The 114,069-nt window shown below is 71.5% G+C and carries 99 protein-coding genes, 4 tRNA genes, 2 pseudogenes and 1 riboswitch (2 of these 106 running past the window's edge); of the genes and pseudogenes, 74 read left to right on the top strand and 31 right to left on the bottom strand.

What is annotated here, in order from left to right:
• The 8 genes in view from ACZ6EG_RS15195 to nuoN are tightly spaced (at most 14 nt apart) and all read left to right on the top strand, a layout consistent with a single transcriptional unit that may run on beyond the window.
• Positions 1-2,477: the 3' portion of an NADH-quinone oxidoreductase subunit G gene (locus ACZ6EG_RS15195; protein WP_391970034.1), read on the top strand. It extends 28 nt beyond the left edge of the window; the window shows 2,477 of its 2,505 coding nt (coding positions 29-2,505); its start codon lies beyond the left edge, outside the window; it ends in the stop codon at positions 2,475-2,477.
• Positions 2,474-3,862, top strand: coding sequence for an NADH-quinone oxidoreductase subunit NuoH (gene nuoH, locus ACZ6EG_RS15190; protein ID WP_391970033.1), 1,389 nt, complete (start codon positions 2,474-2,476; stop codon positions 3,860-3,862). Before ACZ6EG_RS15195 ends, nuoH begins: the two co-directional genes overlap by 4 nt.
• Positions 3,855-4,496, top strand: coding sequence for an NADH-quinone oxidoreductase subunit NuoI (gene nuoI, locus ACZ6EG_RS15185; protein WP_391970032.1), 642 nt, complete (start codon positions 3,855-3,857; stop codon positions 4,494-4,496). The genes nuoH and nuoI overlap by 8 nt, the downstream gene beginning before the upstream one ends.
• A complete protein-coding gene (locus tag ACZ6EG_RS15180) occupies positions 4,493-5,350 on the top strand; it encodes an NADH-quinone oxidoreductase subunit J (RefSeq protein ID WP_391970031.1) in 858 nt (285 codons plus the stop codon). Before nuoI ends, ACZ6EG_RS15180 begins: the two co-directional genes overlap by 4 nt.
• Positions 5,347-5,646, top strand: a complete 300-nt coding sequence (nuoK, locus tag ACZ6EG_RS15175; RefSeq protein WP_003974374.1) for an NADH-quinone oxidoreductase subunit NuoK — start codon at positions 5,347-5,349, stop codon at positions 5,644-5,646. The genes ACZ6EG_RS15180 and nuoK (ACZ6EG_RS15175) overlap by 4 nt, the downstream gene beginning before the upstream one ends.
• A 14-nt stretch (positions 5,647-5,660) precedes the next feature.
• Complete coding sequence (gene nuoL / locus ACZ6EG_RS15170; RefSeq protein ID WP_391970030.1) at positions 5,661-7,625, top strand: NADH-quinone oxidoreductase subunit L; 1,965 nt, start codon at positions 5,661-5,663, stop codon at positions 7,623-7,625.
• 5 nt (positions 7,626-7,630) lie between these two features.
• Positions 7,631-9,202: an NADH-quinone oxidoreductase subunit M gene (locus tag ACZ6EG_RS15165; RefSeq protein ID WP_384696098.1), complete on the top strand. Its 1,572-nt coding sequence runs from the start codon at positions 7,631-7,633 to the stop codon at positions 9,200-9,202.
• On the top strand, positions 9,199-10,857 hold the full coding sequence (gene nuoN / locus ACZ6EG_RS15160; protein ID WP_391970029.1) for an NADH-quinone oxidoreductase subunit NuoN: 1,659 nt from the start codon (positions 9,199-9,201) through the stop codon (positions 10,855-10,857). The genes ACZ6EG_RS15165 and nuoN overlap by 4 nt, the downstream gene beginning before the upstream one ends.
• 81 nt (positions 10,858-10,938) lie before the next feature.
• Here the strand turns inward: nuoN and ACZ6EG_RS15155 are convergent.
• Positions 10,939-11,204, bottom strand: a pseudogene (locus ACZ6EG_RS15155) (Uma2 family endonuclease); the annotation flags it as partial.
• A gap of 216 nt (positions 11,205-11,420) precedes the next feature.
• On the opposite strand from ACZ6EG_RS15155, the gene recQ reads away from it, so the two are divergent.
• Complete coding sequence (gene recQ / locus ACZ6EG_RS15150) at positions 11,421-13,430, top strand: DNA helicase RecQ (RefSeq protein WP_391970028.1); 2,010 nt, start codon at positions 11,421-11,423, stop codon at positions 13,428-13,430.
• Positions 13,431-13,520: 90 nt separating this feature from the next.
• Here the strand turns inward: recQ and ACZ6EG_RS15145 are convergent, their stop codons facing one another.
• Both ACZ6EG_RS15145 and fahA read right to left on the bottom strand, forming a co-directional pair.
• Positions 13,521-14,459, bottom strand: a complete 939-nt coding sequence (locus tag ACZ6EG_RS15145) for a M56 family metallopeptidase (protein WP_469604747.1) — start codon at positions 14,457-14,459, stop codon at positions 13,521-13,523.
• Between the two features lie 341 nt (positions 14,460-14,800).
• The gene (gene fahA, locus ACZ6EG_RS15140) at positions 14,801-16,033 is read right to left on the bottom strand and encodes a fumarylacetoacetase (protein WP_391970026.1); all 1,233 of its coding nucleotides are present in this window, start codon (positions 16,031-16,033) and stop codon (positions 14,801-14,803) included.
• 477 nt (positions 16,034-16,510) lie between these two features.
• Here fahA and ACZ6EG_RS15135 point away from each other — a divergent pair, with 477 nt between their 5' ends.
• From ACZ6EG_RS15135 to ACZ6EG_RS15115, 5 genes are all read left to right on the top strand, one after another.
• On the top strand, positions 16,511-17,707 hold the full coding sequence (locus ACZ6EG_RS15135) for a DegT/DnrJ/EryC1/StrS family aminotransferase (RefSeq protein ID WP_391970025.1): 1,197 nt from the start codon (positions 16,511-16,513) through the stop codon (positions 17,705-17,707).
• A complete protein-coding gene (locus ACZ6EG_RS15130; RefSeq protein WP_391970024.1) occupies positions 17,700-20,255 on the top strand; it encodes a lipopolysaccharide biosynthesis protein in 2,556 nt (851 codons plus the stop codon). Before ACZ6EG_RS15135 ends, ACZ6EG_RS15130 begins: the two co-directional genes overlap by 8 nt.
• Positions 20,256-20,753: 498 nt before the next feature.
• Complete coding sequence (locus tag ACZ6EG_RS15125) at positions 20,754-22,577, top strand: glycosyltransferase (RefSeq protein ID WP_469604996.1); 1,824 nt, start codon at positions 20,754-20,756, stop codon at positions 22,575-22,577.
• 36 nt (positions 22,578-22,613) lie between these two features.
• A complete protein-coding gene (locus ACZ6EG_RS15120) occupies positions 22,614-23,066 on the top strand; it encodes a hypothetical protein (protein WP_469604742.1) in 453 nt (150 codons plus the stop codon).
• Positions 23,063-24,196 (top strand): glycosyl hydrolase, encoded by a 1,134-nt coding sequence (locus tag ACZ6EG_RS15115; protein ID WP_469604739.1) that lies wholly within the window; start codon positions 23,063-23,065, stop codon positions 24,194-24,196. The genes ACZ6EG_RS15120 and ACZ6EG_RS15115 overlap by 4 nt, the downstream gene beginning before the upstream one ends.
• 18 nt (positions 24,197-24,214) lie before the next feature.
• Here ACZ6EG_RS15115 and ACZ6EG_RS15110 read toward each other — a convergent pair whose 3' ends face one another.
• From ACZ6EG_RS15110 to ACZ6EG_RS15100, 3 genes are read right to left on the bottom strand one after another with little or no spacing between them, the layout of a single operon-like run.
• Positions 24,215-25,057 (bottom strand): polysaccharide deacetylase family protein, encoded by an 843-nt coding sequence (locus ACZ6EG_RS15110; protein ID WP_469604737.1) that lies wholly within the window; start codon positions 25,055-25,057, stop codon positions 24,215-24,217.
• Positions 25,054-26,400: a glycosyltransferase family 2 protein gene (locus tag ACZ6EG_RS15105; RefSeq protein WP_469604734.1), complete on the bottom strand. Its 1,347-nt coding sequence runs from the start codon at positions 26,398-26,400 to the stop codon at positions 25,054-25,056. Before ACZ6EG_RS15105 ends, ACZ6EG_RS15110 begins: the two co-directional genes overlap by 4 nt.
• 28 nt (positions 26,401-26,428) lie before the next feature.
• Entirely contained in the window at positions 26,429-27,493 is a 1,065-nt protein-coding gene (locus ACZ6EG_RS15100; RefSeq protein WP_391970018.1) for a GNAT family N-acetyltransferase, read from the bottom strand.
• Positions 27,494-27,777: 284 nt separating this feature from the next.
• Here ACZ6EG_RS15100 and ACZ6EG_RS15095 point away from each other — a divergent pair, with 284 nt between their 5' ends.
• A complete protein-coding gene (locus ACZ6EG_RS15095; protein ID WP_391970017.1) occupies positions 27,778-28,587 on the top strand; it encodes an HAD family hydrolase in 810 nt (269 codons plus the stop codon).
• 77 nt (positions 28,588-28,664) lie between these two features.
• Here ACZ6EG_RS15095 and ACZ6EG_RS15090 read toward each other — a convergent pair whose 3' ends face one another.
• Entirely contained in the window at positions 28,665-29,156 is a 492-nt protein-coding gene (locus ACZ6EG_RS15090; RefSeq protein WP_391970016.1) for a transglycosylase SLT domain-containing protein, read from the bottom strand.
• Between the two features lie 5 nt (positions 29,157-29,161).
• Positions 29,162-29,329: riboswitch (cyclic di-AMP (ydaO/yuaA leader) on the bottom strand.
• 739 nt (positions 29,330-30,068) lie between these two features.
• Between ACZ6EG_RS15090 and ACZ6EG_RS15085 the strand changes: the two genes are divergently transcribed.
• The 4 genes from ACZ6EG_RS15085 (at position 30,069) to ACZ6EG_RS15070 (ending at position 34,562) form a co-directional block, all read left to right on the top strand.
• A complete protein-coding gene (locus ACZ6EG_RS15085; RefSeq protein ID WP_356609173.1) occupies positions 30,069-31,079 on the top strand; it encodes a polyprenyl synthetase family protein in 1,011 nt (336 codons plus the stop codon).
• 361 nt (positions 31,080-31,440) lie between these two features.
• Positions 31,441-32,661 carry a LolA family protein gene (locus tag ACZ6EG_RS15080; protein WP_469604728.1) on the top strand — a complete coding sequence of 407 codons (1,221 nt, stop codon included), beginning with the start codon at positions 31,441-31,443 and terminating at the stop codon, positions 32,659-32,661.
• 37 nt (positions 32,662-32,698) lie between these two features.
• A complete protein-coding gene (locus ACZ6EG_RS15075) occupies positions 32,699-33,685 on the top strand; it encodes an ABC transporter ATP-binding protein (RefSeq protein WP_391970014.1) in 987 nt (328 codons plus the stop codon).
• Positions 33,672-34,562, top strand: a complete 891-nt coding sequence (locus tag ACZ6EG_RS15070; protein WP_391970013.1) for an ABC transporter permease — start codon at positions 33,672-33,674, stop codon at positions 34,560-34,562. The genes ACZ6EG_RS15075 and ACZ6EG_RS15070 overlap by 14 nt, the downstream gene beginning before the upstream one ends.
• Here the strand turns inward: ACZ6EG_RS15070 and ACZ6EG_RS15065 are convergent.
• On the bottom strand, positions 34,552-35,145 hold the full coding sequence (locus ACZ6EG_RS15065; protein ID WP_391970012.1) for a flavodoxin family protein: 594 nt from the start codon (positions 35,143-35,145) through the stop codon (positions 34,552-34,554). The two genes, ACZ6EG_RS15070 and ACZ6EG_RS15065, sit on opposite strands and share 11 nt — an antisense overlap.
• Before the next feature lie 238 nt (positions 35,146-35,383).
• Here ACZ6EG_RS15065 and ACZ6EG_RS15060 point away from each other — a divergent pair, with 238 nt between their 5' ends.
• Positions 35,384-36,832: a tetratricopeptide repeat protein gene (locus ACZ6EG_RS15060; protein ID WP_391970011.1), complete on the top strand. Its 1,449-nt coding sequence runs from the start codon at positions 35,384-35,386 to the stop codon at positions 36,830-36,832.
• 30 nt (positions 36,833-36,862) lie between these two features.
• Here the strand turns inward: ACZ6EG_RS15060 and ACZ6EG_RS15055 are convergent, their stop codons facing one another.
• Both ACZ6EG_RS15055 and ACZ6EG_RS15050 read right to left on the bottom strand, forming a co-directional pair.
• Positions 36,863-37,819, bottom strand: a complete 957-nt coding sequence (locus tag ACZ6EG_RS15055; RefSeq protein WP_391970010.1) for a M28 family metallopeptidase — start codon at positions 37,817-37,819, stop codon at positions 36,863-36,865.
• 149 nt (positions 37,820-37,968) lie between these two features.
• Positions 37,969-38,439 carry a VOC family protein gene (locus tag ACZ6EG_RS15050; protein ID WP_469604721.1) on the bottom strand — a complete coding sequence of 157 codons (471 nt, stop codon included), beginning with the start codon at positions 38,437-38,439 and terminating at the stop codon, positions 37,969-37,971.
• A 21-nt stretch (positions 38,440-38,460) separates the two neighbouring features.
• Between ACZ6EG_RS15050 and ACZ6EG_RS15045 the strand changes: the two genes are divergently transcribed.
• Positions 38,461-39,084: a CGNR zinc finger domain-containing protein gene (locus ACZ6EG_RS15045; RefSeq protein ID WP_391970008.1), complete on the top strand. Its 624-nt coding sequence runs from the start codon at positions 38,461-38,463 to the stop codon at positions 39,082-39,084.
• Positions 39,085-39,105: 21 nt separating this feature from the next.
• Here ACZ6EG_RS15045 and rarD read toward each other — a convergent pair whose 3' ends face one another.
• The 7 genes from rarD to ACZ6EG_RS15010 form a co-directional block, all read right to left on the bottom strand.
• Complete coding sequence (gene rarD, locus ACZ6EG_RS15040) at positions 39,106-40,152, bottom strand: EamA family transporter RarD (RefSeq protein WP_469604717.1); 1,047 nt, start codon at positions 40,150-40,152, stop codon at positions 39,106-39,108.
• 139 nt (positions 40,153-40,291) lie between these two features.
• Positions 40,292-41,146, bottom strand: coding sequence for an SDR family oxidoreductase (locus ACZ6EG_RS15035; protein ID WP_469604714.1), 855 nt, complete (start codon positions 41,144-41,146; stop codon positions 40,292-40,294).
• A 194-nt stretch (positions 41,147-41,340) separates the two neighbouring features.
• Complete coding sequence (locus tag ACZ6EG_RS15030) at positions 41,341-42,432, bottom strand: 2-oxoacid:ferredoxin oxidoreductase subunit beta (RefSeq protein ID WP_391970005.1); 1,092 nt, start codon at positions 42,430-42,432, stop codon at positions 41,341-41,343.
• The gene (locus ACZ6EG_RS15025) at positions 42,425-44,362 is read right to left on the bottom strand and encodes a 2-oxoacid:acceptor oxidoreductase subunit alpha (protein ID WP_469604710.1); all 1,938 of its coding nucleotides are present in this window, start codon (positions 44,360-44,362) and stop codon (positions 42,425-42,427) included. The genes ACZ6EG_RS15030 and ACZ6EG_RS15025 overlap by 8 nt, the downstream gene beginning before the upstream one ends.
• Positions 44,363-44,621: 259 nt before the next feature.
• Positions 44,622-45,293 (bottom strand): response regulator transcription factor, encoded by a 672-nt coding sequence (locus ACZ6EG_RS15020; RefSeq protein WP_356609148.1) that lies wholly within the window; start codon positions 45,291-45,293, stop codon positions 44,622-44,624.
• A 301-nt stretch (positions 45,294-45,594) separates the two neighbouring features.
• Positions 45,595-46,971, bottom strand: a complete 1,377-nt coding sequence (locus ACZ6EG_RS15015) for a sensor histidine kinase (RefSeq protein ID WP_469604706.1) — start codon at positions 46,969-46,971, stop codon at positions 45,595-45,597.
• Between the two features lie 128 nt (positions 46,972-47,099).
• Positions 47,100-48,326: a sensor histidine kinase gene (locus ACZ6EG_RS15010; protein ID WP_469604703.1), complete on the bottom strand. Its 1,227-nt coding sequence runs from the start codon at positions 48,324-48,326 to the stop codon at positions 47,100-47,102.
• A 185-nt stretch (positions 48,327-48,511) separates the two neighbouring features.
• On the opposite strand from ACZ6EG_RS15010, the gene ACZ6EG_RS15005 reads away from it, so the two are divergent.
• The 12 genes and pseudogenes from ACZ6EG_RS15005 (at position 48,512) to ACZ6EG_RS14950 (ending at position 60,573) form a co-directional block, all read left to right on the top strand.
• Positions 48,512-48,952: an NADH-quinone oxidoreductase subunit A gene (locus ACZ6EG_RS15005; protein ID WP_383641702.1), complete on the top strand. Its 441-nt coding sequence runs from the start codon at positions 48,512-48,514 to the stop codon at positions 48,950-48,952.
• Positions 48,943-49,545: an NADH-quinone oxidoreductase subunit B gene (locus tag ACZ6EG_RS15000; protein WP_469604699.1), complete on the top strand. Its 603-nt coding sequence runs from the start codon at positions 48,943-48,945 to the stop codon at positions 49,543-49,545. The genes ACZ6EG_RS15005 and ACZ6EG_RS15000 overlap by 10 nt, the downstream gene beginning before the upstream one ends.
• Positions 49,542-50,744 carry an NADH-quinone oxidoreductase subunit C gene (locus ACZ6EG_RS14995; RefSeq protein ID WP_391970000.1) on the top strand — a complete coding sequence of 401 codons (1,203 nt, stop codon included), beginning with the start codon at positions 49,542-49,544 and terminating at the stop codon, positions 50,742-50,744. The genes ACZ6EG_RS15000 and ACZ6EG_RS14995 overlap by 4 nt, the downstream gene beginning before the upstream one ends.
• Positions 50,741-51,709: a complex I subunit 1/NuoH family protein gene (locus tag ACZ6EG_RS14990; protein ID WP_356609138.1), complete on the top strand. Its 969-nt coding sequence runs from the start codon at positions 50,741-50,743 to the stop codon at positions 51,707-51,709. Before ACZ6EG_RS14995 ends, ACZ6EG_RS14990 begins: the two co-directional genes overlap by 4 nt.
• 2 nt (positions 51,710-51,711) lie before the next feature.
• Positions 51,712-52,458: pseudogene (locus ACZ6EG_RS14985) on the top strand (NuoI/complex I 23 kDa subunit family protein); the annotation flags it as partial.
• A gap of 239 nt (positions 52,459-52,697) precedes the next feature.
• Entirely contained in the window at positions 52,698-53,507 is an 810-nt protein-coding gene (locus tag ACZ6EG_RS14980) for an NADH-quinone oxidoreductase subunit J family protein (RefSeq protein WP_469604695.1), read from the top strand.
• Positions 53,507-53,899 (top strand): NADH-quinone oxidoreductase subunit NuoK, encoded by a 393-nt coding sequence (nuoK, locus tag ACZ6EG_RS14975; RefSeq protein WP_391969998.1) that lies wholly within the window; start codon positions 53,507-53,509, stop codon positions 53,897-53,899. Before ACZ6EG_RS14980 ends, nuoK (ACZ6EG_RS14975) begins: the two co-directional genes overlap by 1 nt.
• Positions 53,896-55,890, top strand: coding sequence for an NADH-quinone oxidoreductase subunit 5 family protein (locus tag ACZ6EG_RS14970; RefSeq protein ID WP_469604692.1), 1,995 nt, complete (start codon positions 53,896-53,898; stop codon positions 55,888-55,890). Before nuoK (ACZ6EG_RS14975) ends, ACZ6EG_RS14970 begins: the two co-directional genes overlap by 4 nt.
• Positions 55,891-55,896: 6 nt before the next feature.
• A complete protein-coding gene (locus ACZ6EG_RS14965; protein WP_391969996.1) occupies positions 55,897-57,495 on the top strand; it encodes a complex I subunit 4 family protein in 1,599 nt (532 codons plus the stop codon).
• On the top strand, positions 57,492-59,039 hold the full coding sequence (locus ACZ6EG_RS14960) for an NADH-quinone oxidoreductase subunit N (protein WP_469604689.1): 1,548 nt from the start codon (positions 57,492-57,494) through the stop codon (positions 59,037-59,039). The genes ACZ6EG_RS14965 and ACZ6EG_RS14960 overlap by 4 nt, the downstream gene beginning before the upstream one ends.
• A gap of 257 nt (positions 59,040-59,296) precedes the next feature.
• Entirely contained in the window at positions 59,297-60,160 is an 864-nt protein-coding gene (htpX, locus tag ACZ6EG_RS14955; RefSeq protein WP_391969994.1) for a zinc metalloprotease HtpX, read from the top strand.
• Positions 60,157-60,573, top strand: a complete 417-nt coding sequence (locus ACZ6EG_RS14950; protein ID WP_356609124.1) for a YccF domain-containing protein — start codon at positions 60,157-60,159, stop codon at positions 60,571-60,573. The genes htpX and ACZ6EG_RS14950 overlap by 4 nt, the downstream gene beginning before the upstream one ends.
• Positions 60,574-60,949: 376 nt before the next feature.
• On the opposite strand, the gene ACZ6EG_RS14945 is transcribed toward ACZ6EG_RS14950, so the two are convergent.
• Positions 60,950-62,194: an APC family permease gene (locus ACZ6EG_RS14945; RefSeq protein WP_469604684.1), complete on the bottom strand. Its 1,245-nt coding sequence runs from the start codon at positions 62,192-62,194 to the stop codon at positions 60,950-60,952.
• Positions 62,195-62,331: 137 nt separating this feature from the next.
• On the opposite strand from ACZ6EG_RS14945, the gene ACZ6EG_RS14940 reads away from it, so the two are divergent.
• A complete protein-coding gene (locus ACZ6EG_RS14940; RefSeq protein ID WP_391969992.1) occupies positions 62,332-62,598 on the top strand; it encodes a GlsB/YeaQ/YmgE family stress response membrane protein in 267 nt (88 codons plus the stop codon).
• Between the two features lie 105 nt (positions 62,599-62,703).
• On the opposite strand, the gene ACZ6EG_RS14935 is transcribed toward ACZ6EG_RS14940, so the two are convergent.
• Positions 62,704-63,192: a YajQ family cyclic di-GMP-binding protein gene (locus ACZ6EG_RS14935; RefSeq protein ID WP_356609118.1), complete on the bottom strand. Its 489-nt coding sequence runs from the start codon at positions 63,190-63,192 to the stop codon at positions 62,704-62,706.
• 234 nt (positions 63,193-63,426) lie between these two features.
• Between ACZ6EG_RS14935 and ACZ6EG_RS14930 the strand changes: the two genes are divergently transcribed.
• Positions 63,427-63,508 (top strand) — tRNA-Tyr (locus ACZ6EG_RS14930).
• A 122-nt stretch (positions 63,509-63,630) separates the two neighbouring features.
• Positions 63,631-63,849, top strand: a complete 219-nt coding sequence (locus ACZ6EG_RS14925; protein ID WP_391969980.1) for a hypothetical protein — start codon at positions 63,631-63,633, stop codon at positions 63,847-63,849.
• Positions 63,850-63,885: 36 nt separating this feature from the next.
• On the opposite strand, the gene ACZ6EG_RS14920 is transcribed toward ACZ6EG_RS14925, so the two are convergent.
• Both ACZ6EG_RS14920 and ACZ6EG_RS14915 read right to left on the bottom strand, forming a co-directional pair.
• Entirely contained in the window at positions 63,886-64,542 is a 657-nt protein-coding gene (locus tag ACZ6EG_RS14920; protein WP_391969979.1) for an SDR family oxidoreductase, read from the bottom strand.
• Between the two features lie 293 nt (positions 64,543-64,835).
• Positions 64,836-66,101: an amidohydrolase family protein gene (locus ACZ6EG_RS14915; protein WP_391969978.1), complete on the bottom strand. Its 1,266-nt coding sequence runs from the start codon at positions 66,099-66,101 to the stop codon at positions 64,836-64,838.
• A gap of 327 nt (positions 66,102-66,428) precedes the next feature.
• Between ACZ6EG_RS14915 and ACZ6EG_RS14910 the strand changes: the two genes are divergently transcribed.
• The 9 genes from ACZ6EG_RS14910 (at position 66,429) to ACZ6EG_RS14870 (ending at position 71,793) form a co-directional block, all read left to right on the top strand.
• A tRNA-Thr gene (locus ACZ6EG_RS14910) sits at positions 66,429-66,501 on the top strand.
• 46 nt (positions 66,502-66,547) lie between these two features.
• Positions 66,548-66,620: transfer RNA gene (locus tag ACZ6EG_RS14905), tRNA-Met, on the top strand.
• 91 nt (positions 66,621-66,711) lie between these two features.
• Positions 66,712-66,876 carry a 50S ribosomal protein L33 gene (gene rpmG, locus ACZ6EG_RS14900; RefSeq protein ID WP_003948671.1) on the top strand — a complete coding sequence of 55 codons (165 nt, stop codon included), beginning with the start codon at positions 66,712-66,714 and terminating at the stop codon, positions 66,874-66,876.
• Between the two features lie 105 nt (positions 66,877-66,981).
• On the top strand, positions 66,982-67,434 hold the full coding sequence (locus ACZ6EG_RS14895) for an FAS1-like dehydratase domain-containing protein (RefSeq protein WP_469604678.1): 453 nt from the start codon (positions 66,982-66,984) through the stop codon (positions 67,432-67,434).
• Between the two features lie 7 nt (positions 67,435-67,441).
• A complete protein-coding gene (locus tag ACZ6EG_RS14890; protein WP_469604675.1) occupies positions 67,442-67,870 on the top strand; it encodes a MaoC family dehydratase in 429 nt (142 codons plus the stop codon).
• Positions 67,871-68,070: 200 nt separating this feature from the next.
• Entirely contained in the window at positions 68,071-68,643 is a 573-nt protein-coding gene (locus ACZ6EG_RS14885; protein ID WP_391969976.1) for a TetR/AcrR family transcriptional regulator, read from the top strand.
• 105 nt (positions 68,644-68,748) lie between these two features.
• Positions 68,749-70,230 carry an MFS transporter gene (locus ACZ6EG_RS14880; RefSeq protein WP_469604671.1) on the top strand — a complete coding sequence of 494 codons (1,482 nt, stop codon included), beginning with the start codon at positions 68,749-68,751 and terminating at the stop codon, positions 70,228-70,230.
• A gap of 33 nt (positions 70,231-70,263) precedes the next feature.
• Complete coding sequence (locus ACZ6EG_RS14875) at positions 70,264-70,644, top strand: DUF3291 domain-containing protein (RefSeq protein WP_391969974.1); 381 nt, start codon at positions 70,264-70,266, stop codon at positions 70,642-70,644.
• Positions 70,645-70,737: 93 nt separating this feature from the next.
• The gene (locus ACZ6EG_RS14870; RefSeq protein ID WP_469604668.1) at positions 70,738-71,793 is read left to right on the top strand and encodes a UDP-N-acetylmuramate dehydrogenase; all 1,056 of its coding nucleotides are present in this window, start codon (positions 70,738-70,740) and stop codon (positions 71,791-71,793) included.
• 37 nt (positions 71,794-71,830) lie between these two features.
• Here ACZ6EG_RS14870 and ACZ6EG_RS14865 read toward each other — a convergent pair whose 3' ends face one another.
• The 3 genes from ACZ6EG_RS14865 to ACZ6EG_RS14855 all read right to left on the bottom strand — a co-directional run bounded on the left by ACZ6EG_RS14865 (position 71,831) and on the right by ACZ6EG_RS14855 (position 75,049).
• Positions 71,831-72,463, bottom strand: a complete 633-nt coding sequence (locus tag ACZ6EG_RS14865) for an NAD(P)-dependent oxidoreductase (protein WP_469604665.1) — start codon at positions 72,461-72,463, stop codon at positions 71,831-71,833.
• Between the two features lie 172 nt (positions 72,464-72,635).
• Positions 72,636-73,700 carry an adenosine deaminase gene (locus tag ACZ6EG_RS14860; RefSeq protein WP_469604662.1) on the bottom strand — a complete coding sequence of 355 codons (1,065 nt, stop codon included), beginning with the start codon at positions 73,698-73,700 and terminating at the stop codon, positions 72,636-72,638.
• Positions 73,701-73,822: 122 nt separating this feature from the next.
• Positions 73,823-75,049 carry a pyridoxal phosphate-dependent aminotransferase gene (locus tag ACZ6EG_RS14855; protein WP_391969970.1) on the bottom strand — a complete coding sequence of 409 codons (1,227 nt, stop codon included), beginning with the start codon at positions 75,047-75,049 and terminating at the stop codon, positions 73,823-73,825.
• Between the two features lie 215 nt (positions 75,050-75,264).
• Between ACZ6EG_RS14855 and ACZ6EG_RS14850 the strand changes: the two genes are divergently transcribed.
• The 11 genes from ACZ6EG_RS14850 to ACZ6EG_RS14800 all read left to right on the top strand — a co-directional run bounded on the left by ACZ6EG_RS14850 (position 75,265) and on the right by ACZ6EG_RS14800 (position 89,440).
• Positions 75,265-75,337 (top strand) — tRNA-Trp (locus ACZ6EG_RS14850).
• A gap of 108 nt (positions 75,338-75,445) precedes the next feature.
• Positions 75,446-75,727 carry a preprotein translocase subunit SecE gene (secE, locus tag ACZ6EG_RS14845; RefSeq protein ID WP_356601704.1) on the top strand — a complete coding sequence of 94 codons (282 nt, stop codon included), beginning with the start codon at positions 75,446-75,448 and terminating at the stop codon, positions 75,725-75,727.
• Between the two features lie 80 nt (positions 75,728-75,807).
• Positions 75,808-76,665, top strand: a complete 858-nt coding sequence (gene nusG, locus ACZ6EG_RS14840) for a transcription termination/antitermination protein NusG (protein WP_391969969.1) — start codon at positions 75,808-75,810, stop codon at positions 76,663-76,665.
• Between the two features lie 183 nt (positions 76,666-76,848).
• A complete protein-coding gene (rplK, locus tag ACZ6EG_RS14835; protein WP_073725164.1) occupies positions 76,849-77,283 on the top strand; it encodes a 50S ribosomal protein L11 in 435 nt (144 codons plus the stop codon).
• 84 nt (positions 77,284-77,367) lie between these two features.
• Positions 77,368-78,093: a 50S ribosomal protein L1 gene (rplA, locus tag ACZ6EG_RS14830; protein WP_383641619.1), complete on the top strand. Its 726-nt coding sequence runs from the start codon at positions 77,368-77,370 to the stop codon at positions 78,091-78,093.
• A 142-nt stretch (positions 78,094-78,235) separates the two neighbouring features.
• Complete coding sequence (locus ACZ6EG_RS14825; protein WP_391969968.1) at positions 78,236-79,042, top strand: SCO4651 family lipoprotein; 807 nt, start codon at positions 78,236-78,238, stop codon at positions 79,040-79,042.
• Between the two features lie 149 nt (positions 79,043-79,191).
• Entirely contained in the window at positions 79,192-80,034 is an 843-nt protein-coding gene (locus ACZ6EG_RS14820) for an SCO4651 family lipoprotein (protein WP_469604654.1), read from the top strand.
• A gap of 301 nt (positions 80,035-80,335) precedes the next feature.
• Positions 80,336-80,866, top strand: a complete 531-nt coding sequence (rplJ, locus tag ACZ6EG_RS14815) for a 50S ribosomal protein L10 (protein ID WP_356601713.1) — start codon at positions 80,336-80,338, stop codon at positions 80,864-80,866.
• Positions 80,867-80,984: 118 nt separating this feature from the next.
• Positions 80,985-81,371, top strand: coding sequence for a 50S ribosomal protein L7/L12 (rplL, locus tag ACZ6EG_RS14810; RefSeq protein WP_356601715.1), 387 nt, complete (start codon positions 80,985-80,987; stop codon positions 81,369-81,371).
• 586 nt (positions 81,372-81,957) lie between these two features.
• On the top strand, positions 81,958-85,443 hold the full coding sequence (gene rpoB, locus ACZ6EG_RS14805; protein WP_053135571.1) for a DNA-directed RNA polymerase subunit beta: 3,486 nt from the start codon (positions 81,958-81,960) through the stop codon (positions 85,441-85,443).
• 97 nt (positions 85,444-85,540) lie between these two features.
• Positions 85,541-89,440: a DNA-directed RNA polymerase subunit beta' gene (locus ACZ6EG_RS14800; RefSeq protein WP_053135573.1), complete on the top strand. Its 3,900-nt coding sequence runs from the start codon at positions 85,541-85,543 to the stop codon at positions 89,438-89,440.
• Positions 89,441-89,516: 76 nt separating this feature from the next.
• Here the strand turns inward: ACZ6EG_RS14800 and ACZ6EG_RS14795 are convergent, their stop codons facing one another.
• A complete protein-coding gene (locus ACZ6EG_RS14795) occupies positions 89,517-90,809 on the bottom strand; it encodes a hypothetical protein (protein WP_469604648.1) in 1,293 nt (430 codons plus the stop codon).
• A 101-nt stretch (positions 90,810-90,910) separates the two neighbouring features.
• Between ACZ6EG_RS14795 and ACZ6EG_RS14790 the strand changes: the two genes are divergently transcribed.
• The 6 genes from ACZ6EG_RS14790 (at position 90,911) to ACZ6EG_RS14765 (ending at position 97,582) form a co-directional block, all read left to right on the top strand.
• A complete protein-coding gene (locus tag ACZ6EG_RS14790) occupies positions 90,911-91,960 on the top strand; it encodes a glycosyltransferase family 2 protein (RefSeq protein WP_469604645.1) in 1,050 nt (349 codons plus the stop codon).
• A gap of 290 nt (positions 91,961-92,250) precedes the next feature.
• The gene (gene rpsL / locus ACZ6EG_RS14785) at positions 92,251-92,622 is read left to right on the top strand and encodes a 30S ribosomal protein S12 (protein WP_003948652.1); all 372 of its coding nucleotides are present in this window, start codon (positions 92,251-92,253) and stop codon (positions 92,620-92,622) included.
• A 2-nt stretch (positions 92,623-92,624) separates the two neighbouring features.
• Entirely contained in the window at positions 92,625-93,095 is a 471-nt protein-coding gene (rpsG, locus tag ACZ6EG_RS14780) for a 30S ribosomal protein S7 (protein WP_003974303.1), read from the top strand.
• Positions 93,096-93,134: 39 nt separating this feature from the next.
• The gene (gene fusA / locus ACZ6EG_RS14775) at positions 93,135-95,261 is read left to right on the top strand and encodes an elongation factor G (protein WP_356601724.1); all 2,127 of its coding nucleotides are present in this window, start codon (positions 93,135-93,137) and stop codon (positions 95,259-95,261) included.
• 171 nt (positions 95,262-95,432) lie between these two features.
• Positions 95,433-96,626, top strand: coding sequence for an elongation factor Tu (gene tuf / locus ACZ6EG_RS14770; RefSeq protein ID WP_053135585.1), 1,194 nt, complete (start codon positions 95,433-95,435; stop codon positions 96,624-96,626).
• A gap of 485 nt (positions 96,627-97,111) precedes the next feature.
• Entirely contained in the window at positions 97,112-97,582 is a 471-nt protein-coding gene (locus ACZ6EG_RS14765; protein WP_469604641.1) for a hypothetical protein, read from the top strand.
• Between the two features lie 18 nt (positions 97,583-97,600).
• On the opposite strand, the gene ACZ6EG_RS14760 is transcribed toward ACZ6EG_RS14765, so the two are convergent.
• The gene (locus tag ACZ6EG_RS14760) at positions 97,601-100,060 is read right to left on the bottom strand and encodes an FtsX-like permease family protein (protein ID WP_469604638.1); all 2,460 of its coding nucleotides are present in this window, start codon (positions 100,058-100,060) and stop codon (positions 97,601-97,603) included.
• The gene (locus ACZ6EG_RS14755; RefSeq protein WP_469604635.1) at positions 100,054-100,884 is read right to left on the bottom strand and encodes an ABC transporter ATP-binding protein; all 831 of its coding nucleotides are present in this window, start codon (positions 100,882-100,884) and stop codon (positions 100,054-100,056) included. The genes ACZ6EG_RS14760 and ACZ6EG_RS14755 overlap by 7 nt, the downstream gene beginning before the upstream one ends.
• A 163-nt stretch (positions 100,885-101,047) precedes the next feature.
• On the opposite strand from ACZ6EG_RS14755, the gene ACZ6EG_RS14750 reads away from it, so the two are divergent.
• Together ACZ6EG_RS14750 and ACZ6EG_RS14745 are read left to right on the top strand one after the other, a co-directional pair.
• On the top strand, positions 101,048-102,346 hold the full coding sequence (locus ACZ6EG_RS14750) for a sensor histidine kinase (protein WP_469604632.1): 1,299 nt from the start codon (positions 101,048-101,050) through the stop codon (positions 102,344-102,346).
• Positions 102,346-102,978, top strand: a complete 633-nt coding sequence (locus tag ACZ6EG_RS14745; RefSeq protein WP_391970128.1) for a response regulator — start codon at positions 102,346-102,348, stop codon at positions 102,976-102,978. The genes ACZ6EG_RS14750 and ACZ6EG_RS14745 overlap by 1 nt, the downstream gene beginning before the upstream one ends.
• A 161-nt stretch (positions 102,979-103,139) precedes the next feature.
• Here ACZ6EG_RS14745 and ACZ6EG_RS14740 read toward each other — a convergent pair whose 3' ends face one another.
• The 3 genes from ACZ6EG_RS14740 to ACZ6EG_RS14730 all read right to left on the bottom strand — a co-directional run bounded on the left by ACZ6EG_RS14740 (position 103,140) and on the right by ACZ6EG_RS14730 (position 106,166).
• Positions 103,140-104,507, bottom strand: a complete 1,368-nt coding sequence (locus ACZ6EG_RS14740) for a carbohydrate-binding protein (protein ID WP_391969960.1) — start codon at positions 104,505-104,507, stop codon at positions 103,140-103,142.
• 131 nt (positions 104,508-104,638) lie between these two features.
• On the bottom strand, positions 104,639-105,586 hold the full coding sequence (locus tag ACZ6EG_RS14735) for a LysR family transcriptional regulator (protein ID WP_391969959.1): 948 nt from the start codon (positions 105,584-105,586) through the stop codon (positions 104,639-104,641).
• Between the two features lie 148 nt (positions 105,587-105,734).
• A complete protein-coding gene (locus ACZ6EG_RS14730) occupies positions 105,735-106,166 on the bottom strand; it encodes an ATP-binding protein (RefSeq protein WP_469604628.1) in 432 nt (143 codons plus the stop codon).
• Positions 106,167-106,322: 156 nt separating this feature from the next.
• Between ACZ6EG_RS14730 and ACZ6EG_RS14725 the strand changes: the two genes are divergently transcribed.
• Positions 106,323-107,171, top strand: coding sequence for a helix-turn-helix domain-containing protein (locus ACZ6EG_RS14725; protein ID WP_469604625.1), 849 nt, complete (start codon positions 106,323-106,325; stop codon positions 107,169-107,171).
• Positions 107,168-107,380, top strand: a complete 213-nt coding sequence (locus ACZ6EG_RS14720) for a DUF397 domain-containing protein (RefSeq protein WP_469604622.1) — start codon at positions 107,168-107,170, stop codon at positions 107,378-107,380. The genes ACZ6EG_RS14725 and ACZ6EG_RS14720 overlap by 4 nt, the downstream gene beginning before the upstream one ends.
• Here ACZ6EG_RS14720 and ACZ6EG_RS14715 read toward each other — a convergent pair.
• Positions 107,331-108,233, bottom strand: coding sequence for a helix-turn-helix transcriptional regulator (locus tag ACZ6EG_RS14715; RefSeq protein WP_469604619.1), 903 nt, complete (start codon positions 108,231-108,233; stop codon positions 107,331-107,333). The genes ACZ6EG_RS14720 and ACZ6EG_RS14715 overlap by 50 nt on opposite strands.
• Before the next feature lie 77 nt (positions 108,234-108,310).
• Between ACZ6EG_RS14715 and ACZ6EG_RS14710 the strand changes: the two genes are divergently transcribed.
• The 8 genes from ACZ6EG_RS14710 to rplB all read left to right on the top strand — a co-directional run.
• Positions 108,311-109,096: an SDR family oxidoreductase gene (locus ACZ6EG_RS14710; protein ID WP_469604617.1), complete on the top strand. Its 786-nt coding sequence runs from the start codon at positions 108,311-108,313 to the stop codon at positions 109,094-109,096.
• On the top strand, positions 109,096-109,332 hold the full coding sequence (locus ACZ6EG_RS14705) for a 4-oxalocrotonate tautomerase family protein (protein WP_469604614.1): 237 nt from the start codon (positions 109,096-109,098) through the stop codon (positions 109,330-109,332). The genes ACZ6EG_RS14710 and ACZ6EG_RS14705 overlap by 1 nt, the downstream gene beginning before the upstream one ends.
• Positions 109,333-109,593: 261 nt before the next feature.
• The gene (gene gdhA, locus ACZ6EG_RS14700; protein ID WP_469604611.1) at positions 109,594-110,952 is read left to right on the top strand and encodes an NADP-specific glutamate dehydrogenase; all 1,359 of its coding nucleotides are present in this window, start codon (positions 109,594-109,596) and stop codon (positions 110,950-110,952) included.
• 516 nt (positions 110,953-111,468) lie between these two features.
• Positions 111,469-111,777 (top strand): 30S ribosomal protein S10, encoded by a 309-nt coding sequence (gene rpsJ / locus ACZ6EG_RS14695; RefSeq protein ID WP_003948644.1) that lies wholly within the window; start codon positions 111,469-111,471, stop codon positions 111,775-111,777.
• 16 nt (positions 111,778-111,793) lie between these two features.
• A complete protein-coding gene (rplC, locus tag ACZ6EG_RS14690; protein WP_053135618.1) occupies positions 111,794-112,438 on the top strand; it encodes a 50S ribosomal protein L3 in 645 nt (214 codons plus the stop codon).
• An 8-nt stretch (positions 112,439-112,446) separates the two neighbouring features.
• A complete protein-coding gene (rplD, locus tag ACZ6EG_RS14685) occupies positions 112,447-113,103 on the top strand; it encodes a 50S ribosomal protein L4 (protein WP_356601748.1) in 657 nt (218 codons plus the stop codon).
• Positions 113,103-113,522 carry a 50S ribosomal protein L23 gene (gene rplW / locus ACZ6EG_RS14680; protein ID WP_007443985.1) on the top strand — a complete coding sequence of 140 codons (420 nt, stop codon included), beginning with the start codon at positions 113,103-113,105 and terminating at the stop codon, positions 113,520-113,522. The genes rplD and rplW overlap by 1 nt, the downstream gene beginning before the upstream one ends.
• 40 nt (positions 113,523-113,562) lie before the next feature.
• Positions 113,563-114,069 carry the 5' portion of a 50S ribosomal protein L2 gene (gene rplB / locus ACZ6EG_RS14675; protein ID WP_053135624.1) on the top strand. The gene runs 330 nt beyond the window's last position, so only the first 507 of its 837 coding nucleotides appear in the window; the start codon lies at positions 113,563-113,565; its stop codon lies beyond the right edge, outside the window.

Below are 114,069 nucleotides of genomic sequence, written 5' to 3'. Positions count from 1 at the left end.
GCGGGGGAGAGGCGGCGGTCCCGCCGGAGGACCTCGTGTCGCTGACGATCGACGGCGTCGAGATCAGCGTGCCCAAGGGCACCCTGGTCATCCGGGCCGCCGAGCAGCTCGGCATCGAGATCCCCCGCTTCTGCGACCACCCCCTCCTCGACCCGGCCGGCGCCTGCCGCCAGTGCATCGTCGAGGTCGAGGGCCAGCGCAAGCCCATGGCGTCCTGCACCATCACCTGCACGGACGGGATGGTGGTGAAGACCCACCTCACCTCGCCCGTCGCGGAGAAGGCGCAGCACGGGGTGATGGAGCTGCTCCTCATCAACCATCCGCTGGACTGCCCGGTCTGCGACAAGGGCGGCGAGTGCCCGTTGCAGAACCAGGCCATGTCCCACGGCCAGGCCGACTCCCGCTTCGAGGGGAAGAAGCGGACCTACGAGAAGCCCGTGCCGATCTCCACGCAGGTGCTCCTCGACCGCGAGCGGTGCGTGCTGTGCGCCCGCTGCACCCGGTTCTCCAACCAGGTCGCGGGCGACCCGATGATCGAGCTGATCGAGCGCGGCGCGCTCCAGCAGGTCGGCACCGGCGAGGGCGACCCCTTCGAGTCGTACTTCTCCGGCAACACCATCCAGATCTGCCCGGTCGGCGCGCTCACCTCGGCGGCCTACCGGTTCCGCTCCCGGCCCTTCGACCTGATCTCCTCGCCGTCGGTGTGCGAGCACTGCTCCGGCGGCTGCGCGACCCGCACCGACCACCGGCGCGGCAAGGTCATGCGGCGCCTCGCGGCCGACGATCCCGAGGTCAACGAGGAGTGGATCTGCGACAAGGGCAGGTTCGCCTTCCGGTACGCGCAGCAGCGGGACCGGCTGACGACGCCCCTGGTGCGCAACGCCGAGGGCGACCTGGAACCGGCCTCCTGGCCGGAGGCGCTGCAGATCGCCGCGCAGGGACTGCTCGCCTCGCGCGGCCGGACCGGTGTGCTGACCGGCGGCCGGCTCACCGTCGAGGACGCCTACGCGTACAGCAAGTTCGCGCGCGTGGCGCTCGACACCAACGACATCGACTTCCGCGCGCGCGTGCACAGCACCGAGGAGGCGGACTTCCTGGCCTCCCGGATCGCCGGCCGCGGCCGGGACCTCGACGGTACGGGCGTCACCTACACCGCGCTGGAGAAGGCCCCCGGCGTCCTGCTGGTCGGCTTCGAGTCCGAGGAGGAGGCGCCCGGCGTCTTCCTGCGGCTGCGCAAGGCCTGGCGGGGACACGGGCAGAAGGTGTTCTCCCTGGCCACCCACGCCACGCGGGGTCTGGAGAAGGCTGGCGGCACGCTGCTGCCCGCCGCTCCCGGCACCGAGACCGAGTGGCTGGACGCGCTCGCGAGCGGGGCCGGTCTCGCGGACGACGGAGCACGGGCCGCCGAGGCGCTGCGCGCCCAGGGGGCCGTGATCGTGGTCGGTGAGCGGCTGGCGTCCGTGGCCGGCGGTCTGACCGCCGCCGTACGGGCCGCCGCCGCGACCGGCGCCCGGCTGGTGTGGATCCCGCGGCGGGCCGGTGAGCGCGGTGCCGTCGAGGCGGGCGCGCTGCCGTCGCTGCTGCCGGGCGGGCGCCCGGCGACCGACCCCCGCGCGCGTGAGGAGGTCGCCGCCGTCTGGGGCCTGGCCGACCTTCCGCACCGCTACGGGCGCGACACCGGCGAGATCGTCGAGGCCGCCGCCCGGGGCGAGTTGCAGGCGCTCCTGGTGGCGGGCGTGGAGGTCACCGACCTGCCCGACCCGGCACGCGCGCGTGCGGCCCTGGCCGAGGCCGGGTTCGTGGTGTCGCTGGAGCTGCGGCCCAGCGAGGTCACCGCACTCGCCGACGTCGTCCTGCCCGTCGCGGCGGTCGCCGAGAAGGCCGGGACCTTCCTCAACTGGGAGGGCCGGGTGCGTTTCTTCGAGGCCGCGCTCAAGCCCGACCAGATGACCCACCGTCTCGCGCCCACCGACGCCCGCGTCCTCCAGATGCTGGCCGACGCCATGGACGTGCACCTGGGCCTGCCGGACCTGCGCACCACGCGCGCGGAGATCGACCGGCTCGGTCCCTGGGGCGGGCCGCGGGCCACCGATCCGCTGCACACCGCGGGCGCGCTGCCCCGGCCGGCCGCCGGAGAGGCCGTCCTGGCCGGGCACCGGCTGCTGCTCGACCAGGGCGTCCTCCAGCAGGGCGACGAGGCGCTCGCCGGCACCCGGCACGCCGCACGCGCGCGCCTGTCGGCCGCCACGGCCGCCGAGGCGGGCGTCAAGGACGGCGACCTCCTGGCGGTGACCGGCCCGGCCGGGTCCGTCGAACTCCCGCTGCAGGTCACCGAGATGCCCGACCGCGTGGTCTGGCTCCCGCTGAACTCGGCCGGCGACGGCGTCGCCTCGGACGCCGGGGTGCTGCCCGGCTCCCTCGTCCGTATCGGCCCGGCGACGCTCGCGGGCACGGCCCCCAAGGAGGTGGAGGCATGAGCCCGTACCTCGCCGCGGAAGACCTCTCGATGTTCGGCACCGACCCCTGGTGGCTGGTCGTCGTCAAGGCGGTGTTCTGCTTCGCCTTCCTGATGATCACCGTGCTGTTCTCCATCGTGTGGGAGCGCAAGGTCGTCGCCTGGATGCAGCTGCGCATCGGCCCGAACCGGCACGGACCCTGGGGCATGCTCCAGTCGCTCGCCGACGGCATCAAGCTGATGCTCAAGGAAGACCTCGTCGTCAAGCGCGCGGACAAGGCCGTGTACGTCCTCGCGCCGATCGTCGCGGCCATCCCGGCCTTCATGGCGATCGCCGTGATCCCCTTCGGCCCGGCCGGCAACGAGGTCTCGATCTTCGGTCACCGCACCGCCATGCAGCTCACCGACCTGCCGATCGCGATGCTCTTCATCCTGGCCGTCGCCTCGGTCGGCATCTACGGCATCGTGCTCGCGGGCTGGAGCTCCGGCTCGACGTACCCGCTCCTCGGCGGCCTGCGGTCCTGTGCGCAGATGATCTCCTACGAGATCGCGATGGGCGCCGCGTTCGCCTCGGTGTTCCTCTACTCGGGGTCGATGTCGACCTCGGAGATCGTCTCCCAGCAGACCGACCGCTGGTACATCCTGCTGCTGCCGGTCTCCTTCATCCTCTACATCGTCACGATGATCGGCGAGACCAACCGCGCCCCCTTCGACATGCCGGAGTCCGAGGGCGACCTGGTGGGCGGCTTCAACACCGAGTACTCGTCGATCAAGTTCGCGATGTTCATGCTCGCCGAGTACGTGAACATGGTGACGGTCTCGGCGGTCGCCACCACCCTCTTCCTCGGTGGCTGGCGGGCCCCCTGGCCGGTCAGCACCTTCTGGGAGGGCGCCAACCACGGCTGGTGGCCGCTGCTGTGGTTCGTGGTCAAGGTCCAACTGCTGCTGTTCTTCTTCATCTGGCTGCGCGGCACGCTCCCCCGGGTCCGCTACGACCAGCTGATGAAGCTCGGCTGGAAGGTCCTCATCCCGGTCTCCCTGGTCTGGCTGATGCTGGTCGCGACGGTGCGGGCCCTCAGGAACGAGAACTACGACTTCGCCGAGATCGCCCTCTACATCGGCGGCGGAGTCCTGGTCCTGCTGCTGCTCTCCTTCGTCGTGGACATGTACCGCGACAAGGGCAGGAAGGGCGAGGGCCCCGACGGGGGCGAGGCCGGGGAGCCGGCCGCCTTCGACCCGATGGCCGGCGGGTTCCCCGTACCGCCGATGCCGGGACAGGAGTTGCCGCCGGTGCCCAGGCGCCGTCCGCGCCGGGAGCGGGAGCTGATTGTCAGTGGCGGGCCCGATACTCAGAGTGACGGATCTCTGGGCGGATCTACGGATGGAAAGGAGGCGTCCGATGGCTGAGGAACCGAAGGAGACCACCCCCGGTTTCCAGAACCCCGTGGCCGGCTTCGGCGTGACCTTCAAGGCCATGTTCAAGAAGCGGCTGACCGAGCAGTACCCGGAGCAGCAGAAGACCACCGCTCCGCGATTCCACGGACGGCACCAGCTCAACCGCCATCCGGACGGCCTGGAGAAGTGCGTCGGCTGCGAGCTGTGCGCCTGGGCGTGTCCCGCCGACGCCATCTACGTGGAGGGCGCGGACAACACCGACGAGGAGCGCTACTCGCCGGGTGAGCGGTACGGCCGCGTCTACCAGATCAACTACGCCCGCTGCATCCTGTGCGGCCTGTGCATCGAGGCGTGCCCCACGCGCGCGCTGACGATGACCAACGAGTTCGAGCTGGCCGACTCCAGCCGCGCCAACCTCATCTTCACCAAGGACCAGCTGCTCGCCGGTCTGGAGGAGGGCATGGTCGACTCGCCCCACGCCATCTACCCGGGCACGGACGAGCAGGACTACTACCGCGGTCTGGTCACCGAGGCGGCCCCCGGCACCGAGCAGCAGGTCGCGCACTCCAAGGGCGAGGTCGTCCAGGAGGGCGACTCGACCTTCGGCGGGACCGAACCGGCGTCGGAGGGGGTGGTCCGCCGATGACCGGGCAGTTCGCCGCCGCGGCGACCCTCTCCGCCGGCACCTCCACCGGAGAGGCCGTCCAGTTCTGGATCCTCGGCACCGTCGCGGTGATCGGCGCCCTGTGCACCGTCTTCATGAGGAGGGCCGTGCACAGCGCGCTCTGCCTCGCCGGGACCATGATCGTCCTGGCGGTGTTCTACCTCGCCAACGGCGCCTACTTCCTCGGCATCGTGCAGATCGTCGTCTACACCGGCGCGATCATGATGCTGTTCCTCTTCGTGGTGATGCTCGTCGGCGTCACCGCGGCGGACTCCCTGAAGGAGACCATCAAGGGGCAGCGCTGGCTGGCCCTGCTGTCCGGGCTCGGCTTCGGCATCCTGCTGATCGGCGGCATCGGCAACGCGTCCGTCTCGGAGTTCACCGGCCTCGCCCAGGCGAACGCGAACGGCAACGTGGAGGGCATCGCCTCCCTCATCTTCACCAAGTACGTGTTCGCCTTCGAGATCACCGGCGCCCTGCTCATCACGGCCGCCGTCGGAGCCATGGTGCTCACCCACCGGGAGCGCACCGAGCGGGCCGCCACCCAGCGCGAACTGTCCGAGCGGCGCGTCCGCGAGGGCACGCACCTGCCGCCGCTCCCCGCCCCCGGCGTCTACGCCCGGCACAACGCGGTCGACATCGCGGGCCTGCTGCCCGACGGCACCCCGTCCGAGCTGACCGTCAGCAAGACGCTGCGCGAGCGGGGCCAGATCCGCGACGTGTCGAGGGAGGCGCTCAACGATCTGAAGGCGCTGGAGCAGCGGGCCGAGGAGCGCCTGGGGCGCAAGGCGGTCGAGCCGGCCGACTTCAAGCGGTCCGAGGAGGCGTCGAAGTGAACCCCGTCAACTACCTGTACCTCGCGGCCCTGTTGTTCACCATCGGCGCCACCGGCGTGCTGATCCGGCGCAACGCGATCGTGGTCTTCATGTGCATCGAGTTGATGCTCAACGCCTGCAACCTCGCGTTCGTCGCCTTCTCCCGCATGCACGGCAACCTCGACGGCCAGATCATCGCCTTCTTCACGATGGTCGTCGCCGCCGCGGAGGTCGTCGTCGGGCTCGCGATCATCGTGTCGCTGTTCCGTTCCCGCCACTCGGCCTCGGTCGACGACGCCAGCCTGATGAAGCTGTGAGGGGTCGCTGAATCGTGGAAAATCTGATTGCGCTGCTGGTGGCGGCGCCCTTGCTCGGAGCGGCGGTGCTGCTGTGCGGCGGACGCCGGCTGGACGCCGTCGGCCACTGGATCGGCACCCTGCTGGCCGCCGCGTCCTTCGTGATCGGCGTCGTCCTCTTCGCCGACATGCTCGGCAGCGGCGCCGAGGACCGCACCCTGACGCAGCACCTGTTCAGCTGGATCCCGGTGGAGGGCTTCCAGGCCGACGTCGCCTTCCGGCTCGACCAGCTGTCGATGACGTTCGTCCTGCTGATCACCGGCGTCGGCTCGCTGATCCACCTGTACTCGGTCTCGTACATGGAGCACGACGAGCGGCGGCGCCGCTTCTTCGGCTACCTGAACCTGTTCCTCGCGGCGATGCTGCTGCTCGTCCTCGCCGACAACTACCTGCTGCTGTACGTCGGCTGGGAGGGCGTCGGCCTCGCCTCCTACCTGCTGATCGGCTTCTGGCAGCACAAGCCGAGTGCCGCCACCGCGGCGAAGAAGGCCTTCCTGGTCAACCGCGTCGGCGACATGGGTCTGTCCATCGCGATCATGCTGATGTTCCTGTGGTTCGGCACCTTCGCCTTCGGGCCGGTGCTCGGCGGCCACGGGGAGGCGGGGCTCGCGGGCTCGGCCGACGAGGGCAAGCTCACCGCGATCGCCCTGATGCTGCTGCTCGCCGCCTGCGGCAAGTCCGCGCAGGTCCCGCTCCAGTCCTGGCTCGGGGACGCGATGGAGGGCCCGACCCCGGTCTCCGCCCTCATCCACGCCGCGACCATGGTGACGGCAGGCGTGTACCTGATCGTCCGCTCCGGCGCGATCTTCAACGGCGCGCCCGACGCCCAACTGGTCGTCGTCATCGTCGGCGCGGTCACGCTGCTGTTCGGTGCGATCGTCGGTTGCGCCAAGGACGACATCAAGAAGGCGCTGGCCGGGTCGACCATGTCGCAGATCGGCTACATGGTGCTGGCGGCCGGACTCGGCCCGATCGGCTATGTCTTCGCGATCATGCACCTGGTGACGCACGGCTTCTTCAAGGCCGGGCTCTTCCTCGGCGCCGGCTCCGTCATGCACGGCATGAACGACGAGGTCGACATGCGCCGCTACGGCGGCCTGCGCAAGTACATGCCGGTCACCTTCATCACCTTCGGCCTCGGCTACCTCGCCATCATCGGCTTCCCGGGCCTGTCCGGCTTCTTCTCCAAGGACATGATCATCGAGTCGGCGTTCGCCAAGGGCGGCACCGAGGGCTGGATCCTCGGCGGCGTGGCCCTGCTGGGCGCGGCCATCACCGCGTACTACATGACGCGCGTGATGCTGATGACGTTCTTCGGCGAGGAGCGCTGGCGCAAGGCTCCGACGCCGTCGCCCGCGGCCCCCGACGTGGAGCCCGCGGCGGAGACCCGCGGCGAGTACACACCGCCGCATCCGCACGAGTCGCCGAAGCTCATGACGATCCCGATGATCGTGCTGGCCGTCGGCTCGGTGTTCGGCGGCGCGTTCTTCAGCATCGGCGACCGGTTCGTGCACTGGCTGGAGCCCATCACCGGGCACGACCACGGGCACGCGCCGATCAGCGCCCTCACGGTCACCATCTCCACGGTCGCCGTGATGGTCATCGGCGTGGCGGCCGCCTGGGCACAGTACGGCCGCCGCCCGGTCCCGGCCGTCGCCCCGCGCGGATCGCTGCTCACCCGGGCCGCCCGGCGCGACCTGCTCCAGGACGACTTCAACCACGTCGTCCTGGTCCGCGGCGGCGAGCACCTCACGCGCTCGCTGGTCTACGTCGACCACACCCTGGTCGACGGGGTCGTCAACGGCACGGCGGCCTCGGTCGGCGGCCTGTCCGGGCGGATGCGCAAGCTGCAGAACGGGTTCGCGCGCAGTTACGCGGTCTCGATGTTCGGCGGTGCGGCGGTCCTCGTCGCCGCGACCCTGCTGATGAGGGCGGTCTGATACCGATGTCCTTTCCCCTGCTGACGCTCACGGCGGCGCTCCCGGCCGTCGGGGCCATCGCCACGGCCGCCGTGCCGGCCGCGAAACGCACGGTGGCCAAGTGGCTGGCGCTGCTCGTCTCGCTGGGCACGCTGGCGCTGGCGATCGCGGTGCTGGTCCGCTTCGACCCCGGTGGCGACCGGTACCAGCTCACCGAGTCCCACTCCTGGATCGCCGACTTCGGCGTCCGGTACGAACTGGGCGTGGACGGCATCGCGGTGGCGCTGATCGCCCTGACCGCCCTGCTGATCCCGTTCATCATCCTCGCGGGCTGGCACGACGCCGACCCGCTGGAGACCGGCAGCAGCCGGTGGCGGCCGACGCAGGGCTTCTTCGCCCTGATCCTGGCCGTCGAGGCGATGGTGATCATCTCCTTCGAGGCCACCGACGTCTTCCTCTTCTACATCTTCTTCGAAGCCATGCTGATCCCGATGTACTTCCTCATCGGCGGCTTCGGGGACCGGGCCCACGAGCACGGCGAGAAGACGGCGGCGACGCAGCGGTCGTACGCGGCCGTGAAGTTCCTCCTCTACAACCTGGCCGGCGGACTGATCATGCTGGCCGCGGTGATCGGGCTGTACGTGGTCGCCGGGAACTTCTCCCTCACCGAGATCGCCGCGGCCCGGGCCAGCGGTGAGCTGGACATGGCGACCAGCACCGAGCGGTGGCTGTTCCTCGGCTTCTTCCTCGCCTTCGCGGTGAAGGCGCCGCTGTGGCCGCTGCACACCTGGCTGCCCAATGCCATGCAGGAGTCGACCGCGCCGGTCGCCGTGCTCATCACGGCGGTCGTCGACAAGGTCGGTACCTTCGCGATGCTCCGCTTCTGCCTCCAGCTCTTCCCCGAGGCGAGCAAGTGGGCGACGCCGGTGATCCTCGTCCTGGCGGTCATCAGCATCATCTACGGTGCGCTGCTCGCGGTCGGCCAGCGCGACATCAAGCGGCTGATCGCCTACGCGTCGATCTCGCACTTCGGCTTCATCATCATGGGCATCTTCGCGATGACCAGCCAGGGCCAGTCCGGCGCGACGCTCTACATGGTCAACCACGGGATCTCCACCGCCGTGCTGATGCTGATCGCCGGCTTCCTGATCTCCCGGCGCGGCTCGCGGCTCATCGCCGACTACGGCGGAGTGCAGAAGGTCGCCCCGGTGCTCGCGGGCACCTTCCTGATCGGCGGTCTCGCGACGCTCTCCCTGCCGGGCCTCGCGCCCTTCGTCAGTGAGTTCCTGGTCCTGGTCGGCACCTTCACGCGCTATCCGGTGATCGGCATCATCGCCACCTTCGGCATCGTGCTCGCCGCGCTCTACACCCTCGTCCTCTACCAACGGACGATGACGGGTCCGGTGAAGCCCGAGGTCAGCGCGATGCCCGACCTGCGGGTGCGGGAGCTGGTGGTCGTGGCGCCGCTGGTGGCGCTGTTGATCTTCCTGGGCGTCTTCCCGAAGCCCGTCACGGACATCGTCAACCCCGCGGTGGAGCAGACCATGTCCGACGTACACAAGAAGGACCCCCAGCCTGAGGTGGAGGCGGCCAAGTGAGCGCAACAGCCGTCCACAGCCTGTGGACAACGGCGGCGACGGCGGCCGATCCGATCTCGAAGATCGACGCGCCGAAGATCGAGTACGGGCAGCTGTCGCCCACCCTGATCATCATCGGCGCGGCGATCGTCGGCATCCTGATCGAGGCCTTCGTACCGCGCAGAAGCCGCTACTACGTGCAGACGTTCGTGGCCGCCGTGGCGCTCGTCGCCGCGTTCGCCGCGGTCGTCGCGCTCGCGGCGGGCGGATACGGCACGACCAAGGCCGGCATCGCGGCGATGGGCGCCATCGCCGTCGACGGACCGGCCCTGTTCCTGCAGGGCACCATCCTGCTGGCGAGCCTGGTGGGCCTGTTCACCTTCGCCGAGCGGCGGCTCGACCCGGAGGCACACGGCAACCGCGTCGACTCCTTCGCCGCGCAGGCCGCGGCCGTGCCGGGCAGCGAGAGCGAGCAGAAGGCGGTGAAGGCCGGGTTCACCACCACCGAGGTCTTCCCGCTGCTGATGTTCGCCGTCGCCGGCATGCTGGTCTTCCCGGCGGCCAACGACCTCCTGACCCTCTTCGTGGCCCTGGAGGTCTTCTCCCTCCCGCTGTACCTGCTGTGCGCGCTGGCCCGCCGCAAGCGGCTGATGTCGCAGGAGGCCGCGGTCAAGTACTTCCTGCTCGGCGCCTTCGCCTCCGCGTTCACCCTGTTCGGCATCGCCCTGCTCTACGGCTACGCGGGCTCCATGTCGTACGGCACGATCGCGCAGGTCGTCGACGGCACTGTCCAGAACGTCACACCGGCGCTCGCGGACACCATGGGCAACGACGCGCTGCTGCTCGTCGGCGCCGCGCTGATCGTCATGGGCCTGCTGTTCAAGGTGGGCGCGGTGCCGTTCCACATGTGGACCCCGGACGTGTACCAGGGCGCGCCGACACCGGTGACCGGCTTCATGGCGGCGGCCACCAAGGTCGCGGCCTTCGGCGCCCTGCTCCGCATCCTGTACGTCGTCCTGCCCGGCCTGCGCTGGGACTGGCGGCCGGTGATGTGGGCGGTGGCGATCGTCACCATGCTGGCCGGCGCGATCGTCGCGATCACGCAGACGGACATCAAGCGGCTGCTGGCGTACTCGTCGATCGCGCACGCGGGCTTCATCCTCGCCGGCGTCATCGCGACCACGCCGGACGGCATCTCGTCCGTTCTCTTCTACCTGGCCGCGTACTCCTTCGTGACGATCGGCGCCTTCGCGGTGGTCACGCTGGTGCGCGACGCGGGCGGCGAGGCGACGCACCTGTCGAAGTGGGCCGGGCTCGGCCGCAGGTCGCCCCTGGTGGCGGCCGTGTTCGCGGTGTTCCTGCTGGCCTTCGCGGGCATCCCGCTCACGTCCGGCTTCTCCGGGAAGTTCGCGGTGTTCAAGGCGGCGGCGGAGGGCGGCGCGGCCCCGCTGGTCGTGATCGGTGTGATCTCGTCGGCGATCGCGGCCTTCTTCTACATCCGCGTGATCGTGCTGATGTTCTTCAGCGAGCCCCGGCCCGGCGGCCCGACCGTCGCGGTGCCGTCGCCGCTGACGATGACGGCGATCGGCGTGGGCGTGGCGGTCACGGTGGTGCTCGGGGTGGCGCCGCAGTACTTCCTGGACCTGGCGGGACAGGCGGGGGTGTTCGTGCGCTGACACGGCTCTCGCCGGTACGGCGAACCGCGGCGGCCCGGCACCCTCGGGGGGTGCCGGGCCGCCGCGTGCGTGTGAGGGCTCCTCCCCGCTCCGACGGGCCTTGATGGCGGTCAGGTCCAGGTTCATCGGGAAGGGGGCGCCCACCTTCATGCGCTCACGGAAGATGCCGACACCGACGTAGGCGCCGGTGGCGGCTCCAGCTCGAAGGCGTGGACGACGGCGAGGCCCTTCTCGTTCTCCACGCCCCAGTGGTGGGTGATGCCGGCGCGGGCGTACTTCAGGGGCTTGGTCTCGCGGTCGCGGGAGAGAGAGTCCGGCGAGACGACCTCAACGGCCAGTACGACAGCCGGGCGCAGTACTCATGGGTTCCCGGCCGTGGAAGCGGATTTCGCACCAGGTTGTCGGCCGAGCACGAGCAGCGAGGGGTGAAGCCTGTGGACAACTCCGGGGCTGTCGGCGCGGACCCCTATCGTTGAGGCAGTGGTCGGGACAGGGCGGACCAGAAGGACCGGACGGGACGGATGCCTCGGACGGGCGAGGCAAGGCGTACGGGGGACCAGGCGATGGGCGGGACGGGCGTGATCGGCGAGATGGCAGAGACGGCACAGGCGACGGGCGTGGGCGGCGAGGCGCTGGCCACCCTGCACCGGGTCTTCGGGTACGAGGCCTTCCGCGGCGAGCAGGAGGCGATCGTCGAGCACGTGGTGGCGGGCGGTGACGCCGTCGTGCTCATGCCGACCGGCGGCGGCAAGTCGCTCTGCTACCAGATTCCGTCCCTGGTCAGGCCCGGCACGGGCATCGTGGTCTCGCCGCTCATCGCGCTCATGCAGGACCAGGTGGACGCCCTGCGCGCACTCGGTGTGCGTGCCGGGTTCATGAACTCGACGCAGGACTTCGACGAGCGACGCGTGGTGGAGGCCGAGTTCCTCGCCGGCGAGCTGGACCTGCTGTACCTGGCCCCCGAGCGGCTGCGGCTGCAGGGCACCCTCGACCTGCTCTCCCGGGGCAAGATCTCCCTCTTCGCGATCGACGAGGCGCACTGCGTGTCGCAGTGGGGCCATGACTTCCGGCCCGACTACCTCGCCCTGTCCCTGCTCGGCGAGCGCTGGCCCGACGTGCCCCGGCTGGCGCTGACGGCGACGGCCACGCACGCGACGCACCGCGAGATCACCGAGCGGCTGAACATGCCGACGGCGCGGCACTTCGTGGCCAGCTTCGACCGGCCCAACATCCAGTACCGCATCGTGCCCAAGAGCGACCCCAGGAAGCAGCTGCTGAGCTTCCTGCGCGAGGAGCACGCGGGCGAGGCGGGCATCGTCTACTGCCTCTCGCGAAACTCCGTCGACAAAACCGCCGAGTTCCTCTGCCGCAACGGCATCGAGGCCGTGCCGTACCACGCGGGACTCGACGCGGGCACCCGCGCGGCGCACCAGTCGAGGTTCCTGCGCGAGGAGGGCCTGGTGGTCGTGGCGACCATCGCCTTCGGCATGGGCATCGACAAGCCGGACGTGCGCTTCGTCGCCCACCTCGACCTGCCCAAGTCGGTCGAGGGCTACTACCAGGAGACGGGCCGCGCCGGCCGGGACGGGCTGCCGTCGACGGCCTGGATGGCCTACGGCCTCAACGACGTCATCCAGCAGCGCAAGATGATCCAGTCCGGAGAGGGCGACGAGGCGTTCCGCCGCCGCGCGCAGTCCCACCTGGACGCGATGCTCGCCCTGTGCGAGACCGCCCGGTGCCGCCGAGGCCAGCTCCTCGCCTACTTCGGCCAGGAACCGGACCCGGCCGGCTGCGGCAACTGCGACACCTGCCTCACCCCGCCGCAGACCTGGGACGGCACGGTGGCGGCACAGAAGGTGCTGTCGACGGTGGTGCGGCTGAAGCGGGAGCGCGGGCAGAAGTTCGGCGCGGGCCAGATCATCGACATCCTGCTGGGCAAGCGCACCGCCAAGGTGATCCAGTTCGACCACGACCAGCTCTCCGTGTTCGGCATCGGCGAGGAGCTGACCGAGGGCGAGTGGCGGGGCGTCGCCCGGCAGTTGCTGGCCCAGGGACTGCTCGCCGTCGAGGGCGAGTACGGCACGCTGGTGCTGACCGAGGACAGCGGGTCGGTGCTGAGACGCGAGCGGGACGTGCCGCTGCGCAAGGAGCCCGCGAAGCCGGCCGCGGCCCGGGCGGCGGGTGGCGGACGCGGCGACCGCAAGTCCAAGGCCGCCGCCGTCGAACTGCCCCAGGAACTGGTCCCCGCCTTCGAGGCCCTGCGCGCCTGGCGCGCGGAGCAGGCACGGGAGCAGGGCGTCCCGGCGTACGTCATCTTCCACGACGCCACCCTCCGGGAGATCGCCACCGCCTGGCCCACCTCGGTCGAGCAGCTCGGGGGCGTCAGCGGGGTCGGCGAGAAGAAGCTGCTGACGTACGGGGAGGGAGTGCTCGCCGTACTGGCCGGGCTCCAGGGACCGGACGCCGCCGCGGCGTCCGCGGCCCCCGAGGCCGACCGGTCGGCGGACTCCCGACCTGCCGCGGACGACTGGCCCGAGACCGAGCCCGAGCCGGAGCCGGACGACTGGATATAGACGACCGGACACCGGTGCCGTGCGGTGGCGGCCAACCCGCCGGAGCCGGTGCCCGAGCAGCGGCGCAGCCGGGCCGCGCCGGAGCCGGGGCTAGGCCAGCGCCGTCAGTCCCGGGGCGAAGGTGATCAGCAGGGGGAGCAGGGGGACGAGGGCGGCCGTGGCCGTGGTCAGGGCCCGGTGCCCGGGGGTCAGGCGGGGCGGCGGTTCGAGGAGGCGGTCGACCCGCTCACCGAGGAGGCGGTGGCTGGAGGCGCAGGACAGGACGCCCCGGTGCTGGTTCAGTTCGATCAGTGCCAGTGCCGTGGTCAGGTGGCCGCAGCGACGGGAGGCGGTGTCGTCGGCGGACAGCTCGACCAGGCGGTGGGTCTGGTCGCAGAAGTGGGCGAAGAGCGGGACGCGCGGGAAGCCGGTGGCCAGGGCGGTGGACAGGTGCAGCAGCCAGTCGTGGTGGGCGCGGGCGTGGCCGCGCTCGTGGGTGAGGACGGCGTCGAGCTGGTGGTCGGTGAGGCGCTGCAGGGCGCCGGTGGTGACGATCAGCTGGGGCGGGTGGCCGGGCATCCACCAGGCGTCCGGGTACTCGTCCTCCAGGACCAGCAGGGGGCCGCGGGCGGCGGGGAGGCCGGCGGGCAGGTCGGGGGCGCGTTCCCGCAGCTGGGCGCGGGACCGGGCGCGGCCGCGGCGGGCTTCGACCAGCTCTCGGGCGAGCATGGCGGTGGTCCAGGCGGCCCCGCCGGCCAGCAGCAGGGTGAGGGCGGCGGCCCAGGGCGGGCCGGCGGAGAGGTTGTAGGCCTCGGTCACCGCGGGCGGCGCCGGCGCGAAGAGCTGGGCGCGGACGGTGCCGAAGACGGCGGCGGCCCCGAGGACGAGGGCCGTCAGGCAGCACAGCAGGACGGTGGCGACCAGGCACTGCCACGCCCACAGCGCGACCACGGGGTCCCGCTCGGGCCACGCGGACCGGGTCAGCGCGCGCGGCACCGGTACCGCGGCGGTCACGGCGACGACGAACAGCAGGAGCAGGCAGACGGTCATGCCACGGGCTCCGGATCCTGGTGTCGGAAGGGCGGCTCTGGCTGTACGGGCTGAGCTGGCTGGTGCGAGGCGGTGCTGATCCAATGCGGGGCTGTGCTGGTCCGGTGCTGGGCTGGGCTGTGCGGCACTGCGGTCGGTGCGCGGGGCGTTGTGGCTGCGGCCGGTCGCCGGGGTCCCGCGGACCCCGCGGGCCCCGGAGCGAGGTGCGGCTCCGGGCGGGGCACTGCTCCTGCTCGGCCGGAGGCGGGCGGACGTGCCGCGCGCACACCGCCCGACGCCAGTATGACGGTGCCGGGCGGTGCGAGTCAGCTGCCGAGGGCGTCGGATCCGGACAGCGGGAGTTATCGGTCGGCCGCCTGCCCGACCACCCGGCCGGTCACCTCGCCGAGGCCGACCCGGACCCCGCCCGGCCCCGGCGCCCAGGCCGAGAGGGTCACCACGTCCCCGTCCTCGAGGAACGTGCGCTTTCCGTCGGGCAGGTCCAGCGGGTCGCGTCCGTTCCAGGTCAGTTCGAGCAGCGACCCGCGTTCGCGCTCGGTCGGTCCGCTCACCGTGCCCGAACCGTAGAGGTCGCCGGTGCGCAGCGAGGCGCCGCCCACGGTCATGTGGGCCAGTTGCTGGGCGGCCGTCCAGTACATGGTGGAGAAGGGCGGCTCGGAGACCACGTGGCCGTTGACGGCGACGGAGATCCGCAGGTCGTAGCCGCCCGGCTCGTCGGCTTCCCCGCTCGTGTCGTCGAGGTAGGGCAGCAGATCGTGCGTGCGCTCCGGAGGCGTCACCCGCGCGTCCTCCAGGGCGTCCAGCGGCGTGATCCAGGCCGACACCGACGTGGCGAAGGACTTGCCGAGGAACGGGCCGAGGGGGACGTACTCCCAGGCCTGGACGTCCCGCGCGGACCAGTCGTTGAGCAGGCACAGCCCGAAGACGTGCTCGCGGAAGTCGCCGAGCGCCACCGGGCTGCCCAGCTCGGACGGCACGCCCACCACGAAGCCGACCTCTGCCTCGATGTCGAGGCGGACGGAGGGCCCGAAGACGGGCGCGGGGTCGGTGGGGGCCTTGCGCTGCCCGGACGGCCGTACGACGTCCGTGCCGGACACGACCACCGTGCCGGAACGGCCGTGGTAACCGATGGGGAGGTGCTTCCAGTTCGGGGTGAGGGAGTCGGCGGCGTCGGGGCGGAACATCTGGCCGACGTTCCGGGCGTGGTTCTCGGAGGCGTAGAAGTCGACGTAGTCCGCGACCTCGAAGGGCAGGTGCAGGGTCACCGACGACAGCGGGTGGAACAGGGGCGCCAGGGTCTCGCGGTGGGAGGGGACCGTCACCCATGCCGTCAGCGCGCGCCGCACGTCGGACCAGGCGGTACGGCCGGCCGCCAGCAGCGGGTTGAGGGTGGGCCGCGCGAGCAGGGAGGCGTACGGCGACCCGAGCGCGTGGGCCGCCGCGCCGGCGTCGAGGACGTGGTCGCCGAGCCGGACGCCCACCGTCCGCTCCTGCGTGCCGGGGATCGAGAACACGCCGTACGGAAGGTTGTGCGGGCCGAAGGGGTCGCCCTCGGGGACGTCGAAGGGGGGCATCGGGTGGTGCCTCGCTTTCGTGCTCGCCATGTGCGCCGTGCGCGCCGGGTGCGCCACGCGGTTCGTGGCCCGGCCACACGTTACGGGTGACATACCGGTCTTGGGCAGTGTGTCGTGAGGGGGCGGTGTGGTGTGGGGGAGGGCGCGCACAGGCGGGCTGACGTGCGGGGAGTGGCCCGTCGGCCGGTACGCCGGGGGTGCGGTGGGGCCGGTGGGGCGGCGCCCTCGCCGCGGGCGCACGCCCGCGTGAACGACGAAAGATGTGGCGCTCCGCTTCCGTTCGGACACGGCAAGTCGTCCACAGGCCGGTACGCAATCTTGACGGAGCGGTGCGAACGGGGCGACTCTGGGCGGGTGCCGGAGGGCCTCGGGGAGGGGGCTCTCAAGGGCACACCAGGGGGGCGGATGGCCATTGGGGAGGCTGGTCCGGGTTCGGTGCGGGATGGTTCGCGGCCGAGGAAGCGGCTCGAGGAGACCATGCGCGGCCGGCTCGGCCGGGAATGCGTGTACGTACCGTCATGCCGTTTCGGGCTGTACGCGGCACTGCGGCACTGGTGCCCGCCGGGCGGCCGCGTGCTGATGTCGCCGGTCAACGACGACGTCGTCTTCTTCGTCGTGCTGGCGGCCGGACTGCGGCCGGTCCAGGCCCCGCTGAACCCCTCGGACGCCTCCATCGACATCGATGCCGTGCCGGGGGAGACGTGGGGCTCGCTGTCCGCCGTCCTGACGACGAACCTGTACGGGAACCCGGACCCGGCGCCCGGACTGCGGGCCCGCTGCGACGCGTTGGGCATCCCGTTGTTCGAGGACGCGGCGCACGCCATCGGCAGTGCGGTGGGCGGGCGCCCGGTCGGAGCCTGGGGCGACGCCTCCGTCCTCAGCCTGTCCAAGCACGTCGGCGCCAAGGCCGGAGGAATCCTCGCGCTCGCCGATCCGGGGCTGCGGGAAGCACTGGGGAAGACCTGCGAGGACCTCCTGCTGCCCCGTCGCACCTCGGCCGAAGTGGCCTACGCCGTGCGGCCGTACGCGGAGGCCGCGGTACGCGGACTGCGGCTGCGGAGGGCCGCCTGGGCCACGATGCGCCTGCTGGGGCGGATGGAGCGTGAGGGGATCCGGATGCCCTTGCGTCAGCGGGAGCTGGCCCGCGCGCTCGCCTCCGCGCCGGACCTGACCGCGCACGACCCGTGGGTGCGGGTCGACATGCACGACTACCGCCTGCGGGCGGGCCGGTTCCGGCTCGGGCGGATCGCGCGGCGGCTCGACGGGCTGGACGACGTACTCGCGCGGTGCCGCTCGGGGACCGAGCTGCTGCTCTCGACGCGCTGGGCGAGGCCGGCCGGGTGGGACGCGCCGAGCGGCGGGGCGCCCGGTGGGGCACCCGGCGGGGCGCAGCCGTTGTTCCGGGTGCCGCTCCTGGTGGCGGACCGGGACGCCGCGGTTCGCGCGCTGGCACGGCGCGGCATCGTCGTCGGGTACCTCTACGACCCGCCGCTCGACGACTACGCGGGCGCGGACTTCACGGACCCCTCCCCGTCCCCCGAGGGGGCGCGCTGGTTCGCGCGGCACGCGCTCCCCGTGGATCCGCTGCGCGCCCGTGCGGCCGTGGCGGTGCTGGAGGAGTCGGGAGCACGACCGGCCGAGCTGCCGGAGGGGCTGGTTCCGTCCGGTGGCTGAGACGCGGGTGCACGAGACCGCCGCGGCATCCGCCGACGGCGGCTCGACGCTGCCCGGAAGCGGGCACGGTGGCGACTCGCTCTTCAAGAACGCCTACTTCCTGATGCTCAGCACCGGCGTCTCCGCCGTGCTCGGCCTCGGCTTCTGGCTCGTGGCCGCCCGCTACTACTCGGAGGAGGCCGTCGGACAGGGCTCCGCCGCGATCGCCGCCATGCGGCTGCTGGCCAGCATCACGGCGACGACGATGATCGGCGCCGTGGTCCGCTTCGTGCCCCGGGCGGGCCGTGCGACCGGGCCGCTGGTGTGGCGCGCCTACGCGGCCAGTTCGGTGGTCGTGGCCGTGGCCGCGTTCGTCTTCCTGCTCACCCTGGACCTGTGGGGCGCGTCCTACGCGCCGCTGGGCACCGCGGCGGCGGGCACGCTGTTCGTCGCGGCGTGCGTGGCCTGGGCGCTGCTCACACTCCAGGACGGTGTCCTGACCGGGCTGCGGAAGGCGGAGTGGGTGCCCGCCGGGAACGCCGTGTTCTCGCTCGGGAAGCTGATCCTGCTCGCCGTCTTCGCGACCACGCTCCCGGTGCTCGGCATCTTCGTGTCCTGGGCCGTGGCCATCGCCTTCTCCACTCTGCCGCTCGGCTGGCTGATCTTCCGCAGACTCATCCCGCGCCAGGCCGCCGCCGACCACGACGTGGAACCGCCCGGACCTCGTGAGATGGGACGGTTCCTGGCCGGGGACTCACTGGGCGCACTGTTCAGCCTGGCGATGATCAACCTGTTGCCGGTGATGGTCGCGGTCAACTTCAGCGCCGCGCAGAACGGCTACTTCTACGTGGCGTACACCGTGGGCGGCACGATGGAGTTCATGGCCATCAACATGGCCTCCTCCCTCACCGCCCACGCCTCGCACGACCCGCGCCGCCTCGCCGACGGCGTCCGCGGAGCGCTGCGCCGGATGACGCTGCTGCTGGTGCCGGTGGTGCTCTTCCTGGTCGTCTTCGCCCCGCAGATCCTCGCGCCCTTCGACGCGGACTACGCCGAGCACGGTTCGACGGTGCTGCGTCTGCTGGCCCTCGGGGCGCTGCCGCGCATCGTGGTCGAGCTGTACATCGGGGTGCTGCGCGTCCAGGGGCGTACCGGCATGCTCGCCGCCGTGCAGGGCGCCATGTGCGTCCTCGTCCTGGGCAGCGCCGCGCTGCTGTTCACGTCGGCGGGGATCGCGGGCGCCGGCTGGGCGGTGCTGGGGGGCATGACCGTGGTCGCCGTGGGCTGTGCGCCCGGCCTGCGCGCCACCCTGCGGGGCGCCGACGGGGCCGGCCGTCCGGGGCCGGGTGGTCCCGGGGGCCCGGACGTCTCCGGCGGCCCCGGACCGGGACGCGAGCGCGAGGCCGCTCCCGGCAGTGCGTACGGCACGCGCTGGGCGCGGCTGAACGCCACCGCGGGGTACGGGACCAGCTGGGCGCGGCGGGCGGCCTACGAGGACGGGAAGTCCGTCGGGGCGGCGCGGGAGGACACGGTCGCGCTGTTCATAGGGCGCCCGGGTTACGAACGAGAGGCGCTGGAGGCGGACACCCTCGCGGTGATCGTCCGGCGCCCCCGGGACCCCGGGGCCGAGGCCGAGGCCGAGGCCGGGCACGGGCGAGCGCGACCGGCGTCCCCGGGGGCCCGCGTCGAGCAGGCCCCGGGTCCCGCACTGGCGGCCGAGGAGCCCGGCCCCGGCGCGGGCTCCCGCACCGCCGTCGGCTCCGGGCCCGGCCCGGACGTCCGGCACGACGAGGCCGGCCCGGGCAGTGGCGGCCCTGACGACGACCCCGTGACCGGCCCTGACGACAGCCCCGTAGGCGACGACAGCGCCGTGGCGGAGCGGCGGCTCCGGCCGGTGCTGTGGCTGCTGGTCGGCGTCGCCGCGATGGTCCTTCTGGTGGCGTCGCGCGGGCTGCCCTGGCTGAGCGACGCGTCCGGGGCCGGAGCCGAGCTGACCGGGCGGGCGCTGCTGCGGGGCCTGCCCCTGTCGGCGCTGGTCGCGGGGACCCTGCTGCTCGTGGTGTTCGTGGCGTCCGTGACCCTGTGCGCCTCGCCGGACCCCTGGCTGCCCGGCACCGCGTTGGGGGCCGCCGTCCTCGCCCTCCACGCGGCCCCCGTCGCCCTCGGCCACGAACCGGAGCCGGTGCGCGGGACGTTCTATGCGGAGGCGGCCCGGTTCCTCGCGGACGCGACGGGTCTCGACGGACCCGGCACGCTGTTGCGCTGGGTTCCGCTCGTCCTGCAACTGCTGTGTCTCGTACCGCTGTGGTCGCTGCTCGCCCAGGCGGGCGGTCGGCTGCCGTGGCAGGCACGCTGGGGGGTTCTGTATCTCGCCGCGGTGGGGAGCTGGGTCTGGCGTCAGGAGCTCGCGCCGGTCGCGCCGCCCCTCCTCCTGCTGCTCGTTCTCGTCGTCCTGCTCCTGTCGCTGCGCCGTCCGGCCTCCCCGGCGGGCCCCGCGGACCTGACGGGCCCGGCGGGCCCGGCGGAGTCCCCGCACCGCACCAGACCGAACGGCATGACCAGGCACTGATCAAGCACGGAGCCGAATCGCCAGGGGGGAACCGTCGTGCGTCCGCCAACCACTCCGCGGGAGAGATCCGCACCAGAGCCCGCGTCCGGGCCGGAATCCCCGGACGCGCCGGACCGGGACGCACCGACGCCCTCGGACGCGCCGAACCGGACCGTACCGACGCCCCAGGAAGCAGCCACGCCCTCGGACGCCCCGGAAGCCCGGGAAGCCCGGGAAGCCCGGGAAAAGCGCACCTCGCGCGAGCCGGTCGCCCCGCCCCCGCGCGAGCCCGCCGACGCCACCCAGCCCGAGCCCGCCGACGCCACCCCGCGCGGCCCCGCCGACGCCACCCCGTCCGACCCGGCCACCACACCCTCGCAGGAGTCACCCCCCGCGCCCTCCCAGGAAGCGTCCGCGCGCCCGGCCCGGAGCACCCCCGCGCGCCCGGCCCGGAACACCCCCGTACGCGCCCACCGCCCCCCTGCCCAGGAGCCCACCGGTTCCGCCGCCGCGCCGCCCGTGACGGATCTGGCCGACCTCGCCCCCGCCGCCTGGCCGGCCCGCGCGGCGGCCGCCTGGCCGGCCGTGCCCCTGATCACCGCGCTCGCCCTGTGGACCTACGCGATCCGGCACACCGACGTCTCCGCCCTGGACGACTTCGGTCTGCTCAGCGCCCTGCACCCCACCTTATGGGCCGGCCTCGGGGTGCTCACCGCCGGGTTCTGGTCCACGGTGCGCGATCCGCGCCGCCGCGACGGCTGGTCGCTCGCGTACGTACTCGGCCTGCTGGTGATGGAGCGGGCCACCCAGGCCGTCCTCTACCCGGCCCCCCTGTACGCGTGGGCGTGGAAGCACGACGCGGTCATCGACCACCTGCTCACCTCCGGCGGCCTCCAGACGGCCGACCAACTCGGGGACATGGCCGTCTACGACCAGTGGCCCGGCTTCTTCGCCGCCCAGGCCGCGCTGGTGCGGCTGCTGGGCGTGGACAACGCCGCGATGTACATGGCCTGGTGGCCGCTGGTCTCCAGCGTCATGCTGCTGCTTCCACTGCTGCTGATCTACCGCACCTTCACCGCCGACCGGCGGCTGATCTGGACCGCCGTGTGGCTGTTCTGCGTCGGCAACTGGGTGGGGCAGGACTACTTCTCACCGCAGTCCGTCGCCTTCGCCCTGCACCTCGGCGTCATCGCGGTCGTCCTGCGCCGCTTCGGCGGCCGGCGCGGACGGTCGGGGCAGGCGGTGTGGACCGTACTGCTCAGCGTGCTGGTCACCGCCGTGGTCGTCTCGCACCAGCTCACCCCCGGCATGCTCGTCGTCACGCTCGCCGCGCTGGCGTTCACCCGCCGCCACCGGCACTGGGTCCCGGTGATCACGACGGTGGTGCTCTTCCTGGCCTGGTGCCTGACGGCCGCGCTGCCCTTCCTGTCCGCCGCCATGCCGGACATGATCCGCTCCATCGGTGACGTCGGCGCCAACGTCGAGACCGGCTACGGGGCCACGCCCACCGGTACCGGCGCGGTGGCGACCTCCTGGGCGGCCCGGCTGCTGTCGGGTTCCGTGCTGCTGCTCGCGCTGGCCGGCGTACTGCGCCAGCGGGTACTGCGGCGCCGGGCGCTGCCGCTGCTGCTCGTCGCGGCGGCACCGCTGCCGATGTTCGTGGCGAGCAGCTACGGCAGCGAGATGATCTTCCGCGTCCTGCTGTTCATGCTGCCGGGTGCCGCGTTCTTCGCCGCCGCCGCGCTGCTGCCGAAGGTCCGCACGCTGGCCGGCGACGCCGCCGCGCGGGAGGCGGGGGGACACGCGCGGGTCGCCCCCGCCCGGCGCCGCCGCCTCCCCCTGCCCTCGTTGCCCCCGTTGCGGTACGCCGCGTGGGCGCCGTTGCTCGCGCTGCTCGCCGGGACCTTCGCCTTCGTGCCGAGCTACTCCGGCAAGGACCGCATCAACTACTTCCCGCCCGCCGAGGTCGCCCTCGTCCGGCAGCTCTTCGACCGGGCACCCGACGACTCCCTGGTCGTCGCCGCCAACCGGAACTACCCGCTCGCCTACGAGCAGTACTGGAGGGTCGACCACTACTGGTTCCTCGACGACGACCGGCGTCATGTCGACGAGATCGTGCGCGACCCGGCCACCGTCCTCGCCCGCGACATGGCGGCCGTGGAGGCGCCGGCCCGCGCCTACTTCCTGCTCACCCAGGGCCAGGTGGCCAACTCCGAGATGAACGGACAGCTGGACGAGACCCAGTTGAGACGCGTCCGGGAGTCCGTGGCGACGTCGTCGCGGTTCGAGCTCCTGGCGGAGAACGGCGCCGGCGTGCTCTACGCCCTGAGGCCGGCGAGTTGAGCCGCCGGACCGAGGAGACCGAGAGAGGAGCGAGTGATGACACCCCAGGACCTCGTGATCCGGATGCTGCCGCCGTTCGGCGGCTGGTTGGCGCTCGCCGCGCTCGCCCTGCCCGGCGGCTCGCCCCTGCGCGGCGCCGCGGTGGCGGCCTTCCTGGCCGTCGGCCCGGGCGCCGCCCTGGTCGGCGTCTGCGGCCCCGCACTGCGGGCCCGCCGTGCCGAGGGCCCGGTGGAACGCCGGGACACGGACTTCGAACGCCACTCCGAGCTGCTGGAAGGGCTGATGCTGGCCGTCCTGCTCAGCGTGGCCGCGGCGATGCTGGTCGCCACGGTGCTCATCGCCGCGCGGGCCTTCAGCGGGGACCGTGTGCTGCTGACGCTGACCCTGCTGACCACGCTCGCCGCGTTCTGCCCCCGCCTGCGCCCCTCCCCGACGCCCAGGACGGCGCCGGGGGCGGCGCCGAGGACACGGAAAGGTTCCACTCTGTGAGGTTCGCCCGTCCCGCCCGCCGCACGTCCGCGGACCCGACGACGACCGGACAGCACCGCCGCCTTGGAGCCCCCGGGGCCCACGGCAGCCGGCGCCGGCTGCTGATCCTGTCCGTCACGGCCACCTGCGCGGTCCTGATCGCGGTGCTCGCCCTGCGCGACGCCTCCGGCCCGGCCGGCCCGGCCGGTGACGAGGAGTGCCGGCCGACCGCGCTCCTCGAACCCCCCTGCGGCGCCTGGTTCGGCGCCTTCGTGCCGCACGACAAGTCCGACCTGGCCGAGAAGGTGCACGCCTACGAGCAGCAGGTCGGCCGCGGGCTCGACATCGTCTACACGTACCACGACATGTCCGCGGTCACGGAGACCCGGCTGGAAGGACAGCTCCTGACCGAGCAGGAACAGCGCGTCGGCGCGGACCGCATGCTGCTGCTCTCCTGGGAGAGCAAGTGGTGGGGCGGTACGAGGGAGCAGCAGCCCACCTGGAAGCAGATCGCCGCCGGCGAGCTGGACGACACCGTGATCGACGTCCAGGCCCGGCGCATCGCGGAGTACGGGCAGCGCACGGGGAAGAAGGTGTTCCTCTCCTTCGACCTGGAGATGGACACCCGCACCCCGGACAACGGCACCCCGGCCGACTACGTGCGGGCCCACCGGCACATCCACGACCGGTTCCGCGAGCTGGGCGTCGACAACGTCGTGTGGACCTGGATCATCACCGGCTACCTGGACCACGCCGACCTGTTCGAGCGGATGTACCCCGGGGACGAGTACGTCGACTGGATCGGCTACAACCAGTACAACTACTACCTCTGCCACCGGGCGGACTGGCTGAGCTTCGCGCAGACCCAGCACGCCACCCACGACTGGATCCGCGCCCACCTCACCGACGACAAGCCCCTGATGCTCTCGGAGTTCGGCAGCGCGTCCGACCCGAAGCGCCCGGACCGGCAGGCGGACTGGTACGCGCAGGTGCCCCGGGTGCTCAAGGACCTGGAGGGCGTGAAGGCCGCCCTCCAGTGGAACTACCGCGACCCGGGACCCCACTGCGACCTCGCCGTGGCGGGCGACCGGTCGTGGGCGGCCCTGCGCGAGGCGGCCGCCGACCCGCACCTCAACCAGCCGCGGGGCTGACGGCGGCGCGGGTCGCGGTCACCCCGCGAACTCCGGCCCCCGCACCACGGCACGCCCCCGCCGGTACCAGCGCCAGGCGACGGTCCTGGGCCCGTCCCGGTAGGGGGCGATGCGGGCGCCCCCTCCCGCCAGCCACGCCTGGACGTCGGCGACCGTGTGGCTCCGCCGCACGATGAGCCGGGCGATGCGGTACCGCTCGTCCCGGTCCGAGCTGAGGGCGTGCCGCACGGCGGTCGCCGTCTCGTACCCGGCACGGGCCGACGAGGCCCGCACCCGCGCGCTGTTGTAGCCGTGCGGGTAGGCGAGATGGCGGACCGGGTGTCCGAGCGCGTCCTCCAACACCGCCTTGGAGTCGCGCAGTTCACGGGCGAGCCCCTTGGCCGACAGGGTGTCGAGCTGGGCGTGGGTGACGGTGTGGCTGCCGATCTCCATGCCGGAACGTTCCAGCTCCGTCACCGTGTCCAGGGCCATCATCGGAGCGGGCGGCAGCAGACTGCGACCACCCGGTGCGATGGCCCCGGTGGTGAGGTACGCGGTGGCCGGCAGCCCGCGCCCGGCCAGCGCCTCGGCCGTGGGACCGGGCAGGTCGGCGAAGCCGTCGTCGAAGGTGAGCAGGACGGGCCGGGCCGGCAGCACCGCCCTCCCGGCCAGATGGTCCGCGAGCACACTGATGGTGACGGGTGTCCGGCCGCTGTCGACGATCGCGTCCAGGTGCGCCGCGAACTCCCTGGGAGGAACGGTGAACTCGGCGATCCAGGATGGCGGGTCGTCCATCACCGCGTGGTAGAGGAAGACGGGTATGTGCCCGGCCGCCGCCCGTACGCCCCCGCGCGCCCCGCCCATTCCCGCACCCTCGTTCATCCCGCCTCCCGTCCGACCGTGCGCAGGGCGCGACGGGCACGCAGGTAGCCGACGGGCCCGTACAGCATGCCCCGCAGCTGCAACCGTGCCAGGCGCCGCGGCCAGGGGTGTGTACGGGAGTCGTGCCCACCCGGCGCCCCCGCCGCGGGACCCGCGCCACCGGCGGCGGGACCACCGGCCGCGGTCGCGTCGGCGGCGCGCGCCCCGGCCGCACGGACGGCGGTCAGCGCCCGCGCGTGCGCGAGCCCGCCGGGCACCCGGGCGAGGAAGGCGGGCAGCAGCGCGGGCCGGTTCACCAGGATCGCCGTGAGGTAGGCGGTGAGGCCCGCGCCGTAGCCGTACGCCTGGGTCTCCAGGTCCCGCCAGGTCTCCCGGTGGTGGTGCCAGACCAGGGCCGAGGGGGTGTAGCGCAGCCCGTGCCCCTGGGCGAGGACGCGGACGAAGCCGTAGAGGTCGTCACCGCCCCGGGCCCGGGTGCCCGCGCCGGTCGCCGGGTCGAAACCGCCGACCGTGCGCAGCACCTCCGTACGGAAGGCCATGTTGGCGCCGGAGCCGAAGCGTCCCGCGGTGAACGGGAACAGCGGCTCGTCGGCGGGTGGGTGCCGGGGGTCGTAGGTCCGGGGGGCGAAGCCCTTGGCGAAGCCGCCGTGGCTCTCCAGCAGCACCTGGGCGGGGGTGCCCAGCCGCGCGGGCAGGATCAGCCCCGTGGCGCAGCCCAGGCGCGGGTCGGTGGTGAAGGGCGCGGTCAGCTCGCTGAGCCAGCGCGGGTCCGCGACCACGTCGTCGTCGGTGAAGGCGACCACCTCGGCGCGTACGGCAGCGAGCCCCCGGTTGTGCGCGCTCGCCAGCCCGGGGACCGGTTCGCGGACGTACCGCACCCGTTCCCCGTACTTGCGCTCGACCAGGTCCCGGGTCTCCTCGGTCGCGGGGGCGTTGTCGACGACGACGATCTCGAAGTCCGGGTGGTCCTGCGCGAGCAGGGAGTCCAGCGCGCGGGCGAGCTGGTCCGCGCGTTCCCGGGTGGCGACCACGACACCGGCGGACGGCGGCGCGGACGGCGGCGCGGGCGTCGTCCCGCCGAGCACCTCCCGGGCGAGCGCCGCCAGCACCTCCGTGGGATCGGCGCCCTCGGGCACCTCCCCGAGCAGTGTCCCCACCGGCCGCCCCGCCCGCCTGACCAGGAGGAACACCGCCCCGGACGCCACCGGCGCGCTGCCCGGCCCCGGTCTCAGCACGGGGCCCTCGTCACCGAGGTCCAGTTCGGCGACCTGCACCGGCCCGATGCTCAGGAACTCCGCGATCTCCCGCCGGGTCTCCTGCCGCGCACGCCGTGCACCGGCCATGCGCCCACCCCCTCGTGGTTGCCCTTGGTCATGACCGGCGCAGCCGGGCCGCGCCCCTGAGCGTCCGTACCGCCAGCGAGGCCAGCCGGGGACGGTCGCGCACGAAGCCGTGCGCGCGGCGGGCCGGTTCGCGGCCGAGCCGGTGCAGCGCGGCGCCCGCCCCCGGGCGCGTGGCGGCGCCCTCGTACACGGGCATTCCACCGGTCCTGAGCGCGTCCTTGTACTCCGCCGCACCCCGGCCCAGGTCCAGCAGGCCGATCCCCCCGGCGGCGGCCGCCTCGGCCATGCGCAGATGCAGGACCAGCCCCGGCGAGTACTTGGCGAAGGACGGGTCGTAGGCCGGGAACCAGCACGCCAGGACCGTCGCCGAACGCAGCCCGAAGTGGGCGGCGACCGGCCGGCCGCCGGCGTAGAGCACGGACAGCGTGCCCGTGCACTCCGGTGCCCGGGTCTCGGCCAGCCGGGCCACGAGCCGGGTGATCCACTCCCGCGCGAACCGGTCCCGGCGCCCCGTCCTGCGGTACTGCGCCGACTTCCACGCCACCAGCGTGCGCAGGGCGGCCGGCTCGCGCTCGTCGAACACGAAGCGCACCTCCCCGGCCTGGCGGCCGAGCCTGCGCTCCTTGGCGAGCGTGGTCTTCAGGAACTTCGGCGACCGGACGCGCAGCGCGCTCTCGTACGCCTCGTACCCCTGCGCCACGTCGACGACGTACGTGGTGTGTTCCTCCGCCGCGAACGGGACGAACAACGCCTGGTCCGCCTCCAGGTTGTCGAAGGCCAGGCTCGACAGGGAACAGGCCCTGAGCAGCCGGCGGGTGTCCGGGACGAGTCCCTCGCGCAGCACCGCGCCCTGGCAGTCCGAGACCCCGAGCCCGATCGCCCGGCCCTGACCCAGCGCGCCGCGCTCGTGCGGCAGGAAACCGGCCGCCTCGCCGCCCTCGTACACCACGGCCACCCGCGCCCGCGGCCGTACCCGGCCCACGACGTCGGTGAACTCCGGCTCCATGAAGGGACTGCGGGGCGCCGCCGACTTGGCGCGCAGCTCGCGCCAGTGCTCCCGTTCCCCCTCGCCCAGCTCCTCCGGCCTGAGCACGCGCACACGTCCGCCGTTCAACCCGACCCCCCGATCAAGTCCCCCTGGACAACAGGAAGGTACCCCCCGGGGGGCCCGGCCGGTAGGCGGCGGGCCATCTTGTTGCCAATCGGTGCACAGGCCTTGAACCGGCCTTAGGGGAGATGTGCCAGGTTCCGGACACGAACGTGCGTCCTCGCGCGTACTTGCGCCCTACTCGTGCGCACTCGTGCCGTACTCGCGCGTCCTCGTTCGGATGCGATCGCGGGTGAGTCGGACAGGTCCGGTGTCCGTATTCTCTGATCATGGACCGCACCGCGTATTCACTCGTCGCCACCGACCTCGACGGCACGCTGCTCCGCGGCGACGACACCGTCTCCGACCGGTCGCTGGCCGCGCTGGCACGGGTGGCCGAGGCGGGTGCGCGACACCTGGTGGTGACCGGCCGGCCGGCCCCCCGGGTCCGGTCCCTGCTCGACCGTCTCGGCTGCACGGGGCTCGCGGTGTGCGGACAGGGCGCGCAGGTGTACGACGCCGGCGCGCACCGGATGCTGTGGTCGGTCACCCTGGACCGGGAGCTGGCCGAGACCGCGCTCGGCAAGATCGAGGCCGAGGTCGGCCAGGTGCACGCCGCCGTCGACCAGGACGGCGTGGACGGCCTCACGCTCATCGAGCCGGGGTACCTCATGCCCCATCCGACGCTGCCCGCGGTACGGGTCGAGCGGCGCGACGAACTGTGGGAGGCGCCGATCAGCAAGGTGCTGCTGCGCCATCCCGACCTCGGCGACGACGAGTTGGCGGCGACGGCGCGCGCGGTGGTCGGCTCCCTCGCCACGGTCACGATGTCCGGGCCCGGGACGGTGGAGCTCCAGCCGTGCGGCATCACCAAGGCGACCGGCCTGGCGCTGGCCGCCGAGCACCTCGGGCAGAGCCGGCGGCGGACGATCGCCTTCGGCGACATGCCCAACGACATCCCGATGTTCCACTGGGCCGCCCGCGGTGTCGCCATGGCCGACGCCCATCCCGAACTCAGGGCGGTGGCGGACGAGGTCACCCTCACGAACGAGGACGACGGCGTGGCCGTCGTCCTCGAGCGGATCTTCGGTACCTCCTAGCGCGGCCGCCGCCGCGGGGGGCACCCCCATGTGCGAGTCAGTACGACTCAGTACGACTCGGTACGACGCAGTACGGCTCAGTACGCGCCGAAGACGTTGTCCATCGAGCCGTACCGGTCGGCCGCGTAGTTGCAGGCCGCGGTGATGTTGGCGACCGGGTCGTACGGGTCCCAGGAGGTGCCGGGCACGTGGTACGCCTGGAAGGTCGGGTCGATCACCTGGAGCAGGCCCTTGGACGGAGTGCCGTTGATGGCGTTGATGTCCCAGTTGTTGATCGCGAGCGGGTTGCCGGAGGACTCCCGCATGATGTTGCGGTGGATGCCCTCGTAGGAGCCGGGAATGCCGTGCTGCGCCATGACGTCGAGCGACTCGCGGATCCAGCCGTCGAGCGTGTTCGGGTACGTGGTCGCGGCGGTGGCGGCGGCCGGGGCGGCGGCCGGGGTGGCGGCGGACGCGCCGGTGGCGCCGATGAGCGGCAGGGCGAGCACGGCGGCGCCGGTGCCGGCGACGGCGAGCTTGCGGGCGATGCGGGCGGTCCGGGCGTGACGGTTCTGACCGTTGGCAGACATGCTTGAGTCCCTCTCCTTACGCCTGCGAGGTGAGCTGTCGGGTTCGGGCGGGGAGGTGCCCGGCCGCGCCCTGACGGGTACGGCTTCACCCCGAGCCGCTCCGGTGGTGACCGGTGCGGCGACTTACCTGGGTCCCCCGCTCCTGCCTGCGAGTTTGTTGGTGGATGACTGTGCGTTCGGGCGGTGGCAGGATTCGGCGTCCGCCCGACAGGCCGGGAACGTATGCGAGAGCACATGTCCGGAACAAGTGCAGGAATCACCCAACACTCCTGTTGACCTTGATCTGGGGTGTTTGGGGTGCTTGATCCTTTGCGTCTGCCAAGCCTCAACTGGCTTGCGGGGCAAAGGGAGGACACAGTCGGCGACGCGGTTGCTCACAGGGGGGACGGAGTGAGCCAACTCACGGGGCTCAACAAGAGCGGCAAATCGGGCATTAATCCCAACTGTGCGCCAACCGGCCGCGGGTGGGGAGTGCGGTGCGGAACGGCTCGCCGGTTCTGCCACCCCTCGGACGGCGCCGGCCGTCGCGCGCTCCCCTGTGGGGGCCGCCCTCAGGGCCCCGTCCCGTCCGGTGTTCCCGTGCACTGTGCGGGCATCCGTTCGGCACGGGAGGGGGTGTGCCGAGTGGGTGACGTTCTCGGAGTGCGGGCCGTTGGGAGGGGTGATGGGATCTTCCGTGGCGGCTCCCGGTCCGCTCGTGCTCCGGGCCGCGTCCCTCCAGCGATGTCGATCAATATCTGCTCATATCGCCTGATCAAAAACTTGCCGCGCATGATCCGATACCGACCGGCCTGTAACGGTGGGCGCTAGCGGTGATCGAAACGTGACCGGATACGCTGACTTGAGTGGTGGCAGCGACCTATCGACAAACCAGGTAATCGCCAGTAGACACCAGCAGACAGGAGACCCCTCGTGACCGTCGTCGGGCCGTTCGGGCTGAGCGTGCGGGACCAGGCTCTGGAAGCCGATGTCCAGGCCGGATTGGTTGCTGTCGAGGAAGGGTTGCTCGAGGCAACCAAGAGCGAGGTGCCCTTCATCACGGAGGCCGCCCAGCACCTGGTGCGGGCGGGAGGCAAACGGTTCCGCCCGTTGCTGGTGATGCTCGCGTCCCAGTTCGGCGACCCCTACGCCCCCGGCATCGTGCCCTCGGCGGTCGTCGTGGAGCTGACCCACCTCGCCACGCTGTACCACGACGACGTGATGGACGAGGCCGCCGTACGGCGCGGTGTGCCCAGCGCGAACACCCGCTGGGACAACTCGGTCGCGGTCCTCACCGGCGACTTCCTGTTCGCCCGCGCCTCCCAGATCCTCGCCGACCTCGGCCCCGAGGCGGTCCGCGTGCAGGCCCTGGCCTTCGAGCGGCTGGTGACCGGCCAGATCCTGGAGACGGCGGGCCCGCAGGACGGCCGGGACCCGGTCGACCACTACCTGGACGTGCTGGGCGGCAAGACGGGATCGCTGGTGGCCGTCTCCTGCCGGTTCGGCGCGATGATGTCCGGCGCCGACGAGACGGTCGTGGACGTCCTGACCCAGTACGGCGAGCGGCTCGGGGTCGCCTTCCAGCTCGCGGACGACGTCCTGGACATCGCCTCCGACTCCCACGAGTCGGGCAAGACGCCCGGCACCGACCTGCGGGAGGGCATTCCGACCCTCCCGGTGCTGCGGCTGCGCGAGCGGGCGGCCCGGCTGGGGCTGGCCGAGGACGTCGCCCTGTGCGAGCTGCTGGACTCCGACCTGAGCGACGACGCCCGGCACGCGGAGGCACTGCGCCTGCTGCGCGCCCACCCCGCGCTGGAGCAGGCGCGCCGGGACACCGTCCGGTACGCCGAGGAGGCCCGGGCGGCGCTGGCCCCGCTCAAGGAGTGCGACGCGAAGACCGCGCTGGTGGAGCTGTGCGAGGCCGTGGTGCACCGGGCCGGCTGAGCCTCGCCGGCCGGGTCGGCGCCGTCACGCGTGCCGGTGCCGGTATCGCTGCCCGGTAGGGGCCGCCCGTGAGGGCCGGTCGGCAGCGGGATGGCGGCGCACCCGCTTCCGCGGGGGCGCGTGCACCGGACGGTGCACCCCACCCCTACGGGCCGGGGGAGTCGCCGCCCCTGCGTCTCATCCCGCAGGAGTACGCGGAGTTGAGCCCGCGGTCTGACGCTTCCGCCCGGCGTATTTGGTCAGATGGTCACTACGGAAAACACCAATCCTCACCGATTCGGGTGAGAATGGCGGCTCACGGGTGAGAGAACGAGTGCGAGGTCGCGAGACAGCCGCCGCCGACGACGGAGGTAGGGCACACATGGCACCGATCGATTCCGACGACAACACGACCGCCGCCGGGGAGGGCGAGGAGACGCGCGCCGGACGGCGAAAGGCCGCGCGGTACGTCGTCCCGGTCGCGGTGATGGGAGTGGCGGCCGCGACGATCGGCCTCGTCCCCGCGCTCGCCGACTCCGGGGACCCCGACCTCCCGAAGATCACGGCGGAGCAACTGCTGCAGAAGATCGCCGAGTCGGACGTCGAGCAGCTGTCCGGCACCGTCAGGATCAGCACGGATCTGGGCCTGCCGGACCTCGGCGGCCTGGAGAGCGGCCTGCTGTCCGGGATGTCGGGTGGCCCCGGCGCCGGGGCCGACGGCGACGAGGACGGCTCCGCCGCCGACCCGTCGGCCAAGCTCACCGGGCTGGTCTCCGGCACCCACACGCTGCGGGTCGCCGCCGACGGCCCCGACCGGCAGAAGCTGTCCCTGCTGGAGAACGCCGCCGAGTACAGCCTGATCCACGACGGCAAGGACGTCTGGGGCTACGACAGCGCGTCCAACGAGGTCTTCCACTCCACCGCCCCCGACACCGCCGGCCAGCGGGAGAAGGAGGTGCCGGTCACCCCGAAGGACTTCGCCGACCAGGCACTCAAGGCGGTCGACGACACCACCTCGGTGACCGTGGACGGCACCGCGCAGGTGGCCGGCCGGGATGCCTACCGGCTGGTGATCAAGCCCAAGCAGTCCGGGTCCACCGTCGGTGCCGTCACCGTCGCGGTGGACGCCGGGACCGGTATGCCGCTCAAGTTCACGCTGACCCCGGCGAGCGGCGGCGCCGCCGTCGTGGACGCGGGCTTCACCCAGGTCGATTTCGCGAAGCCGGACGCGTCGACGTTCGACTTCACCCCGCCCAAGGGCGCGAAGGTCACCGAGGGTGACGAGGCGGCCGGGGCGCCGGAGCGGGGACACCGGGCCGGGGGCGGTCTCGCGGAGGGGGCGGACGGCCTGGAGGTCCTCGGGGAGGGCTGGAACGCGATCGCCACCTTCGACACCGGCGGCCAGGGCCTGCCCACGGCTGCCGCGGGCGGTGGCCTCGGCGGCTTCCTGGGCTCCTTCGGCGACCAGGTCAAGGGCGACTTCGGTACCGGCACGGTCTTCAAGACCCGCCTGGTCAACGCCCTGATCACGGACGACGGCCAGGTCTACGCCGGTGCCGTCACCAAGGACGCGCTGGTCAAGGCGGCCGACGCCGCGAAGTAGCGGCACCGCCGTCCCCGTACGACAGGAGAGGGAGCCGATGGCCCGACCGGCCGCCGCGCAGCCGGAGCGCCCGGACCGGGGGAGCGTGGAGGACGCCGTCATCGCCACCCGCGCGCTCACCAAGCGCTACGGCGGCGGACACCTCGCCGTCGACGGTCTGGACCTGACCGTCCCGGCGGGCAGCGTCTTCGGCTTCCTCGGCCCCAACGGCTCCGGCAAGACCACCACCATCCGGATGCTGATGGGGCTGATCGAGCCGACCTCGGGGACGGCGCGCGTGCTGGGCCGGCCCGTGCCGCGCGCCGCCCGCACCGTGCTGCCCCAGGTCGGGGCCCTCATCGAGGGCCCGGCCCTGTACGGCTTCCTCTCCGGCCGCGACAACCTGCTGCGCTACGACGCCGCCGACCCGACCGCCGACCCGCGCACCCGGCGCGAGCGCGTCGCCGCGGCGCTGGACCGGGTCGGCCTCGCGGCCGCCGCCGGCAAGAAGGCGAAGGCGTACTCGCTCGGCATGAAGCAGCGGCTCGGGCTCGCCGCGGCGCTGCTCCAGCCGCGCCGCCTGCTCGTCCTGGACGAACCGACCAACGGGCTCGACCCCCAGGGCATGCGCGAGATCCGTGCCCTCGTGCGCGAACTGGCCTCCGACGGCACCACCGTCTTCCTCTCCTCCCACCTGCTGGACGAGATCGAGCAGGTGTGCACGCACGCCGCCGTGATGGCCCAGGGGCGGCTGATCACCCAGGGCCCGGTCGCCGACCTGGCGGCGGGGGCACGCGGCCGGCTGGTGGTGACCACCCCGGACGCGGGGGAGGCCGCGCGGGTGCTGAAGGAGCAGGGGGCCGCGGACGTGCTGATCGCCGAGGACCGGGTGAGTGCGGAGCCACCCCCCGACGGCGACCTCGCCGATCTGAACGCGGCGCTGGTGTCGGCCGGGGTCCGCGTCCGGGGCTTCGCGGTGGAGCGGGCCTCGCTGGAGGACGCGTTCGTGGCGCTCACCGGGGAGGGTTTCGATGTCGCGGGCTGAGGCGCCGAGTGCGGTGCGTGCACCGAGCCCGCTGTGGACCTTCGGGCTGCTGAGCAGCGAGCTGGGGATCACCTTCCGGCGCTGGCGCACCCTCGCCCTGCTGGGCGTGCTGGCCGCCGTGCCGGTCCTGGTCGGCATCGCCGTGAAGATCGAGACGAGTGACGGCGCGTCCTTCGGCGGCGGCGGAGGCGGTGGCGGCGGTCAGGGGCCGGCCTTCATCTCGCAGATCAGCAACAACGGTCTCTTCCTGGTCTTCACCGCGCTCGCCGCGACCCTCCCGTTCTTCCTGCCGATGGCCGTCGGTGTCGTCGCGGGCGACGCGATCGCCGGCGAGGCGAGTGCGGGCACGCTCCGCTACCTGCTGGTCGCCCCGGCCGGCCGTACCCGGCTGCTGCTCGCCAAGTACGCCACGGTGATCGCCTTCTGCCTCGCCGCCACCCTGGTCGTCGCGGTGTCGGCGCTCGCGGTCGGGGCGCTGCTGTTCCCGGTCGGCGACCTGGTCACCATCTCCGGCACCCGGATCACGTACGCCGAGGGCCTGGGGCGCGCGCTGCTGATCGCCCTGGTCGTCGCCGCCTCGCTCCTCGGCGTCGCGGCCCTCGGCCTGTTCGTGTCGACCCTGACCGGCAGCGGCATCGCGGCGATGGCGACCACGGTCGGGCTGCTGATCACCGTCCAGATCCTCGACCAGATCCCGCAGCTCGACGCGGTGCAGCCGTACTTCTTCTCGCACTACTGGCTGTCCTTCGCCGACCTGATGCGCGAACCGGTGTACTGGGACGACCTGGTGAGGAACCTGGGCCTCCAGGCCCTCTACGCCGCGGTGTTCGGTTCGGCGGCCTGGGCCCGGTTCACGACGAAGGACATCACGTCGTAGCCGTGTCCTCGTACGGGAAGCGGGCGAGTGGCGCCTCCCGCGCGAAGAAGGTCTTGGCGCGGGTCAGCGCGTCCGTGTCCCGCAGGACGTCCCCGGGCCTGCTGCCGTTGCCGAGCAGCACCCCGCCGAAGCGCATGCCCATGTAAGCCGCCGAGTTGTTGAGGCTGCCGATCAGCGGGTCGGCGACCTCCTGCTCCTCGTGCGCGAGCGCGGTGACGCCCCACAGGGTGCGGCCGGACAGGGTCTCCTTGAAGTCCAGGCCGGGGGTGCGCAGCCAGCCGGACCAGTGGTCCAGGTAGCGCTTGACCGGGGCGGACAGCGAGTACCAGTACAGCGGCGAGGCGATCACGAGGTCGGTCGCGTCGAGCGTCGCGTCGAGCAGCAGACCGGCGTTTCCCTCGGTGGGGCGTGTGTGGTCGCTGTCGTGGCGCAGGTCCGCGAACTCGGGCAGCGGATGCGCGGCCAGGTCGATCCATCGCTGCTCGACGTCGGACGGCAGCTGTTCGGCGGCGCGCCGGGCGAGCAGTTCGGTGTTGCCGTCGGGACGGCTGCTGCCCAGCAGGAAGAGGAAGCGGCGGGTCATCGGGTCCCCCAGAACGATTGTCGTGAGCGGATACCAGCACCTGCATTATATGCGTACGCATCTATCTGTCCATGGGTCTCTCCGGAGTGACCCCTGGAACGAGCCTGTGACACCCCGGTGACGCGCGCAGGGCGAGTGGGCGGAGAGACTCGTCAGCAGGTGTACGACGGGCATGACAGGCTCTGGACGGTACGGGAACCGAAACCGCCGACGGAAGCCGCAGATGAGTGGGGGAACGATGTCTCGACTCGGTCGCGAGGAGCAACGGGACCACGAGGGCGCCGAGCCCCCGGTCGCCCCTGCGGCGACGCCGATCGAGGTCCGCGTGCCGGCGGCGGGGCCCGGCGCACGCAGTGCCTCGGTCGACGGCGCGGTGGTCGTCGCGGCGCCCGGTGAGGAGATCCAGAACGCCGTCCTGAACCGCCTGCACCGCCTCGCCCTCGCGGTCGGCGCGCCGGTCCTCGCCACGATCCACGACGAGCGCATCGGCTGCTCCGTCCCCCTCCGGGTCGATCCCGACGGCTCCAGCCACCTCGCCGCGGAACCGGTCCCGACGGGCCCCGCGGAGAGGCCCGTACGACGGGACCGGTCCACGCACGTGCTGCGCGCGGTGGAACCGCTACGGGACGGCGCCCCCACGGCCCACCGGCCGACGGGGCCCGAGGAGCGGCGGACGCCGGCCGGTGATGCCGCGCCGACGTCCACCCCGCGCGCCCCGGCCGCACCGGCGGGGGCCCCGGCGCCCGGTACGGTCGCGGCGCCGACGGGGGTCTTCGGGCCGCCGCCCCGGATGGACGGCGGTGCCACGACCACCGGGGCCGCGCGCCCCCGGCCCGCACCGGGACCGGCCGCCGCATCCGGGCTGACGATCACGCGCGCGTCAGCGGTCACGCCCCCGCCGGTGTCGCCTCCCGGGCGCGCCCCGGCGTTCGGGTCCACGCCCACGCCGGCGCCCGTCGCCTGGCCCGAGCCGGTCCACGACCGTGAGCCCGAGCGGTACCAGGCGTCCGGGTCACTCCACGTACCCGAGCCGGAGCCCGAGCCGACCACGGCCTCCGAGCCGTCGTGCGGCCCCGCTCCCGTTCCCGTTCCCGTCATCGACCTCGGCCTCGCCGCCGCGGCCGAGCCGGCGCCCAGGTCCGCCCCCACCCCGGCCCGCGGCTTCGACGCCGTGGCCGAGGCCGTGCTCGGGGACGGGCCGCTCACGGCGCCCGGTGACGCCACCGCCCCCTCGCTCCTCGCGGAGCCGACCGGCCGTATCAACGAGGCCGTCAAGGAGGGGCGTACGGAAGAGGCGGCCCGGTTGGCCGAGCAGACCGTGGCGGAGGCGTCCACGACGCTGGGGCCGGAGCACCCCGAGGTGCTCCGGCTCCGCGAACTCTCCGCCTACATCGCCTACTTGTCCGGCGACCCCGACCGTGCCTTCCATCTCTCCATGGACCTGGCCCGGATACACCGCCGCGCGGGCGACGCCGAGGCCGCCTACGGCAACGTCCGCAGCGCGGCCACCGCCTGGCGGGCCGTACGCGACCCGGAACGGGGCCTGGAGCTGGGCCGCGAACTGGTCGGCCTGTGGAGCGAACTCGCCGACGAGGAGGGCCCGGCCGCGGACGACGCCGAGGAGTTGCGGACCGCCCGCAACCGCATGGGCCGCCTCACCGAACGGGCCCGCGCCGCGACCGGCTGACCGGACGGCTTCCGTGCCGGGCCGTCCGCTCTAACGGGACAGCTCCCACATCGCGTACGCGATGGCGTCGCTGTTGCGGTTCAGGGCCGTGTCGTTGATGTTGGCCGTCGTGTCGCAGGACGAGTGGTAGCAGCGGTCGAAGGGCTGGCCCGCGGTGCCGCCCCACTTGGCCGCCTGCGCCGACGTCTTGCGGTAGTCGGCCCCGCTGAACAGGCCGCCGACGGGGACGCCCGCGTTCTTGAACGGCGCGTGGTCGGAGCGGCCGTCGCCCTCGGTCTCGATCTCCGTGGAGACGCCGAGGCCGGCGTAGTAGTCCTTGAAGGTCTTCTCGATGGTGGGATCGTCGTCGTAGACGAAGTAGCCGGGGTTGGGGGAGCCGATCATGTCGAAGTTCAGGTAGCCGCTGATCTTGGCGCGGCCCGCCGAACCGAGGCTGTTGACGTAGTAGCGCGAGCCGACCAGACCCAGCTCCTCCGCGCCCCACCAGGCGAAGCGCAGGTGCTTGGCGGGCTGGTGGCCGGAGCGGGCCACGGCGAGGGCGGTCTCCAGGACGGCCGCCGAGCCGGAGCCGTTGTCGTTGATGCCGGGGCCGGAGGAGACGCTGTCCAGATGTGACCCGGCCATGACAACCTGATTCGCGTCGCCGCCCGGCCAGTCGGCTATCAGGTTGTAGCCGGTGCGCCCGGAGGCGGTGAACCGCTGGACCGTGGTGGTGAAGCCGGCCGCGTCCAGCCTGGCCTTCACGTAGTCGAGCGAGGCCTGGTAGCCGGGGCGGCCGTGGGCGCGGTTGCCGCCGTTCGCCGTGGCGATCGACTGCAGCTGGGTCAGGTGCGCCTTGACGTTGGCTACGGGTATGTCGGGAGCCGCGGCGACGGCCGCGGGGTGCTCGGAGGCGGAGGCCGCGCCGGCCACCGAACCACCGGTCATGAGGGTGGCGACCGCGACGGCGCCGGCCGTCAGGGAACGCCCGGAAAGGGGGAGCTTCATGTGGGGGGCTCCGGATTCCTAGGGAGGCCCTGGGGAGGGGACTCCGCAGTGAATGGGGTGCCTGGATGGTGTGGCCGGGACTGACCCGGCGTCAAGACCGGTATCCGGCCACCGCGTTGCGGATATCGGGAGCCCCTGGCCGGCCCGCCCTAGTGGACGCAGAACTCGTTCCCCTCCGGGTCCGCCATCGTCACCCACTCCCCGCCCTGCTCCTTCACCTGCCGCAGGACGCTCGCCCCGAGCGCCTCCAGCCGGGCGACCTCCGCCTCGCGCTGCCCCTCGCCCGGGTGCAGGTCCAGGTGGAGCCGGTTCTTGCCGGTCTTGACCTCCGGCACGCGCTGGAACAGCAGGCGCCGCCCCAGTCCGGCACCGCTCTCCTCCTGGTACGGATCGTCCGGATGCCGTACGGCGGCCAGGTCCCGCCAGGCGCGGCGGCCGTGGGACTCGACGGTCGACTCGGCCGGTACGGCCCCGAAGCCCAGCAGTTTCCCGATGAGGGCGCTGTTGTCCTCCACCTCGTAATGGAGGGCGGCGGCCCAGAAGTCCGCCTGCGCGTGCGGAGCCGCGGCGTCGATGACGATCTTGAAGTGCACGGGGGCGGGTGACGAGGTCGATGTCATGTAACCAGTTATACTGGTTATGTGAGTGAGTGGACGGCGACATCGCCGAAAACACCCCCCGGGCTGACGCTCGTGACGCGTGAGGGCAAGCCGTACCGCTTCGACCCGGGAGCCCTCTGCCTCGAACTGCTGACGACCGGCGGCCCGGGCGACTACGCGCGCTGGGAGGTCCTGCACGAGCCCGCGGACCTGGTGGACTGGGCCGGGCGCAGCCGGCTGCCGGGTGGGCTGGAACCGGCCGTGGACCACGCGGACGTGCGGCGGGCCCGGGACCTGCGCGACGCCCTGTTCACGCTCACCGTGGACCGCGCGCACGGACGGCCGCTCCGGCCGGGCGCCCTGGAGACCGTCAACGCCGTCGCGGCCGAGCCCTCGCTCGTCACCCGCGCCGAACCGGACGGCACCCGGAGCTGGGCCCCGGGCGCCACGGGTGTCCGCCTGCTGTCGACGGTCGCGCGCGACGCGATCGAGCTGTTCACCGGCCCGTACGCGGACCGCATCCGCGAGTGCGGCGCCCACGACTGCCTGCTGCTCTTCGTGGACACCTCGCGCCCCGGGCGCCGCCGCTGGTGCGCGATGGAGCACTGCGGCAACCGCGAGAAGGCGCGGGCGCACCGCGCACGGCGGACGCCCGACGCGCTCTGATCCGACGCCGGGCGGGAAGGGCTACGGCCTCGCCACCGGCGCGTCCCGCTGCTCGGGGCCGGCAGGGCCGGAGGCGGGCGTCCCGGAGGCCACGATCCCCGACTCGCGCTCGGCACCCGCCTTCACCGGCGGCACCCCGGTGCCCGTCCGGCCGAGCTGCGCCCTCAGCGCCCGGGCGGTGCGGCGGACGGTGCGCAGGGCGTCCCAGGTGAGCAGCGTCAGCGCCAGCCAGACCAGCGCGAAACCGGCCCACCGTTCGGGCGGCATGGCCTCGCCGAAGTAGAGGATGCCGAGCAGGAACTGGAAGACCGGGGCGAGGTACTGCAGCAGCCCCAGCGTGGAGAGCGGCACCCGGATCGCCGCCGCGCCGAAGCAGACCAGCGGGATCGCGGTGACCACGCCGGTCGCGGCGAGCAGGGCCGTGTGCCCCGCGCCCTCGGTGGTGAAGGTGGAGTCGCCGCGGGCGCCCAGCCACAGCAGGAAGCCGAGCGCCGGCAGGAACTGGATCGCCGTCTCGGCGGCCAGCGACTCGACGCCGCCGAGGTTGACCTTCTTCTTCACCAGGCCGTACGTGGCGAAGGAGAAGGCGAGGCAGAGGGAGATCCACGGCGGCCGTCCGTAGCCGACGGTGAGGACGATCACGGCCGCGGCGCCGGTGCCGACCGCCGCCCACTGCACGGGCCGCAGCCGCTCCTTGAGCAGCAGCACGCCCATCGCGATGGTGACCAGCGGGTTGATGAAGTACCCGAGCGAGGCCTCGACGACGTGGCCGCTGTTCACGGCCCAGATGTAGACACCCCAGTTGACGGTGATGACCGCGGCGGCCACGGTGATCAGCCCCAGCTTCCGCGGCTGCCGCAGCAGCTCACCGGCCCAGGCCCAGCGCCGTACGACCAGCAGGGCGACGGCGACGAAGGCGAGGGACCACACCATCCGGTGGGCGAGGATCTCCCCGGCCCCGGCGGGCTTGAGCAGCGGCCAGAACAGCGGGACGAGGCCCCACATCCCGTAGGCGGCGAAGCCGTTCAGCAGGCCTATGCGCTGTTCGCTCCTCGACGACCCGGCCACGGGCACCTCCTTCTCGCGCTGTGGCATGCCGGGGCGGACGCATGCCACGACGAAGGTAGCGCCGCACCCGGCCCTCTGTCATGCCCGTATCGGCATACGGTCATGACAGGCGGCGGCCGGGCGGGGTCGTCGGCGGGTGTCAGGCCTTGAGCGCGGCGGAGACGGCCTCGGCGAGCGGCGTGGTCGGGCGGCCGGCCAGCCGGGACAGGTCACCGGTGGAGACGATCAGTTCACCCTTCTCGATGGCACCGTCCACGCCCGCGAGCACGGCGGCCAGCGGCCCGGGGAGTCCGGCGCCGGTGAGGATGTCGGCGTAGGCCTCGGTGGAGACCGGGGTGTAGACGATCTCCTGGCCGGTCTGCCGGCTCAGTTCGGCGGCGTACTCGGCGAAGCCCCAGGCCTCGTCGCCGCCCAGCTCGTACGCCTTGTTCTCGTGGCCCTCGCTGGTCAGTACGGCGACGGCGGCGGCCGCGTAGTCGGCGCGGGAGGCGGAGGAGATCCGGCCCTCGCCGGCCGCCTGCACCACGGCGCCGTGCTCCAGGACCGGGGCCAGCTGCTCGGTGTAGTTCTCGTGGTACCAGCCGTTGCGCAGCAGCACGTACGGCAGGCCCGAGCCGACCAGGACGTCCTCCGTCGCGCGGTGGTCGTCGGCGAGCGCGGCCGTGAGGCTGCTGGGGGCGCTGGTGTAGGCGAGCAGCGCGACACCGGCCTTCCGCGCCGCCTCGATCACGACCGTGTGCTGCTGGACACGGCCCTTGTCGAACTCGTTGCCGGAGATCAGCAGGACCCGGTCGCCGGCGGTGAACAGGCCGTCGAAGGTCTCGGGGCTGTTGTAGTCGGCGACCGCAAGCCGGACGCCGCGGGCGGCGAGGCCGGCGGCCCGGTCCCGGTCGCGGACGACGGCGGTGATCCGGTCGGCCGGCACCTTCTCCAGCAGCTGCTCCACGACGTGGCGGCCCAGGTGTCCGGTGGCTCCGGTGACGACGATGTTCATGGCTTCAGTACTCCTTGTGGGGGTGCGATGCCATTGACCCTACGGTGTGCGCTAACTAAGCAGCAGTGCCCACTTTGAAGTAAGGTACTTACCTTCTGGTTAGCGCCCCGGTTCTGAGGTGCCTGCGGACCGGCGTGGGCATGCGAGAGGCCCGGGCGTTCCCGCCCGGGCCTCACGGTCGTGCGCCGCCGGTGTCAGCCGACGACCGTCCAGGTGTCCCCGCCGGCGAGCAGCGCGGCGAGGTCGCCCTTGCCGTCCCTCTCGACCGCGGTGTCGAGCTGGTCCGCCATCAGCGTGTCGTAGACCGGCCGCTCGACCGAGCGCAGCACACCGATCGGCGTGTGGTGCAGGGTGTCCGGGTCGGCGAGCCGGGACAGGGCGAAGGCGGTGGTCGGGGACGCGGAGTGGGCGTCGTGGACCAGGATGTCCGCCTCGTTGGCCGCCGTGACCGCGACGACCTCCAGGTCGCCGGTGGCCGGGTCGCGCACGACCCCCTTGGAACCCTCGCTCCCGAAGCGGATCGGCTGCCCGTGTTCGAGCCGGATCACCGCCTCCTCGGCCTGCTGCCTGTCCTTGAGGGCGTCGAAGGCGCCGTCGTTGAAGATGTTGCAGTTCTGATAGATCTCCACCAGGGCCGTCCCCGGGTGCTCGGCGGCCTGGCGCAGCACCTCGGTGAGGTGCTTGCGGTCCGAGTCGACGGTCCGGGCGACGAAGGACGCCTCGGCGCCGAGCGCGAGGGAGACCGGGTTGAAGGGCGCGTCCAGCGAACCCATCGGGGTCGACTTGGTGATCTTGCCGACCTCGGAGGTGGGGGAGTACTGGCCCTTGGTCAGACCGTAGATCCGGTTGTTGAACAGCAGGATCTTGAGGTTGACGTTGCGGCGCAGGGCGTGGATGAGGTGGTTGCCGCCGATGGACAGCGCGTCGCCGTCACCGGTCACGACCCACACGGACAGGTCGCGGCGGGAGGAGGCGAGCCCGGTGGCGATGGCGGGGGCGCGGCCGTGGATCGAGTGCATCCCGTAGGTGTTCATGTAGTACGGGAACCGGGAGGAGCAGCCGATGCCGGAGACGAAGACGATGTTCTCCCTCGCCAGACCCAGCTGGGGCATGAAGCCCTGCACGGCGGCGAGGACGGCGTAGTCGCCGCAGCCAGGGCACCAGCGCACCTCCTGGTCGGACTTGAAGTCCTTCATGGACTGCTTGCCCTCGGCCCGGGGGACCAGCTTCAGTGCCTCGACCGTGCCGGTGCCGACCGGTTTCTCTTCCGTGGACGTCTCAGCCATCGATGGCCTCCTTCAGGACCGTGGCGAGCTGTTCCGCCTTGAACGGCATGCCGTTGACCTGGTTGTACGACTGGGCGTCGACCAGGTACTTCGCCCGGACGAGCGTGGCGAGCTGGCCGAGGTTCATCTCGGGGACCACCACCTTGTCGTACTCCTTCAGCACCGCTCCGAGATTGCGCGGGAACGGGTTGAGATGGCGCAGGTGCGCCTGCGCGACGGCGTGACCGGCGGCGCGCAGCCGGCGCACGGCCGCCGTGATCGGCCCGTACGTCGAACCCCAGCCCAGCACCAGCGTCCGCGCGCCGTCCGGGTCGTCGACCTCCAGGTCGGGGACCTCGATGCCGTCGACCTTGGCCTGCCGGGTGCGGACCATGAAGTCGTGGTTGGCCGGGTCGTACGAGATGTTCCCGGTGCCGTCCTGCTTCTCGATGCCGCCGATCCGGTGCTCCAGGCCCGGGGTCCCCGGCACCGCCCAGGGACGGGCGAGGGTGTGCGGGTCGCGCTTGTAGGGCCAGAACACCTCGGTGCCGTCGTCCAGGGTGTGGTTGGCGGTGTGCGTGAACTGCACCGCGAGGTCCGGCAACTCGTCCGGCTCCGGGACGCGCCACGGCTCGCTGCCGTTGGCCAGGTAGCCGTCCGAGAGCAGGAAGACCGGGGTGCGGTACGTCAGCGCGATCCGGGCCGCCTCCAGCGCGGCGTCGAAGCAGTCGGCCGGGGTGCGCGGGGCGACGACCGGGACCGGCGCCTCGCCGTTGCGCCCGTACATCGCCTGGAGGAGGTCTGCCTGCTCCGTCTTGGTCGGCAGGCCAGTGGACGGCCCGCCGCGCTGGATGTCCACGACCAGCAGCGGCAACTCCAGCGAGACCGCGAGCCCGATGGTCTCGCTCTTGAGCGCCACCCCCGGGCCGCTCGTGGTCGTCACGGCCAGCGAGCCGCCGAACGCCGCGCCCAGCGCCGCGCCGATGCCCGCGATCTCGTCCTCGGCCTGGAAGCTCCGCACACCGAATTTCTTGTGCTTGCTCAGCTCGTGCAGGATGTCCGAGGCCGGGGTGATGGGGTACGAGCCGAGGAAAAGCGGCAGATCGGCCTGGCGGGACGCGGCGATCAGGCCGTAGGACAGCGCCAGGTTCCCGGAGATGTTGCGGTACACGCCCGGCGGGAACGCCTGCGCCGCCGGCGCCACCTCGTAGGAGACCGCGAAGTCCTCCGTGGTCTCACCGAAGTTCCAGCCCGCCCGGTAGGCCGCGATGTTGGCGGCGGCGATGTCGGGCTTCTTCGCGAACTTCGTCCGCAGGAACTTCTCCGTGGCCTCCGTCGGCCGGTGGTACATCCAGCTCAGCAGCCCGAGCGCGAACATGTTCTTGCTGCGCTCGGCCTCCTTGCGGGTGAGGTCGAACTCCTTGAGCGCCTCGACGGTCAGGGTGGTCAGCGGCACCGGATGCAGGTGGTAGCCGTCGAGCGAACCGTCTTCGAGGGGCGAGGTGTCGTAGCCGACCTTCTGCATCGCCCGCTTGGTGAACTCGTCCGTGTTGACGATGATCTCCGCGCCGCGCGGCACGTCGTCGATGTTCGCCTTCAGTGCGGCCGGGTTCATGGCGACCAGCACGTTGGGGGCGTCACCGGGGGTGAGGATGTCGTGGTCGGCGAAGTGCAACTGGAAGGACGAGACACCCGGCAGGGTGCCGGCGGGCGCCCGGATCTCGGCCGGGAAGTTCGGCAGCGTCGACAGGTCGTTGCCGAAAGACGCCGTCTCCGAGGTGAAGCGGTCGCCGGTGAGCTGCATCCCGTCGCCCGAGTCCCCCGCGAACCGGATGATCACCCGGTCCAGCCGGCGGACGTCCTTCGCCCCGACCGGTTTGCGCTGCGCTCCCACGACGGTCTCGTCGGTTCCGTCGGCCTGCTCCGCTGGGCTGCTGACCTGGCTGGTCACTGAACTGGACCTCCCTCGAGGCGGCTGTCCCGGGGACCGGTCGCTCACCGGCCGTCCCAGGATCAACCCTACGTCCGCAAGGGTTTACTTCCGGTGGACATTCGCATGATGGACACGACTCTCCGGGCGGCCCGCCGCCCCGGCGACCCACGGTTCGCGCACCCCGCGCCACGCGTGGCGACGCGCCCCGCACCGGCCCCGTTCCTCACTCGTTCGGATGAGACGCAGGTCGGCGCCGGTGAGCCGCCGGTGGACCGCGTCAGGAGTTGAGGTAGGTGAGGACGGCGAGCACCCGCCGGTGGTCCCCGTCGCTCGGGGACAGGCCCAGCTTCATGAAGATGTTGCTGACGTGCTTCTCGACCGCCCCGTCGCTCACGACGAGCTGCCGCGCGACCGCCGAGTTGGTCCGGCCCTCCGCCATCAGGCCCAGCACCTCGCGCTCCCGGGGGGTCAGCCCCGCCAGGACGTCCTGCTTGCGGCTGCGCCCGAGCAACTGCGCGACCACCTCCGGGTCCAGGGCCGTCCCGCCCCGCGCGACCCGCACGACCGCGTCCACGAACTCCCGCACCTCGGCCACCCGGTCCTTGAGCAGGTAGCCGACCCCGCGGCTGGAGCCGGCCAGCAACTCCGTGGCGTAGCGCTCCTCCACGTACTGCGACAGCACCAGCACGCCGAGACCGGGGTGCGCCTTGCGCAGCTGCACCGAGGCGCGCACGCCCTCGTCGGTGTGGGTCGGCGGCATCCGTACGTCCGCCACCACCACGTCCGGCAGCTCACCCTGCGCGTCCAGTTCGGCGATGGTCTTGATCAGCGCCTCCCCGTCGCCGACGCCGGCCACGACCTCGTGCCCGCGGTCGGTCAGCAGTCGGGTCAGCCCCTCTCTGAGCAGCACCGAATCCTCGGCGATGACCACCCGCACCTTGTCCTCCACGATCTCGGCCCCCCAAGCCCGTCCACCGCACGGCCCGCGCGGCCCACGCCGCGTCCACGAACCGTCCGTGCGACAGGTCCAGCATCCCAGGATCGGGGGCCGGATGCGTCGGGGCAGCGGGAAGAGGGCGGGAGGAGCGGGGCGGAAGCCCGGACCGGCCGCCCTGCGACGGCTTTCCGGTCACGTCGCCCGGGCCGGGGGAGGCGGCGGACGGTTCCTGCGACGTCGTCCCGGGGGCCGGCCCCCGGGACGTCCGACCGGCCGGCCCGGCCGGCGTCTCGCGCGGCGGCCCCGCGCCCGCTCACCTGGCGGCCGGCTCGCTCCGCCAGGGCAGCTCCGCCGTCACCCGCGTCGGTCCGCCGGCCGGCGAGTCCACGACGAGGATGCCGTCCACCGCGTCGAGGCGCTCCGCCAGACCCGCCAGGCCCGACCCGGCCGACGCGTCCGCGCCGCCCACGCCGTTGTCCACGACCTGGAGCATCAGCCGGTTCCGCACCCGCCACACCTCCACGGCGGCGGACGTGGCCCGGGCGTGCTTGCTGATGTTCTGCAGCAGCTCCGACACCGTGAAGTACGCGATCCCCTCGATGGCCGACGCGGGCCGCTCCGTCAGGTCGACCTCCACCCGCACCGGCACGGTGCACCGCGACGCGACCGCCGACAGCGCCGCGTCCAGGCCGCGGTCGGTCAGGACCGCCGGGTGGATGCCCCGGGCCAGGTCCCGCAGCTCCTGGAGAGCCGTCTTCACCTCGCCGTGCGCCTCGTCCACCATGACCGCCGCCGCCCGCGGGTCCTCCCGCAGCTTCTCCTTCGCCAGGCCGAGGTCCATGGCCAGGTTGACCAGGCGGGCCTGCGCCCCGTCGTGCAGGTCGCGTTCGATGCGCCGCAGGTCCGCCGCGGCCGTGTCGACGACGACCCCGCGGTCCGACTCCAGCTCCACGACCCGCGTCGCCAGCCGGGACGGGCCCAGCAGCCCGTGCACCATCAACCGGTCCACCGTCGTCAGCGCCCGGACGATCCACGGGGTGGCCAAGGTGATCAGCAGGCCGACCAGCGCGGTCAGGGTGATCTCGAAGGGGTTGTCCAGGTAGATGCTGTGCGTCTCGTCGCCGTACAGCTGGATCCCGTCCTGCCCGGCCCACATCGGGAACACCCAGAACCACAGCGGGTACGTCAGCATCGCCCACCCGACCGTCCAGAAGTTCACGGCGACGACGAACGAGAACACCGACCACGGGAACTGCAGCACCGCGTACAGCAGGCTCCGCCACGAGGCGCCGCTCTTGAGCACGGCTCCCATCCATCCCATCGCGCCCTGCTTCCGCCGGCGCAGCGGCTCCGGGTCGGCCACCTGGAGACCCAGCAGGGCGCGGGCCCGTGCCCGTTCCATCGCGCCGAAGCCCCGGCACCCGGCGAGCGCCGCCGCCAGCACCGGGACCCCCAGGAACGTCACCAGCAGGCCGGCCCCCAGCGACACCATCGTGACGGCGTAGGTGAAGAGCAGGATGCCGACCGGCAGGCCCAGCAGCACATAGCCGAACTCCCGCAGGCTGCGCCCCTCGAAGGGGGCCCGCAGCCCCGCCGGCAGCCGGTGGCGTCGCGCCTCGGCGTCCCCGGCGTCCCCGGCGAGACGGGGCCCGCCCCCGAACCCGTAACCCTGTCCGTAATCCGTGGCCATCGGTGCCGTCCTTCTCCTCGTCCTACGGCTCTGCTGTCGCAACTCCACCCTCCTGCACCGCACACCCACGGGCCATGGAGCCCGTCGGCGTCTCGGGAGGGGGGTTTTCCCCACCCCCGCTCGGTCACCTACCTCGTGCCGGAGGCGGGCGCGTCGTCGGCGGCCGTGCGGTCGCGCCAGGGCAGCTCGGCCGTGACCAGGGTGGGGCCGCCCTCCGGCGAGTCGACGACGAAGAGCCCGTCGACGGCCGTCAACCGCTCGGCGAGGCCCTTCATCCCGGTCCCGCCGTCGAGGCTCGCGCCGCCGCGACCGTCGTCCCCCACCTGGATGAGCAGCCGGTCGGAGGACCGCCAGACCTCCACCGAGGCGGACTTCGCCCCGCTGTGCTTGCTCACGTTCTGCAGCAGCTCCGAGACGGTGAAGTAGGCGATGCCCTCGATGGCCGCCGCCGGGCGCTCCGCCAGGTCGACGGTCACCGTGACCGGCGAGGTGCAGCGGGAGGCGACCGAGGAGAGCGCCGCGTCCAGACCGCGGTCGGTCAGAACGGCCGGATGGATACCGCGCGCCAGGTCCCGCAACTCCTGCAACGCCAGCTTCACCTCGCCGTGCGCCTCGTCGACCATGGCCGCGGCGGTGTCCGGGTCCTCCAGGAGCTTCTCCTTGGCCAGCCCCAGCCCCATGGCCAGGTTGACCAGGCGGGCCTGCGCCCCGTCGTGCAGGTCGCGCTCGATGCGCCGCAGGTCCGCCGCGGCCGTGTCGACCACGATCCCCCGGTCCGACTCCAGCTCGGCGATGCGCCGCTCCAGCTCGTCGGACGGGGACAGCAGCGCGCGCACCATCGCCCGGTCGGCGTTGGCCAGACCCCGCGCGATGAACGGCAGGACCGGCCACAGCACGAACAGCGAGGTCAACGTGATGACGAAGGTGAGGATGCCCCAAGGAAGCCGTATGAAGTCGTACAGGACCGTGCGCCAGCCCACCGGGTCCTTCAGCGCCATCCACAACCGGGGCAGGAAGCCGTCCCCGCTCCGGCGCGGCAGCCGGCTCGGCTCGTCCACCCGCACCCCGAGCAGCGCCCGGGCCCGCGCCCGCTCCAGCCTGCCCAGCAGCCGCGCACCCATCAGCCCCACCGCCAGCAACGGGAAGCCGACCACCGTCACCGTCAACCCGACGCCGACGGACAGCATCGTCACGACGTAGACGAAGGCGAGCAGCGACACCGGGAAGTTCGCCAGCAGATGGGCGATCTCCTTCCAGGTGTGCCGGTCGTAGGCGAAACGGGCCGGCGGCAGGCGGTCACCGGGCGCTGCGCCGGGGTACCCGTCGGAGGGCGGTGTCGAGAGGCGTTCGGTCATACGGGTCAGCGTGCCGTGCGCCGGGGCCCCGCGCCATGAGGTGGGCCGCCAGGACGCACTGAGGAAAACCCCACCCCGCGTCCCAAGGTGCGACGGGCTGCTTACCGTCCCTTTATCAGGCCCTAGACTCCCGTGCGTACAGATCGTCGAACAGCAGCGTTCACGACAGGGAGCGAGGGACGGACGTGCCGGAACCGACCGTCGGTGGTGTGAGCGCCGGTGATGTGCCGGCCGCCGAAGTGCCCGTCGGCCTCGCCGCGGACCACTTCCAGTCCTACTCGGTCGTCGGGCTGCTCGCCGTCGTCGGCGTCCTCTTCGTCGCCGTCGCCTTCGGCGCCGGCCGCCTGCTGCGGCCCGTGGTCCCGACGCCCGAGAAGCTGCTGACGTACGAGTGCGGCGTGGACCCCGTCGGCGAGGGCTGGGCCCACACGCAGGTCCGCTACTACGTCTACGCCTTCCTCTACGTCATCTTCGCCGTCGACTCGATCTTCCTCTTCCCCTGGGCGACGGTCTTCGCCGATCCTGGTTACGGAGCGACGACCCTCGTGGAGATGTTCATCTTCCTGGGCTTCCTGGCCGTGGGCCTGCTCTACGCATACAAGAAGGGCGTCCTGTCGTGGACGTGAACCCCACCTCCGAACCCGTGCCGCTCCCCGAGCCCAAGAGGCTGGGCGCGCTCTCGCGCCTCGCCCCGGAGCCGATGAAGGTCGTCCTGAACTGGGGCCGGCGGTACTCCCTGTGGGTCTTCAACTTCGGCCTCGCCTGCTGCGCCATCGAGTTCATCGCCGCGTCGATGGCCCGCCACGACTTCATCCGGCTCGGCGTCATCCCCTTCGCGCCGGGTCCGCGCCAGGCCGACCTGATGGTGGTGTCCGGCACGGTGACCGACAAGATGGCGCCGGCCGTCAAGCGCCTGTACGAGCAGATGCCCGAGCCGAAGTACGTCATCTCCTTCGGCGCCTGCTCCAACTGCGGCGGCCCCTACTGGGACTCCTACTCCGTGACGAAGGGCGTCGACCAGATCATCCCCGTCGACGTCTACGTCCCCGGCTGCCCGCCACGCCCCGAGGCGCTGCTCCAGGGCATCCTCAAGCTCCAGGAGAAGATCGCGCGGGAGTCGCTGGGGGAGCGGTACGGCACCTCGTCCCGTCCGTCGGCCGCCGCCCTGCAGAGCGGCCTGGTGCGACCGCCGGCGCCCGACGCGGGGGAGGCCCGATGACCGCCGGCTGGCTGCCCGCCGACACCGAGGAGCTCTTCGGCACGGAGGCCACGGCCGAGGAGTCCTACGACGTCCTGACCGTGGACGTGCCGCCGGCCTCGTGGATCTCCGCACTGGAGACCGCGCGCGACCGGCTGGGCTGCACCTACTTCGACTGGCTCAGCGCGGTCGACGAACCGGGCACCGGCTTCCGCGTCGCGGCGCACGTCGTGGCGCTCGGGCCGGTACGCCGGCTGCTGCTGCGTACGACGGTCCCGCACGAGGCCCCGGCCCTGCCGACCGCCGTTGGCGTGTACGCGGGCGCGGCCTGGCACGAGCGCGAGACCCACGAGATGTTCGGCGTCACCTTCGCCGACCACCCCGGGCTGGACCACCTGCTGCTCCCGGAGAACTTCGAGGGCCACCCGCTGCGGAAGGACTTCGTCCTCGCCGCCCGCGTCGCCAAGGCCTGGCCCGGGGCGAAGGAGCCGGGGGAGTCCGACCACGGTGGCCCCCGACGCCGCCAGATGCTGCCGCCCGGTGTCCCCGACCCCAACGAGTGGGGCCCGCTCAAGGGCCAGCTCCCTGCCGCTCCGTCCCGCCCGGCCCGCGGTGCGGGCCGGGCGGCGGGGGAGCGTCCGGCCCGCCCGGCAGGCGACCGCCCGGCCCGCCGGACCCGCACAGCCACCGAGGGCTCCGCCAGCCAGACGGGAAGCGCCGAGGCTCCGTCGACGCCTCGCCGTTCGCGCACGGCGGCGGAGGGCTCCGCCAGTCAGGCGGCGGCGGGTGCCGGGGCTCCGTCGGCGCCTCGCCGTTCGCGTACGGCGGCGGAGGGGTCGGCCAGTCAGACGGCGGCACCGGACGAGGGGGCCTCGACCGGCCCGGCGGTCCGGCGCGCACGCAGCGCGAGCGAGGGCTCCGCATCCCAGCGGCCCGCTTCGGACGCTCCCTGGCACCACGCCCGCCCCGCCTTCGACGAGGCCGGGGAGGCCGGGGAGGCCGGGGAGGCTGAAACGGCCGGGAAGAGCGAGGAGACGGAGACCGAGGAAATCGGGAAGGCCGGGGAGGCCGGGGGAGCCAGGGAGACGGACGGGGCCGAGCACGATGCGCGTCGTTCCGGCGCCGCTGCCGCTGCCGCTGCCGCTGCCTCGGACGAACCCGACCCACCCGCGGCCCCGGCTGCCTCGGACGAACCCGGCTCCCAGGGAGGCACGCAGTGAACGACGCGCTCGACGTCGCCCTGCGACTCCTGATCGTCTTCGTCGTCTTTCTCACCTTCCCCTTGATCGTGGGTCAGACCGAGCACAAGGTGATGGCCCACATGCAGGGACGCCTCGGCCCGATGTACGCGGGCGGCTTCCACGGCTGGGCCCAGCTCGTCGCCGACGGCGTGAAGTTCGCGCAGAAGGAGGACGTGGTCCCCGCCGACGCGGACCGCCGCATCTTCCAGCTCGCCCCCGCCGTCGCCCTGCTGCCGTACCTGCTGGTCCTCCTCGCGATCCCCGTCGGCCCCGGCGAGGGGGCCGTGGGCCAGGTCGTCGACGCCGGCATCTTCTTCGTCCTCGCCGTGATGGGCGTGGGCGTCCTCGGCTCGCTCATGGCCGGCTGGGCCTCCGCCAACAAGTTCTCCCTCCTCGGCGGCCTGCGCACCGCCGCCCAACTCCTCGCCTACGAACTGCCGATGCTGCTCACCGCGGCCTCCGTCGCGATGGCGGCCGGCACCGTCTCCCTCGTCGGCATCCTCGACGCCTTCGAGTGGTGGTGGCTGCCCTGGCAGATCGTCGGCGCGATCGTCTTCTTCGTCGCCGGGCTGGCCGAACTGCAACGCCCTCCGTTCGACATGCCCGTCGCCGACTCGGAGATCATCTTCGGCGCCTACACCGAGTACACCGGTCTGCGCTTCGCCCTGTTCCTCCTCGCCGAGTACGCCGGGATCGTCGTCCTGTGCGGCCTCACCACCGTCCTCTTCCTGGGCGGCTGGCACGGCCCCTGGGGCGCCGACGGCCTCGGCTGGGTGTGGACCCTGCTGAAGACGGCCCTCCTGGCCTTCGTCGTGATCTGGCTGCGTGTCACCTACCCCCGGCTCCGCGAGGACCAGCTCCAGAAACTCTCCTGGACCCTCCTCGTCCCCCTCTCCCTCGCCCAGATCGCCCTCACCGGCATCGTCAAGGTGGTGATCGCGTAACCATGGCCCCCCTTCCCGGCAGCGGCCTGGCCAAGGGCCTGGCCGTCACCCTCCGCACGATGACGAAGAAGACCGTCACCGAGCAGTACCCGGACGCCCAGCCCGAACTGCCGCCCCGAACCCGCGGTGTGATCGGTCTGTTCGAGGAGAACTGCACGGTCTGCATGCTGTGCGCCCGCGAGTGCCCCGACTGGTGCATCTACATCGACTCCCACAAGGAGACGGTGCCGGCGGCGACCCCCGGCGGGCGCGACCGCAGCCGCAACGTCCTCGACCGCTTCGCCATCGACTTCTCCCTGTGCATGTACTGCGGTATCTGCATCGAGGTGTGTCCTTTCGACGCCCTGTTCTGGTCGCCGGAGTTCGAGTACTCCGAGACCGACATCCGCGACCTCACCCACGAGCGCGACAAGCTCCGCGAGTGGATGTGGACGGTCCCGGCCCCGCCCGCCCTCGACCCCGGAGCGGAGGAAGCGAAGGAACTCGCCGCCGCCCGCAAGACCGCCGACAAACTGTCCGCCCAACAGGAGGCCCCTCCGCAGGAGACGCCCTCGCAGGAGACGCCCCCGCGGAAGGCACCCCGGCAGGAGTCACCCGCGCGGGAGACGCCCCGCCAGGCGGCCCAGCAGCCGGAGCCCTCGCGGGAGACGCCCGGGGCCACCGAACCGCACGCCGACGAGCAGGCCCGCGCAGCCGAGCAGCCCACCCGCCCGATGGGCGACTCCAAGCAGCAAACGGACCAGCCGAGGCCGAACGAGCCCGGACCGCGTCCGGACCAGCAGACGAACCAGCCCGGCCCGCACCAGCCGCAACCGGACCAGCCGCAGCCGGACCAACCCAGGCCGCAGCCGGACCAGCCGAGGACAGGCCGGCCCGGGCCGGACCAACGGGACCAGCCCGGCCAGCCCGGCCGGGGGGACGAGCCCGACCGGCCCGACCGGCGTGACAAGCCCCGCCAACCCGACCAGCCGGAACAGGAGGACCGGGGATGACGCCCGCCGCGACCGCCGGCCACCTCGCCGTGCATCCCACGACCTTGGCAGCCGATACCCACGGCTTCCTCTCCCCGACCGGCGTCGAGATCGCCTTCCTCCTCGTCGGCCTGGTCACCCTCGGCGCAGCCGTCGTCACCGTCACCACCCGGCAACTCGTCCACGCCGCCCTGTGGCTGGTGGTGGCCCTCGGAGGCCTCGCCGTCGAGTACCTCCTGCTCACCGCCGAGTTCATCGCCTGGGTGCAGGTCCTCATCTACGTCGGTGCCGTCGTCGTCCTCATCCTGTTCGGTCTGATGCTCACCAGGGCGCCCATCGGCCGCTCCCCGGACGCCGACTCAGGCAACCGCTGGGCCGCCCTCACCGTGGCCGTGGCCGCCGCCGCTGCCCTCGTGTGGGTCGTCGTCGACGCCTTCCGCACGACCTGGATCGACCTGGACGGCCCGGCCGCCGGTTCCACCGCCGTGACCGGAGCGAGCCTCTTCCAGAACTGGGTCCTCCCCTTCGAGGCCCTCTCCGTCCTCCTCCTCACCGCGCTCGTCGGCGCCATCGTCCTGTCCCGCAAGGCGAAGGCGGACCGCGCCACCGACCCCGGCCGCGCCACCGACCTCAGCCGCACAGCCGACCCAAGTTCCACGCCCGACCCCGGCCGCACAGCCGACCCACGCCCCGCAGCCGACCCAAGCCCCCCGGCCGCCCTCGGCCGCACAGCCGACCCGGACAGTGCCCCCGAGACAGGCCGCTCCCCGGAGGCCGATCGGCCGACCACTACGCCGAACGGTGCCGACAAGGCCGGTGACCGCTGATGCACCTCGCCTATCCCGCCGTCCTCTCCGCCCTCCTGTTCTGCACGGGCCTGTACGGCGTCCTCGCCCGCCGCAACGCGATCCTGGTCCTGATGTCGGTCGAGCTGATGCTCAACGCCGTCAACCTCAACCTCGTCGCCTTCGACGTCTGGCTCAGCAGGACCGCCGAGGAGACCCTGCACTCCGGCCAGGCCCTGACCCTGTTCACGATCGCCATCGCGGCCGCCGAGATCGGCATCGGCCTGGCGATCGTGCTCGCCGTCCACCGCAACCGCGGCACCTCGGACATCGACAAGCTCCGCGACACCGCGGAGGGACACGAGCCGGACGGTCCCGACACCGATCCCCCCGCGACCGGGACGGCCGCCGAGAAGGCTGAGGCCACCGCGTGACCACGACCACCCTCGCCGTCCTCGTCCCCCTCCTCCCCTTCCTGGGCGCAGCCGCCGGCCTTCTGCTGGGCCGTACGGCACCCGGATTCGTCCGCCCGCTCGCCGTCCTGCCGACGGCGGTGGCCCTCGTCCTCGCCGTCCTGGTCGCCACCCGTCAGGGCGGTGACGACCCCGTCGACGCCGTCACCGAACTGACGCCCACCGGTTCGGTGCCCATCGAACTCGCCCTGCACGTCGACGGCTTCGCCGCCCTCGTCGCCGTCCTGGTCGGCTGCGTCGCCACCTGTGTGCAGATCTACTCCACGGGCTACCTGCGCGACGACCCGCGCTACGCCTCGTACGCCGCGCTCGTCTCCCTGTTCACCTCCGCCATGTTCCTCGTCGTCTACTCCGGCGACCTGATGGTGCTGCTGGTCGGCTGGGAGATCATGGGCATCTGCTCGTACTTCCTGGTCGGCCACTACTGGGAGACCCCGGAGGCCCGAGCCGCCTCCCTCAAGGCCTTCCTGGTCACCAAGCTCGGTGACGTCCCCTTCCTGATCGGCCTGCTGGCGCTGGCCACCGAGGCCGGCTCCTTCCGCATCACCGAGATCCTCGGCGCGGTCGCGAGCGGTTCCCTCGACCACCCGACGCTGATCGCCCTCCTCCTGCTGGCCGGCGTGGCGGGCAAGTCGGCGCAGTTCCCGCTGCACACCTGGCTCCCCGACGCGATGGCGGGCCCGACACCCGTCTCCGCGCTGATCCACGCCGCGACGATGGTCGCCGCCGGTGTCTACTTCGTCGCCCGGCTCCTTCCCCTGTTCGAGGCCTCGCGGGCCGCGATGATCGTCCTCGCCGTCATGGCCGCGGTCACGATGGTCGGCTCGGCGCTCGCCGCGCTCGCCCAGGACGACATCAAACGCGTCCTCGCCTACTCGACCATCGGACAGCTCGGCTACATGACCGGCGCCCTCGCGGCCGGCGACCGCGGTGCCGCCGTCTTCCACCTCATCTCGCACGGCGCCTTCAAGGCGCTGCTGTTCCTCGCCGCCGGCGTGATCATCCACGCCGCCGGCACCAACTCGCTGGCCGCCATGTCCCGCATGCGGGGGCTGCGCGACCGCGTCCCGGACGCCTACTGGACGACGACCGTGGCGCTGCTCGCACTCGCCGCGATCCCGCCTTTCAGCGGCTTCTTCTCCAAGGAGTCCGTCCTCGTCGTCGCGGAGCACGTCGCCACCGGTCACACCGAACACGCGCCCGGCGCCGCGGGCTGGACCGTCCTCGTCGCCGGTCTCGTCACGGCCCTGCTGACCGCCGCCTACGCGACACGCCTGTGGCTGCTGGCCTTCCGCGGCCGGGGCGCCGAAGCCCCCGACCACGGCAAACAGCCCCTCGTCATGAACGCCGTGCTCTGGGTCCTCGCTCTCCCCTCGCTCGCCCTCGGTGGGCTCGCCTTCCGTCTGCTGCCCGACTGGTTCGACGGCCAGGACCTCACCCCGACGCTCACCACCTCCGTGCTCGGCACGGGTGTGGCCCTGGTCGGCGGCATCGTCACCTACGCCGCCTGGCGCCACACCACGGCGTTCGCGGACCGCCCGCCGCTGGGGGCGGTCGCGGCGCACCCGGAGGGCGACGCCGCCCGCGTGGAGGCAGAGGCCATCGCCAGCCACCAGCCCGCCTACGGAGACATCGCGTACGCCCCCGACCCCTCGGACCCGGGACGGCTCCTGCTGGGCCCCCTGCACCGGCACGCGGCCGTCGGCTTCCACCTGGACGCGGTGTACACCGCGCTCTTCGTCCGGCCGGTGCAGGCAGGTGCGAGCCTCGTCCGGTTCCTGGACCGCGAGGTCGTCGACACCTACGTACGCGGGGCGGGCGCCCTGCCCCGCTGGCTCGGCACCGCCGTCCGCCGGGCCCAGACCGGCAATGTGCAGACCTATGTGAGCGCGCTGCTCGCCGGCACCGTCGTCCTCGCGGTCGCCGCCGTCCTCGTCGCCACGGGAGCGTGAGCAGGCGTGATCGATATCAACGAGTCCCTGATGCAGTTCCTTCTCGCGTTGATCGTCGTCGGCCCGCTGATCGGCGCCGTCGCCGCCCTGCTCCCGGCCCCGCCCGGGCTGAAGGGGAAGTCACCCGAGCAGGCCGTGCTGCGGCACGGCGTCACCGTCACCGGCGTCATCCTTCTCGCCGTGATCGTCCTCGTGCTCGGCTTCGACCACGACCACCCCTCCAAGATGCAGGCCAGCACGGACATCAGCTGGATCCCCGCACTCGACGTGCGCATCCACCTCGGCATCGACGGCATCTCCCTCCCCCTGCTGGTGCTGACCGCGCTGCTGACCTTCCTCTGCGCGCTCTACTCGTACTTCAGGCAGCGCAACGAGCGGCTGACACAACCAGCCCCGGGCCCGAGCCCCAAGGCCTTCGTCGCGCTGCTGCTCGTCCTGGAGTCCGGCACCCTCGCGACCTTCGCCGTTCTCGACCTGATCCTGTTCTTCCTCGCCTTCGAGATGGTCCTCATCCCGATGTACTTCCTCATCGCCCGCTGGGGCGGCGAGGGACGGGCCGCGGCGGCCTGGAAGTTCATCCTGTACACCCTCCTCGGCTCCGTCGTCATGCTGCTCGGCCTGCTCCTGATCGGACTCACGGCCGGCACATTCGACATGGTGGCACTCGCCACTGACAACGGCCGGTCGCTGACCGCATCCGTGCAGGTCATCGCCGTTCTGGCGATCGGGATCGGGCTCGCGGTGAAGACCCCGATGTGGCCTCTGCACAGCTGGCTGCCCGACGCCCACACCGCCGCCCCGACGGTCGGCTCGGTCCTGCTGGCCGGCGTCCTGCTGAAGATGGGTACGTACGGGTTCGTCCGTATCCTCCTCCCGGTCGCGCCGGACGGCTTCCAGACCTTCGCGCCCTACCTCGCCGCCCTCGCCGTCGTCGGCGTCATCTACGGCTCCCTGGCCTGCCTGGCCCTGGTCAAGCAGGGCGCGAAGGGCGACCTCAAACGGCTCATCGCCTACTCCTCCGTCGGCCACATGGGCTTCGTCCTGCTCGGCATCGCGACCATGACCCCGACCGGCGTGAACGGCGCCCTGTTCGCCAACATCGCCCACGGCCTCATCACCGGCCTGCTCTTCTTCGTGGTCGGCGGGCTCAAGGACCGCACCGGCACCACCGATCTCGACACCCTCGCCGAAGGGACCGGAGCCGCCCTGTACGGCAGGGCACCGCGCCTCGGCGGCCTGCTCGCCTTCGCCGCGGTCGCCTCGCTCGGCCTGCCGGGTCTGGCCGGATTCTGGGGCGAGATGCTGGCGCTCTTCGGCGCCTTCGACCCCCACGAAGGCCTCAGCCGCCCCGCCTTCCTCACCTTCATGGCCGTCGCCGCCTTCGGCACGCTGCTGACCGCCGCGTACATGCTGATCGTGGTCCGCCGCGTCTGCATGGGCGCCGTACCGCGGGAAGCCCCGGCCCTCACCGACGTGCGCACGTACGAGTTCGCCGCCTGGACACCGCTCGTCGCCCTCACCGTCGTCGCCGGGCTGTGGCCCAGGACCCTTCTCGGCCTCACCGACCCGGCCGTGCAGCAGCTCCTCTCAGGAGGCACCCGATGAGCTCCCCGGCCCAGTCCCTCGCCCAGGTCCTCTCGCAGTCGCCGGCCCAGAGCCTCGTCCAGTCCGTCGACTGGCTCGCCATCGCTCCGCCCACCATCGCCGCGGTCGTCGGGCTCGTCGTCCTCGTGACCGACCTGTTCGTCAAGGACACCCGCAAGCCGCTGCTCGGCTGGATGTCGGTCGCCGGGCTCGCCACCGCCGCGCTCATGCTGCTGCCCCTGGTGAACGGCGACCGCTCGACGTTCTGCCTGACCGGCGACGCCGACGTCTGCAGTTACACGGCCGACACCTTCACCCTCGCCCTCCAGTTCCTGGTCCTCGGCGGCGCCCTCCTGGCCGCCCTGCTGTCGGTCACCGCCCTGAAGGACGCCGACCGCGGACTCCCCGAAGGCGAGTTCTGGTTCCTGCTGCTCTCCTCCGCGGCCGGCGCCGCCCTCCTGCCCGCCTCCCGCGACCTCGCGACCCTCATCGTCGCCCTGGAGGTCGCCTCCCTGCCCGCCTTCGCCCTCGTGGGCCTGCGCCAGGGAGACCGGCGCTCCTCCGAAGCGGCCCTGAAGTTCTTCCTGTCCTCGGTCACCGCGACCGCGGTCAGCCTCATGGGCATCAGCTTCGTGTACGCCTCGACCGGCACCCTCTACCTCACCCAGGTGGCCGAACGGATCACACACGTCGACGGGCAGCTCACCACCCTCGCGCAGACCGGCGTCGTCCTCACCCTCGTCGGCTTCGCCTTCAAGACGGCCGCCGTGCCCTTCCACTTCTGGGTGCCCGACACCTACGTGGGCGCACCCCTGCCGATCGCGGCCTACCTCTCCGTGGTCGGCAAGGCGGTCGGCTTCTCCGGCCTGATCCTCGTCACGGTCATCGCCCTCCCGTCCTACGCGGACGTCTGGGGGCCGGCCCTGGCGGCGCTGGCCGCCCTCACCATGACGGTCGGCAACGCGGGAGCCCTCCGCCAGCGGACCACGCGCGCGTACAGCGCGGTTCGCCTGCTCGCCTGGTCGTCCGTCGGCCAGGCCGGCTACCTGCTGGTCCCGATCGCCGCCGCCGGGTACTCCGACGAGCCCGAGCGGGCGATCGGCTCCACCGTCGCCTACGCCCTCATGTACGCCGCGGTGAACCTCGGTGCCTTCGCGGTCGCCGTGCTCGTCGGCCGTACGCGGCCCCGCAACCGCGTCGCCGACTACCGGGGCCTGTACGCCTCCCACCCGCTGACCGCCCTGCTCCTGGCGTTCTTCCTGCTGTGCCTCGCCGGGCTGCCGCCCGGCATCATCGGCCTCTTCGCCAAGGTCACGGTCTTCTCGGCGGCCGTCGACGCCGGGCTCGGCTGGCTGGCCGTCGTCATGGCGGCCAACGTCGTCATCGCGCTGTACTACTACCTCCAATGGACGGCCCTGCTGTTCCGGACGCCCGAGGACGCGACGGTGAGGCATCGCGTCCCCGCGCCCATCACGGCCGCGCTCACCGTGACCGCGCTCCTGGCGCTCGCCCTCTCGGGAGCGCCCCAGCTGATCCTGCGCTTCGCCGACACCGGCCTCTTCTGAGCGGGCGGCTTCGAGTACGCGCGCGTGCGGTACCCGGCCGCGGCGCGCGGTGTCCGCTGCGGCCGTCACCCGCACGGACCACGCGCGCCGCGGCGAGGGCCGGGGAACTGGCGATCCTCGCCTGGCGTTGACCAGTACGGAAGGGTCCACTGGACGTGATGCCACGCCACCGGTGGCATCGGAGACCAGGAAGCAACCACAGCGAGCGACACCTGCAAGCAAAGGGTTCCCCTGCTGCACCACTTGGAGGGCGTACCGTGCACCGCCGGCACAACGGGCTCAGGACGGCAGTACTCCTCGGGGGACTGTCGGCGCTCATCATTGTCATCGGCAGCTTCTTCGGCCGAGCGGGGCTCGTCGTCGCCGTACTCGTCGCCCTGGGCACGAACGCGTACGCGTACTGGAACAGCGACAAGCTCGCTCTGCGCGCGATGCGTGCCCGTCCGGTGAGCGAGTTCGAGGCCCCCGGGCTCTACCGGATGGTCCGCGAGCTCTCCACCCAGGCCCGCCAGCCCATGCCCCGTCTGTACATCTCGCCGACGGAGGCACCGAACGCCTTCGCGACCGGCCGCAACCCGCGCAACGCGGCCGTGTGCTGCACCGAGGGCATCCTGCGTCTGCTCGACGAGCGAGAGCTGCGCGGTGTCATCGGCCACGAGCTGAGCCACGTCTACAACCGCGACATCCTGCTCTCGTCCGTCGCCGGCGCCCTGGCCTCCGTGATCATGTTCCTGGTCAACTTCGCCTGGCTGATCCCCGTCGGCCGGTCCAACGACGATGACGGGCCGGGTCTGCTGGGCATGCTCCTCATCATGATCCTCGGTCCGCTCGCCGCCACCGTCATCCAACTGGCGATCAGCCGCTCCAGGGAGTTCGAGGCCGACGCGTCCGGCGCCCAGCTGACCGGCGACCCCATGGCCCTCGCGGGCGCCCTGCGCAAGCTCGAGACGGGCACGAAGCAGCTGCCGCTGCCCCCCGAGCCCCGGATCGAGACCGCCAGCCACATGATGATCGCCAACCCGTTCCGCCCGGGGCAGGGGGTTTCGAAAATGTTCTCCACTCATCCGCCGATGGCGGAGCGGATCGCCCGACTCGAAAAGATGGCAGGTCGACAGCAGTGAAGACCATCCTCAACGTCATTTGGCTTGTCCTCAGCGGCTTCTGGCTGTTCCTCGCCTACCTGGTCGCGGGGCTCCTGCTCTGCGTGACGATCATCGGCATCCCGTTCGGCATCGCGGCCTTCCGCATCGGCGTCTACGCCCTGTGGCCCTTCGGCTACACGGCGGTCGAGCGCCGCGACGCGGGGGCGCCCTCGTGCATCGGCAACGTCCTGTGGCTGGTCCTGGCGGGCTGGTGGCTCGCCATCGGCCACATCGTCACCGGTATCGCCCTGTGCGTGACCATCATCGGGATCCCGCTCGGCGTCGCCAACTTCAAGCTGATCCCGGTCTCCCTGCTCCCGCTGGGACGCGAGATCGTGCGCACGGACCAGCCGTTCACGGCCACCGGTACCACGCAGCGGACCGGCTGGTAGGAACCGCCGTTGTCCACAACCGCGGGGTTGTCCACAGGCTCGCTCGGCTGTCAGCGGCGACCTGCACCATGAATGCATGACCGAGAACGAGCAGCCCTCCGCACAAATGGCCACCGATCCAGGCAACGCCCTCTTCCGGGGACGGAGTTCCCTCCCCGCCCCCGGGCCCACGGCTGGTGCCGAGATACGAGAAGGCCGAACGGGGGTCTGAAGTCGGCGCCGGGGGGACCGGCTCCGCATACGCACGGCGACGGACCTGGGGTGGGGCGGACACGACCACGCCGTCGGCGTCCACCACCCACGGAACGCCGGACGTCCGGTATCGCGAACGCCTGCCGCGAGCCCCGGCGCCCGGCCGAGGCACCTCCGTCGGCGTCTACCGCGGGACCCGCCCCCTTCGCCCTCGCATCGCCCCGTACGCCACCGCGCCCGCGGCCAGCACACCTCCGCCCACGATCACCGAATCCGCCGGAAGGGAGAAGGCGAGCACCAGGCATCCGAGGAGGCCCAGCGCCGGCACCACCCGCGACGCCCGCGAGGTGTCGAGCGTCCAGGCCGAGGCGTTGGCCACCGCGTAGTACGCCAGCACACCGAAGGAGGAGAAGCCGATGGCACTGCGCACGTCCACCGTGGCGGCGAGGACCCCGACCACGGCTCCCACGGCCAGCTCCGCGCGGTGCGGTACCCGGGAACGCGGGTGCACCGCGGCCAGCGCTCCGGGGAGGTGCCGGTCCCGGGCCATGGCCAGCGTCGTCCGTGAGACGCCGAGGATCAGTGCCAGGAGGGAGCCCAGCGCGGCCACGGCGGCGCCCACCCGCACGACCGGAGCCAGCCCCGGCAGACCTGCCTCCCGCACGGCGTCCGCCAGCGGCGCCGTCGCCTGCCCGAGGCCGCCCGGGCCCAGCACGGAGAGCACACCCACCGCCACACAGCCGTACACGATCAGCGTGATGCCCAGGGCCAGCGGGATCGCGCGCGGGATGGTGCGTTCCGGGTCCCGGACCTCCTCGGCGAGCGTCGCGATGCGCGCGTATCCCGCGAAGGCGAAGAACAGCAGACCGGCCGCCTGGAGGATGCCGCCCGACACCCCGACGTCCAGCCGACCGGCGTCGGCCCGGCCCGACCCGAGACACACCACCACCACGGATGCGAGGACCACCAGCACCACTGCCACGATCGCCCGCGTCACACGGGCCGACTTCTGGATCCCGCCGTAGTTCACCGCGGTCAGCACCACCACGGCCGCGACCGCCACCGGGTGTGCCTGCTCCGGCCAGACGTACATGCCCACGGTGAGCGCCATGGCAGCACAGGAGGCCGTCTTGCCCACGATGAACGACCAGCCCGCGAGGTACCCCCAGAACTCCCCGAGCCGCTCACGCCCGTAGACGTAGGTGCCGCCCGAGGCCGGGTAACGAGCGGCGAGCCGTGCCGAGGAGGTGGCGTTGCAGTAGGCGACGACGGCGGCCACCGCGAGGCCGAGCAGGAGCCCCGACCCGGCCGCGCGGGCCGCGGGTGCGAGGGCCACGAAGACGCCGGCGCCGATCATCGAACCGAGTCCCACGAACACGGCGTCGCCCACGCCCAGGGTGCGCCGCAGCTCAGGGCCCGTAGGTGTCATGCGTCGCACCCTACTGACCGACGCAACCAGCAGGAGTGATCGGAACGTCCTCCTGACCAGGAAGACATGAACACCCGCGGAGACCGGCCCGCCGGACGGGACCGCGTGGGTACTGGGCGAACGGGCAGGTGCACGGCATGACGATCTTGAGCTGGATCATCCTGGGACTGCTGGCCGGGGCTGTCGCCAAGTTCCTGCTGCCGGGCCGTGATCCGGGAGGGATCGTCGGCACGACCCTCATCGGCATCGCGGGTGCGTTCATCGGCGGGTGGATATCGGCCCGTTGGCTCGACCACCCGGTCAGCAAGGACTTCTACGACGGTGCCACGTGGGCGGCGGCGATCGGCGGTTCCCTGGTGCTGCTGATCGCCTACCGGCTCCTGTTCGGCAACTCGCGCGACTGACGACGCGGTACGGCACCCGGCCGACGCGAAGGGCGGGCACCCGCGGGCGCCGGCCCTTCCCCGTCGAACGGGACCTTGCCCGTCGTCCTGCGTCGGATCAGCAGGTCACCGGTAGTTCACGAACTGCAGCGCGAAGTCGAAGTCCTGGTTCTTCAGCAGGGCGATCACGGTCTGCAGGTCGTCCCGGCTCTTGGAGGAGACCCGCAGCTCCTCACCCTGCACCTGGGCCTTCACGCCCTTGGGACCCTCGTCGCGGATGAGCTTGGCGACCTTCTTCGCGTTCTCCTGGGAAATGCCCTCCTCGATCGACGCGAAGATCTTGTAGTCCTTGCCGGAGAGCTGGGGCTCGCCCGCGTCCAGCGCCTTCAGCGAGATGCCGCGCTTGACCAGCTTGGACTGGAAGACGTCGAGGACGGCGTTCACCCGGTCCTCGGAGTTGGCCTCCATGAGGATCTTCTCCCCGGACCAGGAGATCGAGGCGCCCACACCCTTGAAGTCGTAGCGCTGCGAAAGCTCCTTGGCGGCCTGGTTGAGGGCGTTGTCGACCTCCTGCCGCTCGACCTTCGAGACGATGTCGAAACTGGAGTCGGCCATGTCCTGTGGCTCCTTGTATCTGGTGCGTGTCGGGCCGCGTATCGGGTCCGTACCGGCATACGTCGGCGACCGCCGGGCCCGCGGGGGCCCTCGGCCGCATCCGGACAAGACTAGCCACCCGCCGTCCCCCGGGTGGCGATCAATCGGGTGGCGAAGCACCCCTCCACATCGGGTATTGTTTACGTCGTTGCCACGGAGCGCCGCCGCAAGGCGGTTCGAAGGGCAGCGAACCCCGGCGGTGTGCCCGAGCGGCCAAAGGGAGCAGACTGTAAATCTGCCGGCTCAGCCTTCCCAGGTTCGAATCCTGGCGCCGCCACACGGGAACGAAAGGGCCCCGTGACCTGTCCGAACAGCAGGTCACGGGGTCCTTCGTCATGTCCGGGGCCGAAAGAGCGAGGGCGTTCCGGGCGGGACGGTCTCTCCGGGCAGACTGGTGCCATGGCCTCGTCCTCCCGTCGAAGAGTCTGCCCCGAGTGCCGCCGCGAGATCGCCGTCGTCGCGGGGCGGTACGCGCGTCACGACCCGTCCGGCGCGCGGGGGAGCGGCGAACTCGTCTCCTGCCCCGGCTCACGCCGACCGGCGCAACTCGGCGCGGTGCAACCCTCCCTGGACGGGTACGTCGTCCCCGACTTCCCTGGACAGCTGCCCCTGTTCTGACGCTCGTTACGCTCCTGCTCGCGGTCTCCGGCGTGGTCAGTTCCCGGCCACCGACTTCACCGCCACCGCCACCGGCGCCGAGCCGCCGATCAGCTCCAGGGTCAGGCCGGCCGTCGCCGGGCTGTCGACCAGCTCCGCCAGGACGGCGGCCACGTCGTCGCGTGCGACGGGCCCGCGGCCGGTGTGGGCCTCCAGGCGGACCAGGCCGGTGCCGGCGTCGTCCGTCAGCTGGCCGGGACGCAGGATCGTCCAGTCCACCCCATCCAGCGACCGGACGTACGCGTCGGCCTCTCCCTTGGCGCGCAGGTAGACGTCGAAGATCTCGTCCCCCTGGTGCCGCGGGTCGGCTCCCATGGAGGACACGACGACGAGACGCCGTACGCCGGCCCGGACCGCCCCGTCCGCGAAGAGGACGGCTGCGGACTTGTCGACCGTGTCCTTGCGGGCCGCTCCGCTCCCGGGGCCGGCGCCCGCCGCGAAGACCGCCGCGTCGGCGCCCCGCAGCCGCTCCGCGACCTCCTCGACCGAGGCCGACTCCAGGTCGAGCACGACCGGTTCGGCGCCAGCCTCGCGCAGATCGTCCGCCTGCTCGGGTTTGCGGATGATGCCCGCCACCTCGTCACCCCGCGCGGCGAGCAGCCGCTCCAGCCGCAGCGCGATCTGACCATGACCACCAGCGATGACAATGCGCATGTCTTCGACCGTACGCCCCGACGGCCGCCCGCGCCGCACGACTTCGGCCGCGTCCGACCACTCCCACCGAGCCCTCGGACGCCCACGGGCCCCGCCACGCACGCCGCCACATCTCCGGGCGCCCACGTCCCCACGCCCGCACACCGCCACAGCCTCCGGACGCCACCGGCCTCGCGGCCTCGCGGCCTAAGCCCCGCCCGTCCGCCGCCGAAGCCCACGGCCGCCCCGGCTCTCAAGCCACGCACGCCGCCAAAGCCCGCGGGCAGCACCGCGCCGGCCCCCGGTCCACCCCGTCAGGACGGTTCGCCACGCCCTCCGCGTCCCTGCCGGGGGAGGTCGAGATCCGTCGGGGACGTCGAGTCGCCGTACTCCCGTACCGCGCTCGTCCGTGCCACCACGCGCCCCCGGTGCACCACGACGCGGCTGTACGCCAGGGAGAGGGCGGCTGCCAGCCGGTCCCCGCGCACCGCGAGGAGTTCGGCGGGGAACCCCGCCTCCACCCGTACCTCGGGCAGGCCCAGCGCCGCCCGCGCCGCCGTGCTCACCGTGTCGTACGCGTCGTCGGGGCGCAGCCCCTGGCGCGAGGCCAGGAGGTACGCCGCCTCCAGGGGGTCCCCGCGCCCGACGGGGTTGGCGGCGTCCCGCAGCGCACCGCTCCCGGCGGCGATCCGCACGCCGGCCGCCCGCAGCAGCCGTACCGGAGCCGCGCCGTCGCGGGAGCCCTCGGTGCCGCAGGGGCCCTGTGGCAGGCACACCACCGTCACCCCGGCCGCCGCCAGCCCGTCCGCGGCCCGGGAGGCCACGTCGGAGGGGAGCCGGCCCAGACCGTCGCAGGGGCCGAGGGCGACTCCTGGGCGCAGTCCGCCCGCCATCGCCGCCAGCCGGGCCAGCCGTGTCGGGTCGGCGGCGTCCGTGTGCAGGTCGACCGGGCAGCCGTGCTCCGCGGCGACCTCCAGGACCGCCTCCACGTACCCCGCCGGATCGGGGTCCAGGTCCGGGCATCCACCGACGACGTCCGCGCCCATCTTGACCGCGTCCCGCAGCAGCGCCAGCCCGTCCGCCCCGGCCACCCCGGTCAGCACCCTCGGCATCGCCACCGCGGACAGCTCGGCGAGCCCTCGCAGCGAGCGCCGCGCCCGCAGCACCCCCGTCAGCGCGCCCAGCCCCGCGACGTCACCCACGCGCACGTGCGCCCGCAGGGCCGTCGCCCCGTGCCCCAGCTGGAGCAGGGCGGCTTCCGTGGCCCGCCGCTGGACGTCGTGGGGGTCGTGGGAGGCAGGGGCCGGGGCGTCGGCCGTCAGCGCCGTGTCGCCGTGGAGGTGGGGCTCGGCGGGGGCGGGGAGGAGCAGGTAGCCGGCGAGGTCCACGCGGCTTCCGGGACCCGGTGTGCGGGCCACCAGACTGCCGGCCGTGCCGACCGCCTCGATGCGTCCGCCGTACAGGCGCACGTCCACGGTCCGGCCGTCGGTGAGCCGTGCTCCGGACAGCAGGAGCGAGCTGGGGCGGGCGGGGCCCGAAGGGGAGGGCGAGTGGGGCGGCTGCGGCTGGCTGTCGGGCATCGCACTCCTCTGGGCTCGGGGCTGCGCAGTGGGGGACGCAAGATCACGCAGAGTGGGACGAGCCTAGGACGGTGATCAGCCCCTGGCGCGGAGGAGGGCAATAGTCGTACCGGCCGCGGTCCGCCCCGCCCGCCACCGGTCAGCCGTCGGCCCAGCGTGCGGGGCGGTCGTGCCGGGCGGTCGTGCCGGGCGGCCGCGCGGGGCGGACCGCGGGCGGCCGTGGGGGCCGGTTCCCGTCGCCTGCACACCGATGGGGGCGGGCCGGGGCACGGGCGGCGAAACGGATTTGGGCGAACGGCGGGCAACCGTGTAATGTCTTCATCGCTCGCCCCAATAGCTCAGTCGGTAGAGCGTCTCCATGGTAAGGAGAAGGTCTACGGTTCGATTCCGTATTGGGGCTCTGGTGTGAGAGGTTCCCGCCGCGAGGCGGGGCCCGATCACATCACAGCGGTGTAGCTCAGTCGGTAGAGCAAGCGGCTCATAATCGCTGTGTCACCGGTTCAAGTCCGGTCACCGCTACTCTCAGTAGCCGATTGCGGGGTCGGTCCTTCAATCGGCTACTCTTTCCTGCGTTAATACCATCAATCCGTTCGTCAAGGAGTGCACTCACGTGGCTGCCACCGACGTCCGCCCGAAGATCACGCTGGCCTGCGTGGAGTGCAAGGAGCGGAACTACATCACCAAGAAGAACCGGCGTAACAACCCGGACCGACTGGAGATGAAGAAGCACTGCCCGCGTTGCAACGCGCACACCGCGCACCGCGAAACGCGATAATCAAGGCTCGTACTCGAGGCCGTCCCCGAAGCTTGGGGGCGGCCTCGAGTCGTTCCTGGTCAAGAAGAGACTGGCCAAGAGAAGAGCAGCAGGAGGTTGCCACCCGTGGCGCTCGACCAGACGTTCGTGGGGCGGACGTATCCGCCGACCGCGCCCTATGAAGTGGGCCGGGAGAAGATCCGCGAGTTCGCGGAAGCGGTGGGGGAGACGAACCCGGCGTACACGGACACGGAGGCCGCGAAGGCCCTCGGTCACCCGGACGTGATCGCTCCGCCGACGTTCGTGTTCTCGATCACGTTCAAGGCGGCGGGGCAGGTCGTCGAGGACCCGCAGTTGGGCCTGGACTACAGCCGGGTGGTGCACGGCGACCAGAAGTTCGCCTACGTCCGTCCGGTGCGGGCCGGTGACCGGCTGACGGTCACCTCGACCATCGAGGCGGTCAAGTCGATGGCGGGCAACGACATCCTGGACATCCGTGGTGAGGTGCACGACGAGGCCGGCGAGCACGTCGTGACCGCCTGGACCAAGCTCGTGGCCCGCGCGGCCGAGGAGGCGTGAGCATCCCATGACGGCGAAGGTCGCCTACAGCGACGTCGAGGTCGGCACCGAACTGCCCCCGCGGAGCTTCCCCGTGGACCGCGCCACGCTGGTGCGGTACGCGGGTGCCTCGGGCGACTTCAACCCGATCCACTGGAACGAGCGGTTCGCCAGGGAGGTCGGTCTGCCGGACGTCATCGCGCACGGCATGTTCACGATGGCCCAGGCGATCCGCGTGGTCACCGACTGGACCGGTGATCCGGGGGCGGTCGTCGAGTACGGCGTCCGCTTCACCCGGCCCGTCGTCGTCCCCGACGACGGCCAGGGCGCCGTGATCGAGGTCAGCGGCAAGGTCGCGGCCAAGCTCGACGACCACACCGTCCGCGTCGACCTCACCGCCACCAGCGGCGGCCAGAAGGTCCTCGGCATGTCCCGAGCCGTCGTACGCCTGGGCTGAGGCGCTCCGGTCCGGTGTGACCTGACCGCCGTCCCGCCTGACCGCCGTCCCGCCGGACCGCCAAGGTAAGGGGCGTTCTCCGTAGAGATCGCCCCTTACTGAGAGCGCCTCTTACGGAGAGCGCCCCCTACTGACGCGGAGAGCACCCTCCGCCGACGGCGCCTTGACGAAGTTAGTGATTGAGTACTAACTTCGTTCCCATGGTCAGGATGAGTGCGGAGGAGCGGCGCGAGAGCGTCATCCGGGCGGCGACGACCGAGTTCGCCCAGGGCGGCTTCTACGGCACCTCCACGGAGGTCATCGCCAAGCGGGTGGGGGTGTCCCAGCCGTACCTCTTCCGGCTCTTCCCGGGGAAGAAGGCGATCTTCCTGGCGGTGGCGGAGCGCTGCCTGGAGGACACGCGCAAGGTCTTCGTGGAGGCCTCCGACGGCCTGCACGGCGAAGAGGCCCTGCACGCCATGGCCGAGGCCTACATGCAGCTGATCGCCGATCACCCCGAGAAGCTCCAGATGCAGTTGCAGGTGTACGTCGCGGTCGCCGCCGCCGAGGCGGCCGGTGACCACGAGTTCGGCAAGATGGTGCGCAAGGGCTGGCTCGAACTCTGGGACGCCGTGCACCTGCCTCTGGGCGGGGACGTCTCCGAGACGACGACCTTCATGGCGTACGGCATGCTCATCAACGCGCTGGCCGGGATGGGCTTCCCGCCGGGGCACCGGATCTGGGACGGCTTCTACCTCTCGGCGCGCCTCAAAGAGGGCCGGGAAGACACGTAGGAGCGGTCGAAGGCGTGCGGGAGCGCGCTCTCGTGCGGCAGCGAAAGTTAGTCATCGATTACTAACCAAACGGCAAGCAAGCAGTGCACACCCTCTGGGGGAGAGATGTCACAGCACGGCACGCAACGCGGCTCACGCGGCGGGGGAGCGGTCTGGGCCCTCGTCATCACCAGCATCGCCGGTTTCATGGCGGCCCTGGACAACCTCGTCGTCACCACCGCCCTGCCCTCCATCCGTGAGGACCTGGGCGGGGCGATGCACGACCTCGAATGGACCGTCAGCGCCTATACGCTCACCTTCGCCGTCCTCCTGATGTTCGGCGCGGCCCTCGGTGACCGCTTCGGCCGCCGCCGCCTCTTCGTCGTCGGACTCACCGTCTTCACCGGCGCCTCCGCCGCCGCGGCCATGGCGCCCGGCCTCGACTCCCTGATCGCCGCCCGCGCGGTCCAGGGCGTCGGCGCGGCGATCATGATGCCGCTGACGCTGACCCTGCTCACGGCCGCCGTGCCCGCCGAGCGGCGCGGGATGGCGTACGGCATCTGGGGGGCGGTCAACGGGTTGGCCGTGGCCTCCGGTCCCCTGGTCGGCGGCAGCCTCACCGAGTACGTCTCCTGGCAGTGGATCTTCTGGCTGAACGTGCCGCTGGGCCTCGCGCTGCTGCCGCTCGCCCGCCTCCGCCTCAACGAGTCGTACGGGAACGGCGCACCGCTCGACCTCCCCGGCACCCTGCTCGCCAGCGGCGGACTCTTCGGCATCGTCTACGGCCTGGTCCGTGGGCCCGTCGACGGCTGGACCGGCCCGGTGGTGCTGACGGCGCTGTTCGCCGGGGCCGCGCTGCTCGTCGGGTTCGTCCACCACGGGATCCGCGCCCGGAACCCCATGCTCCCGATGCGCCTCTTCCGCTCCCGCGCCTTCTCCGGCATCAACGCGGCGAGCCTGCTCATGTTCCTCGGGATGTTCGGCTCGATCTTCCTGCTCAGTCAGTACATGCAGAACGTGCTCGGCTACTCGCCGACCGAGGCGGGCCTGCGCATGCTGCCCTGGACCGGCATGCCGATGCTGGTCGCGCCGATCGCCGGCATCCTCTCGGACCGCGTCGGAGGGCGCCCGGTCGTCGCCGCCGGGCTCTTCTTCCAGGCGGCCGGCCTCGGCCACCTCGCCTACGTGGTCACCACCGACGCCTCCTACGGCAGCCAGTTGCCCGGCCTCATCATGAGCGGCATCGGCATGGCCCTGTACTTCGCCCCCGCCTCCGCGCTCGTGATGTCCAGTGTCACCGCGAAGGAACAGGGCATCGCCTCCGGCGCCAACAACGCCCTGCGCGAGGTGGGCGGAGCGCTCGGCATCGCGGTCATGGCATCGATCTTCTCGGCCCAGGGCGGCTACGAGACCCCGCAGGCCTTCGTCGACGGACTGCGGCCCGCGGTCGCGGCGGGCGCAGGGATCGTGGCCCTGGGAGGCGTCGCGGCCCTGTTCGTCCCGGGGCGCCGCCGCGGTGGTGACCCGGGCACGGCCGAGGTGGGGACGGGGCCCGTACCCGCGGCTGAGTCGGCGCTGGCCGGCACCGGACACACGGCGTCCCGCTGACGTCCACGAGCGACGGAACCGAAAGGAGCCGACATGCCCACCCTTCCCTGGACCACGCCCCACCGGCCGCCGCGGGCCACCGAGGTCCACGTCTTCGCCTCCCGTTTCGAGACCCGCACCCTCTGGGGGGCGCTGAAGTTCCTGGCGGCCACGCCGCGCGTGTGGCGCCAGGTCAGAAGCGCGCCCGGAGCGTACGGGGCCTCCCTGAAGGCGGAGCCCTTCCGGCGGACCTTCTGGACCCTGTCCGCCTGGGAGTCGCCCGAGGCGCTCAAGGCCTTCGCCCGCTCGGGCACCCACGCGCCGACCGCCCGAGGCCTGTCCGCACAGATGCGGGACGCCGAGTTCGCCACCTGGTCCGCGTCCAGCGACGACCTGCCGGTGAGCTGGGAGGAGGTCCGACGGCGCCTGACATGAGCACCCAGGACGAGAGAGGGGACGCCCCGGCCGACCGGCCGGGGCGTTTCCCGCTGCCCGGGGCTGTCGGTGCCGTCTCGTAGTCTTGAGCGCGTGCAGGAACTCCATGACGCCCCCCTCGCCCCGCTGACCACCTTCCGGCTGGGAGGACCGGCGACCCGGCTGGTCACCGCTACCACCGACGCCGAGGTGATCGCCGCCGTCCGCGAGGCCGACGACAACGGCACGCCGCTGCTGCTCATCGGCGGCGGCTCCAACCTGGTCATCGGCGACAAGGGCTTCGACGGCACCGCCCTGCACCTCGCCACCCGCGGCCTCACCCTCGACGGGACGACGCTGGAGCTGGCGGCCGGCGAGATCTGGACCGACGCCGTCGCCCGCACCGTCGAGGCCGGACTCGCGGGCGTGGAGTGCCTGGCCGGCATCCCCGGCTCGGCCGGCGCCACCCCCATCCAGAACGTCGGGGCGTACGGCCAGGAGGTCTCCTCCACGATCACCGAGGTCACCGCGTACGACCGCCGCTCCCGCCGGACGGTCACCCTCACCAACGCCGACTGCGCCTTCTCCTACCGGCACAGCCGCTTCAAGGCCGAGCCCGAGCGGTATGTCGTCCTGCGCGTCCGCTTCGCCCTGGAGGACGCCGACGGTCTCTCCGCGCCCCTGCGCTACGCGGAGACGGCCCGCGCCCTGGGCGTCGAGCCCGGTGACCGGGTGCCGCTGGCCACCGCGCGCGAGACCGTGCTGAAGCTGCGCGCGGGCAAGGGCATGGTCCTGGACCCGGAGGACCACGACACCTGGTCGGCGGGGTCGTTCTTCACCAACCCGATCCTCACGGACGAGGAGTTCGTGGCCTTCCGCGCGCGCGTGGACGAGCGCCTCGGCGACGGCGTCGAGCCGCCCGCCTTCCCCGCGGGCGAGGGCCGCATCAAGACGTCCGCCGCCTGGCTGATCGACAAGGCCGGCTTCACCAAGGGGTACGGCAGCGGACCCGCCCGCATCTCCACCAAGCACACCCTCGCCCTCACCAACCGGGGCGAGGCGACCACGGAGGATCTGCTCGCCCTGGCCCGCGAGGTCGTCGCCGGCGTCCGCGAGGCCTTCGGGATCACGCTGGTCAACGAACCGGTGACGGTCGGCGTCAGCCTCTAGCCGAAGCCGAAGCCGAAGCCGAAGCCGAAGCCGGGCGTCAGTAGGAGATCCCCACGCCCTGCCGTACCGTCCCCGGGTCGCCGGTCATCGCGAGCATCGCGTGGGCCACCTCGGCACGCCCGAGGAAGCGCCCCTTGGCCGGGAAACCGCCGACCACCGTCCGGTACCGGCCGGTCAGCGGCCTGTCCTGCAGCCGGGGCGGCCGGACCACCGTCCAGTCCGTGTCACTGCGCGCCAGGTCGTCCTCCATGACGCGCAGGTCGGCGTAGACGTCCTTGAAGACCGTGGAGATCACGCCCCGCACCCCTCGGTCCAGCAGCCCCTCGTCCGCAGCCCGGGGGCCCACCGGCATGGCACTGACCACCAGCACCCTGCGCACGTCCTCCGCCTCCATCGCGCCGACCACCGTGCGGGTCAGCCGCGCCACCACACCGGCATCGGCACGGCGACGGGGGCCCAGCGCGGACAGCACGGCGTCCCGCCCGGCCACGGCAGTCCGCACCGAAGCGAGGTCGTCCAGATCGGCGCGGACCACCTCCAGACGCTCGCCGCTCCCGGGCAGCCGCGCGGGGTCGCGCACGACGGCCGTGACGTGGTGCCCGGCGTCGAGGGCCTGCCGGACGACCTCCCGGCCGGTGCCTCCGGTGGCACCGAAGACGGTGAGCTTCATGGCGTACTCCATTCCGCGCGGCGGCGTCCGGGGCAGGGGGCGCCGGCCGATGAGCGCTGACCCATCGGCGCACCACCTCCCACGTTTCAAGGCCCATTCAAGGGAGTGGGCACTCACCCGCCGGTCGAGTCCGCCTCGAGCGCGGCACCGTCCGCCGGGCCACAGCCCCTCGTCAGTGCCGGCCCCGGGACGTCGGCGCGACGCCATCGACGGCCAGCCAGTCGTCGATCCCCGACAGCAGCTTTCGCCGCACGTCCTCCGGCGCGGCCGATCCCCGCACCGACTGCCGGGCGAGCTCCGCCAGCTCCGCGTCCGTGAAACCGTGGTGCTCGCGGGCGATCTCGTACTGGGCGGCCAGCCGCGCCCCGAACAGCAGCGGGTCGTCCGCGCCCAGCGCCATCGGCACCCCCGCCGCGAACAGCGTGCGCAGCGGCACGTCCTCCGGCTTCTCGTACACGCCGAGCGCGACGTTCGACGCCGGACACACCTCGCACGTCACCTGCCGGTCCGCCAGCCGCTTCAGCAGCCGCGGATCCTCCGCCGCCCGCACCCCGTGCCCGATCCGGTCGGCCTCCAGGTCGTCCAGGCAGTCCCGCACGGACGCCGGACCGGTCAGCTCGCCGCCGTGCGGAGCCGACAGCAGCCCGCCCTCCCGGGCGATCGCGAACGCCCGGTCGAAGTCCCGGGCCATGCCCCGCCGCTCGTCGTTGGAGAGCCCGAAACCGACGACCCCCCGGTCCCCGTACCGCACCGCCAGCCGGGCCAGGGTCCGCGCGTCCAGCGGATGCTTCATCCGGTTCGCGGCGACCAGCACCCGCATGCCGATCCCGGTGTCCCGCACGGCCGTCTCCACCGCGTCCAGGATGATCTCCAGCGCCGGGATCAGCCCGCCCAGCCGCGGCGCGTACGACGTCGGGTCCACCTGGATCTCCAGCCACCCCGACCCGTCCCGCAGGTCCTCCTCCGCGGCCTCCCGCACCAGTCGCTGGATGTCCTCCGGCTCCTGCAGACACGACCGCGCCGCGTCGTACAGCCGCTGGAAGCGGAACCAGCCCCGCTCGTCCGTCGCCCGCAGTTTCGGCGACTCCCCGCGGCCCAGCGACTCGGTCAGCGTCTCGGGCAGACGCACGCCGTGCTTGTCGGCCAGTTCCAGCAGGGTCGCGGGCCGCATCGACCCGGTGAAGTGCAGGTGGAGATGGGCCTTCGGCAGTTCAGAGACATCACGTACACGCTCCATTCCGTGATCCTGCCGCACGACACGCCCGACCCGACAGCACTTTCCCCGTACGTGGTCTTGCTCGCACAAACAAACAGGGCACCCCGTGATGCCACGGGGTGCCCTGCGGGAAGCGGGGGAGGTCAGTCCCTGGCCTCCGCCAGCAGCTTCTGGATCCGGCTCACGCCCTCGACGAGGTCCTCGTCACCGAGCGCGTACGAGAGCCGCAGGTACCCGGGCGTGCCGAAGGCCTCGCCCGGCACCACCGCGACCTCGGCCTCCTCCAGGATCAGCGCGGCCAGCTCGACGGAGTCCTGCGGACGCTTGCCGCGGATCTCCTTGCCGAGGAGCGCCTTCACCGACGGGTAGGCGTAGAACGCGCCCTTCGGCTCCGGGCACAGCACGCCGTCGATGTCGTTGAGCATCCGCACGATGGTCTGGCGGCGCCGGTCGAAGGCCTCCCGCATCTTCGCCACCGCGTCCAGGTCACCGGAGACCGCGGCCAGCGCCGCAGCCTGGGCCACGTTGGACACGTTGGACGTGGCGTGCGACTGGAGGTTCGTCGCGGCCTTGACGACGTCCTTCGGGCCGATGACCCACCCGACCCGCCAGCCGGTCATCGCGTACGTCTTCGCGACGCCGTTGACCACGATGCACTTGTCGCGCAGCTCGGGCAGCAGGGCCGGCAGGGAGACGGAGAAGGCGTCGCCGTACACGAGGTGCTCGTAGATCTCGTCCGTCAGCACCCACAGGCCGTGCTCGACGGCCCACTGGCCGATGGCTGCGGTCTCGGCCTCGGAGTACACCGAGCCCGTCGGGTTCGACGGGGACACGAAGAGGACCACCTTCGTCTTCTCCGTGCGCGCCGCCTCCAGCTGCTCCACGCTCACCCGGTAACCGGTGGTCTCGTCGGCGACGACCTCGACGGGCACACCGCCGGCCAGCCGGATCGACTCCGGGTACGTGGTCCAGTACGGCGCCGGGACGATGACCTCGTCGCCCGGGTCGAGGATCGCGGCGAACGCCTCGTAGATGGCCTGCTTTCCGCCGTTGGTGACGAGGATCTGCGAGGGGTCGACCTCGTAGCCGGAGTCGCGCAGCGTCTTCGCGGCGATCGCGGCCTTCAGCTCGGGCAGACCGCCGGCCGGCGTGTAGCGGTGGAACTTCGGGTTCTTGCAGGCCTCGATCGCGGCCTCGACGATGTAGTCCGGCGTCGGGAAGTCGGGTTCGCCTGCGCCGAAGCCGATCACCGGACGCCCGGCGGCCTTGAGGGCCTTGGCCTTGGCGTCCACGGCGAGGGTGGCGGACTCGGAGATCGAGCCGACTCGGGCGGAGACCCGGCGCTCGGTGGGTGGGGTTGCAGCGCTCATGGCCCCATCGTTCCAGACCGGAAACCTCCCCGGCACAGGGGTTTCACGGACTGAACAGGACCGGGTCCCGCCCTGAACATCAGTCCGGGCGTGCTTTCTGTTCGACGCCCGGCCCGTGAACACGTACACTCTCACCTCGTTGGCCTTCACCGGCCCGCAGTCACTCGGTGCACACCAAGCATCCGGGCGAATGCGGTACGTTGGGGGGCACACAAAGGGTCGTAGCTCAATTGGTAGAGCACTGGTCTCCAAAACCAGCGGTTGGGGGTTCAAGTCCCTCCGGCCCTGCTACACACACCTTCGCCAGGATGTGTGCGCATGTACGTACAGCAATGCACCGCCGTGCGGCTCAGACCGGGCGCGGCACGGCCACGACCCGGAATCAGGTGAGGACGAGTGACGGACGCCGTGGGCTCCATCGACATGCCTGATGCCCAGGACGAGGCGCCGGACAAGAAGTCCCGCAAGGGCGGCAAGCGTGCCAAGAAGGGCCCCCTGAAGCGCCTCGCCCTCTTCTACCGCCAGATCGTCGCAGAGCTCCGCAAGGTCGTCTGGCCGACTCGCAACCAGCTGACGACGTACACCACCGTGGTGATCATCTTCGTGGTCATCATGATCGGCCTGGTGACTCTGATTGACTATGGCTTCTCTCACGCCGCCAAGTACGTCTTCGGCTGAGTCGAGAGCGAAGGGCGCCGAGGTACCCGGCGCCCCTTTCGCGTGTTCCACCCCTATGTATCCAGGAAGAAGCAGCCACAGTGTCTGACCCGAACGTGAACGACGCCATCGAGCCGGTCGAGTCCGTCGAGGACGAGCTCGGCACCGTCGAGGGCGCCGACAACGAGGACACCGAGGTCTCCGCCGAGACCGAGGCTGCCGACGACGCCGTCGTCGCGGACGAGACCGACGAGGACGTCGCGGACGAGACCGCCGAGGACGAGGCCGCGGAGGACGAGACCGCCGAGCCGGCGGACGAGGCCGCGGAGCCCGAGCCCGAGCTCGACCCGATCGAGGCGCTCCGCCAGGAGCTGCGCGTCCTCCCCGGCGAGTGGTACGTCATCCACACCTACGCCGGTTACGAGAACCGCGTGAAGACCAACCTCGAGCAGCGCGCCGTCTCGCTGAACGTCGAGGACTACATCTTCCAGGCCGAGGTGCCGCAGGAAGAGGTCGTCCAGATCAAGAACGGCGACCGCAAGACGATCCGCCAGAACAAGCTGCCGGGTTACGTCCTGGTCCGCATGGACCTGACCAACGAGTCCTGGGGTGTCGTCCGCAACACCCCCGGCGTCACCGGCTTCGTCGGCAACGCCTACGACCCGTACCCGCTGACGCTGGACGAGATCGTCAAGATGCTCGCCCCCGAGGCCGAGGAGAAGGCCGCCCGCGAGGCCGCCGAGGCCGAGGGCAAGCCCGCTCCGCAGCGCAAGGTCGAGGTCCAGGTCCTGGACTTCGAGGTGGGCGACTCGGTCACCGTCACCGACGGCCCGTTCGCGACGCTGCAGGCCACGATCAACGAGATCAACGCCGACTCGAAGAAGGTCAAGGGCCTCGTCGAGATCTTCGGCCGCGAGACCCCGGTCGAGCTGAGCTTCGACCAGATCCAGAAGAACTAGCACCGCACACCGGTCGTTCTCTGGTCGCAACTGCTTCCGAGCCGGTCAGGCGGGCGTTCGCGCCCTGCCTGACCTGCTCGGTTTTTGGCCGCGCATCTATACCCGTTATCGTTGTGCGGTATGCCTGTGTCCGGGTCGCCCCCGGATGCCGGCAGGACCCGAATCGAAAGGACCCGGAGAGCTATGCCTCCCAAGAAGAAGAAGGTCACGGGGCTCATCAAGCTCCAGATCCAGGCCGGTGCCGCGAACCCGGCCCCGCCGGTCGGCCCCGCGCTGGGTCAGCACGGCGTCAACATCATGGAGTTCTGCAAGGCCTACAACGCCGCGACCGAGTCGCAGCGTGGCTGGGTCATCCCGGTGGAGATCACGGTCTACGAGGACCGCTCCTTCACCTTCATCACGAAGACCCCGCCGGCCGCGAAGATGATCCTCAAGGCCGCGGGCGTGGAGAAGGGCTCCGGCGAGCCGCACAAGACCAAGGTCGCGAAGATCACCCGCGAGCAGGTCCGTGAGATCGCCACCACGAAGATGCCCGACCTCAACGCCAACGACCTGGACCAGGCGGAGAAGATCATCGCCGGTACCGCGCGCTCCATGGGCGTCACGGTCGAGGGCTGACCTCCACCCCCGTAAACCAGCAGTAGTAGTGGCAGGGCCTGCTCGGCCCGGACCACGACTCCTCAGTAGCCAACAGGAGCAGTAGTGAGCAAGCGCAGCAAGTCTCTCCGCGCTGCGGACGAGAAGATCGACCGGGACAAGCTCTACGCCCCGCTCGAGGCCGTCCGTCTCGCCAAGGAGACCTCCACGACCAAGTTCGACAGCACCGTCGAGGTCGCCTTCCGCCTGGGTGTCGACCCGCGCAAGGCCGACCAGATGGTCCGTGGCACCGTGAACCTCCCGCACGGCACCGGTAAGACCGCCCGGGTCCTGGTCTTCGCGACCGGTGACCGTGCCGAGGCCGCGCGTGCCGCGGGCGCCGACATCGTCGGCGCCGACGAACTGATCGACGAGGTGTCGAAGGGCCGTCTGGACTTCGACGCCGTCGTCGCCACCCCGGACCTCATGGGCAAGGTCGGCCGCCTCGGCCGCGTCCTCGGCCCGCGTGGTCTGATGCCGAACCCGAAGACCGGCACCGTGACCCCGGACGTGGCCAAGGCCGTGACCGAGATCAAGGGCGGCAAGATCGAGTTCCGCGTCGACAAGCACTCGAACCTGCACTTCATCATCGGCAAGACGTCGTTCGACGACACCAAGCTGGTGGAGAACTACGGCGCGGCGCTGGAGGAAGTCCTCCGTCTGAAGCCGTCCGCCGCCAAGGGCCGGTACATCCGGAAGGCCGCCATCAGCACCACGATGGGCCCCGGCATCCCGCTGGACTCCAACCGCACCCGCAACCTCCTCGTCGAGGAGGACCCGGCGGCGGTCTGAGCCGACGGCTCACCCCCCAAGGGTTCACGGGCCCCGCACCTTCCGAGGTGCGGGGCCCGTTCCGCTTTTCCGGTACGGACACCGGCCCGCTGGGCTAGCGTGCGGGCAGCGAACTCGCATACGGCGCACAGGGGTGGGGCGGATGACGCGCACGACGGCACGCCGTACGGTCCTCCGGGTCGCGGTGGCGACCGTGTTGGTCTCCGTCACCGCCTGCACCTCCGCCGCCGGGTCCGCGCCCTCCACCGACGCCGCCCGCGCCACCGACCCGACGACCCGGCCCCTGCGCGCCGTGGAGCGGGCCACCGGACGGGCCGGCTCGGCCAGGGTCGAGTCCACGACCGTCATCGGCGGGGAACTGTCCCTGAAGGCCGCCGGCACCCTCGGCTGGCGCGACGGCCTCACCGGCACCCTGACGATCACGTACACGGGCGGCACGACCGCCGAGACGATGCGCCGGCTCGGCACCACCGCGCTGGAGGCCCGCTACCTGCCCGACGCGTACTACGCCAGGCTCGGCGACCGGTTCGCCGACCGGGTGGGCGGCCGGCACTGGATCAAGTACGCCTACGCGGATCTGGACGCCCTCGGTGGAGACGCGGGCGGCGGCTTCGCGGACCAGCTGCGCGAGACCACCCCGCACCTGGCGGTGCAGGCCCTGCTGGCGGCCGAGGACGTGCGCGAGGTCGGTGCGGAGACGACCCGCGGCCGGCACACCACGCACTGGACCGGCACGGTCGGCGGCGCCACCGCCCGCACCGTCGACATCTGGGTGGACGACCGGGACCTGCTGGTCAAGAAGGTCGAGCGGGGCCGGACGGAAACCGGGAAGCTGACCCAGACCGCGTACTACAGCGACTACGGCACAGGCGCCGTCCCGAAGCGCCCGCCGGCCGCGGACACGGCGGACTTCAGGGAACTGCTGAAGACGCGGGGCGACGGCTCCTGACCGGACGCCGGCCGCCGTACTCCCGCGGAACCGCCCCCGCATAAATCACAAGATCGTTCGAACCATCTCCGATACGCTCGCGTCCTTGCTGTGAAGAAGCAGTGCGCAGTCCGTGTGCCCTGCGAAGCGTGTTTCCGTGGGGGGAACTCATGAAGACGTCCGTACGCGTGCCCGTGGGCGCCGGTCTGACCGCTCTGCTGCTCGCCGCCGGCGCGGTGGGCTGTTCCGACGGGGGCGAGGAGTCCCCGAAGATGACGCCGGCCGCGGCCGTCGCCAAGGCGGCGAAGAACACGGAGGAGATCAAGTCCCTCCGCTACCGCATGACCGGGCGGGCTCCCGAGGAGGGCCGGGTCGAGGCCGAGGCCCAGATGCAGCTGGAGCCCACGCTCGCGATGAGCATGAAGATGACGGCGCTCGACCAGGGCGCTGACGCCAAGGCGGAGATCCGGCTCGTCGACAAGGCCATGTACATCGGCGGCGGCGCCGAGGCCGCCAAGGAGATGGACGGCAAGAGCTGGATGAAGTTCGACCTGGCCGCGCTCGGCGCCGACAAGGAGCTGAACCAGCTGGGCGGCGCCTCCCAGGCCGACAAGAACCCGGCGACCGAGTCCACCTTCCTCACCGGCGCCGACGACGTGGAGAAGGTCGGCACCGAGACCGTCGACGGCGTGGAGACCACCCACTACAAGGGCACGCTCAATCTCGCCGACCTGGAGAAGTCCCTCGAGGGCGAGGACAAGGAGACCCGCGACAAGCGCCGCAAGAGCGTCGAGCAGTACGAGCAGATGGGCGTCGACAAGCTCACGATGGACGTGTGGATCGACGGCGACGACCACACCAAGCAGTTCCGCATGCGCGGCAAGGCCGACAAGGGTCCGCTGGACATGACGATCACCTTCCTCGGCTTCAACGAGCCCGTGAAGGTCTCCGCTCCGCCCGCCAAGGACACCGTCGACCTGGCCGAGATGATGAAGGAGTCCCAGACGGGCTGAGCGCCCCCGGGTCGCCGTAAGGGCGGATTTGCTTGACACTGCCCCGTTCCCGTACGCTTCACCAGAAGCCAAAGACCGCTGGTCGTTGCCGTGTGCTCCTCGGAGGGCACGGTGGCCGAAGGATCCGCTGAACTGCGGACGACCCGCGCAGGTGACTGTGGATGAGCTCCCGGACCTCACGCCCCATGGGTGTGCCGACGGTCGAGCCACGCCCCGTGCGCCTGCGCCGGGGCGTTTCGTTTTCTCCAGTCCTCCTTCGGGTCCGCGCGGTCCGAATCACCCGGAAGGAGGCCGAGGCTCTATGGCGACGCCCGACAAGGCTGCCGCGGTTGCCGAGCTGACGGACAAGTTCCGCAGCTCCAACGCCGCCGTGCTGACCGAGTACCGCGGTCTCACCGTGGCGCAGCTCAAGACGCTGCGCCGGTCGCTCGGTGAGAACGCCCAGTACGCCGTGGTGAAGAACACGCTGACCAAGATTGCGGCCAATGAGGCCGGGATCACGACGCTGGACGACCAGTTCAATGGTCCGACGGCTGTCGCCTTCATCACCGGTGACCCGGTGGTGTCGGCGAAGGGTCTGCGCGACTTCGCCAAGGACAACCCCAACCTCGTCATCAAGGGCGGTGTCCTTGACGGCAAGGCGCTGTCCGCCGACGAGATCAAGAAGCTTGCGGACCTCGAGTCCCGCGAGGTTCTGCTCTCCAAGCTGGCCGGTGCCATGAAGGGCAAGCAGTCGCAGGCTGCCTCTGTCTTCCAGGCGCTGCCGTCGAAGCTCGTCCGCACCGTGGACGCGCTCCGTGCCAAGCAGGACGAGCAGGGCGGTGCCGAGTAATTCGGCTCGCTTTCTGATCCGGGCCGCCTGAGCGCGGCGCGGATCGCAGCGGGCCCGACGTACGCCCGCCTCACCCCGTACATCCGGCACCTGCCGAATTAGTGGAAGGACCGCCATCATGGCGAAGCTCAGCCAGGACGACCTGCTCGCCCAGTTCGAGGAGATGACCCTCATCGAGCTCTCCGAGTTCGTGAAGGCCTTCGAGGAGAAGTTCGACGTCACCGCCGCCGCCGCCGCGCCGGTCGTCGTCGCCGGTGGTGCCGCTGGTGGCGCCGCCCCCGCCGAGGAGGAGAAGGACGAGTTCGACGTCATCCTCACCGGTGCCGGCGACAAGAAGATCCAGGTCATCAAGGTCGTGCGTGAGCTGACCTCCCTGGGTCTGAAGGAGGCCAAGGACCTCGTGGACGGCGCCCCGAAGCCCGTCCTCGAGAAGGTCGCCAAGGACGCCGCCGAGAAGGCCGCCGAGTCCCTCAAGGGCGCCGGCGCCTCCGTCGAGGTCAAGTAAGACCGCACCGGCACCACGGATCCGGCAGGGTCTGTAACGCCGTAGCACCGAAGAGCGATCATCCATCCGGGTGGTCGCTCTTCGGCGTATCCGAGGGTGCGGCGGCGGCTGCCTTGCACGCGTGACGACGGAGAGTAGGGTGATCTTCGTCGTGCCGTCTCCGGGGCCCTGAGAGCCGCTGGAGGCGACCGGTTCGGGCCTAGGGGGGCCTTGACGAACAGCACGCAGCGCGCAATTCTCAGGGCGTCGTCAAAGGATCCGAATCCGAGGCATGGATCGACGGCGAAGAGGGCAGTATCAACGTGCGTTGAGGGCGAGGCCTTGCCGCAGGTGGTGAGAACAACGAGGAGCGAACACGGTCCCCGAGAACCGCACTGGACATCAGTGAGCCAAGTGGCTACACTGTCCCTTTGCGCTGCCTGTTAGCTGCCCCCTGCCCGTCACCAGGGGTCTACCCTCGCCCGAGCACTGACGACCAGAGCATGTCCGACCTGGCTTTTCGCCACGTCAGGCACCCCCTGTCTTCGTGCACGGAAGAGGGGCCGGTACGCGCGTAGTGAGTCCGAGCCCTCGGAAGGACCCCCTCTTGGCCGCCTCGCGCAATGCCTCGACCGCGAATACGAACAACGCTGCCAGCACCGCCCCGCTGCGCATCTCCTTTGCAAAGATCAAGGAGCCCCTCGAGGTTCCGAACCTTCTCGCGCTGCAAACCGAGAGCTTCGACTGGCTGCTCGGCAACGACGCGTGGAAGGCTCGCGTCGAGTCGGCTCTGGAGTCCGGTCAGGACGTCCCCACCAAGTCCGGTCTGGAAGAGATCTTCGAGGAGATCTCGCCGATCGAGGACTTCTCCGGGTCGATGTCGCTGACGTTCCGCGACCACCGTTTCGAGCCCCCCAAGAACAGCATCGACGAGTGCAAGGACCGCGACTTCACGTACGCGGCCCCGCTCTTCGTCACCGCCGAGTTCACCAACAACGAGACCGGCGAGATCAAGTCCCAGACGGTCTTCATGGGCGACTTCCCGCTCATGACCAACAAGGGCACCTTCGTCATCAACGGCACCGAGCGTGTCGTGGTGTCGCAGCTGGTCCGTTCGCCGGGTGTCTACTTCGACTCCTCCATCGACAAGACGTCCGACAAGGACATCTTCTCCGCCAAGATCATCCCGTCCCGGGGTGCCTGGCTGGAGATGGAGATCGACAAGCGCGACATGGTCGGTGTGCGCATCGACCGCAAGCGCAAGCAGTCCGTGACCGTCCTGCTCAAGGCTCTCGGTTGGACGACCGAGCAGATCCTGGAGGAGTTCGGCGAGTACGAGTCCATGCGCGCCACCCTGGAGAAGGACCACACCCAGGGCCAGGACGACGCGCTGCTCGACATCTACCGCAAGCTGCGTCCGGGCGAGCCCCCCACGCGTGAGGCCGCGCAGACGCTGCTCGAGAACCTCTACTTCAACCCGAAGCGCTACGACCTCGCCAAGGTCGGCCGCTACAAGGTGAACAAGAAGCTCGGCGCCGACGAGCCCCTGGACGCCGGCGTCCTCACCACCGACGACGTCATCGCCACCATCAAGTACCTGGTGAAGCTGCACGCCGGTGAGACCGAGACGGTCGGCGAGTCGGGCCGGGAGATCGTCGTCGAGACCGACGACATCGACCACTTCGGCAACCGCCGCATCCGCAACGTCGGCGAGCTGATCCAGAACCAGGTCCGTACGGGTCTCGCCCGTATGGAGCGCGTCGTGCGCGAGCGCATGACCACCCAGGACGTCGAGGCGATCACGCCGCAGACCCTGATCAACATCCGGCCGGTCGTCGCCTCCATCAAGGAGTTCTTCGGCACCAGCCAGCTGTCCCAGTTCATGGACCAGAACAACCCGCTGTCGGGGCTGACGCACAAGCGTCGTCTGAACGCCCTCGGCCCGGGTGGTCTCTCCCGTGAGCGGGCCGGCTTCGAGGTCCGCGACGTGCACCCGTCGCACTACGGCCGCATGTGCCCGATCGAGACGCCCGAAGGCCCGAACATCGGTCTGATCGGCTCGCTCGCCTCGTACGGCCGGATCAACCCCTTCGGTTTCATCGAGACGCCGTACCGCAAGGTCGTCGACGGCCAGGTCACGGACGACGTGGACTACCTGACCGCCGACGAGGAGGACCGCTTCGTCATCGCGCAGGCCAACGCCACGCTCAACGACGACATGCGTTTCTCCGAGGCCCGCGTCCTGGTCCGCCGCCGTGGCGGAGAGGTCGACTACGTCCCCGGTGACGACGTCGACTACATGGACGTCTCGCCGCGCCAGATGGTGTCGGTCGCGACCGCCATGATCCCGTTCCTCGAGCACGACGACGCCAACCGTGCCCTGATGGGCGCGAACATGATGCGTCAGGCGGTGCCGCTCATCAAGAGCGAGTCCCCGCTGGTCGGCACCGGCATGGAGTACCGCTCCGCCGCCGACGCCGGCGACGTGGTCAAGGCCGAGAAGGCGGGTGTGGTCCAGGAGGTCTCCGCGGACTACATCACCACGACCAACGACGACGGCACGTACATCACGTACCGCCTGGCCAAGTTCTCCCGGTCCAACCAGGGAACCTCGGTCAACCAGAAGGTCATCGTCGCCGAGGGCGACCGGGTCATCGAGGGCCAGGTCCTGGCCGACGGTCCGGCCACCGAGAACGGCGAGATGGCGCTCGGCAAGAACCTGCTGGTCGCGTTCATGCCGTGGGAGGGTCACAACTACGAGGACGCGATCATCCTGTCGCAGCGCCTCGTGCAGGACGACGTCCTCTCCTCGATCCACATCGAGGAGCACGAGGTCGACGCCCGTGACACCAAGCTCGGCCCCGAGGAGATCACCCGGGACATCCCGAACGTCTCCGAGGAGGTCCTCGCCGACCTCGACGAGCGCGGCATCATCCGCATCGGTGCCGAGGTCGTCGCCGGCGACATCCTCGTCGGCAAGGTCACGCCCAAGGGTGAGACCGAGCTGACCCCGGAGGAGCGCCTGCTCCGCGCGATCTTCGGTGAGAAGGCGCGCGAGGTGCGCGACACCTCCCTGAAGGTGCCGCACGGTGAGATCGGCAAGGTCATCGGCGTCCGCGTCTTCGACCGCGAGGAGGGCGACGAGCTTCCCCCCGGTGTGAACCAGCTGGTGCGCGTGTACGTGGCGCAGAAGCGCAAGATCACCGACGGTGACAAGCTCGCCGGCCGCCACGGCAACAAGGGCGTCATCTCCAAGATCAACCCGATCGAGGACATGCCGTTCCTGGAGGACGGCACGCCCGTCGACATCATCCTGAACCCGCTGGGTGTCCCGTCCCGAATGAACCCGGGACAGGTCCTGGAGATCCACCTCGGCTGGCTCGCCAGCCGCGGCTGGGACGTCTCCGGCCTCGCGGAGGAGTGGGCCCAGCGTCTGCAGGCCATCGGCGCCGACAAGGTCGAGCCCGGCACCAACGTCGCCACCCCGGTCTTCGACGGTGCGCGTGAGGACGAGCTGGCCGGTCTGCTCCAGCACACCATCCCGAACCGCGACGGCGAGCGCATGGTGCTCCCGTCCGGCAAGGCGCGGCTGTTCGACGGCCGCTCCGGTGAGCCGTTCCCGGAGCCGATCTCGGTCGGCTACATGTACATCCTCAAGCTCCACCACCTGGTCGACGACAAGCTGCACGCCCGGTCGACCGGTCCGTACTCGATGATCACCCAGCAGCCGCTGGGTGGTAAGGCCCAGTTCGGTGGCCAGCGCTTCGGTGAGATGGAGGTGTGGGCGCTGGAGGCGTACGGCGCCGCGTACGCCCTCCAGGAGCTGCTGACCATCAAGTCCGACGACGTGACCGGCCGCGTGAAGGTCTACGAGGCCATCGTCAAGGGCGAGAACATCCCTGAGCCCGGCATCCCCGAGTCCTTCAAGGTGCTCATCAAGGAGATGCAGTCCCTGTGCCTCAACGTGGAGGTGCTGTCCTCGGACGGCATGTCCATCGAGATGCGTGACACCGACGAGGACGTCTTCCGCGCTGCGGAGGAGCTCGGCATCGACCTGTCGCGGCGCGAGCCGAGCAGCGTCGAAGAGGTCTGACGGGAGTCAGGCGGGGCCTCTCACGCAGAGGCCCCGCCGATCCCGCGACCCCCGTTTCAGACCACAGACTTACAACCCTGAGAGGGATTGACGCATAGTGCTCGACGTCAACTTCTTCGACGAGCTCCGGATCGGCCTGGCCACCGCTGACGACATCCGTCAGTGGAGCCACGGCGAGGTCAAGAAGCCCGAGACGATCAACTACCGCACGCTCAAGCCCGAGAAGGACGGACTCTTCTGCGAGAAGATCTTCGGTCCGACCCGGGACTGGGAGTGCTACTGCGGCAAGTACAAGCGCGTCCGCTTCAAGGGCATCATCTGTGAGCGCTGTGGCGTCGAGGTCACGCGCGCCAAGGTGCGCCGCGAGCGGATGGGCCACATCGAACTGGCCGCACCCGTCACCCACATCTGGTACTTCAAGGGCGTCCCGTCGCGCCTGGGCTACCTGCTCGACCTCGCCCCGAAGGACCTCGAGAAGGTCATCTACTTCGCGGCGTACATGATCACGTTCGTGGACGAGGAGCGTCGTACCCGCGACCTGCCGTCCCTGGAGGCGCACGTCTCCGTCGAGCGTCAGCAGATCGAGAACCGTCGCGACTCCGACCTGGAGGCCCGCGCCAAGAAGCTCGAGACGGACCTCGCCGAGCTGGAGGCCGAGGGCGCCAAGGCCGACGTGCGCCGCAAGGTGCGCGAGGGTGCCGAGCGTGAGATGAAGCAGCTGCGCGACCGTGCGCAGCGCGAGATCGACCGCCTCGACGAGGTGTGGAACCGGTTCAAGAACCTCAAGGTCCAGGACCTCGAGGGCGACGAGCTGCTCTACCGCGAGCTGCGTGACCGCTTCGGCACGTACTTCGACGGCTCCATGGGCGCCGCCGCGCTGCAGAAGCGCCTGGAGTCCTTCGACCTCGACGAGGAGGCCGAGCGCCTCCGCGAGATCATCCGCACCGGCAAGGGCCAGAAGAAGACCCGTGCGCTCAAGCGCCTCAAGGTCGTCTCCGCGTTCCTGCAGACCAGCAACAGCCCCAAGGGCATGGTGCTGGACTGCGTGCCGGTCATCCCGCCGGACCTGCGTCCGATGGTGCAGCTGGACGGTGGCCGCTTCGCGACCTCCGACCTGAACGACCTGTACCGCCGCGTGATCAACCGCAACAACCGCCTGAAGCGGCTTCTCGACCTCGGCGCGCCCGAGATCATCGTGAACAACGAGAAGCGCATGCTCCAGGAGGCCGTGGACGCCCTCTTCGACAACGGTCGTCGTGGTCGCCCGGTGACCGGTCCCGGCAACCGCCCGCTGAAGTCTCTGAGCGACATGCTCAAGGGCAAGCAGGGTCGTTTCCGTCAGAACCTGCTCGGTAAGCGAGTCGACTACTCGGCGCGTTCCGTCATCGTCGTCGGCCCGCAGCTGAAGCTGCACCAGTGCGGTCTGCCCAAGGCCATGGCGCTGGAGCTCTTCAAGCCGTTCGTGATGAAGCGCCTGGTCGACCTGAACCACGCGCAGAACATCAAGAGCGCCAAGCGCATGGTCGAGCGCGGCCGCACGGTCGTGTACGACGTGCTGGAAGAGGTCATCGCGGAGCACCCGGTTCTGCTGAACCGTGCGCCCACGCTGCACCGCCTCGGCATCCAGGCCTTCGAGCCGCAGCTGGTCGAGGGCAAGGCCATCCAGATCCACCCGCTCGTCTGCACCGCGTTCAACGCGGACTTCGACGGTGACCAGATGGCCGTCCACCTGCCGCTCTCCGCGGAGGCGCAGGCCGAGGCCCGCATCCTGATGCTGTCCTCGAACAACATCCTCAAGCCGGCCGACGGCCGTCCGGTGACGATGCCGACCCAGGACATGGTCCTCGGTCTGTTCTTCCTCACCACCGACGGCGAGGGCCGGGACCTCAAGGGCGAGGGCCGCGCGTTCGGTTCCGCCGCCGAGGCGATCATGGCGTTCGACGCGGGCGACCTGTCGCTCCAGTCGAAGGTCGACATCCGCTTCCCGGTGGGCACCATCCCGCCCCGCGGCTGGGAGCCCCCGGCCCGCGAGGAGGGTGAGCCGGAGTGGCAGCAGGGTGACACCTTCACCCTGAAGACCACGCTGGGCCGCGCGCTCTTCAACGAGCTGCTGCCCGAGGACTACCCCTTCGTCGACTACGAGGTCGGCAAGAAGCAGCTCTCCGAGATCGTCAACGACCTCGCCGAGCGGTACCCGAAGGTCATCGTGGCGGCGACGCTCGACAACCTGAAGGCCTCCGGCTTCTTCTGGGCGACCCGTTCCGGCGTCACCGTGGCCATCTCCGACGTCGTCGTTCCCGAGGCGAAGAAGGAGATCGTCAAGGGCTACGAGGCTCAGGACGAGAAGGTCCAGAAGCAGTACGAGCGCGGTCTGATCACCAAGGACGAGCGCACGCAGGAGCTCATCGCGATCTGGACCAAGGCGACCAACGAGGTCGCCGAGGCGATGAACGAGAACTTCCCGAAGACCAACCCGATCTTCATGATGGTGAACTCGGGCGCACGAGGCAACATGATGCAGATGCGTCAGATCGCCGGTATGCGTGGTCTCGTGTCGAACGCCAAGAACGAGACGATCCCGCGTCCGATCAAGGCCTCGTTCCGTGAGGGCCTGTCCGTGCTGGAGTACTTCATCTCCACGCACGGTGCCCGTAAGGGTCTGGCGGACACCGCTCTGCGTACCGCCGACTCGGGTTACCTCACCCGTCGTCTGGTCGACGTCTCCCAGGACGTCATCATTCGCGAGGAGGACTGCGGCACCGAGCGCGGCCTCAAGCTGCCGATCGCCACGCGCGACGCGGACGGCACGCTGCGCAAGGCCGAGGACGTCGAGACCAGCGTGTACGCCCGCATGCTCGCCGAGGACGTCGTCATCGACGGCAAGGTGATCGCGCCGGCCAACGTCGACCTCGGTGACGTCCTGATCGACGCCCTGGTCGCCAACGGTGTCGAGGAGGTCAAGACCCGTTCGATCCTGACCTGCGAGTCCCAGGTCGGCACCTGCGCCATGTGCTACGGCCGCTCCCTGGCCACCGGCAAGCTGGTCGACATCGGTGAGGCGGTCGGCATCATCGCCGCCCAGTCCATCGGTGAGCCCGGCACCCAGCTGACGATGCGTACCTTCCACACCGGTGGTGTGGCAGGTGACGACATCACGCAGGGTCTGCCGCGTGTCGTCGAGCTCTTCGAGGCCCGTACCCCGAAGGGTGTCGCCCCGATCTCCGAGGCCTCCGGCCGCGTCCGGATCGAGGAGACCGAGAAGACCAAGAAGCTCGTCGTCACCCCCGACGACGGCAGCGACGAGACGGCGTTCCCGATCTCGAAGCGTGCCCGTCTGCTGGTGGGCGAGGGCGACCACGTCGAGGTGGGCCAGAAGCTCACCGTGGGTGCCACCAACCCGCACGACGTGCTGCGCATCCTGGGTCAGCGTGCCGTCCAGGTCCACCTGGTCGGCGAGGTCCAGAAGGTCTACAACTCGCAGGGTGTGTCGATCCACGACAAGCACATCGAGATCATCATCCGGCAGATGCTGCGCCGCGTGACGATCATCGAGTCGGGCGACGCGGAACTGCTGCCCGGCGAGCTGGTCGAGCGCTCGAAGTTCGAGACCGAGAACCGTCGTGTGGTCCAGGAGGGCGGTCACCCGGCCTCCGGTCGTCCGCAGCTGATGGGTATCACCAAGGCCTCGCTGGCGACGGAATCCTGGCTGTCGGCCGCCTCCTTCCAGGAGACGACCCGAGTCCTGACGGACGCGGCGATCAACGCCAAGTCCGACAGCCTCATCGGCCTCAAGGAGAACGTCATCATCGGTAAGCTCATCCCGGCCGGTACGGGCCTGTCCCGCTACCGCAACATCCGGGTGGAGCCGACCGAGGAGGCCAAGGCCGCGATGTACTCGGCCGTCGGCTACGACGACATCGACTACTCGCCGTTCGGCACCGGCTCCGGCCAGGCCGTCCCGCTGGAGGACTACGACTACGGTCCGTACAACCAGTGAGCGGGTAACGCTTGAACGCCGAAGGGCGGTCACCCCGGGAGGGGTGGCCGCCCTTCGGCGTGTGCGGACGCGGTGGCTACGGCACGCCCAGCTCGAAGATGACGTAGTGCGCGTACCAGCCGGAGGCGAGCGCGGCCGTGGTGAAGAAGACCGCGAGGCTCGGGAGCCTCAGGCGGGCGAGGGCCGCGGCCGGCGCGAGGAGCAGGGGGAAGGCCGGCAGCAGGTAGCGCATGGTGTTGCCGAACATCTGCTGGGTGCCGAGGACCGTGATGATCGTGGCCAGCGTGTAGGCGACCAGGACCAGCGGGGGCTTCTTGCGCAGCATCAGGGCGATCAGGAAGGGCAGCGCCAGGACCAGCTGGAGGGAGAGCAGGTCCGGGGTGGAGAAGGCGAAGACGTAGTCGCCCTTGCCGACGGCGAGGTTGCGCAGCACGTCCAGGGTGTAGGCGCCGTAGTCGAAGAAGTGCGCCCAGCCCTCGCGCTGGAGCGTGAAGTACGCGGTGGCCTCGCCGGTGCGGTAGCCGACCCAGGCGATGTAGCCGAGCAGGCCGAGCGGGGCCACGACCATGGCGTACACCGGGCCCCGTACGCCGTGCTCGCGCCGGGAGGCCGGCCGGGCCAGGGTCACCAGGGCGGCCAGGCCCACGGCGCCTATGAGGACGGCGGACGTGGGCCGGTTCAGGCCCGCGGTGAAGGCCAGCAGCCCGGCCGTCACCCAGCGCCCGGTCATCACCGCGTAGCAGGCCCAGGCGGCGATGGCGACGAACAGGGACTCGGAGTACACGGCCCACTCGACGCCCGCGCCGGGCGCGACGGCCCACAGCCCGGCGGCGATCGTGCCCGCGCGGGCCCCGGCCACGAGGCGGACCACGGCGAAGATGCCCGCGGCCGCGACGAACGAGCAGACGACGGAGACGAGGATGCCGGCGCCGTACAGCCCGAGGCCGGTGACCTCCGAGACCATGCGGATCAGCGCCGGGTAGAGCGGGAAGAAGGCGACCGAGTTCTGCTGGACGGTGAACAGGCCGTCGCCGCCGAGCCGTACCAGGGAGGGGCTGTAGCCGTGCTCGGCGACCTGGAGGTACCACCAGCCGTCCCAGGTGGCCAGCACGTCCCACCAGTGGGCGCCCCCGCCGAAGCGCGGGTTCTTGCCCTCGTAGTCACCGGCGTACTCCAGCAGCGACGCGAAGACCGCGAGGCCGACGAGCTTGGTGACGCCGTACAGGGCCAGTGCGGGCAGGTAGGGGCGGGCGCGGTCGGGGAGGACGGGACGCCAGGTCCGCCAGGAGCGCTCCGGACGGTCCTCGGGCTGCCCGTCCGGTGCGCCGGCGGGCCTGTCGGTCACCGTGTCGTCGGCAGCCGTGTCCATGGCTGTCATCCCCCTCGGTCCGTGCTCAAGCGTCAATTGCTGCCATAAGATCGCACAAGAGTCGCACATCTGTGCTCAGGATCAGGGTGAGGGGAGGCGCGGTGCCCGAGGAACGGGACGCGGAGCAGCACGGACCGGTCGTGCTGTCGGTCGTCATACCGATGTACAACGAAGAAGAAGTCCTCCCCGCGCTGGTCAGCCGACTGCGCCCGGTCCTGACGGAGCTGGGCGTCGCCCACGAGGTCGTGGCGGTCGACGACGGCAGCGGGGACCGTACGGCGGAGCTGCTCGCCGCCTTCCGGCTGGGCTGGCCGGAGCTGCGTGTGGTCGCGCTGCGGCGCAACTCCGGGCACCAGGCGGCCCTCACGGCCGGCCTGGACCGGGCCGTGGGCACCTACGTGGTCAGCCTCGACGCCGATCTCCAGGACCCGCCGGAGAAGATCCCCGACATGCTGGCGCTGGCCCGTGCCGAGGGCCTCGACATCGTCTACGGCGTCCGCGACGACCGCAGCAGCGACTCCGGGTTCAAGCGGTGGACGGCGGGCTGCTACTACCGGCTGATGCGGCGCCTCGCGGGTCCCTCGGTCCCGGCCCAGGCGGGGGACTTCCGGCTGCTCAGCCGGGCCGCCGTCGACGCCCTGAAGGCCCTGCCGGACCAGCAGCGGGTCTACCGGCTCCTGGTGCCCTGGCTGGGCTTCCCGAGCGGGCAGGTGACGTACGAGCGCGCTCCGCGTACGGCGGGGCGCACCAAGTACCCGCTGGGGAGGATGATCCGGCTCGGGGTCGACAGCGTCACCGGCTTCTCCGCCGCCCCGCTGCGCATCGCCACCTGGCTGGGCGCCGGCGCGTTCGTCGTCTGCCTGGGGCTGCTGGTCTACACCCTCACCGCCTTCGCGCTGGGCCGGACGGTGCCGGGCTGGACCTCCCTGTTCACCGGCATCGTGTTCATCGGCGGGGTGCAGCTGGTCTGCGTCGGTCTGCTGGGCGAGTACGTGGGGCGCATCTACACGGCCGTGCAGAACCGGCCGACGTACTTCGTCCGGCACGACACGGCGGCGCCGACCGCGCCCTCGGCGGCGCCGGCGCCCTCGGTACCGGGGCAGGGCGCGGCCGGGGAGAACGGGGTGCGGGTGCCCGCCCCCAGGGCCTGAGGCGCCCGGCACCGAACGGTGCGAAACGGGACGGAAAGGGCGGCGCTGTCGGTCCAGCGCATTTGTTTTGACCGCAGCGAATGCGATAGGTACGCTCAGACCTTGTGCCTGGGGTGTGCCCTGGCCCCCGTGCGTGCCTTCCCACCGCGATGGGGGTCTTCACCGGCCACCGTGATCCGCGCTCCTTCCGCTTTGGCGGCAAGAGTCCGCGGCTCCGACACACCCGACCGCGTGGGTCGGAAAAGTTCCAGGTTAGCTTCACCATTCGGCACACAGAAACCGGAGAAGTAGTGCCTACGATCCAGCAGCTGGTCCGGAAGGGCCGGCAGGACAAGGTCGAGAAGAACAAGACGCCCGCACTCGAGGGTTCGCCCCAGCGTCGCGGCGTCTGCACGCGTGTGTTCACGACCACCCCGAAGAAGCCGAACTCGGCCCTGCGTAAGGTCGCGCGTGTGCGTCTGACCAGCGGGATCGAGGTCACCGCTTACATTCCGGGTGAGGGGCACAACCTGCAGGAGCACTCCATCGTGCTCGTGCGCGGCGGCCGTGTGAAGGACCTGCCGGGTGTTCGCTACAAGATCATCCGCGGTTCGCTTGACACCCAGGGTGTGAAGAACCGCAAGCAGGCCCGCAGCCGCTACGGCGCCAAGAAGGAGAAGTAAGAATGCCTCGTAAGGGCCCCGCCCCGAAGCGCCCGGTCATCATCGACCCGGTCTACGGTTCTCCTCTGGTGACCTCCCTGATCAACAAGGTGCTGCTGAACGGCAAGCGCTCCACCGCCGAGCGCATCGTCTACGGCGCCATGGAGGGCCTGCGCGAGAAGACCGGCAACGACCCGGTCATCACGCTGAAGCGCGCTCTCGAGAACATCAAGCCGACCCTCGAGGTCAAGTCCCGCCGTGTCGGTGGTGCGACCTACCAGGTCCCGATCGAGGTCAAGCCGGGCCGTGCGAACACGCTCGCCCTGCGCTGGCTGGTCGGTTACTCCCGCGCCCGTCGCGAGAAGACCATGACCGAGCGTCTGCTGAACGAGCTCCTCGACGCCTCCAACGGCCTGGGTGCCGCTGTGAAGAAGCGCGAGGACACGCACAAGATGGCCGAGTCCAACAAGGCCTTCGCGCACTACCGCTGGTAGTCGCTACCCACATCGAGACCGAGAGAAGACTGAAGCCTTATGGCTACCACTTCACTTGACCTGGCCAAGGTCCGCAACATCGGGATCATGGCCCACATCGACGCGGGCAAGACGACCACCACCGAGCGGATCCTGTTCTACACCGGTGTGTCGTACAAGATCGGTGAGGTCCACGACGGCGCCGCCACGATGGACTGGATGGAGCAGGAGCAGGAGCGTGGCATCACGATCACGTCTGCTGCGACCACCTGTCACTGGCCGCTCGAGGACAACGACTACACGATCAACATCATCGACACCCCGGGGCACGTCGACTTCACCGTCGAGGTGGAGCGTTCCCTGCGTGTGCTCGACGGTGCCGTGACCGTGTTCGACGGTGTCGCCGGTGTCGAGCCGCAGTCCGAGACGGTGTGGCGTCAGGCCGACCGCTACGGCGTGCCGCGCATCTGCTTCGTGAACAAGCTGGACCGCACCGGCGCCGAGTTCCACCGCTGCGTGGAGATGATCTCGGACCGCCTGGGCGCCCAGCCGCTCGTCATGCAGCTCCCGATCGGTGCCGAGGCCGACTTCAAGGGCGTCGTGGACCTGGTCCGCATGAAGGCGCTCGTGTGGTCCGCCGAGGCGGCCAAGGGCGAGATGTACGACACCGTCGACATCCCGGCCACGCACACCGAGGCCGCCGAGGAGTGGCGCGGCAAGCTGGTCGAGGCCGTCGCGGAGAACGACGAAGAGATCATGGAGATGTTCCTCGAGGGCCAGGAGCCCACCGAGGAGCAGCTGTACGCCGCGATCCGTCGTGTCACCATCGCGTCCGGCAAGTCCAGCGACACCACGGTCACCCCGGTGTTCTGCGGCACCGCGTTCAAGAACAAGGGCGTGCAGCCCCTGCTCGACGCGGTCGTGCGCTACCTGCCGACCCCGCTCGACGTCGAGGCCATCGAGGGCCACGACGTCAAGGACCCCGAGGTCGTCGTCAAGCGCAAGCCGTCCGAGGACGAGCCGCTGGCCGCGCTCGCGTTCAAGATCATGAGCGACCCGCACCTCGGCAAGCTCACCTTCGTCCGGGTCTACTCGGGCCGCCTGGAGTCCGGCACCGCGGTGCTGAACTCCGTCAAGGGCAAGAAGGAGCGCATCGGCAAGATCTACCGCATGCACGCCAACAAGCGTGAGGAGATCGAGTCGGTGGGCGCCGGCGACATCGTCGCCGTCATGGGCCTGAAGCAGACCACCACCGGTGAGACGCTGTCCGACGACAAGAACCCGGTGATCCTGGAGTCCATGGACTTCCCGGCGCCGGTCATCCAGGTCGCCATCGAGCCCAAGTCGAAGGGCGACCAGGAGAAGCTGGGCGTCGCGATCCAGCGCCTCGCCGAGGAGGACCCGTCGTTCCAGGTCCACTCGGACGAGGAGACGGGCCAGACCATCATCGGTGGTATGGGCGAGCTGCACCTCGAGGTGCTGGTCGACCGCATGCGCCGTGAGTTCAAGGTCGAGGCCAACGTCGGCAAGCCGCAGGTCGCGTACCGTGAGACGATCCGCAAGACCGTCGAGCGCGTGGACTACACCCACAAGAAGCAGACCGGTGGTACCGGTCAGTTCGCCAAGGTGCAGATCGCGATCGAGCCGATCGAGGGCGGCGACGCCTCGTACGAGTTCGTGAACAAGGTGACCGGTGGCCGCATCCCGAAGGAGTACATCCCTTCGGTGGACGCGGGTGCTCAGGAGGCCATGCAGTTCGGCATCCTGGCCGGCTACGAGATGACGGGCGTCCGCGTCACGCTCATCGACGGTGGCTACCACGAGGTCGACTCCTCCGAGCTCGCCTTCAAGATCGCCGGTTCGCAGGCCTTCAAGGAGGCCGCGCGCAAGGCTTCGCCCGTGCTCCTGGAGCCGATGATGGCCGTCGAGGTCACCACGCCCGAGGACTACATGGGTGAGGTCATCGGCGACATCAACTCCCGCCGTGGCCAGATCCAGGCCATGGAGGAGCGGATGGGTGCCCGCGTCGTGAAGGGCCTTGTACCGCTGTCGGAGATGTTCGGCTACGTCGGAGACCTCCGCAGCAAGACGTCGGGTCGCGCAAGCTACTCGATGCAGTTCGACTCCTACGCCGAGGTTCCCCGGAACGTCGCCGAGGAGATCATCGCGAAGGCCAAGGGCGAGTAACGGGCTACTCCGTTCAACGGACCCCGTTCACACGCTTTAGGCTTGACCCCGGAGCCTGCAAGGGTCATTCCGTCGCCAACCCGACGGAATGACCCGGGTCCGGGTTTCCCAGCAAAGATCACCTGGCGCCGATGAGTAAGGCGTACCAGAACCACTCTCAGGAGGACCCCCGTGGCGAAGGCGAAGTTCGAGCGGACTAAGCCGCACGTCAACATCGGCACCATCGGTCACATCGACCACGGTAAGACGACCCTCACGGCCGCCATTACCAAGGTGCTGCACGACGCGTACCCGGACCTGAACGAGGCCTCGGCCTTCGACCAGATCGACAAGGCTCCCGAGGAGCGCCAGCGCGGTATCACCATCTCCATCGCGCACGTCGAGTACCAGACGGAGACCCGTCACTACGCCCACGTCGACTGCCCCGGTCACGCGGACTACATCAAGAACATGATCACGGGTGCGGCGCAGATGGACGGCGCCATCCTCGTGGTCGCCGCCACCGACGGCCCGATGCCGCAGACCAAGGAGCACGTGCTCCTGGCCCGCCAGGTCGGCGTTCCGTACATCGTCGTCGCCCTGAACAAGGCCGACATGGTGGACGACGAGGAGATCCTGGAGCTCGTCGAGCTCGAGGTGCGCGAGCTCCTCTCCGAGTACGAGTTCCCGGGCGACGAGCTTCCGGTCGTCAAGGTCTCCGCTCTGAAGGCCCTCGAGGGCGACAAGGAGTGGGGCAACTCGGTCCTCGAGCTCATGAAGGCCGTGGACGAGTCCATCCCGGAGCCCGAGCGCGACGTCGACAAGCCGTTCCTGATGCCGATCGAGGACGTCTTCACCATCACCGGTCGCGGTACGGTCGTCACCGGCCGCATCGAGCGTGGTGTCCTCAAGGTCAACGAGACCGTCGACATCATCGGCATCAAGACCGAGAAGACCACCACCACGGTCACCGGCATCGAGATGTTCCGCAAGCTGCTCGACGAGGGCCAGGCCGGTGAGAACGTCGGTCTGCTCCTCCGTGGCATCAAGCGCGAGGACGTCGAGCGCGGCCAGGTCATCATCAAGCCGGGCTCGGTCACCCCGCACACCGAGTTCGAGGCCCAGGCCTACATCCTGTCGAAGGACGAGGGTGGCCGTCACACCCCCTTCTTCAACAACTACCGTCCGCAGTTCTACTTCCGTACGACGGACGTGACCGGCGTCGTGACCCTCCCCGAGGGCACCGAGATGGTCATGCCGGGTGACAACACCGAGATGAAGGTGGAGCTCATCCAGCCCGTCGCCATGGAAGAGGGCCTGAAGTTCGCCATCCGCGAGGGTGGCCGGACCGTGGGCGCCGGCCAGGTCACCAAGATCAACAAGTAAGCTCCGCTTGCTTGTCGGTCTCTGACCTGACATGGGCTGATGCCTGAGAGAGGGCCCGCACGACTTCGGTCGTGCGGGCCCTCTCGCATGGGCGGTGGGGGCTCGGGGTGGCGGGGGCTGGGGGCGGTGCGCGGGGCGTGAACGTCAACCCGGCACCCGGTCCGTCACCGGATCGGCTGCATTGCTGGCATATGTGCCTGGCAAGGTCCGTCCTTCTTCTACGTTCGGTGCATGGTCAGTTCATCTCATGAGGCGCTGCACCGGATCTTCCAGGAGGATCCGGCGCTCTTCGCCCGGGCCGTCCGGGCAGCTGGGCCTACTATCTGGCGCACCTCTACGCCAAGTACGGGTTGCCGCCGGTCCTGCTGGTCGTCTGCGCCGATCGGCGCACCGCCTCCTGGGCCGCCCGGCAGGTGGACCTCGGGCCTCCGCAGTGGCCTTCGCTCACCGTGCGCCCGTTGGTCCTAGGGCCCGACCACGTGCCGGTGATCGACAGCCCCGACGAAGCGGCGCGGGACATCCCGCTGACCGTGCTCTCCGCGGCGCTGCACCGTCGGGATCCGGGCGCCGATGCGATACTGAAGGCGCTGGCCTCGGCGTTGAAAGGCCTGTCGGCCGAGGACGAGAGCACGGCAAGCATCTACATCGAACTCACGGAACAAGGACTCGGCAAGACGCCGGCCGCAGACTTCTGGAGGCAGATCATGGCCGCCGACCTTTCGTTCTTCCAGTCGGAGACCGCGCAGAGCCTGCGTGCCGAGGGGCGCGCCGAGGGGCGTGCCGAGGGGCGTGCCGAGGACATTCTGCTTCTGTTGGAGCGGCGGGGTGTGGCGGTGTCGGGTGGTGATCGGGAGCGCATCGTGGGGTGTGCGGATCTTGATGTGCTGGGGGTCTGGTTCTCGCGGGCGATCACGGCTGGGTCGGTGGCGGAGGTGTTCGGGCCCGCGGAGGGGTGAGGGAGGGCGCCGTGGTGGTCACGGGCGGGTGCCCGCGAGGTGGACCGCGGCGCGTCGCAGGGCCAGGGCCGAGGGGATGACCGAGGCGAGCACCGCGAGCACCGCGCAGGCGGCGACAGCCGCGCCGAGGGCCGTCCACGGGACCGCCGGCGTGGGACGTACCGCCAGCAGGCCCAGCGCCGCCCACATCCCGGCCAGGTTGAGCCCGGCGACGACCAGCCCGAGGACCGCGCCGACCGCGACGACCACCAGCGACTCGGCCCCCACCAGGCGCAGTACCTGTCCCCGCGTGGCCCCGGTCAGCCGCAGCGCCGCCAGATCGCGGACCCGGTGGGAGGTGGCCATCACCATCGTGTTGACCAGCGAGATGCCGGTGTAGAGCAGGGCGATGCCGAGGACCAGCAGCAGGCCGAGCCGGGTCGGGCGGTTGGTCTCCGGGTAGGTGGCCGCGACCCACTCGTCCGTGTCGTACACCTGCCCGCCGGCCGAGCGCACCGCCTCGCGCAGCCCGGCGGCCACCGCCCCGGTGTCGGCGCCGTCGGCCAGGGCCACGTCCACCCGGTCGACGAGGGCGCCGGGGGCGTTGGCGGGCGTGACCCAGACGCCGTTGCCGCCGGTGCCGGTGTGCATCACGGCGGCGATGCGCAGGGTCTTCTCGGTGCCGTTCCCCAGCCACACCCGCACGCTTTCGCCCACGGAGTGCCGTTCCCACTCCTCGTTGACGATGAGGGAGCCGTCGTCGAGGTCGGCCGGGTTCCCCGCGGCGAGCGGCAGCCGGGTGGTCGCGGCGAGGGCCGCGGGCCCCACGACGGCGCGCGCCTCGGACCGGACGAGCGCGACGCCCTCCTCCAGGACGTAGACCGCCCCCGACGAGGTCGGCGAGACGGTGGCCCCGGGCACGGCGCGCAGCCGCCGCACGGTCCGTTCGTCGAAGCCCGTGCCGGCCGGCGCGGTGACCACGAAGGCGGCGGCGGTCCGCTCGCGCGTCTCGGTGGCCCGCGCCTCGTTCAGCGTCGCGGTGGCGCCGAGCAGGGAACCCGCGAGAGCGACCGTCACCAGCACGGGTGCCGCCACGGCCGCGGTACGGCGCACACCGGCGGCCGCGTTCTCGCGGACCAGCATGCCCGTGGCGCCCGGCAGGCGGGCGGGCAGCCACGCCAGGAGCCGGGCCAGCGGACGCACCACGACCGGCGCGAGCAGCGCCGCCGCGGTGATCAGCAGCATCGGGCGGAGGATGTACGTCTTGCGGTGCAGCAGGTCGCCGGGGTCGCCCGCGAGGGCGATGCCGAGCGTCACCAGGGCCGTCAGCAGCAGCGCGAGGCCGCACAGCCACCGGCCCCGGGTCATCGCCCCGGCGTCCACGGCGGCCTCGCGCAGCGCCTCGGTGGGGCCGGTCCGGCCCGCCCGCCAGGACGCCGCGACCACTCCGCACAGGGCGACGAGGAGTCCGGTCCAGAAGGCCATGTGGAACGGCCAGGTGTGGTCGCCGAGGGTGAACCAGGCCGGTGCCAGGTCGGCGTCGACCACCCACCCGGCGAGCAGCGGCGCGCCGTACCCGCCGAGTGCGCACCCCGCGGCCGAGGCCGGTACGCCGACCAGCAGGGCCTCGGCGAACACCGTCCGCCGGATCTGGCCCGGCGTCGCGCCCGCCGTGCGCAGCAGCCCGAACTCGCGTCGCCGCTGGGCGACCGTGAAGGCGAACGTGGACGCCACGACGAACACCGAGACGAACGCGGTGACGCCGCCGGCCGTGCCGAACAGGGCGTTCATCGCGGTCAGTGCCTCGCCGTCCCGGCCGGGGTCGGCATCGGCGTACCGGCGGTCGTCCCCGGTGAGCACCTGGACACCGGCGCTGCCCCGCACCGCGTCCCGTACGGCGGACGGGTCCGCGTCCACCACGAGCTGGAGGCTGACGGGGGACAGCCGGGCGGCACGCGGGTCGGTGAAGAAGACGGCGTCCTCGAACCCGAGGTCGGGGACGGTGCCCACGACCCGCACGGTGCCGCGGTCGGTCCTGACGCGGTCGCCCGGCGCCGCCCAGCCGCCGGTGACGACGACCTCGTCGGCCGTCCGGGGCGCGCGGCCCGCGTCGATCGCGTACGGAGCGAACGGGGCCGTGGACCACGGGTGGCCCACCAGGGAGCGGGGCCCGCCGTCGGCCCGTACCGGGAAGGAGCGGTCCTCGACGACGGTGCCGAGCCGCTCCAGCCGGGCCACGGCCGAAACCGGCACGGAACGGGGCTGCGTGAGCGCCGCCGTACGGTCGCCGATCGGCGTGGACACCGTCAGGGTGTCCTGGCCCCGGACCACGACCGGCGCGGCGGCGAACCGTTCCGGGGCGCGGTCGGGGGCGTCCGACGAGGAGGCCAGGACCAGCCCCATGACGGTGAGCAGGGCGACGCCCAGCGACAGCGCGACGAAGCTGCCGGTGAAGGCGGCCCAGCGGAAGCGCAGGGTGCGCAGGGCGACGGTCAGCACGGGGTGGCCTCCAGGCGGGTCATGCGGGTGGCGATGGCGTCGGCGCCCGCCGCGGTCAGCTCGCCGTGGACCCGGCCGTCGACCAGGAAGACCACGCGGTCGGCGTACGAGGCCGCGACCGGGTCGTGGGTGACCATGACGACCGTCCGGCCCGCGTCGTCGACCATGCCGCGCAGCAGCGCCAGCACCTCACGTCCGGTCCGTGTGTCCAGGGCTCCGGTCGGCTCGTCGCCGAAGAGGATCTCGGGGCGGGTGATCAGCGCGCGGGCCAGCGCGACGCGCTGCTGCTGGCCGCCGGACAGCTCCGCGGGCCGGTGCCGGGCCCGGTCGGCGAGCCCGACCTGGGCGAGGACCTCGCGCACCCGGGCCCGGGAGGGGCGGCGGCCGGCCAGGCGCAGCGGGAGCGCGACGTTCTGCGCGGCGGTCAGCGACGGCAGCAGGTTGAACGCCTGGAACACGAACCCGATGCGCTCACGGCGCAGCAGCGTCAGCCGCCGCTCGCTCAGCCCGGTCAGGTCGGTGCCGCCGACGACCACCGCACCCGACGTGGGCCGGTCCAGACCGGCGGCGCACTGGAGGAGGGACGACTTGCCCGAGCCCGAGGGGCCCATGACCGCGGTGAACGTGCCCCGGGGGAAGGCGAGGGAGACCTCGTCGAGGGCCGTGACGACGCTGTCGCCCGACCCGTACCGTCTGCTCACGGAGCACAACCGGACCGCGTCCACCGCGCCGACCGCACGGTCATGGTCCGCGTCGACCCCACGGTTCGCGCCGACCGCACGGTCATGGCCCGCGTCGACCGCCTGGGCCGTGTTCCTGTTCATCTGTCCCCACTCGTCGGCTCTCGGCTGGTGACTCCACGAAACCGTCCGCGAGCACCCCGGCGCAGTGCGGCAGGGGCGAGAAACGGGGTAGGGCAGGCCATACCCCCGGGACGCCCCCTGGGCCGATGGCCCGGTCGTACGCGGGCGTCCTACGGTGATCCGCATGCACCCTCGCAACGTGTGGCAGGCCATGTCCGGCCCGGGCCCCGGCTTCCTGCTGTCGGCCTGGCCGTGGCGTGCGGTCGCCTACCTGGTGACCGGGGCGGTGGCCGGTGCCGTGACCCTGGTGGGGGTCGTGACCGCCGCCGTCGTCGGCGGTGTCCTCGCCGTCGCCGTGGTGGGTCTGCCGCTGCTGGTCCTCATCGCCCTCGCGGGCATACCCGTCGCCCACCTGGAGCGCCACCGTCTGCGTCTCGTCGACCGCGACCCCGTACCCGGCCGCCACCGGCAGCCGGCCGCCGCGGGGCTGTGGGCCTGGCTGACCACCCGGCTGCGGGAGCCGGCGACCTGGCGGGAGCTCGGGTACGCGCTGCTGTTCGCCTTCCTGCTCTGGCCGGTGGACGCCCTCGTCCTCGCCGCCGCCCTGGTCCTGCCGCTCTCCACGGTCGCCACGCCGCTGCTGATGGCCACCGTGGGCGACGGCGAGGAGGCGAAGGTCCTCAAGCAGTGGACGGTGACCACCTGGCCGACCGCGTTCGGCGTGGCGCTGCTCGGGCTGCTGCTCCTCGCCGCCGGGGCCTACGCGCTGGGGCTCGCGGCGGGCGCGCGGACCGAGCTGGCCCGCGTCCTCGTGGGCACCCCGCGCGGCGGTGACCCGGACGACCGGGTCGTGGAACTGACCCGCTCCCGCGTGCGGTTGGTGGACGCCTTCGAGGCCGAGCGCCGCCGGATCGAGCGCGACCTGCACGACGGCGCCCAGCAGCGCCTGGTCGCCCTGACGATGGCCCTCGGCCTGGCCCGCCTGGACGCGCCGCCCGGCCCGCTCGCCGACCAACTGGCCAAGGCCCACGGGGAGGCGGGGAAGGCGCTCGGGGAACTGCGGGAGCTGATCCACGGCATCCACCCCAAGGTGCTCGCCGACTACGGCCTGGCGGCGGCCGTCGAGGACGCGGCCGACCGGTCCGCCGTCCCCGTGGACGTGCACCTGGAACTGTCCGGCCGGCTGCCCCAGGCCGTGGAGGCCGCCGCCTACTTCGTGGTCTGCGAGGCCCTCGCCAACGTCGCCCGGCACAGTGGTGCCGATCGGGCGGAGGTGACCGGCGGGCACCGCGACGGACGGCTGTTCCTGGCGGTCCGCGACGACGGCCGGGGCGGCGCGGAGGCCGGGGCGGGCAGCGGACTGACCGGGCTCGCCGACCGGGTGTCCGTACTGGATGGCAGACTCGCCCTGTCCAGTCCGCCGGGCGGACCGACCCTGTTGCGTGTGGAGATCCCGTGCGAGTGGACCGAACGCTTCGCGTAGTGCTGGCCGAGGACAGCGTGCTGCTGCGGGACGGGCTGGTCGGCCTGCTCGGCCGCTGCGGGCACGAGGTGGTGGCGGCCGTCGGCGACGCGGAGGCACTCGTCGCGGCGGTGGCGGAGCACACCCCGGACATCGTCGTGACGGACGTCCGGATGCCGCCCGCCTTCCAGGACGAGGGCCTGCACGCGGCGGTGCGGTTGCGCGAGAAGCGCCCCACCCTGCCCGTCCTCGTCCTGAGCCAGTACGTGCAACGGGCCTACGCCGCCGAACTGCTCGACTCCGGCGACGGCACGGGCGTGGGCTACCTGCTGAAGGACCGCGTCGGCCAGGTCGAGGAGTTCGTCGACGCGCTGGCCGAGGTCGCGGCCGGCGGCACGGTCGTCGACCCCGAGGTGGTCCGCCAGTTGCTGCGCCGCCGCCGGGACCCCCTGGAGCGGCTCAGCCCGCGTGAGCGGGAGGTGCTGGCCCTGATCGCCGAGGGCAGGTCCAACGGGGCCATCGCCCGCGAACTCGTCGTCTCCGAGGCGGCCGTCGGCAAGCACGTCGGCAGCATCCTCACCAAGCTCGACCTGCCCCCGGCGGACGGGACGCACCGCAGGGTGCTGGCGGTGCTGGCGTTCCTGCGGGGCTGAACCGGTGGGCGCGCGCCGCCGCCCCTCGCCCGAGGCGCAGGACGGACGCGACCGGGCCCGGGCGCTCTCCCACTGCGCACCCGGGCCCGTCCCCGACATCCCGGGCGACGCCCCCCGCGGGTCGGCGCCCGGGGGCCGTCCCCCGTGGGTTCCTCAGCCGCTCACACCCGCTGCCACAGCGCCGGTACGTTCGACGGCTCCCAGCCCCGCTGGGCCTGGTGACCCTGGAGGCAGCGGTAGGTGGCGCCGCCGTACGTCACCGTGTCGCCCGGCTGGTAGACGGTGCCGGCCGCCCAGGTGCCGCCGGGCTCCTCGGGCTCGCCCGGGTCCTCGCCGCCGCCACCGGTCGTCTTCAGGGTGAGGCCGTAGTTCTGGAGCAGCGGGTTGATCGGCTGGAAGTACGTCGTCCCGCCGCTGCGGCAGTCGCCCGAGCCGCCCGAGGTGACGCCCTGCGCCTGGCTGCCGGAGATGTAGGAGCCGCCCGAGTCGCCGGGCTCGGCGCACACCGTGGTGCGGGTGACGCCCGTGATGGTGCCCTCCGGGTAGGTCACGCTGGTGTTGTGCTGCTGGACGGTGCCGCAGTGCCAGCCGGTGGTGGAGCCGGAGCGGCACACGGACGCGCCGACCGGGGCCTGGGTCGACCCGGCGACCTGCACGTTCTGCCCGCCCGCGCCGCTGACGTACGGGGTCGCCGTCCACTGGGAGTTGGTGGCCACCCACGCCATGTCGCGGCCCGGGAAGACCGAGCCCTGGAAGGTGCCCTGGGCCACCCGGTTGGCGCCGCTGGTGCTCGCGCCCGCCCGTCCGCAGTGACCGGCGGTGGCGTAGCCCTGCTGGGTGCCCTTGGTGACCGGGAAGCCGATCGAGCAGCGTCCGCTGTTGTTGATGTAGTACGCCTCGCCGCCGCGCAGGTCGTACAGCGGGCGGGGCCGCTCGGCCGACTTCTCGACGCGGACGGGTCCGGCGTCGACCCCGGCCGCGTCGAGCAGGGCGCGGGCCGCGGCGGGGTGCGGGGCCCGCACGGTGACCGTGTTGGCGCGTACGTCGACGTACCGCACGGGCGCGGCGGTGCTGTCCCGGGCGGTGACGGCACGGTCGACGCGGGCCTTGGCCGCGTCCAGGTCGGCGAGCGAGTGCCGTACGACCTCCGCCACCGCGCCCTCGGCCTCGATCGCCGCCACGTCGCCCGCGTCCGTGGTCGCCACGGTCAGCGTGCCGGACTCGGCGCCGCGCACCCACGCGCCCGCGAAGTCGGCGCCGAGCGCGGCCCGGAGCCGCCCCGCGGTGGCGCCCGCGTCCGCCTCGTTGGCGAGCCGGAGCTGCGCCTGCCGCCGGTCGAGGCCGAGGTCGCGTTCCATGGCCCGGAGCAGCGCGGGCGGTGCGGTGTCGGTGCGCAGGGACTCGGCCGCGGTGGGCGCCGCGTCGGCGGGGGCCGTCCCGGCGCTCGCGGAGCCGCTGAGCCCGGCCACGAGCAGGGCGGCCGTCGCGGCGACGGCGGCGCCCACGGTTCTGGTGTGTCGGTGGGGCATGGGGGATCTCCTCGGTCTCGGTGGGGAGGTGCCGAAACCGTAGGGAGGGACGACCGGTGGTCATAAGCCGTCGGTCGGCCCTCTCCCCGGCGTTATGGAAGGCGTAGGTGTCCCTGGAAGGCGTCTGCGGGTCAGGGCACCCGGTTCGCCGCCATCCACTGCGTGTAGCTGTCGCTGCCCGCCGCCACGCCCGCGTGGGCCATGCGCGCCTGCGCCAGCACGGTGGCGGCGATGTCCTGCCGCTGCGCCACCGCGTGCCAGCCGAGCAGGTGCCGCCAGGCCAGCGGAGTGCCGGTGAGCGGACGGGTGACGATGCCGGGCGTGGTCGGGAAGGTCGCCCGGCACAGGCCCACCGCCCGCCCCACCTGCACCAGGTGCACGAGGGACGCGGTGTCCGTCTCGTACATGCGGCGCGGGGTGAACCCGGCGCGGGTGCAGGACGCCGTGAAGCAGTCGCCGAAGCAGCCGTCGCCGGGCACGCAGGCCCATTCCTCGCCCGCCAGCTCGGTCAGGTCGACCTCGGGCCGGTGGGCGAGCGCGTGCCCCTCGGGCACCATGACGAAGACCGGGTCGACGGCGACCTCCCGCCAGACCAGCCCATCGGCGCCGGGCGGGGAGGCGGAGCCGCAGGTCCCGGCCAGGGCGAAGTCCAGCCGCCCCTCGGCCAGCTGTTCGGCCAGCGCCCGTTCCGACCAGGAGGTGCAGGTCGTCATGCGGGTGTCCGGCGCCACGTCCGCGAGCCGGTCCACCAGGGCACCCAGCAAGGGCCCGTGCGTGCCGCCCAGCCGCAGGTGCCGCGCGGTACGCGGCGCCCGCGCGAACCGCGCCGCCTCCTGCTGCAACTCGGTCACCGCGGGCAGCACGATCCGGCTGCGCTCCAGCACCAGCTCGCCCAGCGCGGTGGCCCGCACGCCGTGCCGGCCGCGCACGAACAGCGCGCCGCCCAGCGCCCGTTCGATCCGCTTGAGCTGAGCGCTCAGCGCGGGCTGCGCGAGACCGAGCGCCGTCGCCGCCCTGGTGAGGCTGCCGGCGTCGGCGATGGCCCGGACCGTCCTGAGATGCCGCAACTCCAGCTCCATAAGGGGAGCTTGCGTCGGGGGAGGGGCGGGGGCAAGGGGTTGGTCCGGACCTGTGACGGTGCGCTGCCGACCGGAGCGTGGGAATGCAGGTGAGGGCCGTGCCCGTGGTGGTGTGCGTGGCCGTACACCCGAGTCGGCGGCAGGATGATCAGAACCCGGGTGCCGGTGCCGAGCAGCACAGTTCGGCCCAGACGGTCTTGCGCGGGAAACGGCCTGCCGTGACTCCCCAGCGATCCGCGAGGGCTTCCACGAGCAGCAGGCCACGACCCGATTCCACGTCGGCGGCGGGCGCCTGCGGGTGGGGGAGACGCTCCCCCCGGGTGTCGGTGACCTCGATACGAAGGGTGTCGCCGACGACGTACAGCACGAGCCGGAAGTCGCGGCCGGGGACGCGTCCGTGGGCCACCGCGTTGCTCGCCAGCTCGGCGACGAGCTGGCGTGCCGGGTCCAGGGGGAGGCCCCACGCGCGAAGCTGTTCCGTCGCCAGCAGGCGGGCGAGGCGGGCACCGCGCGGCGTGGAGGAGAGCTGCACGCTGAAGTTGCGGACGGACGTCGCCGGTTCGGCGGATTTCTGGTTCACGTCACTCAGCGTGGTGTCGCACACCTACCGTGAGAAGTGACTTGGCGGGTACGTACGGTTACTGTCCGGTCGCTGTCCGGTGGTGTCCGTGCTGTCGGGAGGGGCTCCCGGGTAGGGCGTCGGGACAACGCCGGGAGTACGACGAAGGGGCGCGGGATGACGGTCGGGACGGACGAGCCGGGCTGGGAGGTGGACCCTGACGACGAGTGGGGCGTCGCGGTCATCGCCACGGTGGGACGGCAGCTGAAGCTCCGCCGCGAGGCGGTAGGGATGCGGGCCGCCGATTTCGGAGTGGCGGTCGGGTACGGCGAGGATCTCGTCTACAAGGTCGAAGGGGGTAAGCGGATTCCCCGGCAGGAGTACCTGGACAGGGCCGACGAGGTGCTGGGCGCGGGCGGGCTGATCGCGGCGACCTGGGAGGACGTGAAGAAGGTTCGGTACCCGAAGAAGGTGCGGGAGCTGGGGACACTGGAGGGGAAGGCGGTCGAGATTGCGCTGTACGAATGCCACATCATCCCCGGGTTGCTGCAGACACGGGAGCACGCACGTGCCGTGATCGGCGCAGCGCAGCCGCCGTACTCGCCGGACGACGTGGAGCGCATGGTGGCCGCCCGGCTGTCGCGCCAGTCGGTCTTCGATCGCTCGCCCGCCCCGGCGTTGAGTTTCGTCCTGGAAGAAGGTCCCCTGCGGCGACCCATCGGCGGCACAATGGTCTGGCGTGAGCAGCTTGAACGCCTGCTGGAGGTGGGTCGGTTGCACAACGTCGTGCTTCAGGTCATGCCGACGAGTTGTGACACCCATTCCGGCCTGGACGGCCGGGTCGAGCTGCTGAAGTTCCCGGACGGCACGGCGGTCGGGCGCTCCGATGGTGCCTTCAATAGCCGAACGATCACCGAGCCCAGGCACCTGCGCATCCTTGAGCTGCGGTATGGCACCATCCGGGCTCAAGCGCTCTCGCCGGGGGAGTCACTGGCTTTCATCGAGCAACTGCTGGGAGAAACATGATCCGCAAGACCACTGCCGGGGACGCCTCCGAGCTGGCGTGGTTCAAGAGCACTTACAGCGGCGGAAACGACGGCAACTCCTGCGTCGAGATCGCGACCACCCCCGCCACCGTCCACGTCCGTGACTCCAAGCACGACGACGCCGGCCCCCGCCTCGCCCTCACCCCGAGCGCCTGGACGCACTTCCTCCCGTACGCCTCGCAGGGCTGACGACCTCCTGCGTCCCCACCACCGCCAGCAGCTCCAGCAGCCCCGCGCTCTCCGTCCCCACGGCCGGGGTGAACCACAGCAGCCGCTGGCGCCCGTCCTCGCTGAACAGGTTGAGGCAGTTGACCTCGATGACGCCGAGCGCGGGGTGCACGATCCGTTTCCGGTCGTCCCGCCGGAAGGCCACGTCGTGGTCGGCCCACAGCGCGGCGAACTCGGGGGAGACGCCGAGCAGCGTACGGATCATGGAGGTGACCTCCGGATCCTTCGCGTCCCTCCTCGCCGCCGCGGCCCGCAGGTCGGCGACGAAGGCGCGGGACTGGCCCTCGTGGTCGGCCTCGGGATGCAGGCGCCGCGCCTCGGGCTCGGTGAACCACCGGTGCACGAAGCTGGCCCTGGGTCCCGTCAGACCGGACTGGTCCCCGACCAGTGCCACGGCCAGCGGATTCTGCACCAGAGTGACGTGCAGGTCGGTGATCACCTGGGCGGGGGTCGAGGGCATGCGGCCGAGCAGGTCGAGCATGCCGGGATGCACGTGCGAGGCGACGCCGCCCTGCACGGGCACCGGGCGGTCGGCGAGCCGGTAGAGGTAGTCGCGCTCGTCGGCGGAGAGCCGCAGCGCCCGCGCCAGCGCGGCGACCATCTGCTCGGACGGCTGGGACCCGGCGCCGCGCTCCAGCTCGTTGTAGTAGTCCACCGACGCCCCGGCGAGCTGGGCGACCTCCTCTCGCCGCAGCCCCGGCACCCGGCGCCGCGGTCCGGCCGGGAACCCGACGTCGGCCGGCCGGATGCGTTCCCGCCGCGACCGCAGGAACGCTCCCAGCTCGGCGTACTTCACAGCGCTCATGCCGTCCATTCTGCGCCGGGCCGGGACCGTGACCCAGGGGATGGCGTCCCCTGGCTCCGCCGCCGCGCGCCGCGCATCGTGGAGGCATGACCACGAACACGACCACGAACACGCAGCAGCACACCCCGGCACCCCCGCCGTCGGACTCCCGGGTCGCCGTCGTCACCGGCGGATCACGCGGCATCGGACGGGCGGTCTCGCTCCGGCTCGCCCAGGACGGCCTCGCGGTCGTCGTGAACTACGCCCGCGACGCGGCCTCCGCCGACGAGACGGTGACGGCGATCACCGAGGCAGGCGGGCGGGCGATCGCCGTCCGGGCCGATGTGGCGGAGGAGAAGGAGGTCGCGGCACTGTTCGACCGGGCGGAGGAGGAGTACGGCGGTGTCGACGTGGTGGTGAACTCGGCGGGGCGGATGACCCTGTCGACCATCGCCGACCTCGACCTGGCGGCCCTGGACGCCATGCACCGCACCAACATCCGCGGCGCCTTCGTCGTCGCCCAGCAGGCGGCCCGGCGGCTGCGGGCGGGCGGTTCCTTCGTGGGCTTCTCGACCTCCGTGGTCGGCGCACAGTTCCCGACCTACGGGGCGTACACGGCGAGCAAGGGCGCCGTGGAGGCCATGGTCCTGATCATGGCGCGCGAGCTGCGGGGCCGGGACGTCACGGTGAACGCCGTGGCCCCCGGTCCCACGGCCACGGACCTGTTCCTCACCGGCAAGACCCACGAGCAGATCGAGCAGCTCGCCAAGACCCCGCCCCTGGAGCGGCTGGGGACCCCGGAGGACATCGCCGCCGTGGTCGCCTTCCTAGGCAGCCCCGCCGGCCACTGGGTGAACGGACAGGTCCTGCGGGCCAACGGGGGCCTGGTCTGATGCCCTTCGCCCACTTCAAGGTCCCCGCGGGCACCGTCACCGCCGAGGACAAGCGGAAGATCGTCGAACGCACCACCGACCTGTACGCGGAGATCTACGGCGAACGGGCCCGCCCCACCACCGTCGTTCTCGTCGACGAGGTCACCGACGGCGGCTGGGGCGTCGCGGGGAACGTCCTCACCGCCGAGATGCTCAACGGGGAGGGAGACGGGGACGGGAGCGGGGGCTGGGCGTGACCGGGTGCGGGAGGCGGTGGGGCCGATCACGTCGGGCTCCCTTCACCCCTTATGATCCCGAGAAGCCGATATGTGAGGCAGGCGTCTCACATAGTGGTCGCGCCCGAGACGCCACCCTGGCCAGGGTGTTTACATGCGCGTAACACTTACGTGTCCCTGCGCGCGGCAACGGCGCCGAGCGCCCCTCACCGGACGGGACCGGAACGCCGGCTCCGGCGTTGCCGCCCGGCCCCGGTGTCCGCCGTGCCAGAAAGGGCTTCCGTGACGACGCGATCCGCACCGACGAGCACGCTCGACCACCTGCTCACCGAGATCGAACACCGCAACCCCGCCCAGCCCGAGTTCCTCCAGGCCGCCCACGAGGTGCTGGAGACGCTCGCGCCGGTACTCGCGGCCCGCCCCGAGTACGCGGAGCCGGGCCTCGTCGAGCGGCTGGTCGAGCCCGAGCGGCAGGTGATCTTCCGGGTGCCGTGGCAGGACGACCGGGGCCGCGTCCACGTCAACCGCGGCTTCCGCGTCGAGTTCAACAGCGCGCTGGGCCCGTACAAGGGCGGTCTGCGCTTCCACCCCTCGGTCAACCTGGGTGTCATCAAGTTCCTGGGCTTCGAGCAGATCTTCAAGAACGCGCTGACCGGACTCGGCATCGGCGGCGGCAAGGGCGGCAGCGACTTCGACCCGCACGGGCGCAGCGACGCGGAGGTCATGCGGTTCTGCCAGTCGTTCATGACGGAGCTGTACCGGCACATCGGCGAGCACACGGACGTCCCGGCCGGTGACATCGGCGTCGGCGGCCGCGAGATCGGCTACCTGTTCGGCCAGTACCGCCGGATCACCAACCGCTGGGAGGCCGGCGTCCTCACCGGCAAGGGCGCGGGCTGGGGCGGCTCGCTGATCCGCCCGGAGGCCACCGGCTACGGCAACGTCCTCTTCGCGGCGGCCATGCTGCGCGAGCGCGGCGAGGACCTGGAGGGCCGGACCGCGGTCGTGTCCGGCTCCGGGAACGTGGCGATCTACACCATCGAGAAGCTGACCGCCCTCGGCGCCAACCCCGTCACCTGCTCGGACTCCTCCGGCTACGTGGTCGACGAGAAGGGCATCGACGTGGACCTGCTCAAGCAGGTCAAGGAGGTCGAGCGCGGCCGCGTCGACACCTACGCCGAGCGCCGGGGCTCCTCCGCCCGCTTCGTGCCCGGCGGACGGGTCTGGGAGGTCCCCGCCGACATCGCCCTCCCGTCGGCCACGCAGAACGAGCTGGACGAGACCGACGCCGCGACGCTCGTGCGCAACGGCGTGAAGGCGGTCTCGGAGGGCGCGAACATGCCGACCACCCCCGGGGCCGTCCACCTCCTCCAGCGCTCCGGCGTCGCCTTCGGCCCCGGCAAGGCGGCCAACGCGGGCGGCGTCGCCGTCAGCGCCCTGGAGATGGCCCAGAACCACGCGCGTACGTCCTGGACCGCGGAGCGGGTGGAGGAGGAACTGACCGCCATCATGAACAACATCCACACCATCTGCCACGAAACCGCCGCTCGCTACGGCGCCCCCGGCGACTACGTCACGGGCGCGAACATCGCGGGCTTCGAGCGCGTCGCGGACGCGATGCTGGCGCAGGGGGTCATCTGAGCAGCGGGGGCACACTCACCCTCCCGGAGTGCGGACCGGCACCCCGGGAGGAAAGGGGCCAAAGCCCCGGGGCCGGAGCGTCCTGAGGCGCGGCAGGTGTGGCCCTCGGTGACGTGGGGTACAGTCATCCGCTTCGATTGGCCAGCGCGGTGCCCCGTATGGCAGACTGGTCGAGTTGCTCGGTCGAGTGCCGATGCTGCGCGCCTCCCGCCGGGGGGACCGGAAGCGAGTCCCACAGTACTCGTCGCCCCACGCATTACATCGAGAGGTGTAGGGGCGGACGTACGGGAATCTTCCGGGAAGTGTCAGCGGGGTACCGGCCAGGCACCCGGTGGGCCTCTCGCCCCCGGTCCGCGGTTCCGGAAGGGCCCGCACCTCCCAGAGCAGGGATGTTCGAACAAGGGACATCTGTGTCAGCGAGAGTGCGACACGCCCGACCGCGTGGGTCGGAGGGGGAGGGAGTACCAGGGGCCACCGGGTCCAGAGCGTTACGAGAGACAGGACTACTGAGTAGCCATGGCGGGACAGAAGATCCGCATCCGGCTCAAGGCCTACGACCACGAGGTCATCGACTCTTCGGCGAAGAAGATCGTCGAGACGGTGACTCGCACTGGTGCGTCGGTCGCAGGCCCGGTGCCGCTGCCCACTGAGAAGAACGTGTACTGCGTCATCAAGTCGCCGCACAAGTACAAGGACTCGCGCGAGCACTTCGAGATGCGCACGCACAAGCGCCTGATCGACATCCTCGACCCGACCCCCAAGACCGTTGACTCTCTGATGCGACTCGACCTCCCGGCCGGTGTCGACATCGAGATCAAGCTCTGAGGGCGGTGATCTGAAGATGACCAAGCAGATCAAGGGCATCCTGGGCGAGAAGCTCGGCATGACGCAGGTGTGGGACGAGAACAACCGTGTTGTTCCGGTCACCGTCGTCAAGGCCGGCCCCAACGTCGTCACCCAGGTCCGCACGAACGACGTCGACGGCTACGAGTCGGTCCAGATCGCCTTCGGCGAGATCGACCCGCGCAAGGTGAACAAGCCCCTCAAGGGCCACTTCGCCAAGGCCGACGTCACCCCCCGTCGTCACCTCGTCGAGATCCGTACCGCTGGTGCCAGCGAGTACACCCTCGGCCAGGAGATCACCGCTGAGACCTTCGAGTCCGGCGTGAAGGTCGACGTCACCGCGAAGAGCAAGGGCAAGGGCTTCGCCGGCGTCATGAAGCGCCACAACTTCAAGGGTGGCAAGGCGTCGCACGGTGCCCACCGTGTGCACCGCATGCCCGGATCCATCGGTGGCTGTGCCACCCCCGGCCGTGTCTTCAAGGGCATGCGCATGGCGGGTCGCATGGGCAACGAGCGGGTCACCACCCAGAACCTGACCGTTCACGCCGTTGACGCGGAGAAGGGCCTGCTCCTCATCAAGGGCGCGGTTCCTGGTCCGAACGGCGGCCTCGTCCTGGTCCGCACTGCGGCCAAGGGGGCCTGAGGTAACCGATGAGCACTGTTGACATCCTTTCGCCTGCCGGCGAGAAGACCGGTAGCGTCGAGCTCCCCGCGGAGATCTTCGGCGTGGAGAAGATCAGCATCCCGCTGATCCACCAGGTCGTCGTCGCGCAGAACGCCGCTGCCCGCCAGGGCACGCACAAGACCAAGCGTCGCGGCGAGGTCCGCGGTGGCGGCAAGAAGCCGTACCGCCAGAAGGGCACCGGCCGCGCCCGCCAGGGTTCGACCCGTGCGCCGCAGTTCGCCGGCGGTGGCGTCGTCCACGGCCCGCAGCCGCGTGACTACTCGCAGCGGACCCCGAAGAAGATGAAGGCCGCGGCCCTGCGCCACGCCCTCACCGACCGGGCCCGCCACAACCGCATCCACGTCGTCTCCGGCGTCATCGAGGGCGACAGCCCGTCGACGAAGGCCGCCCGGACGCTGTTCGGCAAGATCTCGGAGCGCAAGAACCTGCTCCTGGTCGCCGACCGCTCCGACGAGGCCGCGTGGCTGTCCGCCCGCAACCTGCCCCAGATCCACATTCTGGAGCCGGGCCAGCTGAACACGTACGACGTTCTCGTCTCGGACGACGTGGTCTTCACCCAGGCCGCTTTCGAGTCCTTCGTGTCCGGCCCCAAGGCTGCTGACACCGAAGGGAGCGAGGCCTGATGGCTACGCGTCACCCGAGCATCGCCTCCAAGGCGGCCAAGGCCGCCAAGGCCGCGCGCGTCGCCAAGGCGCGTCGCCACGAGGCCGAGGGCAAGAACACCGTCGTCACCCCGGCCAGCAAGGCGTTCACGGACCCCCGTGACGTGCTGCTGAAGCCGGTCGTGTCCGAGAAGAGCTACGCGCTCCTCGACGAGAACAAGTACACGTTCATCGTCGCGCCGGGCTCCAACAAGACCCAGATCAAGGAGGCCGTCCAGGCGGTCTTCTCGGTCAAGGTCACCGGGGTCAACACGATCAACCGCCAGGGCAAGCGCAAGCGGACCCGCACGGGCTTCGGCAAGCGTGCCGACAGCAAGCGCGCGATCGTGACCCTTGCCGAGGGCGACCGTATCGACATCTTCGGCGGTCCGACCTCCTGACGGAGGTCCGGATCGTCCGGAATCGGACGAGGACTGAGAAATGGGAATCCGCAAGTACAAGCCGACTACGCCGGGCCGTCGTGGCTCCAGCGTCGCCGACTTCGTCGAGGTCACGCGGTCCACGCCGGAGAAGTCGTTGGTCCGCCCCCTGCACAGCAAGGGTGGCCGTAACAACTCCGGTCGTGTGACCGTCCGCCACCAGGGCGGTGGCCACAAGCGCGCCTATCGTGTGATCGACTTCCGTCGCCACGACAAGGACGGCGTGCCGGCGAAGGTCGCGCACATCGAGTACGACCCCAACCGCACCGCGCGCATCGCGCTGCTGCACTACGCGGACGGCGAGAAGCGCTACATCCTCGCCCCGCGCAACCTGCAGCAGGGTGACCGCGTCGAGAACGGTCCCGGGGCCGACATCAAGCCGGGCAACAACCTGGCGCTCCGCAACATCCCGGTCGGTACCACGATCCACGCGATCGAGCTCCGACCCGGTGGCGGCGCCAAGTTCGCCCGTTCCGCCGGTGCCTCCGTGCAGCTGCTCGCGAAGGAG

The organism is Streptomyces sp. NPDC041968 (assembly GCF_055589025.1).
This window is presented reverse-complemented; position numbering and strand designations above follow the sequence as displayed.

What these genes read in the sequence shown, in the direction of transcription:
- nuoH (WP_391970033.1), top strand. Translation starts at nt 2,474, where the DNA reads ATGAGCCCGTACCTCGCCGCGGAAGACCTCTCGATGTTCGGCACCGAC.
- nuoI (WP_391970032.1), top strand. Translation starts at nt 3,855, where the DNA reads ATGGCTGAGGAACCGAAGGAGACCACCCCCGGTTTCCAGAACCCCGTG.
- ACZ6EG_RS15180 (WP_391970031.1), top strand. Translation starts at nt 4,493, where the DNA reads ATGACCGGGCAGTTCGCCGCCGCGGCGACCCTCTCCGCCGGCACCTCC.
- ACZ6EG_RS15165 (WP_384696098.1), top strand. Translation starts at nt 7,631, where the DNA reads ATGTCCTTTCCCCTGCTGACGCTCACGGCGGCGCTCCCGGCCGTCGGG.
- recQ (WP_391970028.1), top strand. Translation starts at nt 11,421, where the DNA reads ATGGGCGGGACGGGCGTGATCGGCGAGATGGCAGAGACGGCACAGGCG.
- ACZ6EG_RS15145 (WP_469604747.1), bottom strand. Translation starts at nt 14,459, where the DNA reads ATGACCGTCTGCCTGCTCCTGCTGTTCGTCGTCGCCGTGACCGCCGCG.
- fahA (WP_391970026.1), bottom strand. Translation starts at nt 16,033, where the DNA reads ATGCCCCCCTTCGACGTCCCCGAGGGCGACCCCTTCGGCCCGCACAAC.
- ACZ6EG_RS15135 (WP_391970025.1), top strand. Translation starts at nt 16,511, where the DNA reads ATGCGCGGCCGGCTCGGCCGGGAATGCGTGTACGTACCGTCATGCCGT.
- ACZ6EG_RS15120 (WP_469604742.1), top strand. Translation starts at nt 22,614, where the DNA reads ATGACACCCCAGGACCTCGTGATCCGGATGCTGCCGCCGTTCGGCGGC.
- ACZ6EG_RS15110 (WP_469604737.1), bottom strand. Translation starts at nt 25,057, where the DNA reads ATGAACGAGGGTGCGGGAATGGGCGGGGCGCGCGGGGGCGTACGGGCG.
- ACZ6EG_RS15105 (WP_469604734.1), bottom strand. Translation starts at nt 26,400, where the DNA reads ATGGCCGGTGCACGGCGTGCGCGGCAGGAGACCCGGCGGGAGATCGCG.
- ACZ6EG_RS15095 (WP_391970017.1), top strand. Translation starts at nt 27,778, where the DNA reads ATGGACCGCACCGCGTATTCACTCGTCGCCACCGACCTCGACGGCACG.
- ACZ6EG_RS15090 (WP_391970016.1), bottom strand. Translation starts at nt 29,156, where the DNA reads ATGTCTGCCAACGGTCAGAACCGTCACGCCCGGACCGCCCGCATCGCC.
- ACZ6EG_RS15080 (WP_469604728.1), top strand. Translation starts at nt 31,441, where the DNA reads ATGGCACCGATCGATTCCGACGACAACACGACCGCCGCCGGGGAGGGC.
- ACZ6EG_RS15075 (WP_391970014.1), top strand. Translation starts at nt 32,699, where the DNA reads ATGGCCCGACCGGCCGCCGCGCAGCCGGAGCGCCCGGACCGGGGGAGC.
- ACZ6EG_RS15070 (WP_391970013.1), top strand. Translation starts at nt 33,672, where the DNA reads ATGTCGCGGGCTGAGGCGCCGAGTGCGGTGCGTGCACCGAGCCCGCTG.
- ACZ6EG_RS15065 (WP_391970012.1), bottom strand. Translation starts at nt 35,145, where the DNA reads ATGACCCGCCGCTTCCTCTTCCTGCTGGGCAGCAGCCGTCCCGACGGC.
- ACZ6EG_RS15060 (WP_391970011.1), top strand. Translation starts at nt 35,384, where the DNA reads ATGTCTCGACTCGGTCGCGAGGAGCAACGGGACCACGAGGGCGCCGAG.
- ACZ6EG_RS15055 (WP_391970010.1), bottom strand. Translation starts at nt 37,819, where the DNA reads ATGAAGCTCCCCCTTTCCGGGCGTTCCCTGACGGCCGGCGCCGTCGCG.
- ACZ6EG_RS15050 (WP_469604721.1), bottom strand. Translation starts at nt 38,439, where the DNA reads ATGACATCGACCTCGTCACCCGCCCCCGTGCACTTCAAGATCGTCATC.
- ACZ6EG_RS15035 (WP_469604714.1), bottom strand. Translation starts at nt 41,146, where the DNA reads ATGAACATCGTCGTCACCGGAGCCACCGGACACCTGGGCCGCCACGTC.
- ACZ6EG_RS15030 (WP_391970005.1), bottom strand. Translation starts at nt 42,432, where the DNA reads ATGGCTGAGACGTCCACGGAAGAGAAACCGGTCGGCACCGGCACGGTC.
- ACZ6EG_RS15015 (WP_469604706.1), bottom strand. Translation starts at nt 46,971, where the DNA reads ATGGCCACGGATTACGGACAGGGTTACGGGTTCGGGGGCGGGCCCCGT.
- ACZ6EG_RS15010 (WP_469604703.1), bottom strand. Translation starts at nt 48,326, where the DNA reads ATGACCGAACGCCTCTCGACACCGCCCTCCGACGGGTACCCCGGCGCA.
- ACZ6EG_RS14995 (WP_391970000.1), top strand. Translation starts at nt 49,542, where the DNA reads ATGACCGCCGGCTGGCTGCCCGCCGACACCGAGGAGCTCTTCGGCACG.
- ACZ6EG_RS14980 (WP_469604695.1), top strand. Translation starts at nt 52,698, where the DNA reads ATGACGCCCGCCGCGACCGCCGGCCACCTCGCCGTGCATCCCACGACC.
- nuoK (WP_391969998.1), top strand. Translation starts at nt 53,507, where the DNA reads ATGCACCTCGCCTATCCCGCCGTCCTCTCCGCCCTCCTGTTCTGCACG.
- ACZ6EG_RS14960 (WP_469604689.1), top strand. Translation starts at nt 57,492, where the DNA reads ATGAGCTCCCCGGCCCAGTCCCTCGCCCAGGTCCTCTCGCAGTCGCCG.
- ACZ6EG_RS14945 (WP_469604684.1), bottom strand. Translation starts at nt 62,194, where the DNA reads ATGACACCTACGGGCCCTGAGCTGCGGCGCACCCTGGGCGTGGGCGAC.
- ACZ6EG_RS14940 (WP_391969992.1), top strand. Translation starts at nt 62,332, where the DNA reads ATGACGATCTTGAGCTGGATCATCCTGGGACTGCTGGCCGGGGCTGTC.
- ACZ6EG_RS14935 (WP_356609118.1), bottom strand. Translation starts at nt 63,192, where the DNA reads ATGGCCGACTCCAGTTTCGACATCGTCTCGAAGGTCGAGCGGCAGGAG.
- ACZ6EG_RS14925 (WP_391969980.1), top strand. Translation starts at nt 63,631, where the DNA reads ATGGCCTCGTCCTCCCGTCGAAGAGTCTGCCCCGAGTGCCGCCGCGAG.
- ACZ6EG_RS14920 (WP_391969979.1), bottom strand. Translation starts at nt 64,542, where the DNA reads ATGCGCATTGTCATCGCTGGTGGTCATGGTCAGATCGCGCTGCGGCTG.
- ACZ6EG_RS14915 (WP_391969978.1), bottom strand. Translation starts at nt 66,101, where the DNA reads ATGCCCGACAGCCAGCCGCAGCCGCCCCACTCGCCCTCCCCTTCGGGC.
- ACZ6EG_RS14890 (WP_469604675.1), top strand. Translation starts at nt 67,442, where the DNA reads ATGACGGCGAAGGTCGCCTACAGCGACGTCGAGGTCGGCACCGAACTG.
- ACZ6EG_RS14885 (WP_391969976.1), top strand. Translation starts at nt 68,071, where the DNA reads ATGGTCAGGATGAGTGCGGAGGAGCGGCGCGAGAGCGTCATCCGGGCG.
- ACZ6EG_RS14880 (WP_469604671.1), top strand. Translation starts at nt 68,749, where the DNA reads ATGTCACAGCACGGCACGCAACGCGGCTCACGCGGCGGGGGAGCGGTC.
- ACZ6EG_RS14875 (WP_391969974.1), top strand. Translation starts at nt 70,264, where the DNA reads ATGCCCACCCTTCCCTGGACCACGCCCCACCGGCCGCCGCGGGCCACC.
- ACZ6EG_RS14865 (WP_469604665.1), bottom strand. Translation starts at nt 72,463, where the DNA reads ATGAAGCTCACCGTCTTCGGTGCCACCGGAGGCACCGGCCGGGAGGTC.
- ACZ6EG_RS14860 (WP_469604662.1), bottom strand. Translation starts at nt 73,700, where the DNA reads ATGGAGCGTGTACGTGATGTCTCTGAACTGCCGAAGGCCCATCTCCAC.
- ACZ6EG_RS14855 (WP_391969970.1), bottom strand. Translation starts at nt 75,049, where the DNA reads ATGAGCGCTGCAACCCCACCCACCGAGCGCCGGGTCTCCGCCCGAGTC.
- rplK (WP_073725164.1), top strand. Translation starts at nt 76,849, where the DNA reads ATGCCTCCCAAGAAGAAGAAGGTCACGGGGCTCATCAAGCTCCAGATC.
- ACZ6EG_RS14825 (WP_391969968.1), top strand. Translation starts at nt 78,236, where the DNA reads ATGACGCGCACGACGGCACGCCGTACGGTCCTCCGGGTCGCGGTGGCG.
- ACZ6EG_RS14820 (WP_469604654.1), top strand. Translation starts at nt 79,192, where the DNA reads ATGAAGACGTCCGTACGCGTGCCCGTGGGCGCCGGTCTGACCGCTCTG.
- rplJ (WP_356601713.1), top strand. Translation starts at nt 80,336, where the DNA reads ATGGCGACGCCCGACAAGGCTGCCGCGGTTGCCGAGCTGACGGACAAG.
- rplL (WP_356601715.1), top strand. Translation starts at nt 80,985, where the DNA reads ATGGCGAAGCTCAGCCAGGACGACCTGCTCGCCCAGTTCGAGGAGATG.
- ACZ6EG_RS14795 (WP_469604648.1), bottom strand. Translation starts at nt 90,809, where the DNA reads ATGGACACGGCTGCCGACGACACGGTGACCGACAGGCCCGCCGGCGCA.
- rpsG (WP_003974303.1), top strand. Translation starts at nt 92,625, where the DNA reads ATGCCTCGTAAGGGCCCCGCCCCGAAGCGCCCGGTCATCATCGACCCG.
- fusA (WP_356601724.1), top strand. Translation starts at nt 93,135, where the DNA reads ATGGCTACCACTTCACTTGACCTGGCCAAGGTCCGCAACATCGGGATC.
- ACZ6EG_RS14755 (WP_469604635.1), bottom strand. Translation starts at nt 100,884, where the DNA reads ATGAACAGGAACACGGCCCAGGCGGTCGACGCGGGCCATGACCGTGCG.
- ACZ6EG_RS14750 (WP_469604632.1), top strand. Translation starts at nt 101,048, where the DNA reads ATGCACCCTCGCAACGTGTGGCAGGCCATGTCCGGCCCGGGCCCCGGC.
- ACZ6EG_RS14740 (WP_391969960.1), bottom strand. Translation starts at nt 104,507, where the DNA reads ATGCCCCACCGACACACCAGAACCGTGGGCGCCGCCGTCGCCGCGACG.
- ACZ6EG_RS14735 (WP_391969959.1), bottom strand. Translation starts at nt 105,586, where the DNA reads ATGGAGCTGGAGTTGCGGCATCTCAGGACGGTCCGGGCCATCGCCGAC.
- ACZ6EG_RS14725 (WP_469604625.1), top strand. Translation starts at nt 106,323, where the DNA reads ATGACGGTCGGGACGGACGAGCCGGGCTGGGAGGTGGACCCTGACGAC.
- ACZ6EG_RS14720 (WP_469604622.1), top strand. Translation starts at nt 107,168, where the DNA reads ATGATCCGCAAGACCACTGCCGGGGACGCCTCCGAGCTGGCGTGGTTC.
- ACZ6EG_RS14715 (WP_469604619.1), bottom strand. Translation starts at nt 108,233, where the DNA reads ATGGACGGCATGAGCGCTGTGAAGTACGCCGAGCTGGGAGCGTTCCTG.
- ACZ6EG_RS14710 (WP_469604617.1), top strand. Translation starts at nt 108,311, where the DNA reads ATGACCACGAACACGACCACGAACACGCAGCAGCACACCCCGGCACCC.
- ACZ6EG_RS14705 (WP_469604614.1), top strand. Translation starts at nt 109,096, where the DNA reads ATGCCCTTCGCCCACTTCAAGGTCCCCGCGGGCACCGTCACCGCCGAG.
- rpsJ (WP_003948644.1), top strand. Translation starts at nt 111,469, where the DNA reads ATGGCGGGACAGAAGATCCGCATCCGGCTCAAGGCCTACGACCACGAG.
- rplC (WP_053135618.1), top strand. Translation starts at nt 111,794, where the DNA reads ATGACCAAGCAGATCAAGGGCATCCTGGGCGAGAAGCTCGGCATGACG.
- rplD (WP_356601748.1), top strand. Translation starts at nt 112,447, where the DNA reads ATGAGCACTGTTGACATCCTTTCGCCTGCCGGCGAGAAGACCGGTAGC.
- rplW (WP_007443985.1), top strand. Translation starts at nt 113,103, where the DNA reads ATGGCTACGCGTCACCCGAGCATCGCCTCCAAGGCGGCCAAGGCCGCC.